A 109,431-nucleotide genomic window follows, 5' to 3' on the forward strand; every position below is an offset into this window, starting at 1 on the left:
GCTGCAGGACTGGGAAACCCCGCCGGCACCTTGTCGGCGAAAAGCGGGATTTTGAGCTTGGTTGGGTTTGGTGTTGGATAAAAGAAAGTCATAATGTTGCCTTGTTACTGTGTTTTTATGGGTCTTCCCCGGTTATGGTGGGTGTGCTATGGTTTTGTACATTTAATTTCAGTGAATCATGCACAAGGATCCGCAGTTATGCGCCTGACTACTCAAATGTTATCAATCTGCACTGTTGTAGCTTTTCTCATCGCTTCACCTTATACAGCGGCACACAATGACGGAACTCCCGGTATTAACGTTGAAAAACTTCTTGAGACAGAAAAATCCTGGGATGGCGTGCTTTACAAGGAATATCCTAAAGGAACTCCCCAGCTATCAGTTCTTAAGATAACTGTTGCACCAAATACTAGTCTTGCCTGGCATGAACACCCGATACCTAATGCTGCTTATGTACTGAATGGGGTATTAACTGTGGAAAAGAAAGCCACTGGCGAAAAACGACTTTTAAAAGCCGGGGAGGTATTACCAGAGATGGTTGACAGCGCTCATCGCGGGTACACAGGTGAAGAAGGTGTTACCCTTGTGGTCTTCTACGCAGGGCAAAAAGGGCTCCCTCTTTCTAAACCCGCTGGATAAACACGGTCTAAGGGAGAGTATTTCTTTGTTGCGGTGGCTGAGGCATGATGATGTTTATTTAATCGCCAGAGGTCACCTCCATGGACGAAAAGTCCCTCTACGCTCATATTCTCAACCTGTCAGCCCCGTGGCAGGTAAAGACCCTTTCACTCGATGAAAATGCCTGTTCAGTTACTGTCACTGTCGAAATCGCTGTAAACACCCGGTTAACCTGCCCGACCTGCGGTAAAACTTGTTCTGTTCACGATCACCGTCATCGTAAATGGCGCCATCTTGATACCTGCCAGTTCATGACAGTTGTTGAGGCGAATGTTCCCCGGGTCATGTGCCCAAACCATGGATGTCAGACGTTACCCGTTCCGTGGGCCGGACCCGGCAGCCGGTACACGTTGTTGTTCGAGTCATTCGTTCTTTCCTGGCTGAAAATCAGCACTGTTGATGCGGTAAGAAAGCAGCTGAAACTTAGCTGGAATGCGGTTGACGGCATTATGACCCGGGCGGTTAAACGTGGTCTTGCTCGAATAAAAAGACCGCTATCAGCCCGGCATATGAATGTGGACGAAGTTGCCTTCAAAAAAGGACACCGGTACATCACCGTGATATCCGACCGTGATGGGCGCGCACTGGCGTTAACAGATGATCGGGGAACAGAAAGCCTTGCCAGCTATCTTCGCACTCTCACCAACAGCCAGCTGGAGGCCGTCAAAACGTTCTCAATGGATATGAATGCCGGGTATATCAGAGCTGCGCGCATCCATCTTCCGGGAGCAGTCGGAAAAATCGCCTTTGACCGCTTCCATGTGGCAAAGCAACTGGGTGAAATCGTTGATAAGACTCGGCAAAACGAGCATCCCCGGCTTCCGGTGGACAGCCGCCGCCAGGCAAAAGGAACCCGCTTCCTGTGGCAATACAGCGAAAAATGGATGACAGAGCCCCGGCAGGAAAAACTGGCATGGCTGAGAGAACAAATGCAACTGACCAGCCAGTGCTGGGTACTGAAAGAGCTGGCGAAAGATATCTGGAACCGCCCCTGGAGTGACAAGCGCCGCGCAGACTGGCAGCAATGGATAGCGCTGGCGAGAAGTTGCGATGTGCCGGTAATGAGGAACATGGCAGGAACCATCACAAAAAGGTTATACGGAATACTTAACGCAATGCGGTACAGCGTCTCAAATGGTAATGCCGAAGCGCTGAACAGCAAAATAAGGCTGCTGAGGATCAAGGCCAGAGGCTATCGAAACCGGGAGCGATTTAAACTGGGGGTGATGTTCCATTACGGGAAGCTGGATATGACGTTCTGAGCTTCCCACCATGATCGGGGAAGACCCGTTTTTATACAGTATATGCGCAAGATTTTGACGGGGGAAAGTTCGGATTTTTGTTAGAAAGGTAGGATATTGATCGGTAAAGAAAGATAGTTTATGTGAATGATACCCATCCCGTAAGTGGGACAGGATCAGGCTTGATATGTGGCACAGAGGGAGATGGCCGCTGGTCTCAGAAACGCCATTCGAAACAGAGGACAAAGCCGTAGATGCCGCGATCACCTTCGATTTTGCCACGCTGTACAAATAGCCGGGATCCATCCCTGCCAGGTGTTATTGCTGAGTCACTTTCCCTAAATCATCAGCACTCAGCGCCACCTGATAAAGCAACAACCCCGTGACAACACCATCAAAATATTCAGCATCTGGCCTAGAGCTGCCCACCTGTATGCTATTCGATGATGATTGAACGAAACCAGGATCAGCTGACACAACATCGCCATTGGACGATAGGATCCCCGCAGTGCTGTATGCAATGAGCATCCTCTCTAATTGCCATTTTTTCTTTCCTAGCAAGCTGATATTGCTTGTTTGTGTGCGTGCAAAAGCTTGTGGCAGCAATGAGGACATTTGCCGCCCTATCAGGGCTCTTACTGATGCTGAGCCAGTTAGGTTTGAATCTCGCAATGCAAGCACCCCCGACGTGACCTCGCCAGCAGCATAAGCGGCGAGTGGTAATGATGTCGGTATCACCTCAGCACAAATAGACATATCCGTCGAATCGAACCCTGCAGGAATCATAAAATAATAATTATCGGCATCACGCGTACCAGGGCCGTTTGCAGTAATGATCGTGGATGTAGAGCGTGGAGTTAGCTCCAGTTGTGGGTATTGTATATATACGCCATTTCCCGGCGTTCCCGCGTATATTTGGCTAACTCCGTTGTGATTGAGAATGCTCAACCTAACAGTTTGAGATGCAACAGATGCCGCTTGTGCAGAAAGCTCTATGAGGTAAATCCCGTTTTTGCAACTGGTCGTCTTCGCTACACCATTCGCAGTCCCTCCTGTTGTGAATGTCCCATCATTTAAATTCACTGTTACATTGAAAGTGATACCGCCGCCGGGAAATCCGATCTCCACAAATATGTGGCTGTTCTCAGCCGCTTTCGCATAGACTTTTCCGGAAGCCCATCCGGTCGCCTGTATTGATGTCGTCGGCGATGGTAAGCCATGGTATGTATTTACCGCATCGTCTGCCAGTTTGAACATCGGAATACCATCAAGCCCTGACACTGTCGATTGCGTAATGGTGCAATTGTGCGGAGTCCAATAACTATTCGTTAGTTGTCCGTTATAACTCAATACGTTTGTCGATGATGGCTCTGCAAGGAGACCGATAATTTTCCCTGTTAACGGATTTCGCTTGAACCTGACAACGCCAGGGCTAACCGTCTCAACATCCCCATTTTCATTAAACTGCCTTGCTGTGGTTGTCCTGCCACACATCAGCGAAATGCTACCATCAATACTTTTAATACTTCCTGATGTAAAATCAAATTCCTTGGTTGGAATTACATAGAGGTAATTAGTATAGTCCTGATCATCAAAAGAAATTATGTTAGCACTCATGTGCATTCACCTTATAAAAGATTGGTTGAAAACCATGCGCCTGAAATATAAACCCACAGTTTTTTATTAGCGGCGTCAACGCAAATCGGATTTTTACCATTTTTTGAAGATGGTGTACCTGTAGGCACTCCATTTATTGAAGGTATATATAGAAAACCATCAACAGCAGTTGTCGGTAGCTGGCTATCATCGCCAATCTCTATGTTTCGGCCATCGAACCTGATACCGTTGCTTTTTGAAAACCCATTTTTTTCCGGCCTATAAATCTGCCATGAACCATCACTACGTTGACCAGCCCTTATTACAGGAAGATTGCTTACCTCAGGAGAATATTCGTCAACAGCTTCTCCACCGGCCCCTGTCGGTGTAATTACGTTTCTTACGACTCCATCTGTTCTTGGGGCAAAGCGGTCATCAACCCCAGCTCCTGATACATATAGAGTGATAACACGATCGGCCCCTTCCCCGGTTGTGAAGTGGTAGACTTTACCGCCAACAACAGTGATCCACGGCTTATGTACGTACTTAGATTCATTTATTGCAAATGGTATTGGTGACAGTGTTGGCTTTCCAAGTTCAACCCAACCCAGCGGGAACTTATCATCGGTAGTTACAGCTATAGAATCATAGGCCTTGCTACCATCAAAGCCGAAATAACTCATATACCAGAACTTGCCATCACGCCTAACGCTCGGATCTCCAACTTTGGCTGACTTCCACGTCCCATTCTTTGTATTTATGATGGGCGCATTTGCATCATCAACTATCCAGGGGCCAGTTAACGAATTCGCGTATGCATAGCCGATTCGTTCATTGCCTTGAGAATCATCGCCACCTGTCGCGCTCGTTCCCTTTGAGTTAAAGAACATGTAGAACACGTTATTACGCTTTACAATGCTGACATGATAAACATCCGAGGAGCGCCACGGCTTACTTGAGTCCGGGCCGATCAACACCCCCATACGGGTAAAGTTACCGGCGACAACATCAGCCAACGAATCTGCAACTGCAAGGCAAATACGTTTTATGCCCCCCTCATAGCCAGGGTTTGGGAGTCCAATATAAAACAGATAGTATTTACCATCATCGCCACGAAGCATATAAGGGCCAGTACAGCCGTATCTGTCCGCAGAATTAACAACACCACTGCCGACTAAAATAGGAGTATCACCTACATTCCAATTTACCAGGTCTATACTGGTTGCGTGGCCTATAGAGCCGTTTTCTGGACGCGTGAATGTCCCTGAATAGGCAGTAAAAACCATATGATACTGAAGGTCAGAATCATCCCACCAAATAGCGGGTGACTCCACCATTGAACTCATCCAAGATTTGCTAACGTCTTTTTTTAGTACCGTGCCAATTCGACGCATCGCAACACCTGGCGATGCCGTTTGTTGGTTTCCATACGAGCTAGGCATTCCGTTGAGCGCTACATATTCTGTAAGCTCACCGGCGCTATTACCCTGGAAGGCACCAACTGATGGCAGTTCAGCTTTTGAGATATCTTTACCAGCGAAATCAATGGATAAATTTTTGGCATCCATTTCTAGTGCTGTAAGCTTAGCTATTCTTACCTGACCATTTCGCTTGATTTCCATTGCAACTTTTCCGTTTTTAGAGAATGTTACCTTCCCTCTCTGCGGAACAATTTGCATTGATATTTCATCGTTATTATCCGTGATGTTGAAAGCTTTGCTTTGCAATGCCAATGCACACCACGCCATAGATTTATTTAGCCCTGCCCCCACTTTTCCCTTTGAGTCAATAAAGGCATTCCTAAACTTGTCACGAACTGTCTTGAGACGAGATCTGACCTCATTAACTGACTTCATACCAGGAACAACAGAAACAGGCTCAGCAATACCATTATTATTAATGTAATAAATGAAAGCGTAATCGCTCATTACCCCCTGAGCAACGCGAAATGATTTCCCTGATGGCGTCCCAGCAATACCAGCAATCGTGCCGTCAGGGTCTTCTGGTGTGATGTAGTATGTATTGGCGTCTGCGATGTTCTGGGCGTTGTCTGCTGCCTGCTTAGCCTCATCCGTATACTGCTCAATGCTCTTTTGCGCACCAGTTATCTCATCAATGCGATCAGCAACCTGCCGACGCACCGTAGGGAATGGTTTTTGAAACCGATCGTAAGCCTCATCTTGTTCGCCATTAAGGAAGTCATCATATGCGAGAGCATTATCATTTAAATCCTTCATGCTGTTAGAAGGACGTGGGTTTCCGGTGTTGTATCTATTAGCCATAGTTATTTCCATAAAAAAACCCGCACAAGGCGGGTTTTCTTAAACTGGTTAAAATATAGATTAGGTTGTCACTTGCTTCGATTTTACGCTGAAAAAATATTTTCTGAATCTTTCAGATGGATTTTCAACAATAAAATACATCGCTATACCAAATACTATCACAAAACAAAATGATAGCATTGAAATCAACATTGATGAACTCTCTCTTGGTATAACCCAAAATACATAATTATATAGATAAATTGAAAAAGAACACTTACCAACAAATGAAAGCAATCTCACCACTATCGTAGGGTTAACATTACCCTTGCCTCCAACAACAAACGACCACATAGAAATTGCCGCAAAAGTAGAAGCAACTATTTCATAAAGTTTAACATTGTTATTAAATCCATCACCCTTATAGAAAAGCATAACAACTAAAGCGACAATGGAAGATATCCTTATTGCTTTTAATTTACGAAAGCTTAAGCCACAGTCGGATGAGACAAACAAAACCCAACCCAAAACAAAAAGATAAAGGTAGGATATTATTGACCACGTCAACACCCTATCCACGGTTATAAGATTAATAACGATGGAAGATACAGCGCAAATTGCAAGCAATATAATTCTATTGCGATCTGTTTTGCAAATTAAAACAAAAATTGGCAACAACAAATAAAACTGCATTTCTACAGCTAACGACCAATAAACACCGCTAATGCTAAACATTGTACTTTCATTTAAGTTATGTATGAATGTCATGTGAGTTAAAATGTCATATATTCCAGTTGGCTTTTCTGCCACTCCATAACATCTTATCAATACTATCCAAAACAAAATAGAAATGTAGTACGGAATCGCAATCCGTAAAAAACGCTTTGAGAAATAAAGAAAATAACTTGACTGTGAAACACCATTTGAAAACATGTTTCTTGTTGACATTCCCATGCAGTGCCCGGAAATAACGAAGAAAATCCCAACCCCTATCCATCCATTCCCAAATGGGCCATAAAGGTCAAAATAGTTACCCAATGGCAGCCCACTAGAAGAAGACCAGAGGAAAATGTGGAACGATGTCACCAATAGAACAGCGACTCCTCTGAATGCATCTATGATGTAGTTTCTTGTTTTCATATGGCATTACCCAATTTTAGATCATTGGATTATACCACATAGGTAGAATTTATCACCACCCAACAGCTACATAACTAAAATTGTCCACGTTGCCTGATGATCCTGAGATCCATCCAAAAACATCAAACCCATTCAGGGTATGATTAGCTGACGACACATATCTATTTGTATCGGTAATTTTTGACGGTATTACTGCAAGTACATTACTGGTAAAAGGTTTAGGGAAACTAACAGTACCAGACGATGCATTTATTACTGACTTTCCTGCTTGAATGGTAATCACCACATCGTTAAAAATATCTTTTACTGTAAAGCAAATCCCCAATGGGTTACTTTCCACCGTCACGTTATTTCCAAGGAATCTTTTAATCGCTTTAAAAACTTGATTGTCATCCTCCGGGTTAAGTTCCATCCCTGAACCTTCCACCACGCCAATTAACTCGCGCTGGAAAGTGTTCAACATCTCGGCATTGATAATAGTCGGCGGGATGCCCTGCGCCACATTGCCATTCGTATATTCACCATTTGCATCTGCTGTATCCGTTGTGCTTCCTACTTTTCTCATGATAACTCCTGAAATTTAATATAGATTTGATTAGAGATAGCCCGATGCAGTGTCGAACATATCGGCAAACTCTGGAGTAACGTCGTAAACGCCCTCGTCGTTGAATCCAAAATTGATATAGCCAAATTTAACGATCGTATGTGAAGGCGAGAGCGCATTCATTCGGCACTCAAGCTGCCGGTTTCCCCATGAGCGCAACGGATCGCCGCAGTAACTCATTCCGGCACGGGCATAGGAGATGGTTGTTTCCTCTGCCTCCACCAGCCACACAAATGGCCAGTCGTCGCCATTTAACCCGTCGCCACAGACAGACAGCCCTGCGCGCGCCTGGCGGTATTCTTTGATGGTGATGTTGTAACCGAGCGCTCTGGCGATACCGATAAAATAAGTGCGTGACTGGCCGCCGGTACTGATAAATTTTGATACCACGGCCGCCTGCCGTTTCGCTATCGTGTCAACCTCACCGATCGAACAGTCATCTGGCAAACCCAGCGTTTTTTCCCATTCAGTCAGCATGATGGTTGCGGTTTCAGGGAAAGCGCCGACAAGCAACGCTATCGCATCGTTATCGCTACGCTGAAACCCTGTAGCCAAAGCCCGGATAACTGCCCCCTGAACCCCACCGGGGTCGCGCGGCCACGCTATTCCGGTCGGGATTAACGCCTGCAGCGCGCGAGAATACTCCTTTACGGTAAACTGGCTCATGTGTAGTTCACCTCGCCACGCACCGGCAGTTCCCCTATCCCCAGATCGATATTCGTTGTTGGGGAAACAAGGATAAAGCCTGCTGTGCCATCAATGTCTCCGATTGCCCTGTTCAGGTCAGAGAGGAAGATCTTGCCATTGCCGACCGGCGTTCCGCCTTCGAAGAAGACATTGTCGATAGCCGCCGCAATGGCCGTTGTAATGTCGCTGCCAACATGTGAAATGCCGCTGATCTCAAAATCCACCGTCTTGGCCGATGGCGAACAAACGTAAACCAGCGCAGTGACTGGCGCGCGTGGGTAGATGTAATCAGCCACACGCCCCTGATCTCCGGTAGCCTTCTGTGCGCCCCAGTCATCCAGCTGAGAAATACCGTCAGTCCCTACCGGGAAACCGTGATTGGTTTCGTCGTTGCCGTCGCACATGATGTACACCCCAACCGTACCGGCCCCCATCAGGCGCCGTTTGGGCCAGCAGCGTGTAACACCAGGTACCGCCAGCGCCCACTGCTCATAATCTGTGTCGCTGCCACCCTGGGGCGGATGTTGATAGGCAAGCAGCATACGGGCGCGGAAACTTTCCTGTGTCTCAATGTCTGCTCCGCCGGTGGCGGGCTCGAGCATTACGCCGCTGGCATCAATGCCGGGTAGAGAAACATCCAGTGTCAGGGTCGTGCCGGCATCCGCATTGCCGTCAATACCGCCCCCTGTCGGGTCGTCGATAATGTCGGGCAGGATTGCAGTAAGCTTGCCGACACCTTTCCCATTTGCCCCGATCGTTACGCTCTCCTCAAGCCGGTAGAGATAACCATCACCACGGCGCAACACGGCACCTTTGTTGACAGGCGCGCCCGCAGTTCCGCTAAATTCATAAGACGGTGTGGATGCCGGATTGGCCGGGTTTTGGTAGACACTTTTAAGACCAGCCCATCCAGATAGCCATTCATCAGTGGCATTAAAAGGGGTGGACTGCAGCGCGATATAATCCAGGTACCCGTAATGTAAATGGGCGAGGCCGGCGTCAGCATCCGCCAAAACACGCATGTTAGAATAGCGCAACAGCGCACCGGTCTTTCTCAGTTCAGCCTGAAGCTGTGTGCGACTTTTCTCACGCAATTCGGTGAGTGTCGGCCGATTGAAAGGCATAATTTATTGCTCCCAAACCCAAAAAAATCGCATGTCCGTGCGGTCACCGTTACCCGGACGCTGATAGCGAATGACCATATTTAGCCGGCGGGGATAAACGATCTGGGTTGCTATTGTGAACGACGACACCACACCATCAGAGATCAGCCACTGCAATGCCTCGCGGGCGTAGTCTTCCGCTTTTTGAGCAACTGCCTGGGTCAATTTCTGACGACGCAACAACCACAGCCGGGAGCCGATGTTATGCTCCTCCCCCATATCCCCCCACCAGCCGCGGCGGTCTTCTCCGTCTATATCATCGTCATCACGGGCAACGCGATCGGTGAACAGACTGATAATCATCGCTGTCTGCAGGTCATCACCATTGTTCAAATCGCCGCGTCCCTCACGCCACTCAGCCACCAGCCGTTCAATGTCCCAAAAGGAGCTGATATCACTCATTCGACGATCTCCCCCGGTTTCTCGCTGGTTTTCTCATCGTTGCCGCCCTGGACATTTTTCACGGCATGGCTGTGCTCGTTATAGGTGTCGCGTAAGGCTTTCAATGTGGCGCCATTGCTGTCGCAGTTGTCTATCACGTCCCCGGTCACTTCCAAACGCGGTGTTTCAAGTCTGATTTTTTCAGTGGCTGTGACGGTAACCGTGGTCGCATTGGTCACTGTTACCGGCTTCCCTTTCGCTTCTATCTCAATGCCATTTTCCGTGAGTTTTACGAACATCCCCCACTGGTTATAAATCAGCGTCTCACCGCTTTTTAAACCCGATTGCCGGTATTGCTGATTGTTACTGGCCACGATCACGGCGCTGGAACGATCCCCCCCCAGATACGCCAGCACCACATCCGTCCCTATCGGGAGACCGGAAGAAAATCCAAACTCCGCCATACGCGGGGTTTCGCCTCTCACTTCCATCTGGGTCTGGTATTGAAGTTTTTGTATGCCGCCGGCATCGCCGTATCCGGTGATCTTGCCCAGACCTATCATCATGGCTACCCTGCGCCCAAGCTGCCTCAACATACCGTCATTCATCGATTAAGCTCCTGCACCTGGCTATAGAATTGGTAGGGTTGAACGGCAAATGCCTCTTTCGGCATCATGATGAGATTGGCCCGCGTGCCCCGCTCGTCACGAGTAAAAGTGACCTCCGCCAGAAGCCACTGCACGTTATTGAGCCCAAAGACAGGAATATTGATGGGGATCAGCGTATTCGGCTCCCACAGTTTTCCGGCCTTGTCTCGCCAGCTGTCGATCTCCACCTGCAGACGTCGTGAACGGCCATAACGCCGGTTCATCTCCCAGTCGATGCAGTTTTGCGCCTGACCGTGAGAGTTCATGGTGCTCTCAACGATGACAATCCGATTGCGGTAGCGCATTTTGGCGACTTCCGGATCCTGAGCGCGCGCCAGGGTAACGGCGGAATAGCCCCCATCCGGCGACAACTCCATCGCCGGCGTCATCGACATTGATACCCCGACATAATCGGAAAACCGTTCGTCCATCGATGACATGAAAGATGCCGTCTCGATATTTTCCCCTTGCGCCACGCCGCTGGCCGCCTTGGCGGTTCCGACGCGGGTAAGGAAAAGACAGCCATCGGGCTTGTCGTAATACAGCAGCGCAGCCCAACGGGTGATCCGGTCGATCACTTCTTGCGAAGACTCCCCCCAGTTAAGGGTAAATTGGGGAACCGTCGTCATATCATTCACGTCGCTGCTGACATTGATGCCGTATGGCGCCGCCAGCTTTTGGGCTATCTGTAGGGCATTAGCCTGGCTGATCACGTTGTTAGGCCATTCAGCTGAACAATCCACCAGGTCCTGGCATTTACTCCGGCCCGTAGCGCGAACTTCATGACGCTCTTTGCCAATCACCGGATTCCAGCGATCGACATAGCCGGTCATAACCAGATCATCCCCCAGATGCACCGTGCAACTGTCTCCGGGCAGTACCAGCTGCTTTTCTTCGTTACCGGGGTAGTAGTCCATCAACGACAGGTCGAAATCCGATGGCAAGCGCTCAATGCCTCGCGTAACGCGAACAGAATCCCAGCCGGAAATTCGCTTACCGCCGGCCGTCAAAATCAGTTCATCTTTCATTTTCTCAGCGCTTTAAATTTGGTGGGCATGAATGCCGGATGGCGCGGCCCGACAGACTGAACCAGTTCATCACCCCGAGCACCGTCCTGATACATGCGGTTGGCCAGCACCAACGCCGGTAACGATGTGGGCATAACAACCTGGGTCAGTGAACTAAGAACGGCGCCTTTCTGGCTGTAGGCGTTGACCAGCGCATCGCGGGTTTGCAACAGGTTCATATAATCGTCGTCGTCTCCGGCATCCGCCGCCATCAACAGCACCTCATCCAGCGTGTCGCAGACGCGATTAAGCATCAAAATGGCATCGTCATAGCTTGATGGCTCATAATTGGCGGCGGTCGCTGCCAGTGCGCCGGCGGACAATACGCAGAGCAGGATAGTGGCGCCATTGGCTACCGAATTTTCACCAGAGGTTGCGTAAAACGTGGTGTTTCGATACGAAGCCAACGTTTCCAGCATGCGGATTTTTTCTTCTACACTGCCGCTGAACGAAATGACCGCATCAATGATGGCCCTGGCATCAACGGGGAAGGCATTCACGGAGGCTACGCCCTCAAATGTGGCCGTGAGCGCTAATAATTCAGCGCGTCCTGTTACCGCTTGCGCCATTTTTTGGTTAACCAATCCGGCGTAATTGTCGGTATCTGCCGTTCTATTTACTGCACCGGTTGATCCCGAAACGCCTCCCCCTACGGAGCCTTTGTTGTATCGCCCATACCGGGCGCTACCGAAGGTCGATTTCAGGACATTACTGAGATTAGTGACTTCATTGGCGGTGCTTTTCACCATGTTTCCCCAAAACGCAGCGGTATTGCGCAACGTCTTGATAGTCTGGGTTACACTGCGGATCTCACCTTTAACCGTGGCAATAAATTTTGTGGCCGCCATCAGGCCGGTTCGTAACCAGTTTGCCTGAACCAGTGATGCCGCCTGAGTGCTGCCGGTGATCGCAAACACCTTTAAACCGGACTCAATGACCGTCAGGGTAAACTCGAAGGAACGGCCGTTATCCACGCTCTCAAGTACCCGCAAACCGCCATCCGGCACACTTACGGTAAGCTCCCCAAGCGTCGGATGTATCAACGTACCCGGCCCTTCCTTCTCGCACGCAGCCACCAGCGAATCACGCTGCGTTATCACGTCAGGTGCGTCATACGCCAGGCTGTTATGGACGATGAAACCCCTGATCGTTAATTTGCGCGTACCACGCCCCAGGTCTTCCACCCAGGCGGTGTTGCGATAAGGGTATTCATGCACGGCCTGGCGCCGGCCAAATACGCCTTCGGCACTGACTACTGCAAAAGGAACGCCGCGAAATGATGCCGGGTGAATATGCTCAAACCAATCCCAGCTGTCGCCGCCACCAAGCAGCGATGAGATCGCATCAGTGATCAGAGCCATAAATTCTCCAGAAACAAAAAAACCGCCGAAGCGGTTTAACTCAGTGATTGCATTGACAAGGCCACGCGGCCACCGCCTTCAGTCTGGACCTTGCGGCGCTCGCCGGTCTGGGGATTGACCAGTGTAATTTCCAGTTGGAATTTGTTCTCGTCGATCGCCTTAGACATGGCATCAGAGATCTGGCCGATGGTTTCCTCTCGCTGATTATTCGGTGCAAACAGCGAGGCTTGCGTTGACGAATCCTTTGGCGTTGGCGGCGGTAATGACTGCCCCTGCTCAGAGAGTTCGAACAAACCAGATGCTCGCTGCCCGTAAAGATTGTTCTGGTCACGCAAGCCAGACCAGCGAGGATCAAAGACCGAATCGCTGATCCCCCTGAAAATTTGATCGCGGCTGTATGGCTGGGCGCCGTTTTCATGCTTGATGATGGCCGGGATAAGCTTTTCAAGCACCGCCGGTGAATGCAGGTCTAGCGGTTCCGCGGGGTTAAAGCCTGTTTGTTTTGCCACACCATCAATATAGGCCTGGGTGATATTTTCGTTAGGTGGCGCATAAGTCCTAATCATTCGGTTTAACGTGTTATTCCCTCGATCGCCGAACAGCATCAGCTGTCGAGAAAGCGCCGCCAGCCCATCATTGGGATTTTCGAACGTGACAAAGCCGCCGTTACGTCCAGTCGTATTCGGTGCTGAACGCAAATTGCCTGGATTATTGTTGCGCAGCCCGAGTGCATTATTCCCCGGCTGGCCATACGGCAACATCGCCCCATTGTCAGCCGGCGCCGGGTAACCTGAAATTTTCTCGGTATCGGCTCTCAGCTGGTCGGCGCGCCATACGGGCTTATAATAGCCGTTCAGTTTCTTGATCAGATCTTCCGACGCATAGCCCAGTTTTAAATCCAGCTTCTCTTTCCATGACAGCGTGTCTTTAAATTTCTCATCGCCTTGAGCCTGCCGCAAAACATCGGCCTGTTTCCCGCCGCTGTTAAACGTCAGGATCGAACCGATAGCCGTACTGTCCAGACCATTGGTGACGACCTGCTTGATCTGGTCTACCGAAGCCGCCAAGGTTTCCGACTGGCCCAGCCAGGCCTGCCCTTTCATCAGTATGCCGTCATAGGCAGCACCTATCTGGTTCAGCTGCTGCTTGAACGCCAGGGCATTCTGCAGATCCTTCTCGGTAAATATCAGGCCATCCCGGCGGGCCTGATCCTTGAGCCGTTGAACTTCACTGGTCGTGTTGCGCAGATAGCTGAGAAGATCGGGCGAAATACCCAATTTGTTGGCAAACAGCGCCTGCTGCCCAGCAGGGAGTGATTGCATGGCGCGGTTGAGGTCGTTAATCAGCTTGCCTACATCGGCCAGGCCATCCTTGGTTTCGCTGATCCCTATCCCTCGCTGTTTCAGCAAGGCGAGAAAGCCATCATTACGGCCGTGTACAGCATCATTCGCCTTTTCAAACAACTCACTGACCGAACCTTCCGCAGCCTCACGCGCGCTGCCGTTTTCAATCATGGCGCCAGTCAGTTCCTGAAACGCGTCCGCCGTCATGCTGACGTTTTTTGCAACGGTATCGATCCGGTAGCCGGCGTCGGCAAAATTGGTCAGGTTGTTTTTAACAACATTGACGACCGCTGCAGCGCCACCCAATCCGAGGGTTAATCCACCGACCATTTTAAGCGGCGGGACCAAATCGCCGATGAACTGGACGCCGCTTCTGGCATTTTTAGCCAACACATCAAAACGGCTGCCCAAATCGTCAAGGTTATCTCTGGATTCCTGACCGCCCAACGCCAACGCATCGCGCGTTCTGTCCAACAGCGGATTGAGGTGCTTTACAATTTCCTCAATCCGCAGAATTGCGGCTGACGCCTCATCATTAGCCGTCAGCTCAAAGTCAAATGACTTGGCCATTACTTGCCCGCCTTAAGCTTTTCTATCCGACGGGCCTGATCGGCCCAAAAATCCAACCGGGTACGGGTCAGGGACCACGCATCCTGCGGCCCCCACCCGTAATACTTCGTCACCTCAGCAGCTAGTTGCTGCCATCCGCCGAGGGATCGAAGGTCAAAAAAGACATCAAGTAGTCCTCACACTTCCTGTAGTCGGTGTAAGCCATGCCACTCAACACTTTTTCAGTTATGCCGGAATTTAACGCCAGCAGCAGCTTCATGGCCGCCATGCCATTCTTGCTGCGCTGCGTTTCATAGAACTGCTCAACCTCAGCCAGTGCGGGCTCTTTCAGTTCGAGGCTCTCGTAGCGGATGTTGGCCATCTCCAGCGCTTTGCTGAGTACGATCGTTTTGGTTTTATCAAGCACTGCCATATCAATACTCCGTTACCGATCCGCCTTCCCAGCGAACATCAAACACCGCTTCTTCGCTATCAACATCCTGCGTATTAACGGACCACATGTTTTCGCCGATCACTGTTTTGCCGTTGGCCAGCTCAACGACCACCGTGACGTTGGTGGAATCATTGATTTTAGCGATCGATGTTCCGCCGCTGTCACGCGCCTGGTAGGAAATAAACGGCGCCCGCGGTTTTTCTTTGTAACCGTGCACCGTATCCATCCCGGTCAACGTGGAGCGCTCCACTTTACCGGGGCTGTATTTGAACTGGCCGGCAACCATGACCGTTACACCATCGATGGTAACGTACGCGGTCCCGGCCAGGCGGTTAGTTGTATCTCCCATGAATCCCCCTTAGGCCGCGGTCTGCGCGCGTCGCCATTGATTGAGTAGTGCAAAAATTTCCAGTTGGTCGATCAGCGTGCCCGTCCAAAGCACATCGATCCGCTTGGTATTGCTGCTGTTACGCTCCACCAGCAACGTCTCAGCAAATGCCGCGGCATCCTGCACATAGCCGTTATATTCCAGCGTGCGATACTGCGCGATCAGCTCCGCGCGGATCACATTGGGCGTCACAATCGCGGAGCCTGGTGCAAAACGGGTGCCGTCGTTTGCCAGCTTCATGCGGCCGAACTTTGAAGTGATTTGCGTGCGCAGGAAGCGGGTCACGAACATCAGCAGATAGAGCGTTTCAATGTTCAGGTAGCTGTCATCTGCATCGCCGAACTTGTTCTTCTGGTAGGTGGTGATGGTCTTTTCAACCTGCACAGAACCATCATCAGCGACCGTAAACGTTGAGATACCGCTGTATAGCAGATTATTGCGCTCGGTCAGCATGAAGCGGGATTCCAGCGGCGGAGCCAGTACGCCACTGATCGTCAACGTCTGCGTTGGACGGCCCGGATCGTTCCGCAGACTCGGCGCAATCGCCCCGGTCAACGCTGCCGCCCAAAGATAAGCGGGCGTCGGTGAGCCGTTGATCCCCAGCAGCGTCTCATGCTGGTTATTGCGTGCTTCGCCGGCGGCGGACAAGGAACCATACGTGCCCGCCAGCGCGCCGAATGAATGACCATAGAGCTGCTGTGCGTAAGACCAACGGCCGGTAGCGTCTGACAGGAACTCTTTCACGGCATCCAGCGACGTGGTATCCGTGTAGGGATTGACGATGAAGTCAAACGCACGATCTTGCAGATTACCCAACGGATCAGTCAGAGATGGCGCACCGGAACCGCCGGCCATTGGCGTTACCTTCAACTCCATGCCCTGCGGGGTTTCCTCACCGCCGGCGGCACCCTGATAGTTGAGACGAATATCGATGCTGTTACCGTGCGCACCTTTATTTTTCGCCGTCAGGTTCACCGTATCAGTGGCTGTTGTATCCACGACAGCAGTAACCGGCAGCTTGCTTTGACCGTTGATCGCCGCTGAAATCGCCGCGGCCACGGCAACCTTATCATCGGTACTGACGACCGTGAGCTGAACGCGCATACCGGCAATGTAGAGCGACAAAACGCCGGTCGCGGCCGCCGCTGTCAGTACCTGTAATTTACCGGCTGCCGCTGCTGTTCCAGTGGTGCCATCCGATAACGGCAGTATCCAGATTTCCGCAGAAATGTCGTTGGCCAGATACGCCGCCATCATGTTGTGCAACATGGAACCGTTGCCGCAGATGCCTGCTACCGCCGATTCAGAAGAAACTTTCTGCGGAATGCCTGGCGTTGCCGTCGCCGTTGACAGCATCTGCCCGATCAGCAGTGTGCGCTGTACCGCGGTCGCAGTATTCGCCATCGAGTTATCAAACTCGGCGTAGAAAAACGGCGCGCGCTGGTTTGAAGGGATGCGAGTAAATGGAACGGTCATTGATCACTCTCCTGGCTTTTCTTCCCCGCCACCGGCTTAGCTGATGCGTTAGGGTCGAATTTTTGTACATCGCCATCCTTCAGGCGGCGCCCCCAAAAAATATTATCGGGAACCTGTTCACCGGATTCCGGCAAAAAGGTGCCCTTGACCGGATCGCGCACAATGCGCCCCGGTACGGGTTTCACAAACATAGGGTTACTCCAGATCTATTTTTACGAGTGGTTCAGGGGTGCCATCAGGCATGGAGATCGTGACGTCAATTCCCTCAAGCGGAGACGCGTCAATTTCATAAAACTCTTCGGGGCCCTGATAGTATTCGATATCCAGTTCCATCAGTAACTGGGCGGTATGCCCTTCGCCGCCGGCGTCCACATCAATGGTCGAACGCACCTGCAGAAACTGCTGAATTTTTCGCGTCAGTTCATAGCTATTGATGACCGCGCGCTCTACCTGCTCGCGTAGCTGCTCCAACGCTTCTTCAGCTTTTTCTGCCCCGTTATCCTCCGCCTCATCGTCCAGTTCCTGCAGACGACCAGTGATACGGACCGTGGTCACCGTGTTGAACTGGGGCACATTCCGCCCCAGCGAATTCTTCACGTCGATCGGTGTCTGCACCAGGAGAACAGGATACATATCCGCAGTGGTGGGCCAGTCCCGAGGTGAATAAACCCGATCGGCGGCATCGGTCTTATTCTTCAACGCCTCAATGACCAGCAACCGGACTCCTCTCGGGTTCATGATTTCACCTTGTTGAGAATAAGCTTCGTCCCCCCGTGGCTATCAGGTTGAACATCCGCAACGGCAAAGAGCGTATTGACCGGCACCCCACCAACGATGCCGACCAATACCCGGTCCCCATGTTTAGGCGGCGCCCGGAATTGACTATCACGCACACCCAACACAGGCTTGGTGGTGTTAATAGTGCTGCCATCGTCCAGCGGCTCAACCTCTTGCGTATAGGCCCGATCGAATATGCCGCTAATGGTGTAAGGCTCCGCGCCGCCGCCAGGGCGATACTCAACCGGGTCACCAAAAACGCCGTGCAATGGCGCAAGCAAATGCTGATCCCAGTTGATTCCCATTACTCCCCCGATTGCACAGATACGGCCGGCGCGCTGCGAAGCAACGCTAACTTGCGGAGCTGCTCAACATCAGCAACCACGCCCAGACCAATCAGGCGATGCGCATCCGCTACCGGCAACATGAACGCCCGGTTTTCTGGATAGTCACAGCCATCGTGCCGCACCGTATTACCTTTGGTGACAACCACTGAAACCATGCCGGCCGGCAACTGTTCACCGTCCTGATCGTCATCTGAATCGCCATCAGTGTCGGTGTCGGTGTCGGTGTCGGTGTCGGTGTCGGTGTCGGTGTCGGTGTCGGTGTCGGTGTCGGTGTCGGTGTCGGTGTCGGTGTCGGTGTCGGTGTCGGTGTCGGTGTCGGTGTCGGCAGAATTGTCGGGGGCCTGACCGTCAACTTTCAACTCTTCGCCGTTTTCCTGTTCACCAACCATTAACTCGGGCGGCAAGCCGCCCAGTTCGTTACCTTGCTGTTTTTTCGATGCCATATCACACCACCGTCGCGCAGAGTGCAGCATTTACCCGGCTTGGGATAACCAACGGAGCTGACTGCATCATCAGCAGGCGTTGCGCCGGATCTTCTTTCACCCAGGTCTTAGGGGCATAGGCCAGAGGGCCATAGTTGAAAGCAGGATCGAGGATCACGCCAAACGCACGAGTCCCCATCAGATCAGCGCCAGACATAATGACGGCACCATCAGGGATCATCGGTTTTTCGACATTGTCCAGCGGGTCAATGAACCAGTCGTTATACAGCCACAGGTCGAAGTTGCCCCAGCGGCCTTTATAAACGGCCCCTTTCTGCACCTGCGCACCGGCATTAATCTGGTTGCCGAACGGGCTCAAAGCAGGGAAGGTGATGGCGTTGTCCTTGATCGTGGTATCCAGTCGGAATGCTTTCCACGCCTTGTTGGTGAAAATGATGTCCGTCGGTACCGCGCCGGAATTTTTGAGGATCAGCGTCTGCCACTCTTCAATGTCATCCGACGGCTGCGTGTTGGTAGCGCCAGCCGCCACCGTCAGCGGCCATTTATCGCTGCCACTGAGGGTGATGGTCAGATCCGGCGAACGGCCAAAATCCACTACCTTGGTTTCATAACCTTCACCGTTCACGGTGACTTTCCCTGACACCATGGCGCTACTGGCCATCCATTCAAGACGGCGATTAATCATGTCAATCTGATCTGCCATCTCGAACTGCAGGTTCAGCATTTCGCGCTCTGCCGCGGTAAATTCGCCGCCGATGCGTTCGCCGATCTGTCGGCGGATCGGTTTGCGCAGATCCGGCGCGCGCTTGTCTTTGATATATGCCGGTTTGAAAGTATTGGTCTGGTATTTGCGACTCTCGACCAGTTTACCTTCCACCAGCGGCGATACGAATGGCGCCATACGACGCAGCCCCACGTCCACATCGATGGCAACCTCTTCCGTCTCGTAAGTCACTACGTTCGGGAAGAAGCGATCCAGAAGCCAGTTTTGGCTGGTTTTCAGGTTAGGGACGACCTGGACCAGCACGCTGGTATCAAAAATGTTTTCCATATTCAGTCTCTTTATGATGCCGGCACCGTAGCCGGCCAGAATTCAGGACGAGTGCAACCCTGCCAAAGAACTGGCATCAGTTACGTTTCAAAAGGGTTAAATCAGGATACCGGCGACTGGATGCTATCGCGCAGGAAGATGGCCAGCGGGCGGAATTGCGCTTTCAGTTCAGCAACGGTCCAGCTTGCATCGAAAATTAGACGGTTCTGGTTAAACTCGCCCATCAGATACACACCGCCAGTTTGTACTGTGGTTGTGGTGTCTACGTTATCGACCAAAATGGCGGACGGCTTTTCACTGCCGTCGGTAGCGTCTTTTTTACTCGGGATATACGCGCCGGTCGCGGTGACCATGCCGAGTACCGTCCCACGTTTAAGCGCCCCTGAAACACCGATCGTGACAGAGTCAGTGACCAGTTGTAACGGGCCGGAAACCAGCTGATCAGGTACGAACAGCGAACTTTTCATGCCCGGCGCGAATTGATTTTGTCCAAACTGGTCCATTACTTGTTACCTCGTGCAGTGTCATAGAGGCTGGTCATTTTGCTTACCAGCGCATTTTTACCCGTTGCAGGCTTATCGCCGTCGGGCCCCAATCGTGCCTGCTCAGATTCACGCATCCGGGCATCCAGCGACTTTCTACCTTGTGGCTGCGGGGCTACGGCGCCCACCGTCGCCAGCGTTTCGATGGCTTCACGCGCACTCATCCGGGTATTGAAAGCCAGGTGAGCGGCCATGTCCGGGCGGCCAGCGGCATGCTTACTGCCAAAAATGGCGGCGCAACGTTTCCGCTCTGCCCGACGACCTTTTTTCACATCGCGGTTTTCATCCTCTTCCGCGTCTTCGTCGTCTTCTTCAGCACGACGGGATTTAGCCTTTTTGCCTTTTTCCTTGTCGTCATCATCGTCCTCAGCGTCAGGTTCACGATCGTCGTCGTCTTCCATGTCTTCGCGATCGTCATCGTCTTCAGCGTCCTCCTCGTCATCGCGCTCCTCTTCCGCGCGACGGGATTTCGCTTTTTTGCTTTTTTCTTTGTCGTCGTCCTCTTCCTCAGACGCTTTTTTCTTGAGGCCGAGAAGATGGGCAAACTTGAAATGAGACATACGTTAAGCTCCTGCTTCATTGATTAATTTTCGGAATGCGGCATCAGGGGTCATCACCGCATCGGCAAGCCCCAATTTGACGCCATCAGCCGCCAGGAAACAGGCAGCCTGGGTGTTACGGATAGTTTTTTCAGTGATCCCCCGGTTACGGGCTACCGTACTGACAAAAAGCCTACCCATCGCATCTACATCATCCTGAATCGCGGCTCGGGCCTGATCGCTCAATTTGACGTAGGGGTTGCTCTCGGCTTTACGGTCACCGTAGGTGATGATGGTGACCGCCAGGCCGTCTTCTTTAATTCGCTGTGACCAGTCACAATGAATGACGATCACCCCGACCGAACCGACACCGCCAGTACGCGGTACATGAATGCGATCTGCCGCGCTGGCGATGGCATACGCGGCGGAATACGCATTTTCGGTAAGGATGGCGTGGATCGGTTTTGAACCTCGGGCGTGATAAATCTCATCCACCAGATCGAAACAGCCGGCTACCTCACCGCCGGGAGAGTCGATATCGAGGCAGATGCCACTTACTTCGGGGTCACTGATCGCGGTCAGGAACGACTGCCTGATCCCGTCGTAGCCCGTCATACCGCTGTAGGGTCGCAGACTGCCCAACTTCTGAACCAATGTCCCCTGCACGGGTATCACCGCGATACCGCCGACCACGTCATAGCCGGCATCCTGTTTACGTGCCTTTCGGGTAAAACTTTCATCATCCCCCAGCCAGTCAGATGCCAGCGTGTTGATACGGGTTATCCCGAACCGGTCCATCATCGCGGCCATGACCACTTCGGCCTTTTGCGGGTGCAACGCCAGCGGTGTGTTAAACAGTCGCTGCGCCAGGTGCGGTAAATTCACTCTGCCTCCGGATCTTTAATTGTTTCAGGTGCCAGGATTTCAGCCTGTGCCCAGCTCGGAACCGGGAGCCCCCGCTCTTTGAAGGCGGCAATCTCGCGCGCACGCTGATCCAGCATTTCTTCCCAGTCCTCGCCAGCGTTTTCCGCCGATTCCATTTCCAGCGTTGAAAGCCCGGCATCCATACCCAGAATGGCGCCTTTCTTCTCCGCCACCGGGTCCACCCAGCCACGACCAGGCCCCATCCAGCGAGCACGGCAATACGCCGCCCTGGCGTCCAGAAAGTGCGGCGCACCACTGGGCAGCGGCAAGTCTTCCGTATCGTGGATTTCTTCAATAAAAGCGGACAGGATCGGCTGGGCGAACCCCACAGAAAAATCATCGCGTCGGCGGGTCAGTGTCTTCCAGGCCTCAAGCATCGCAGAGCGTGCCGAACTGTAGTTAACATCAGACCAGTCCTGCGTTACTTGCTGTGTTGACAGGCCCGTTGCCGCGGCGATATTGCGCAGCGCTGCACTTTCAAACACCTCAAAATTGCTGTGAGGACGGGCAGCATTAACTGCCTTCACATCCTCACCGGGGTACAATATCGGCATTCTTGCGCCATTTTGCAGCGATATGCGGCGATCATTGTGAAAATCAACGCGCCCTTCTTGATAGGCACCGATCTGAGTATCGTCAAAGGTTTCCCCCATCGCCGCCTCAACCATCTGCGGATCATAGGGAGAGGTAATGTAGGCTCCAAATACGGCGTTCAGGATCGCTGCTTCAAGCTCCGACTGGTCATACTTGATGAGCATTTTCAGCCGCTGAACAACCGGCGTTAAAATCCCATTCCCCCGGTGTTGTGCGCCCCGCTCATGGTCATAATCATGAACCACATGCGGACGGCCCCAGCTTGTTTCCCGCGGGATGCGCCGCCACGTCATCGTCTTGGCGCCACTCCACCAATCGCCGATATGTGCTTCGCGGATGTGATACGCGATTGGCGCGCCATCACCGTCAATTTCAACACCACCGCGAACATTCGGCATATCGAAGTTTTGCTGCGGGTTACTCAACCGGTCCGGATCGACGATTTGCACCGTTGTGGCATAGCGGCCGCGCCCACGCCCCAGTCTGTCTGGCCGGTATTGCAGCACCGCCAACGCATCACCATCAAGCAGCTTGTGCCGAAAGCCCAGACGCAGCATTTGAGACACGGTTTGTTTGCGCTCAACATCACAATAACGTCCCGGATCATTAGCCCATGACCGCCAGTGAGCCTCAACCACCTTGCCATATTCATCTGCCCAGGTGGCGTCGAAGGCTGTATTGCCGGTCATCAATGCCAACATGCGATAGTCAGGCTTGAGGATGGGACGAAAGTTGGCGCCGACGGCGTTATCCAGCACGCGGGTAATGCTGCCGCTGGCCCAACCATCATTGCGTGCAAGATCTCGCACACGGGAAACAATGCGATCACGGTAGATATTGATCTCATTGTCGGGTGACCATAACGCAGGCTGCCAGTTGGCCAACTGGTCGCTAAACGAATCCGCCGCATCGTAAGGCACACGGCTGCCGCCCACCAACATGGATGCCTTTGACCGCATCGGCGGTAGCGGCTGCCCATTCGGGCCTAAAATTTTGATGTCATTCATCAGAATCTAAACCTCATTGGCCGACGTGGGCGGGGAACAATACCCAACTGCGCCTGCAGCAACTGGATCAGTGCCATCAGGTCCGCCATTGAGGCTTGTTGATAAGAAACAGAACGCGTGCCATCACCTTGCGTGTACGAGAACGACACACCGCGCGCGCCGGCTGCGAGGTCAATATAGGCCTGTTGCGCCTTTGCCAATGCGTCCTGCAATTGCGCAGGCGTCATCGCACCGGCCAGCAGGCTGGTGTTACGGTTAAACATAGGGATCCTTATGATGGCAAAAGTTGTGACAGGCGCTTGCGCTTCGGTTTTTCCGGTTCTTCAATGATGACGCCAGGCAGTCGAAGGTTTTGTTTTTCCTCCGGCTGCTGCGGCGCCGGCAACAGGCGATCGGGATTGATCGCGATGTTGTCCGCCAGCAGATTCAGCTTTAAACCGAGATAAAACAGGCCGCACAGGGCTGCATAGCTGTACACCCTGCAGTCCAGCGCTTCGTTTGCCCTGCCTGGAAGCTGTTCCCAAACTCGGTAACGCTGGCCGCCGGACACCTTCAATACCGAACGTTCAGCCAGCAACTGGCTGAAATAGTTCAGGTCACGGTCTGCCGGAAAATGCATGTAACTGGCTGCAGGCTCACCCGGTGCAGGCGGATCGATATGCAGTCGCCCGCGGATGGTATCCTTGGCCGCATTCACCCCAATGATGATTGGTTTGAAACTGGCCTTCGACTTGGACGTTGGCTTTTTCGTCGGCCAAACCGGCGAACGTTTACCACCGCGCGCCGATTCGCCCTTGATCGCCCAAATTCGGCGGCCAAGGCGCTCTTTGGCAAACTCGTAAACTTTCTGGGTGTGGTGGCCACCGGAGTCCATGCAGGCCGCCATGATCGTGAATCCACGCCCGTCAGCCCGGCGCCAGACCTGCTTGAGATACGCATCGAGGCGTTGCCACGGTTCGTTGGTTTCCAGATCGCCCTCAATCACGTCGAAGGCAATCGACCAGCTCTCCTCATTACGTCCCCAGCCCGTCACCTCAATTTCAAAGCGACCATCCTGGGTATCGATGCCGGCCGTTAATACCGCCACGCCGTCAGGCACTTCTGCTGCATAGACTTCACAGCGTTCCAGCAAGCGTTTCTCGCTCAGCGCTTTTTCTCCGCGGTCTTCATACGGCTCGCCAAGCACCAGGTTGATAAAGGTCTGACGCATGAGCGGATCGTTTTTCACCCGTAGCCACTCAGCCACCAGATATTTCCAGGCCGCGTTCGGGAACAGGCTGTAACCCGCCCAAATGTGAAAACCCGCATGCCCTTTAAATGGTTTGGTTGCGCGCCATTCGCCGCGCTTCACCATGCCCGACTTTTCGTTATGGTGGATCACGCAACCATTATGCCGGCAGACGTAATATGCCGATTCTGGGATGCCTTCTCCATTTTCATCCTTGTCCCACTTGATGCCGTATGGCGTCTCAGGGCCACCCCACTCCAGTACCTGAAATTCACCGCAGTGCGGGCACGGGACGTAATAGCGGCGCTGATCGCTTTCCTCATACGCCTTTTCAATCCGGCTGGTGCCTTTCACCGTTGGCGTCGAACCCAGGGCAATTTTGCGGTTCCAGAATGTTTCGGAACGCTTAATGCCCAGTGCAATCTGATCACCTTCCACCCCGGCGCCGCCGGACGGATAACCGTCAACTTCGTCAAACAAGATGATCCGGCATGTAATACGGCGGAAACCGCCGGGGCTATTTGCCCCCACCAGCGTCAAATTGGCGCCGTTGGCAAAGGTCTTTTTGAGGATGGTCTGATTACTGTCCTTGGCCTTTGGATCACCACAGATTTCTGCCAGCACCGGGGTATCACGCAACATCGGCGCGATCTCGCTTTTACTGTAATCTTCGGCATCTTCAACACGCGGCTGAACGATGAGGATCGGCGACGGGTCATGCGCCAGGTAATAGCCGACAACGTGGTCAAGGATCTTGGTGTAGCCAACGCGCGCCGACTTCATCACCGACACCTGCGTCACCGCCGGATCTGTAATGGCATCCATCATGCCATCCTGATAAGCGAAAGACCGGAATCGGCCGGTTTGCGCACTGGTTTCTTTCGAGAGCACCGCGTATTTATTAGCCCATTCGCTCAGTGACAGCGGTTCGGGCGGGCGAACATCGGAGCGGCGCTGGCGCAGCTCCCCGGTGAAATTCTGCCAGGCTGCAGCGTTAGTTCTCTCCTCGGTTGTTATCTGCATCAAGGCTCAATTCCTCCATCGCCTCGTAAACCACCTCCTGCAGTGCCTGGACAAACTCCGCGTCGTTGGTGGTAGAAGCCAGCACCCGTAACCGGGGGCCATGTTCAGGAGCAATCGCAATGAGACGGGTGCGCATGCGGGCGTATTCATTACCTACGGCCTCTATCATGTCTTTGTACGGCAGCACCTGCCCGGATTTAATGTCGTACTCGAGCTGGGTAAGCAACGCAAGGAAGTTTTCTTTCATCTGGCGCGCTTTATCAAGCGTCATCGTCACGCCGTGCTCGGCGATCATCCTCTCAACGGTTTTCGTCGGAGACTCGGCCAGATCCTTATCGTTTTTGTTACCTGACTTGTTACCCGAGGATCTGTTACCTGTTTTGTTACCCTGCTTGTTACCTGCCGGTTTTTTCTCTGGTCGGGTAACAGTTTTTCGGAAGCGCTCGATGTTCGCATTCGACGCTTCAACGTCAATATCGTCTCCGGCCAGAACCAGCCAGCCGCGGGCCTTCCAGGTCGTTACCGTCTTTCTGCTGACGCCGTGAAGTTTGGCAAAATCTGACTGGTTCATCTGTTACCTCAGGTGTTACCTGTTACCCAAATTTCAAAAGTTGATAGCTAGACGCAGAACGCGGCGCGCAATGCCCGTGAGATAAAAAAGTGCCAGGAAGGACCCATTTTTTTCTGGGGCCTCCCCCGAGGGTGATCGCCGATCATTTTGCTGTTCGCATCGCCTCTGCCATAGCCATGCTCAATTCTGTCGGCATCAAGGCATTGGCCATAGCCTGCGCCCGCTCGAAATATCCCAGCGTTGGTTTCACTGGTAGAGCATCACCGAACTGGATCAGCAACTTCGGCGCCGGCATCTTTATGCGCGGCTGACGTGTGCCGTTTGCAGAGCGTTTACGCCGTTTTTTTCCCTTCTTCCCTTTCTTGGCTTTACGCCGCTGCCAGACGCCATTGGTACCGTCGATATCACCAATGAACACGTCATCCTTAGCCTTCAGCTGCGCCATCTTGTTGCGCGTCAGGTTGCCGTATTTGTTCAGCTTGATGTTTTTGGGGTTCAGTAGCGCCTGGCTGTTCAGCTTATGCTGGCCGCCAAATTCGAACGGCTCCAGATAGCTCGCAGCGGTGTCCATCACGAACACCTTGGCCTTCAGGTTGCTTTTCCGGGCGCCGAACGATTTAACAGAGTTGACCGTAAACGGCGTGGGGTTCTCCAGGTGCCGTTTAAACGCGGTTTTTTCCGCTGCCTCTATCTTTCTGGCGACTTTTGTCAGTGCCTGCGCCGTAGCAAACGGGATTTGCTTTCGTACACTCTGGAGTTGAGCTGACAGCTCTTTTAAACCTGCCATCCTCACCCCCAATAAAAAACCCGCCGGAGCGGGTTCAGTCATTTCTTGCCGTTGGCGTCAGCCATCTGCTGGTATCGCGGGTCGTTTGGCCCTGGGAATTTGCGGCTCTCGCTGCGGTAGTACTGCAGGCGCTCGCGGAATAGCTCGCGTAGGTGTTCAGGCTGTTCCGCCTCCACCTGCGCCGGTACGATCGGCATGTTCATGCGCTCTTTGTACGCCACACCTGACGCCGCAAGGTCTACGTTAACCTTGTCCATTTCTTCTTTTGGCAGATTGCCGAGATTGTATGACATGGGATCCTCCTATTGGGGAGGATTATAACCTAAAAATTTTATTAGCAATCAAATCTTGCTCTATTGGTTGTTTTTTGAGTTGCTTTCCTATCTGGTTATAGGAATATGGACGTTACCCTACAAAAGGGTTTATCTCTGGAGAATAAAATGCTTCACACCATCCACTTTTTATCCCCTGTAACCACTCCCTCAGTGATTCAACTACAAAATATTTGTCTCTCCGCCATCCAGCAGGGAGCCACTGAATTGAATGTTCATATTTCTAGCCAAGGGGGTGAGACTGCCGCAGGATTCACTGCTTATAATTTTCTAAAATCACTTCCGGTTACACTGCGAACTCATAATTTAAGCAACGTCGAGTCTATCGCTAATATTATTTTTTTGGCTGGTTCTGAACGGTTTGCTAATCCCCTATCTCGCTTTCTACTCCATCCATTACTATGGGGGTTCGGCAGCCCTAGCGCAGACCATGCACGCCTGAGGGAATATGGGAAATGCCTAGATCATGACTTAGAGCGCTTTGTGGAAATTTTTAAATTAGAAACAGATTCCAATCAGGATTGGAATTTAATTATTAGCCAGTCAACTATTATAAATGCCAACGAATCTGTTGATTTGAAAATTTCGAATTCTATATCCCAAGCAACTATTATATCTGGAGCCCCTAATTGGTGGGTTGAAAAGTAAAAGCTATCAATAATGTACCCGTGCCCGCCAATGGTTCAAAGTAACCACTTGGTTGGCACAAATTTTAAATGCTGTTTGGAGCGATAGTGTGTAACTCAGCGCATCGCCCCAAGTATTGCCCTGCAGCTCTGGCTGAACGCATGGGGTGAACACTGATTCAGGGGGTAACAGGACGACTTGCTGCGGTGCCGGCGGCGTTTTGCTGCAGGAGCTCAATAACAGCGGCAGGCATAGGACTATGCCCGCATTTACTGCCTTTAAGTGCATCTCGCAATTTCCTCTGGTAGGTTTCTTCGCGCTGGCGTAGTAGCTGTTCTCTTTGTTGTTGCTCCGCTGCCAAGGCTCTGTTCTTCCGGTCTTGTGCTTGCAGGGTTGAGATCAGTCCTGACTGCTGCGCCAGCGTCTTTTCCTGCTGTTTAACCTGCTCACCGGCCTTTACTGCGCTGCTGTGGAAGTGAAACGCCAGCCATGCCAGCGTAATGACGATGATCAGCAGAGCAGCACCTAATGCCGTCGCTAATCGATTCATGATTGGCCCCAGTTGCAGATCTCGCGTTCAACCTCGCGCCGGTTAATCAGTCCCTTCCAGACCTTGCCACCAGCTTTATTCCAACGCCTCATTTCGTCACAGGCGCCACGGCCGTCGCCAGCATTAAGCTTTTTCAGCAGCGTGGATGACTCAAAAGCCTTAACGCCGACGTTGTAGCTGAAGCTGATCAGCGCCGCTTTCTGGTATTCGCTTGCTGGCACCTTCACCGAGCGCTCTACCGAACGGGCGAAAGGCTGCAGGTCTTTATCCAGCAGCGCTTTGCATTCCGCTTCCGTGTACGTCTTATCGGGAATAATGTCTGGCCCGGTGTGGCCATTACAGACCGTCAGCACGCCAACAACATCGCGGTAAGGCTTATATTCGACACCCTCAAGAGAAGGAATCAGTACGGCCGCAATTGCGATAGCACCACCAGTTGCCGCACCAAGCAGCCTCTTTTTCAATATTGGTGTGATCGCCATATTAGCCCTCTGCTCTGCGCATCGCTTCGGCTACAACCTCAACCGCCGCTGGCCGCTCGCTTTCTGGCCTGGCTGATACACCGTGCAGATAGTCCTCCATGATTTTCGTGCGCCGGCGCTCCTCTACCAGGCGTTCGCGCTCTTCCTTCCGTTTGGCGTAGTACGTCTTGATCGTAAAGAAGGCGGATATCAACGCCCCTACGATAAAGACGTAGTCCTGCAGCGACAGCAGCGAAAAAAGGCCGAGAAGGCTTGACCACCAATACGGTAGGTTTGGATTGTCTGGGTGCATCTTCATGACTCCACCTCCCGGTTATCGGGCTGTGCTGTTTGTAGGAAAGGATCAGCCACCAGCCGTAAACGCTGCCGGTAAGAGGGTGCCGTGTGTGTCGTCCGTTGGCTGGGGCTGAAATGCAAAAAAGCCCCATATTTAAGGGGCTTATGTAAATTACTATGCTTCGAAAAAGCTAGGTTAATCTTGTCCGATTAAAACCGTAATGCTTGGCAATGCATAACCGCCATTAGAACCTTCACTAACAGCCTGAATTGAGACGGACTGATTAGGTTCGATGTATGTGTTCCACGAGTTACAAGCAGTTGCTGGAATTGAGCCGCCGTCGAGGGTAATCGCACCTTCTGCTTTCGCTTCGGTTACCCAAGAGCCATTGAATACCAGCATATGCTTCGCTTTTGATTTACCACCTGGCGCAACAGCCATCAGAAGCGGCACGCAGACGCGGCGACGGTATGATGCGGCTGGAATATGGAAAGTGTAACCGTTGTCCAGATAGTGAGTTTCAGCAGCTTGCATGGGCATATCTCCTTGAAAAGTAGTTGAAATCGCCATCTATTTGGCGATATCTAGACTTTACATGGAGGCTCTAACTCTGGGTAATCATTGGAGTTGTGTCAGTTTTAGGACAACATTGCCAATTCCGCCTCTTCTCCCGAATAGCAAAAAACCCCGCCGAAGCGAGGTTTTGAAAGTTGATAAGCTACGTCACTACGTAACCACTCTTATCAGACTAAAACACAATTTGCGGACCGCGTTAGCTTTTTTTCATAAATATTTTCCCGCTCAGTTTCCAGGTCCATCTCCAGACGGATATCCAACATCGACAGGCACCCTTCTATAAAGTTTTCCCCCATCTGCAACCCTATCCTAATTAGCTTTTCGTCCTTCTTGAATGCTCTGGCTATAGCGCGCTTCTGCATGTTGCAGACATAGTGAAGCACCACGAGCTGAAACTCATCTGGGCGACGGCGCTTCAACTGAGCCATGCACCCTTCTATAATCAATCCGTCGTCATCACAGCAGGAAAGCCGCGATTTTCCGGTTTGGGGAAGCAGTCCCTTGAAGCCGGCAGCTATAGGCGAGTAATCAACACCACTGTTATCACCCGAAGCCCAACCGCCCCATCTCTCTAAAACTAGCTGGATGTCTCTCATGCTTTTTCTCCCACGGCTTCCTGAAGTTGCTGGCGAATTTTTTGTAATAGCTTGCTGGCTTGGCGATGAACTCTTTCTGAGCGCTTGTCGGCGGTAGAAAGCAGCAAAAGCTGCTCGTTCAGATTGGCTGTGTTGAGCAGCGCATCGCAGACGTTCCGGTACTGCTGGCGTGTTATGGTCACCTCTTTCATGAGATAGCTCCCATGCATACCGAGTAGTCGAAGAACTGCGCGAACAAATCTGTTTGGCTCCCATGCTCGGCTTCCCAGGCCGCTGGGTCGTCATGCAAATTGCGATGGCAGGTGCGACACAACGGGATTGTCAGGTAGTCGCTTGGCTTGGTTCCCATTCCGCCCAAACCGTGGCCGATGATGTGGTGAGGGTCATCAGCGCGGGCGCCACAGCCCAGGCACTTCTGCGATTTCACCCAGCGAGTGTATTTGCTGTCCTCTACGCGGGTAAGCTTCGGCCGCAGCATGAAAGCCTTGGGCGGCTCAGGATCCACGGTGAAGCACTTGACCGCCTGCTTGGAGATAATCGCAGTAGCCCTCGGCGTGCAGTCCATCTCGGATTCCTTGCGGGTGCCGGTGATCACCTTCGGCTCTGGTAGATCGGTTACTGTGCGTGCGACCTCATCGGGGATCAGGTCGAATATGCCGGACAGCATGGCCCACAGCATCAGCTCAGGGATTGTCAGCTGCCCTTCTGACTTCAGACGGTGTTTTGCCGTTGCCACCACCCAGCGCGCCGTGTTGCGTGCAGCGATTTTTTCAATCTTCGGTGATACGCCCAGGCTTTTTTTGTAGCACTGCGGGCAGATGCGAACAGCTGAATGCCCTACCCGTTCAGTGTCCAGAATCGTCGCCGGCCGATCATGCTTGCTGTACTGGCATTTCGTGAACTGTGTCGCCCAGGCTTCAATCGCGTTAACCCCGCCGCAGGCGTTTGTGACGCGCTCATGCTTGAAGAAATCCTGCAGGCGCGGGTCATTGGCGATCTCATGCTCCACTGCCGGCAGAATGCCTTCAGGCGAGCTCTTGAACTCTTCCGGCAACGTGGTAACCATCACGCGGCCTGTCATGTACGGAGCCAGCTTTTCGTCTACCGGGATCAGGGCAATACCCAGATCACGCTGTACCGCTGCTTTGACTATCGCTCTCATGCCTGAACTCCTGACATAGCGTAAGCTCTGGTTAAAATTGGGCGCCACTGCTGGCGCGCTTTACTTTCGTCAACGTTTCCAAATCCGTTCTTGCGTACCTGCTGCTGCGCGCGTCTCTCAGCGTCATTTTCTGGCATCGCAGCATCACGGATCAGGCGATCGAAAGCCTCATCGAAATCAATCTCCGGCGCGTCACCGGCAACCGGCTCTTGGCGCTGCTGTTCGACAGCTTCGGCCATAGCGGCTTTGTGGCTGCGCTGACGATCCCAGGCTTTGGCGGCTGCCAGATACCCACCGAACCGGACGGCATCGAAAATCATCTTGGCGCTGAGCATGTGGCCCATCTTTGGATCGCCCAGCAGCAGACTTGCACGGTGTTCAGCCACCAGCTTCAGTTCGGCGGCGTTGTTACCGTCCGCCAGGCGCTCGGTAATCTCCCGCAACGTGTCGGCGCGCTTTGGCGTCCTGCCGTTGATTTTTTCATTCAGAAAATCGAGAACTTCCCCAGCCTCAGCCGATGGGTTCTCTGCTCCCGCATCGCTCTGGGGGGCTATGGGGGGTTTTTCTTTTGGTTCAATGACTGATTCAAAAGAGTGACTGGTTCTGGTGCCATCTGACGGCACAGGGGGTGTGCTTTCTGACGGCACACCCTGTGTCACCTGCTGGCACACCCCTGTGCTTTTTGACGGCATAGGGCTATGCTTTTTGACGGCACAGGGGGCTATGCTTTCTGACGGCACAGGGTTATCCAGGGTCAGATAGTAGAGATTCGAGGTATTACCCTTGCCATTATTCACACCCAGGCGGTTCTCTTTGGTGAGTAAACCCATCTTAATCAATGCCTCAATGTGCGCCCGTACAGCGCTTTTGCTGCACTCACAGTGGTCAGCGACATGCTGATATGAAGGCCAGCACTCGCCCTTGTCGTTCGCGTTATCAGCTATCTTGATCAGCACCAACTTGCGCAGTGGATTGCCCACTTTGATGCTCATAGCCTGCGCCATCAGGTTCATGCTCATACTTCGACTCGCTTAAATTTCTCTTTGAATCTCTCAAGGGGCTGCATGCACTCATGCGGATAACCCTCTCGCGTGAAAATGACCTGGCGCTCAACACGATCCCAGCGGATGACGTGAACCTGCACGCCCCGCCAGTCCGTGTAATACCGATCGAGTTCAGTGCTTTGCGAGCCGGACATTTTTCAACCCTTGACGAGATACCGACATATCGATAACAATCAGGCTGTTCATTGCAGAACCCCCAGTTAGAAAAGTGATTGCCGACCAGCTGCAACTGCTCGGCTTTCTTCTTGCCCCAGGCCATAAAGCCCCCTATTCCGTCTTTGGTTCCCGGATGTGCTCCAGCATCGCCATTAACCCGCGCGCCAGCTCTGCGGTTTCCTCGCCCCTGAACGTCAGCATGGTTTCCGAACGCTTAAAGCCGGTAGCGGCCAGCAGCAGGCTCGCTTTCTCCACCAGCCCCCCTTTGCTCTGCCAGCGACTCACCTGCGATTTATCAACGCCGATCGCGCCGGCCAGACTTGTCACCCCGATTGCTGCAATGCGGCTCATGATGTCGCTCTGGATCGCCTGAGCTTCGTTGCGTGTTGTTGCGATTGATTCCATTTACAATTTCCATGTCTTACAGATGTTTGTTGAATTGCCCGTGAGCAATGGTGTCTCAGCTGTCTGGGTTGGCTTCGTGAAGCAACCATTCGGCGCTGAACTTGCCTTTGGACGCCGCAGCAAGTCGCTGGGCGTAATCCGTTTTTTTTGTATATTCGGTTCGCGGCAATCGGCCTTTGGCGTACCACTTGTGGACGGCAACCACCGATAAACCGCAGATTTTCGCTGCCGCCGTTTGCCCGCCAACCGCATCTACTGCAATTTGTACTGGGTTCATAGGAGTCCTTTATTAACCAAATTAACTACGGGTTAAGAATATATCTTAACTGACAGTTATGTCAATTCTTTGGATACTTAACGCATGGTTAAAAAAGATGAACTGAAAGAGAAATTCACTGAACGCTTGCGCGCTGCTTGTCTTGAAGCTGGCGTGGGTGGCCGTGGGCTTCCAAAACGAATGAAAGACGCCCTTGCTAAACAGGGAATCTCCATAACTGAACCGGGGATCTGGAAGTGGATGAACGCCGCCGCTATTCCTGACTCGGTAAACATTCTTGCATTGAGCCGCTGGCTTCATGTTCGCCCTGAGTGGCTTGAATATGGGCGCGGGGAGATGAAAGAGAATACCCAAGGCAAAGCCACCCCTGAAGCAAACATTCCACCCGAGGAAAAATGGGAAAGCGTTGACGCCTGGGATAGTAGTACCCCTCTCCCTACGGATGAGGTGGAGGTGCCGTTTTTGCGAGATATTGAACTCGCCGCTGGGGACGGAAGTTATAACGAAGAAGACTATAACGGGTTTAAATTGAGATTCTCCAAAGCCACGCTGCGCCGCATAGGCGCAAGAACAGATGGTTCCGGAGTGCTCTGCTTCCCTGCGCGCGGTAACAGCATGGAGCCAAACATTCCAGACGGTTCCACCGTCGCGGTAAACACTGACGATAAGCAAATAGTGGATGGTAAGATCTACGCAATAAACCAGGACGGCTGGAAGCGGTTGAAAATACTTTACCGTGTCGGCCCTAACCGCATTAGCATCAGAAGCTTTAACGATGTGGAGCACCCTGCCGAAGAGGTAGATCTGGACAAAATTGAAGTCATAGGCCGCCTTTTCTGGACATCAACCATCTGGTAATAGCCCGCAAATAACTATCAAACCCGGCCACGCGCCGGGTTTTTTTGTGCCTTTCACCACCAAACCTTTCAAAAACGCCCCCCTCACGAGAAATAAATCACAACTAAATTTTCTTTTAGTTCATTTGGTTATCGCTTTATCACAACTAAATTAACCATTGGTTATTGACCAAAATTAACCGATAGCTAATAATCAGCTCATCGACAGCAACAACGTCACCGGCAGGAAGCCACACAGGTAAGACGCCCAGGGGTGAGCGATGCAATCACTCCCCGGCCCCGAGAGGGATCGACCGGAGACGTTCTTTAGGGAAGAAGTGGATTTACCCTGCCGCTGCCAGTGTGGGGCGGTAGGCATAAAACCACTACAGCAGAGGGTTACATGATGGCTACGCAGATTTCTATGCAGCAACTGAAGTCGATTTATGAGCAGCACGGTGCAGACGTATCTGAACGCCAACTGCGGGACACGCTGGAACAATGCAATGAGCAGGCCGACGTAGTTTACAACGACTACAACGGCAACCCGTTGCCGCCACGGACTGCCACAGAATGGGCACATTGGTTTGCACGCGGCGCGGCGGAAGAACAACTCTGCGAAGGGTTGGCGGCTGATGATTTCCAGCGCAACGCCTACGGCTTCGATTAACAGCGGAGGGTTACACGATGCAACTCGAACAAAACGCGAATTGGCAGACCAAGGCCCGCGGCGACAACGACAGCGAATATCAGATTTACCTTGCCTGCGCTGACGACGGTAAAGGCAATGAATTCATGACCGGAAAGCCGCTGAAAACCTATGACGAGTGGCTGGCCAGCTAACACCCACCGCGTCCTACGGGGCGCACTGAGGCAATCATGACATTCAATCAAATCGTCTGGCTTGGCGTGTTTGTCTTATGCGCCGCCTGCTGGTCTGGTTTCGGTTTTTATCTCGCCGGTTAATTCCGGCGTATTAGGCTGACCACTAGCCCGATTCCTTAAATTCAGGAAGCGGTGAAGAATCCTACCTCATGAGTGGTCAGCCCAATACCTCACCTATCTGGTGGCGTATCGTTCCGGTCCATCTTTTAACCTACACAGTATAAAGCCCCGGTTCGATGCGCCACCAGGTGCGTGAGAAATCACAAGCCTGCTCAGTACCACTTCCCTTGTCACATCCTTTGCCCCGCTCGCCGGGGCTCTTTTTTTCACATCAGTAAAGGCGCTGCCCTGCTCCAGTGTGCTGGAACCGTAGGGAAACCGAGCGCGTGCATCAACTCAGGCAGCGCCTTTACCCATGTGAATTTCATTGAGAGGACATGTTATGCAAACCACTACCCAACGCTGTGAGCACTGCGGCCATACGCGCGACGTAGAGAAAAAGGCAGTTAGCATTCAGCGCTACGAAGACGGCAGATATAAGGCTATCCGAATCCTCGTCTGCGCCGATACCTGCGCGCCGGTGTACGTCGTCCGCCAGAACATCAGAACACTGCAGCGCCGCCTGCACACCCTGCAGAGGAGGCCAACATGGTAAGCCTCAACGCCCGCATACAGCACAAGTACGACCTGACCGGGAGCGATTTTGCCCCTAAGCGCCACCACGGTAAACACCTCTTCTACCTACTCATTTTTACCCTGTGCCTGCTGACAGCCGGCGCGGTCTGGAGTTAATGCATGGCGAACTCATTCAAGCAGATGAAGAACAACGGAACGCTTAAGCGGACTGACTCCGGAATGTTCATCAAGCTGGCTGATATTCACGTCCAGGAGGGCTTCAATAAGCGCATTGATGACGAGCGCACACAGGCCGCTGATGATGACCTATTCAATCACCTGTCATCAGGCAAGCCGGTTCCTCCGCTTGAGGTTCGCCCACGCAATGAAGGCGGCGTTTGGATTGTTGAGGGCCACCGTCGGCACCGCGCATATTTACGTTGCCGTGACGCGGGAAAGCCCGTTGAGTGGATAGCCATCCTACCGTTCACTGGTAGCGACGTGGAGCGCATAGCGCGCATCATGAACAGCAATAGCCAGTTGGCGCTTACCCCATACGAGCAATCACAGGTGGTAAAAGAGCTCTCCGGCTTCAACCTGTCACCAGATGAGATCGCCGCGCTAGTCGGCAAAAGCCGTGCCACGGTCGATAAGCTGCTTGCCCTCACCCAGGCAAATCACGATGTTCAGACTCTTGTCAAAGATGGCGCCGTTGCCGTCGATGCCGCTGTTGAACGCGTAAAAGAGCATGGCGAGCAAGCCGGCAAGGTACTGGCTGGCGACGTCGAAAAGGCCAAAGCCGCGGGCAAGAAAAAGGTCACAAAATCCTTTATCGCTCCAAAATTCAGCGCGCCAAAGTCCCGCAAGCTCGTCACGCTCTTAGCACAAGCCGAAGTCCGTGAAATCGACGGCCAGACCGCCTACATCCTTCCCGCCGGCACTCAGCTCGATGTGCTCGCCATTCTCGATGAGTACCGTTCCACCAGCGGCAAGGAGAATCCCGATGGTTCAGAGATATAACCCTGATTACGTCATGCACGCGGCGCGATTTGCGCCGTTTGCACGCGAAGCTGAGCACGGTGAGTTCGTTAAATTCTCCGAGTATGAAGCTTTGGTGTCAGAACTCGCCACCAGCCAGCAGATCAACACCCAAACGCTGCAGGTAAAGCTGACAATGGCTGAAACCATCAAAGAGCTGACTGATCGAGTTAATGCGCTCGCTGTGGAGAATGCCTGCCTCGTTAGAGCGATTAACGACCACAAAAACTCAACGCACTTCTGTGAAAGATGTGGTGAAGATGACCTGTGTGCCACTGACGACGTGTGCAGCGTTCTGCGAGGCATACCAGATACTGACTCCGCCATTGCAGCTTTCGAAGCGCAGGGAGTGGAGAAGTTTGCAGATGAACTGCACAAAACCGCCATGGCTATATGCTCAGTCAAGCCGGACAACACCACCCCAGGCGCTTACGCGGGACTGGCTCGAACATTCGCTAAGAAGCTTCGGGATGCCAAATGAAAGAGCGCCCAGTGATGCCAGCAAATGAACTGAATCTTCAGAGAGGTAGAACCTATCGCGGCAAGCGACCACGCAACGCTATGGGGTTGGTTAACGACAGAACGATCCTGCATATCGGCGCTACCACCGTGCAATACGACAGCCCATCAGTTTCGATCGGCAGACATTACCCGTCATTAAGCCGCGAGAAATTTCTGGCGTGGGCTGAGCGGGATGTGACTGAAGAGTTGCCGCCTGGTGAGTTCGCTACATGGCCTATTGGCAGCGCTAGGGAGGTGGAGCCATGAACGTAACCGTCAATTCATACTTCTGCGGCGCCGGCCTGATGGATATCGGTCTGATGGCGGCGGGCTTAACGGTAAATCAAGCGTTCGAGCTGGACGCCGACGCCTGCAAAACCTACCGGCACAACCTCGGAGACCATGTTAAGCAATGCGACATCAGCCAAGAACTGGTTTTCGAGCAGGATACCTGCGACGGGATGGTGTTTACGTACCCCTGCACGAAATACTCGACGATCGGTGATATCCACGGCGTGCGCACCGGTGATGATTTGTTCCTGCATGCCCTCCGCCATTTCGCACTGGCAAAGCCCGAATTTTACGTGATCGAGAACGTACCAGGGATGCGCGCGTTTCCTGTCGTGATGGAAGCGATGACGCGCATGCCGGACTACTTCATTCAGGTGTTCTGCCCGATCAAGTCGGAGACGTGGTTACCACAGAAGCGAAGCCGCCTGATCATCATCGGTACCCGTCGCACCTTCGCCGTGCGCCCGCCGGAGAATTCAGCGCGCATCCCGCTATCAGCGATTCTGGAAGATGACCCGCAAGTCACGCTGCCATCGGCTATCGCTAAACGCATGAACGGCGCCTACCGCGACCTGCCAATTATCAGTGATCCGGCGGCGGGTGATCTGGCGCCCACATGTGTCGCCCACTACGCCAAAGACAAGAGCACGCGTCTCGTAGTCGATAAGCGCTTCCCGTTTGGTGTGCGGCCATATTCGAAACGAGAGTATGCGCGCCTGCAGGGCGTTCCTGACTGGTTCAACTTTCCCGTATCCGATACTGCAGCGTACAAACAGATCGGTAACGGGGTAAGCGTTCAGGTTGGCATGTGGGTTGGTGCAGAGATGCTGCGCTATATGGGGCAAGTGAGAGGTATTCAGCATGGCTAAGCCCGATAACAACATAGCCATCACAGATCACACGTTAAGTTTAAAGTAATATTGTATAATCCCCACGGTTGTTATACTTCAAGACCTGTTATGGTTAACTGTGGTGGTGATAATATGTCAATAAATAACCTGCATGATGAACAAGAGTTATGGGCGATGGGTATCTTAATGCGAACTGGTGTTCTTACAAACTGTAGAATACATGAAGATGCAGTGTTCGAAGGTGGCCAAGATATCGATGCAGCCTATAAATATGCAAACTCAATTTTTACTAAAAGCCCAAATGATGTTCCTTTTGAAGACCGTATTGAAATGACTGATACTATTAAATCAGTTTTTGAAGAGTACTGTGGGTGTGGTATTTGTCCATCATGTGAAAGCAACTTCTAATTATTTTTATACATTTTATTTTTAACATCACCCGCTATATGCGGGTTTTTTATTGTCTGGAGAATAGGAACCATCTGTTGACAGTGCGTCGTCGGTGCTGTCTGCGTTATATGACCTGAATAAGTTTATCCGGGCCAATGTCGCCAATCCTCGTAACCTGCGCGTATGGGGAAACGGCGCAGTATTCGATAATGTTATTCTGCGTGAGTCTTTCCAGCGTGAATGCATTCCGTTGCCGTGGGAAGTGGTACAACGACAGGGACGTACGCACTATCGTTGAGCTTGGTCGCGTAGTTGGCTTTGCTCCTAAGCGTGATATGCCGATTAACGGCGAACGCCACAACGCCTTAGCCGATGCTATCCACCAGGTGAGGTATGTTTCCGCAATTTATCAGCGCTCACTGTTTCCGTAGATGTAATCATTGAAGGAGTTCATGTTTTTACTACCCACGCCCCATTTCTTTATGCAGTTAGCAACACTTTTGTTTATAAGTCTGTTATAGTTCACTTCAAACTCAACATCATCAGAACTTAATCTTTTGTAAGAAATCCCTTTTTTATCATCACATTTAGCAACTATAATTCCCTTTGGATTTTCCAAAACCAAAAAATAGTCAGTGTCTTTATAAAATGACACAGCGGAATGCAAATTAGCATACATCATTCCGCATACAAAAGGAACCGCCATCGTTGCAGGTGAGTACGCCATTATAGCAACATATTTATATATTTCAGGCATAAACCCACCTACCATTTTCACAAACAAAACCAAGATATTAATAGCAACAACAATAAATAAAAACGCCATGTAAATTATGGAAAATACAGAAAAAAAACCAACCACAGGTTCTTTTTCTTTGATTATATATTCAGCCGAAAAAACAGAGAGAACACCAATAAGAAAAAGTTCCATACCAATAACAGGAAGGAATCCTATGATTTTTTTATTACCACTAGATGCGGCTGAGGCAGTTAGCAAACAAAAAGGAATTAAGACAAAAACGAGTACAAAAGATATAATTATAATTGAAAATAGAATAGAGTTGATATCAACTGATATAAATTCAAATGGTATTCCATAGTAAGTTAGCATTCCGAATTGAAACATGTATGCTGACAAATATCCTAGAGCGGTAACAATCGCAAGAACAGGTAATTCTTTTTTTATTCCTAGTTTCATATCAAAACCAATGTCAGAGGAAAATATGGAAGATATACATTTAATCACCGAGAAAGATGTAATGAAAAACCTGGTATCTCTTCTCGGCAAACTTTGTATAACTATCAAAGTAAGCACTGTTTTCCTAAACCAATTCGTACTTATCCTAAGCATACTTAGAAAATGCAGTTAATCAATGGATATTGAATGGCGGCAACTACACTCGCGCCAACTCCGAAGACGTGTTGATCGCCGTTCGCGGCCAGGGCATCGAGCGCGCCAGCGCCTCAGTAAAACAGGTTGTGTTCAGCTGTCTCGGCGAGCACAGCGCGAAACCCTGGGAAGTCCGCCGGCGTCTTGAGTTGCTATATGGCGACGTGTCAAGAATCGAACTATTCAGCCGTGGCGATGCGCCTGGCTGGGATCATTGGGGGAATCAATGCCCAGTAAACAGCCTGCAATTGCTGCCGGCAGCGTTCAGCAAAACGCACTCAGATCAGTAGCGAAACGCTGTAACGACGAACTCCACGCCGCGATTAAGCAACACCCGAAAACCCCTTTCGACACCCTATCCCGCCCTATCATCATGAAGCATTTCGCACAGGTCGAACTGCTCGGCATTTCTTTGCCGCGATTCAACTACACGATCGGCATGCTTAATGGGCGTTTTACAGAGAGATAATCCATGACTAAAAGCAACCTGCCAATTCAGCCAGTATTGATCACCCGGGAAGGTATACAGCAGCAGTTGGGCGGTATATCACGAACCACCTTTTGGCGCAGGAAAAAGCAGTGGGAAAAGGCTGGTACACCGTTCCCGAAACCAGCGCCTGGCACCAATCCAATCCATGGCGGCGAGCAGTATAGATATTGCGACGTTATACGATTTTTCCGCGCTCAAGGCCTCATTGATGAAACGCATGACGCCACATGAGCGGCCCAAATATCCAGCGCATTTTGCTGCTCTTTGAGATATGAATGCTGGTCATATACCGCCAGAACACCACCGAGCTTATGCCCCAGCACCTTTTCGGATACGTGGGGCTCAATCCCTAGTTCGCTCATTTTAGTTTTAGCTGTACGTCGTAGGTCATGCATTGCCCAGTCATGGACTCCCATCTCATTCCTAAGCTGTTCCGCCATGTTCAATAGAACACCTGCTGACATAGGGCGATCGCCCTGCACAATCGCAGGTGGGAACAATTGCGATATGTTCGGGTATAGCGACATAGCCTCCTCAATTAGCTTTGCGGCGTCCCCTGATAGTCCTCTCACAAACGGCTGGCGCGTTTTTGAATTTTCCGCAGGAACGCGCCACGTTCTGTTTTTCACATCAAACTCGCCCTTCTTTGCCTTCCTTAGCTCAACTCCCCGACACCCTGTAAGCAGCAACAATTTAATGAAGATCTTGTTCTGGTGAACAATCCGGGAACCTTCAAGAGCCAACCAAAAAGCTCCTATTTCATCATCGCTGAAATACCGTTTAACCACGCCGACAGGTTTTCCAACGTCGCTAATTCTCAATGCGGCGATCGGATTAACACGAATCTTCTCCGTTCTCAGGCAATACGAAAACACCTGCTTTAGCTTTGAAAGCATGATCCCTGCAAAGGTTTCCGCCCCATTCATTCTCATCCTTTTGAAAACTGGCTGCCAGTGAGATATCTGCATTTCATCCACAATCATATCGCCGACATATGGGATTACATGCCGCTCAAATGCCCTCTCCCAATACTGCAATTTCACGAGGCGCTGAGCCTGAGCGCTGGCAGTCCAATGTGATAGACAGTCTTTCACAGAGGCTGCGCCGGCGATCTCCTCCAGCGTCATGGATTTCACTGTGATGGGGTCTTTCCCTTCGGCCAAGACGCGCTTGGCCTCTTGCACCATATCGCGCGCTTCTTTGAGCGAAATTTCGTCGTAACTTCCAAGCGTCATGCGGCGTGCCTTACCTGCGTACCGGTATCGGTACTGGAAGACAATCAGCCCAAGTGGGGTTATACGGATAGACAGGCCGCCGCCGTCAGGCATCTCGATCAGTTTTGGGATGGGTTTTCCATTAAGCTTGCGGAGTTTGGCATCGGTGAGCACTGTGTACATCTCCAATTATGTACACAGGTATGTACACAATTTTAGTGGCTTGGATTGAAATCACATGAAACGGATTGAATCACTAGCCAATGGCTTTTTCAAGCACCACAGTGAGTTGATGGGGGAATTTGAAACAGAATGAAATCACGTGAACTGCCGAGCATTGCTTACACGACAGATCACATGCAGTACGAAAATTGGATTTTGGGTTTGGTCAGCCAGGTTTCAGATCTCGCCCACAATTGCCAGATTGAAACCTCACTGGGTATACAGAATGGAACGCATACCTTCTCAGCCGCATTCGGCTAAGCGAATAGTATCACTAAAATTGTTCCGGATAAATAAAGCGCCGCCGCCCTCACACTTTCGCTCTATCCGGCGCAAACACGCCTTTCAGATAGCTAAGGGTGGCCAGCAGGCACAGGCCGTAGCCCAGCAGTTCGCATCCCTCTTCCACCATGTTTTTCACCACCCGGTTGTAACCGTCCAGCATCAGCGTTTGCCACAGCGCGCTCATGCCGAACAGGCGTGAAAACACCAGGATGCACAGCAGGCCGGCGCACATCATGCCGTAGCCGGGGTGCGACACGATATAGACCAGGCCGCGCGCCGTAGCCGCAATATGCCTTGCGGCATGCCACAGACAGGCCAAGGCGACCGCCAGCGCGAACCACACCCAGGCGCCGTGCCACAACGCATCGAAAGCGAAGTCCATCTCGCGGATCAGCATGCAGAGAAAGAAGCCGCCAACCAGCAGCCAGGCGGAACGACGCTCGGCCTGTCGCCGAGCCGCGGCGAAGAAACCGCCGGAGATGGCGAGCAGCAACAGCTCCTGCGCCGCTTCGGTCAACGAGGTTTCATGCACGAAGTTATGCAGCCAGTGCACATCGATAAACACCAGGCCGACCAATGCCGCCATGAAGGCGGCGGAAAGCGCGAATGCGCCGATTTTCCCCAGTAAAATATGCAGTTCTTGTTTCATAATCACACTCATTATTATTTACAGCGCATCTATGGTATCCACCTGTTCTCAGGGATCGTGGCAATTGATGCCTAATGCCCTGCGCCGCACGAAAGGTGGTCATTAATTACGCCGAAACAATAAAAAACCCCGGCACCTGGGCCGGGGTAAGGCCAGTCTTTCCTGGCAGTCACTTCATCGTCATCAGTATTCCAGGCTCTCATCCCTATATCATCGAGACGCGCAAAGGAGCCTGAAGATTACGCCTGCGCAGGTGATACCGCGATACGGCGGACATTGGTGTTAACGCCCCACAAGCCGGCCAACGCACTGACCACTGCGCCAATCAACAGCGCAAAGAACGACCACAATGCGGCCCGCGACAATTCGTCCGCAGCAGCGGCAGCCTGTTCGCGCGCCTTCTGTTTCAGCTCCACATACTCCTGTTTTGCCTGATTGATTTTTGCTTCGGCGTCATCCAAACGCTGATTAACCAGCTGCGCAGTTTTATTTTTGGCTTCGACCAAATTCTTCACCGTCTGGTCCACTTCCTGCGGCGTCATATCGGTATTTTCCGCCAAGGCCTTTTTCAGGGCGTCTTGATCCACATCTTGCGAGATGGCCTCACCCTGTTTTTTAAGCTTGGCGACCAGTTGATTAATAATGGCGTCGCTATTGTCAGGCTGAAGTGCCAGAGCTTTTACTGCGTCCGCCAAATCAGTTTTGGCCGCATTCAACTGCTGTTGCATGAATTCAGGCTGCAATGACGGGATACCGCTTTTTTTAAGCGCCGTAACCACATCGCCTTGCAGCTGTTCAGGTTCCAAGGTTGTGTCAATGCCCAACTTGTCAAACACTTTACCGCCGGCGTCCGCCAATCCGGATGCCCCTTTGCCAATCGCTGAACCGGCGCCGGAGAGCAAGCTGCCGGAGGTCGAAGCGATAGCGCCCAGCGCATTGCCGGTCGCCTTCACGGCAGACCCGACCAGCATCCCACCCAGCACCGCCGCCACAATCAGTGACGTCGCCCATACCAGGAAGCCATGAATAAGTCCGTCATTAGCAGCCAAACGCCCGGCAATAAAAGCGCCGGCGGCCAAACTAATAATGATTGAAACAGCGGACCAAATCACTACGGTGGTACCGGCGCCGTTTATCGGATCGTCTGATGTCGGATCCACGATGGAGAATCCAAGACTGGTGCCTAACGTCGACAGCAACAGTGAAACAGCCAATACGGTGATCACGCCGCCGATGACGCTGCCCCAGGAGATTTTTTTCGCCGCTACCCATTCTTTTGCCACTTCCATAGTAAAACTCCTTTTAAGTTTTCGATTATAAAGAAATGCCAGAAAGCCTTACCATTATAGACTCGCTTCATCAATCAGGCGGTTAAAGGGTGAAAACAGTTAAAAATAATTAATGATAATGACTTCAGAAGTGCGTTTACTTTCAGCGGCGCTACGCTGACAGACCGCCTTGGCGTCACTATTCTTACGCTATCCACCAATGAACAAGGTCTTAGCGCACAACATGAACCAGTTACTCGCAGCCCTCATCGTGGCGTGCGCAGCATTGGCGACGTTATATGGGCTGGTGCATTTTGGCGCACGTTCGGTGCCGCGCGCGATTGCGGTCAACGAGGCGCCGCTGGGGTGTGAGGATGAACCTGAGCTCGTCGGCGAGTGCGGCGATGACGATGAGTCTCCCGCCGACGAATTTCGCCGGCCGGCGACGCTGAACGCCCGGGCCGACGGTTAATTAACGTTACGAGCTATCCCCATTGCCGCCAGGCGTACGGCAGGCTAGGCTGTTCAGCTCATGGGCCGCCGTTTGGCGGCTTGAACGTTGCACAGGGAGTCTATTTTATGACGGGTATTTTGCAGTTATTCCAGGCCATCGGACTGGGTTTGGTGCTGCTGTTGCCGCTGGCCAACCCGCTGACCACGGTGGCGTTGCTGCTCGGGTTGTCCGGCAATATGACGCGCGAAGAGCGTAATCAGCAGTCGCTGATGGCCTCGGTTTATGTGTTCTGCATCATGACGGTGGCGTTTTACGCCGGGCAGGTGGTGATGAACACCTTCGGCATTTCGATCCCCGGCCTGCGCATCGCCGGCGGCCTGATCGTCGCCTTCATCGGTTTTCGCATGCTGTTCCCGCAGCAGAGCCCCGAAGACGCGCCGGAGGTGGAGAGCAAGTCGCACGAGCTGCGCCACAAGACGTCGGCCAACATCGCCTTCGTGCCGCTGGCCATGCCGAGCACCGCCGGGCCGGGCACCATCGCGATGATCATCAGCTCGGCATCGAGCGTCAAAGCGAACTCGCTGGGCTTTGAACCCTGGGTGTTGGCCGTGGCACCCGTCGCCATCTTCCTGACGGTCGCGGTGATCCTGTGGGCCTGCCTGCTCAGTTCCGGCGCCATCATGCGGTTGGTCGGGAAAAGCGGCATCGAAGCGATCTCGCGCCTGATGGGCTTCCTGCTGGTGTGCATGGGCGTGCAGTTCATCATCAACGGCGTGCTGGAGATCATCTCCACCTATACACCGGCCGCCGCCTGACCATGAAAAACGGGCGCGACATCGCGCCCGTTGCCGTTATTTCCCCGCCGGCGCCTGCGCGCCCAAAATGCCCTTGCCTTCCGGCACTTCGGTAAAGCGACTGAGGATCTCGCTGTAGGTCTTGGCCGGATCCAAATCCGGGAACTGCGCCGGATAGATAAACTTCGCCAGATACTCCAGCCCGACGATGTTGTACGGGTGGTTGTAGAAGTTATGGTAGATGCCGTAGAACCGCCCTTCCTTCACCGCCGACACCTGCGAGAACCCCGGGCGCTGCTTCATGCGGTTGAAGGCCTCATCCACCTGCTGCTGCGTCACGCCATAGCCGAACGGCACCGCGGCGTTGGTCTTGCTTGCCCACTGCGAGCCGGAAACGATATACGCATCCGGTTTCATGGCGATCACTTTTTCCAGCGCCACGTCGCCGGTCGCGCCCGGCAGCAGCGCAGAACCGATGTTGCGCGCGCCGACCGCTTCGACCAACGCGCCCCAGCCGACGTGCGCATGGGTGAAGCAGCAGGATTCCAGGCCATTCAGGCCGGCCTTGGCTTCGAAGAACACCAACGGTTTGGGTGCCACCGCCTGCGTTTTGGCCAGAATGGCCTGATAATGCTGCTGATAATAATCGGTATATTGCTTGGCTTCGCTTTCACGGTTGAGGGTTTCCCCCAACAGCGTCACGCTTTTCGGCGTGTTTTCCACCGGCTTGAGCATGGTATCGATAAACAGCACCGGCACGTTCAGCGCCTTCAGCTTATCCAGCACGCCGGTTTGGCTCAGCGAAGGCTTGGAGCGCAGTTGGGCGATCATCAGATCGGGGCGCTTGGCGATCACGCTCTCCAGATTCACTTCGCCTTTATCGCTGAATCCCATGTCGATGATGTTTTTCGCCGCCGGCCATTTGCTCTGCAAGATTTCCCAGGTCGCCGCGTCGCTTTTCTTCAGCAGGTTATTCCAGGCCACCAGCCGGCCGAACGGGTTGGCGCGATCGAGCAGCGCCAGCGTGAGAATGTCGCGCCCGTCCTGCACCACGATGCGTTTCGGCTCCTGCGGGAGGGTGACCGTCTGGCCGGAGGTGTCGGTCAGGGTCAACGGATAGGTAGTGGCCATCGCCGGAGAGGCGAGTAAGGCGGCGCAAACCAGCGCCGGCAAAGTGATTCGACGGTGCACGAAAGACTCCTTAGTCATGAATACATTCAGGAAATACTAATGAGAATTGCTTGCATTATCAAAGATAACGCCCGGCATGCCGGCGATTAATTGCAAAGGGATGTGTAAAGGAAGGATAAAAGGCGCGCCGGAGGCGGCGCGCCCAGGGGATCACATCAGGCCGTAGATCAGCGCCGAGAGCGCGATCAGCCCCATCACCAGCACGAAGACGTTGCTCGCCGCGCGATATTGGCGCATGGCCGGCACCGCACGCACGGCGTACATCGGCAGGATGAACAGGATCGCCGCAATCAGCGGGCCGCTGATGGTTTCGATGATATGCAGCGCGCTGGGGTTCCACACCGTAGCCGCCCAGGTGAGCAGGAACAGCGACACCGCCGAGATGCGGTGCGTCATGCGCGAGCTGAGCGGCTTGCCGACCGCGCGCGTGACGCCGTCGATCAGGCTGGTCGCCCCTTCCGTCACCCCCAGCGAGGTGCCGAGATAGGATTTGGCCATCGCCAGCATCGCCATCACCGGGCCAAGGTAGGCGATCAGCGGGTTGGAGAACTTGTTGGCCAGCGTGGTCAGCACCGTGATGTTCTGCTCTTTCGCCTGCAGCATGTCTTCATGAGACAGGCTCAGCACGCAGCTGAACACGAAGAACAGCACGGTAACGCAGATCAGCACATAGCTGTAGCGCATGATGCGCGCGCAGCGGCGTTCCGCCTTGTCGCCGTACAGGCTCTTCTGGGTCGAGGCGAAGGAAGAGATGATCGGCGCATGGCTGAAGGAAAATACCATCACCGGCACGGCCAGCCACAGCGAATGCCACAACCCCGGCGTGTCGAAGCGGGTGGCGGCCAGGCCATGCACGAAGTTGGCGGTATTCCAGCTCGGCATCAGATAGAGCGAAATGCCCATCAGGAATACCAGCAGTGGGAATACCAGCATGCCCATCGCCGCCACGATGCTGTCTTTGCCGCGCAGCAGCACCAGATTGAGCACCACCACCACGGCCAGGCTCAGCCAGAGGCGCGGCAGCGGCGCCACGTGAAACTGATGGATCAGGAAGCTGTCCAGCGCGTTGGTGATCGAAATGCTGTACACCAGCACGATCGGGAAGAACGCCATCAGATACAGCACCATGATGATTTTGCCGGCCAGCACGCCGAAGTGTTCCACCACCACATCGTGAATGTTGCCGTCGCGGCTGGAACCGGAAAGCACGAAGCGGCTGAGCGCGCGGTGCGGCAAATAGGTCAGCGGGAAAGCGAACAGCGCCATCAACAGCAGCACCAGCGGGCCGTTCAGGCCGGCGTTGATCGGCAAGAACAACGTACCTGCGCCCACCGCAGTCGCATAGAGACCGAACATCCAGACGGTGTCGGTTTTGTTCCATTTGGCAGTCTGAGCGGCCGTCAGCGTGCCTGAATCGGGAGAAATCGTACTCATGAGACAGTCTACCTTAATCTGCGGCGACAACGATTGCGCCTAACGGGATATCCTTCTCCGCGAGTTTTTTAATAATAATCAGTGAATTAAAGCGATATTTCATACTTACGCCTGATGAAAGGACGGCAAAGGATAATGAAAAATCCGCTGCGGGTCTATGTTTTATCGGCTGAACGGACGATTTGCGAACACAATCTGCTGAAAAAGCAGGCGGCGGCAGAAAAACTAAGGGCCCCTTGCGGAGCCCTTAAACGGTTTACTTCTTCGCGTCCGGATGGTCCGGCACCTCGGCGCTGCCCATCTCCTTCTCATCGCGGATCATCGAGCGGTCTTTACGCACGTCGGCCACGTCGGAGGCGCTCACCGGTTTGGCGCTGTTGCCCCAGCTGGAGCGGATGAAGTTCACCACGTCCGCCACCTGCTGATCGTTCAAACGCCAGCCAAACGGCGGCATGGTGATGTTGGACACCGCGCCCTGCACCGCCGGCGTGGTGTTGCCGGTCAGCACGATATGGATCAGCGAAGTCGCGTCCTCGGTCTGCACCACCGGATTGCCCTTCAGCGACGGGAAGGCGCGCTTGTAGCCCACGCCGTCGGTGCGGTGGCAGGCCGCGCAGTTATCGACATACAGGGCCGCACCGGGCTTGCTGTCATTCCCGCGCCACAGATCCTTGGCCACGCTGTCTTCGACCGGCGCCGCCTGCTGCTTGCCGTCTTTCGGCGGCAACGATTTCAGGTAGCGCGCAATGGCGGTCAGATCGTCGTCGCTCAGGTATTGCAGGCTGTGCTCCACGACGTCGCTCATGCCGCCGAACACGATGGCTTTGTCGTTACGGCCGGTTTTCAGGAACTCGGTCAGCTCGGCTTCGCTCCAGCTTCCCAGGCCGTCCTTGCGGTCGCCGCGCAGGCTGGAAGCCACCCACCCGTCAATCGGCGCGTTGCTCCCGGACAGGTAGTCGTCGCTTTCGCTGTTGCTCAACGCTTTCTCCTGCATGGTGATGCTGCGCGGGGTATGGCAGGCGCCGCAGTGGCCCAGGCCTTCCACCAGGTAGCGACCGCGCTCAATCACCGGATCGGCCTTGGCGTCGGCGACAAAATCCGCCGGCGACGGCGCAAACATGCCGCGCCAGATGCTCAGCGGCCAGCGCATCGACAGCGGCCACGGGATGTCGGAGTCCTTGTTGGCCTGCTCCACCGGCTGCACGCCGTGCATAAAATAGGCATACATGGCGCGGATGTCGTCCTCTTTCACCAGCGCGAACGACGGGTACGGCATCGCCGGGTACAGGGTGCTGCCGTTTTTGGCTACGCCCTTACGCACCGCGTTGTCGAAATCCTCGAAGCTGTAATCGCCGATGCCGGTTTTCTTGTCCGGCGTAATGTTGGTCGAATAGATGGTGCCGATCGGCGTCTCCATCGCCAGGCCGCCGGCGAAGGTCTTGCCGTTCTTGCCATCGGTATGGCAGGCCACGCAGTCACCGGCGCGCGCCAGGTACTCGCCGCGCTTGATCAGCTCGCTGCTGACGGTGGCGTCCTGCGCCCAAACGGAGAAACTCACTGCACTGAGAACCAGTGCCGGTACAAATGCTTTCATCGTTCGCCGTCCTTATGCCTGCACCAATGGGCCTGGGTTTTTCAGATACTGCTCGCGAATGGCGCGGGCAGACCAATAAGCCAGCGCCGCCACGGTGCCGGTCGGGTTGTAGCCCAGCCCTTGCGGGAAGGCAGATGCGCCGATCGAGAACACGTTGTGCACATCCCAGCTCTGCAGATAGCGGTTGACCGCGCTGGTCTTCGGATCTTCCCCCATCACCGCACCGCCGTTCATGTGGGTGGTCTGGTAGCTGGTGGTATCGAAGTGGCTGTTGGCGTTTTTCGGGCTGCCGGCGATCAGTTTCGGGTTCATCGCTTTGGCGATCGGCGCCATCTTGTCGTACATGAACTGCGCCATCTTGATGTCGTTTTCCTGCCAGTCGAACGTCATGCGCAGCAGCGGCTGGCCGAACACGTTCTTGTAGTTGGGATCGAGATCCAGATAGTTGTTGCGGTACGACTGGTGCGCGCCGTGGGCGTCCATCGAGACGTGGTGGGTGTAGGCATCCGCTACCGCCGCTTTCCACTTGCTGCCCCAGGCCGGGGTACCCGGTGGGGTTGGCAGGCCGGAGATCGGCTTGGTGCCCGCCTGGTTGACCCAGAACGGCGAACCGCCGACAAAGCCTTCTTTGGCGTGATCGAAGTTGTCGGCGTTGAAGTCATCCACGCCCACGCCGTTGCCGCCGGCGCCGATGAACGGGTTGGTAAAGACGTCTTTATCAAAGAACGCCTTGATGGTGGTCATGTTCTGGTAGGCGAAGTTGCGCCCGACCACGCCTTCGCCGGTTACCGGATCGTAAGGCTTGCCGATGCCGGACAGCAGCATCAGGTGCACGTTGTGGAACTGGAACGCGCCCAGGATCACCAGGTCGGCCGGCTGTTCAATCTCACGGCCCTGCGCATCGACGTAGTTCACGCCGGTGGCGCGGGACTTGTCATCGGTCAGGTTGACCTTCAGCACGTTGGCGTTAGTGCGCAGCTCGAAGCGTTTCTCCATGCGCAGCGCCGGCAAGATGTTGACGTTCGGCGAGGCTTTGGAATACATATAGCAGGCGTAGCCGCTGCAGAAACCGCAGAAGTTGCACGGGCCCATCTGCGCGCCGTACGGGTTGGTGTAAGAGTCCGAGGTGTTGGCGGACGGCAGGTTGTAAGGGTGATAACCCACCTCCAGCGCCGCTTTTTCGAACAGCTGGGCGGAGTAGGTGTTTTTCTGCGCCGGCAGCGGGAAGTCGTCGGAGCGATCCGGCGCAAAGCGGTTACCGCCCTTCTGCGCCACTTTCTGCCCTTTGATGGTCCAGGCGGTGCCGGAAGTGCCGAACACTTTCTCCGCTTTGTCGAAGAACGGTTCCAGCTCGTCGTAGGTCACGCCGAAGTCCTGGATGGTCATGTCCTTCGGAATGAAGTTTTTGCCGTAGCGTTCTTCATAATGGCTGCGCATGCGCAGTTCGATCGGATCGACGCGGAAATGTACGCCCGACCAGTGCAGACCGGCGCCGCCGACGCCGGTGCCCGGCAGGAACGCCGCCAGCTGGCGGTAAGGCACCGCGGTCTGGCTGCTGTTGTGGCGAATGGTGACGGTGCTTTTCGACAGATCCTGGAACAGCTTGCGTCGAATGTTATAGGTCAGCTCGTCGATCACCTGCGGATAAGACCCGTCCGGGTAGGTGTCGCGCATCGGGCCGCGCTCCAGCGCCACCACGTTGAGGCCGGCCTCGGTCAGCTCTTTGGCCATGATCGCGCCCACCCAGCCGAAGCCGACGATCACCGCGTCTACTTTTTTCATTACCGTTGCCATGGTTAGCCCCTCTCCCCACGAATCGAGACCGGCGGGAAGGGATAACGCTCCCCTCGCTCAACCCAGTCCATAAAATCGGCGCGCGCGCCCGGAAAATTAATCAGCTTCCAGCCAACCATGTCTTTGTTGCCGCCATGGATCGGATCGCTGAAGAAACCTTCACGGGTGTTTTGCAGCAGATAGGAGAAGAACAGTTTCGACGGCAGTTGCTGGAACTCCGCCTCGCCGGACTCGAACTTTTGCAGCAGGGCGTCTTGATGCGCGCCATCCAGTTCGGCGAAGGGTTTGCCGGCGGTTTTCTTGCTGTAGGCGTCGGCGTCATGGATGCCGAGGTTGTAGATTTGCTTGGGCACCAGCGGCAGCTGGTAGCCCATCTCCTTCGGCACATCGGGGTTGAACGGCCCCTGCATGTACCAGATGGAACCGGTGGCGTACGGCGTGTTCATCTGGCGATCGATAAACTCCGGCACGCCGGCTTCCAGCGCGCCAGGGCCGCGTTCGTCGGCCGGGATCAGGCGCGCGACGGCAGCCTTGATGAAGGCCCACTCTTCCGGGGTGAAAAAGGTCGGTTGGTAATCGTCCTGCGTTGAAGTGTTCGAGGCAGCGACCGCTGGTGCTGGGGCCGTCAGCGCGCCAACGCCGCTGCCACCAATTACCGCTGCAGGAATTAAGGTCATCGATTTCAACAAGAAATCGCGCCGCGAATTGTTGGTTTTATGATTCGACATGTCACATTCCATCCAAAGATAGTCACAACTATTTAACCGCAACCTTGCGATCGATACGGGTTTTTAAAATAATTTGTTACTTATTTGTTTATTTATTGAAGGTCAGAATGCGAGCAAAAGCAAAAATGTTACCGGTAACTTATTGAATGAACGTAAAGATTTATCTGCTAACGTAAATTTAACTTTTTGTGCGGTTTTTCTGATAAGCGATGAGGAAATAACGAAAAATGAGAGGCGGGTCGCGCTAAAAACCGACGCCGAAAACAAAATCGGCCGCGTTCAGCGGCCGATTCAAAGGATGGGATTACTGCGACATCGCCTGATAAGCGGTGGTCACTTTCCATAAATAGCGCGGCGCCTGCGGTGCCGGGTGCTTTTTCTGGATGTGCTGATAAAACTCATCCGGACTCATCTGATTGATGCGATTAACCGCCACGCGCTTGTCCGAGGAGAAAGTGCGCAACATGGCGCCCGCCCCGTTCACATACGAAACGATGGTGGCGTAACGCAAAGTCTGTGGGTTATTGATCCCGGCTAGCTGCTGGCTTTGAAGAATATTGATATAGGCCGTTCCCAGATCAATATTGACCGCCGGATCCTTCAGCTCACGCGAGCTGGGTTGCCCGCTTCGTCCTTTCATGCGATAGGCGTCGCGGCCGGCGGTAGAAGCCTTCAGCTGCATCAATCCCACTGCGTTCGAGGTGCTGACCACGTTCGGGTTAAACCCGGACTCCACCTGAATAATCGCTTTAATCAGCGTTTCGTCGACGCCGTAGTTGCTGGCGGCCTGACGAATGTAATCGTTATAAGCAACCGGGGTGCCTGTGCGGTTTACCGGTGCCTGCGGAGGGGGTTTTAACCAACCGCCGCGCGTTGTGCCACTGCCTGAAATATTGCTCGCCGTTTGCGGGTCTTTGGCGCACCCCGACAAAAGCAAAATTGCCGTAAGGCAACCTATTTTTGTTTTCACAGAATCCCTCACTCCTTTCAATGAGTTGCGTAGCATATACAACTTGTAAGGACACCTGCAGTAATTTTTTGGACTAATCTCAAGCTATCCATATACCAAGAGGTGATTTATGAGTCAATCTGCAACAAGCTGCTTTGTGGTGACTTTTCGCTATCAGGAAGCGGGACTGACTGACCTGGCCAAGCTGACCGGGCAATTGACCCGTGAAGGTTTTGTCACGTCGGTGACAGACGAAAATGGCGTTCATCATGAGCTCGGCAGCAACAGTTTTGCGTTCATAACCGTTCTGGATCAAGAGGATGTGCAGCGACTGGCGCAGGGGTTCGGGCAGTTGGCGTTGGGAAAACAGCCGGAGGTGGCGATCTGCACCTGTAAGGACTACCTTCAGCGGTTACATACTGATACATAAAATGCTATAACTCCCCGGACGGTATTATTTTTCAGTTGGAGAAATAGCCCCGCCGGCGGTGGGCAAGTGACGCTTGACTTCGCTTCAATTGATATTGATAATCATTTTCATTTGAACCAGGAGACGTCATCATGCCATTGATAACTTGCGCTTTTCGTCGCAGTCGCCCTCCCCGCGCTGCCGCACTGTTACGCCCCTTCACGCTCGTCTGTTTGCTGCTCGGCGCCGCTCTGGTCAGCCAACCCGCGCTGGCGGAAAAAAAGCTGCGCGTGGTGACCACTTTCACCATCATTCAGGATATCGCCCAGAACGTGGCGGGTGACGCCGCCGTCGTGGAATCCATCACCAAACCGGGCGCCGAGATCCACGATTACCAGCCCACCCCGCGCGATATCGTCAAAGCGCAGCACGCCGACCTGATCCTGTGGAACGGCATGAACCTGGAACGCTGGTTCCAGCGCTTCTTCGAGAACATCAAGCAGGTGCCGGCGGCGGTAGTCACCGAAGGCATCACCCCGCTGCCGATCCGTGAAGGGCCCTATAACGGCAACCCGAACCCGCATGCCTGGATGTCACCGAGCAACGCGCTGGTATATATCGAAAACATCCGCAAAGCGCTGGTGGCGCACGATCCGGCCAATGCGGAAACCTACAACCGCAACGCCAAGTCCTACGCAGAGAAAATCGGCGCGCTGGACGCTCCGCTGCGCGAACGCCTGGCGCGCATTCCGGCCGCGCAGCGTTGGCTGGTGACCAGTGAAGGCGCCTTCAGCTACCTGGCGCAGGACTATCAGCTGAAAGAAGTCTATCTGTGGCCGATCAACGCCGATGAGCAAGGCTCGCCGCAACAGGTCCGCCGGGTGATCGACGCGGTGCGCGCCCACCATATTCCGGTGGTGTTCAGCGAGAGCACCATTTCCGACAAGCCGGCCAGGCAGGTGGCGAAAGAGACCGGCGCCAAATACGGCGGCGTGTTGTACGTGGACTCGCTGTCCACCCGCGATGGCGCGGTGCCGACCTATATCGATCTGCTTAACACCACCGTGCAAACCATCGCCAAAGGATTCGATCAATGACCCATGAGCTGTTTGTCCGCCCTGAATTGAATGTGGACGACGTCACCGTGACCTACAACAACGGGCACACCGCCATTCATAACGCCAGCTTTACCCTGAGCGGCGGTTCTATCTGTGCGCTGGTGGGCGTCAACGGCAGCGGTAAATCGACGCTGTTCAAAAGCATCATGGGGCTGGTCAAGCCCACCAGCGGCCGGGTATCGCTGAGCGACAAACCGGTGGCGGACGCGCTGAAAAAGAACCTGATCGCCTACGTGCCGCAAACCGAAGACGTCGACTGGAACTTCCCGGTGCTGGTGGAAGACGTGGTGATGATGGGCCGCTACGGCAAGATGAATTTCCTGCGCATTCCGTCGCGCGAGGATCGCTTGCGGGTCGACAAGGCGCTGGAGCGCGTCGGCCTCAGCGAGCTGCGCGGCCGGCAGATCGGCGAACTCTCCGGCGGTCAGAAAAAGCGCGTGTTTCTGGCGCGCGCCCTGGCGCAGCAGGGCACGGTGCTGCTGCTGGATGAGCCTTTCACCGGCGTGGATGTGAAAACCGAGAATGCCATTATCGATCTGCTGCGCTCGCTGCGCGACGAGGGGCATCTGATCCTGGTTTCCACCCATAACCTCGGCAGCGTGCCGGAGTTCTGCGATCAGGTGATCCTCATCAACCGCACGGTGTTAGCCGCTGGCCCGACCGAAACCACCTTCACCCAGAGCAATCTGGAGCTGGCGTTCGGCGGCGTGCTGCGCCATATCAACCTCTCCGGCCCGGATCTGCACGACGACAACGATCCGCGCACCGTCACGGTGTTGACCGACGATGAACGCCCGGCGGTGTTCTATGGCCACACCAAGAGCGATCCGCCTGCCAACAGTCAGGCCAGGGAGAAACAATCCTGATGCTGGACCTTCTGCTGCAACCTTTCAGTTATAACTACATGGTGAAGGCCATCTGGGTCAGCGCCATCGTCGGCGCCGCCTGCGCGTTTCTGTCCGCCTACCTGATGCTGAAAGGGTGGTCGCTGATGGGCGATGCGCTGTCGCACTCGGTGGTGCCCGGCGTGGCCGGCGCCTATGCCCTCGGCCTGCCCTACGCCGCCGGCGCCTTCTTCACCGGCATGCTGGCGGCGCTGGCGATGACGCTGGTGCGCCACATCACCCGGCTGCGCGAAGACGCCATCATCGGCTTTATCTTCTCCACCTTCTTCGCCGTCGGCCTGCTGATCGTGTCGCTCAACCCCACCTCGGTCAACGTACAGTCGATCATCTTCGGTAATATCCTCGGCATCGCCGACGAAGACGTGCTGCAGGTGGAAATCATCATCGGCGTTTCGCTGCTGATCCTGTGCCTGGTGTGGAAAGATCTGCTGGCGGTGTTCTTTGACGAAAGCCACGCCGTGTCGATCGGCCTGTCGCCGCTGAAGCTGAAGATCCTGTTCTTCACCCTGCTCAGCGCCTGCACCGTCGCCGCACTGCAAACCGTCGGCGCCATTTTGGTGATCGCCATGGTGATCACGCCGGGCGCCACCGCCTATCTGCTGACCGACCGCTTCAGCCGGCTGGTGATCATCGCCATCATCATCGGCGCATTGACCAGCGGCATCGGTGCCTACCTGAGTTTCTTCCTCGACGGCGCCACCGGCGGGGTGATCGTCACGCTGCAAACGCTGGTGTTCCTGGCGGCGTTCTGCTTCGCGCCGAAACACGGCCTGCTGGCGGCAAAACGTCGCGTAGCACAGTCACCAACCGGAGGCCGCTGATGGACACGCTCTACCAACTGCTCAGCGAACCCTTCGCCTACCCGTTCATGCAGCGGGCGATCGTCGCCGCCATCGTCACCGGCGTGGTATGCGCCGTGCTCTCCTGCTATCTGGTGCTCAAGGGCTGGTCGCTGATGGGCGACGCCATCTCGCACGCCGTCTTGCCCGGCATCGTAGTGGCGTTCGTCATCGGCATTCCGCTGGCGATCGGCGCCTTCCTCTCCGGCATCTTCTGCGCGGTGGCCACCGGCTACCTGAAAGAGAACAGCCGGGTGAAAGAAGACACGGTGATGGGCATCGTTTTCTCCGGCATGTTCGCCTTCGGCCTGGTGCTGTTCTCGCGCATCGACACCGACCAGCACCTGAGCCACATTCTGTTCGGCAACATGCTGGGCATCACCGACGGCGAGCTGAAGCAAACCCTGCTGATCGCCGGCTTCACCCTGGCGGTGGTGTTGCTTAAACGCAAAGACTTCATGCTCTACTGTTTCGATCCGCACCATGCGCGGGTGATTGGCCTGCCGGTCAAGCTGCTGCACTACGGGCTGCTGTGTCTGCTGGCGATGACCATCGTCGCCTCGCTGCAGGCCGTGGGGGTGATCCTGGTGATCGCCATGCTGATCGCCCCCGGCATCATCGCCTTTATGCTGTGCCGCCGCTTCGATCGCATGCTGATGGTGGCGACGGTGGTGTCGGTGTTCTCTTGCGTGCTCGGCACGCTGATCAGTTTCCACATCGACGGCGCAACCGGGCCCTGCATCGTCATTGTGCAGGCCGTGCTGTTCGTTATCGCCTTACTGTACGGTAAACTGCGTCCGTTACAGCGTAACCAAACCGCCCTGAGCGACAGTTAAACGCCCTCCTCTGATGCGGCGGTGCTCTCCGCCGCATCCTGTTTCCTCCGCCCGCTTATCCGTTGTCATCAAGTTGCAACCGGTATTGCGCTTAAATTAATCAATAGGGTATATACTGTGAGCTGGCGGTATGCTGAAAAAATCGCCTATTTTGACGCCGGCTGTGCGCCGCGTCGTGTTTTCACCACGGGAAAGACGCTAACCTAATGAATTATCAGGCAGCACAGAGGGGGAAATACCATGTGGCAAGCCGTTAGCCGTCTGTTAAGTGAACATCTTGGCAGCGCAGAGATACGCGAAAGGATTGAACTGCCCGGGGGTGACATTCACCCGGCGTGGCGCGTGAGTTACGGTGACAACGAGGTGTTCGTGAAATGCGACGCCCGTGAACAACTGCCGATATTCACCGCCGAGGCCGATCAGCTGGCGCTGCTGGCGCGCAGCAAAAGCGTGCGGATGCCGGAAGTGTACGGCGTCGGCAGCGATCGCGACTACAGCTTCCTGCTGCTGGAGTATCAGCAGTTGAAACCCCTCGACGCCCATGGCGCCTACTGCCTGGGGCAACAACTGGCGCATCTGCACCAGTGGAGCGAGCAACCGCAGTTCGGTCTCGACTTCGACAGCGATCTGACCACCACCCCGCAACCCAACGCCTGGCAACGCCGCTGGTCGGAATTCTTCGCCGAGCAGCGCATCGGCTGGCAGCTGCAGCTGGCGGCGGAAAAAGGCATGACCTTCGGCGACATCGACGACATCGTCGATCGGGTGTATCTGCGCTTGCAGCACCACCAGCCGCAGCCTTCCCTGCTGCACGGCAACCTGTGGCCGGGCAACTGCGCGATGACCGCCAACGGGCCGATACTGTTCGATCCGGCCAGCTACTGGGGCGACAGAGAGTGCGATTTGGCGATGCTGCCGCTGTATCCGGAGCTGCCGCCGCAGATCTACGACGGCTATCAGAGCGTGTGGCCGCTGGGGGCCGGATTTATCGAACGCCAGCCGCTGTATCAGCTGTACTACCTGCTCAACCGTAGCAATCTGTTCGGCGGCCAGCATTTGGTGGCTGCCCAACGCGCGGTGGAGGCGCTGTTGCAGCCGGAAGCGTCATAACGTTCCGGGGCGCCGAGCGGCGCCCCGTTCATGGTTCAGGCCGCGCCGGCCAACTGCCCCAACAGGCGGATCACGAACCAGGCGATCACCGCAATCACGATCGGCAGGATGTACAGCGGGAAGTACTGCAGGAAGATGGTGTGGTGCGGCAGCGTAATGCGCTCCTCAAGCTGTTGGCGCGTGTGCCCTTCGCTGCCCTTGGCCTGCTCCAGGATCATCTGGTCTTCCAACCCTTCGCGGATGAACTTGACCTGACGCGACATGCGCGCGCCGGAAGCCTGCAGCGCCAGCCCGACGAAGATCAGAATATAGATGATGATGAACATCAGATTGGCGCCGCTGAACAGGCTTTTATCCACGTCGGGCACCGGTGAGTTATACCAGAAAAGGTTCAGGAACGGCGTGTTGAAACGCACCATGTCCACCATCACGTGGACGAAATCCAGCATCACCGCGTTGATGCCCTTGGTTTTTTCACTGTGCTGATAGATAAAACCCAGCACGGAAATCAGCGTCGACAGCAACGCCGGGATAAAAACCACCCATCCGAGAATGCGTTTCAAAATGGCGAGACGCCCGGCCTGTTGATACGTCATGTGTTCCCCTTGTTAGCGACGTAACCGAATCGGCTAAGTCTACCTGCTGTTGGCGAAACTCGCCCACCGTTTTCTTCACTCCCGCTGTGCTACAAGCTTAGCCGAATTAGTCGAAATCAAAAACTTAACCGCGCCGGCACACTATCATTGAAGAGATAACGTTATCCATTCGGGCAGAGGCCGCCATGATTCGACTGATTATCTTATTGCTGGGCGCGCAGGCGCTGCACGGTCAGCGCCGTCTGCTGGTGCTGTTCGGTTGGCTGTGGATAGCCGCAGGGGCGCTGATGCTGTTCGACATACTGCAGGATGGCCGGTCGGTGCTGGCGCTGGATGCGCTGGCGGTCATCCTGGCGCTGGAGGGGTTGGTGGCGGTATCCGCCGCGCTGGTGATCGGCTCTTCGGCCAGCAGGCCAGTGCTGCTGAAAGGATTGGGTTTTGTCTTTATGGCCTTTTTAATGCTGGACGTGCCCGCAGACGATAACATCGTCGCCACCGTGGTGTTTGGCAGCGCGCTGCTGCTTGACGGCGCCGTGCGCATCGCCTCCTCCACGGTGATTCAACACAGTCGATGGAAAGGCGTGGCGCTGGCGGGCGGCGGCGAGATCCTGCTTTCGTTGATGATTTTTGTCGGCTGGCCGGCGCCGCATCGGATGACGGTGCCCTTTTGCCTCGGCGTGATGATGGTGCTTTCCGGCTGGGCCTTATTGCGTATCGCCCGGAGACTGACAACCTTCTCTCTGAATCAGCACCCCACGCGGCAACCACCGCCCCCGGAGGATGAGACTGCGCCGCTCACGGTGTATGTCTGGACACCGATTGGTGCGGCTAAAGATCCGCGCCGGCGTTACATCGTCGACCGATACATCGCGGCGGTCGACGGCGGCGGCAATATCTCCACCGGTCACGCCGCCCTGGCGCTCGCGCCGGATGTGTATATCAGTCACTACCCGCTCAACGACATCAGCCATTCCGTTCAGGATTTCCGCCAGTTGTTGCATGCCGGCGAACAGAACAACGTCGACGGGCGTTTCCTGCCCGACCTTGCGGGCGAGATCGCCGCCTGGTGCCCACCGGACAAGAAAATTCAATTCTACCGCTATAACCCGGCGGCGCTGCGCGCATTCTGGCTACGTTATCGGCAGGATGCCACCTACAATCTGACCCGGCGCAACTGCTCCACCACGGTCATCGGCGCGCTCGACAGCGCGTTGGAAGGCGTGCTGGGCGATAAACATCTGTGGCGCCGCTTTCTGTTGCTGGTGCTCGATCCCAACCTGTGGATGCTGGCGGTACTGCGCAGCCGCGGCGAAAGCATGACCTGGACGCCGGGTTTGGTGCTGGACTACGCACGCATGTTGCAACAGGTCACCGAGCGTCAACACCAGCGCTGGTGGCTAAAATTGCGCGAGGTGTGGAATATCCTGCGTTTTGGCAAAAGCCAAACGCGCAGGCAAAGGTTTTAGTCTCGTCACCGGCGATGATAAAGTGTCGGGCACATTCACCCGCGCCGGCAGGAGTTAACCGTTAATGGCTTATTCGCAACGCATTGAAACCGCAATTTTTGATATGGACGGCTTGTTAATCGACTCGGAACCGCTGTGGCTGCAGGCCGAGTTGGATATCTTCGGCGCACTGGGTTTGGATCTGTCCGACCGTCACAAGCTGCCGGACACGCTGGGGCTGCGCATCGATCTGGTGGTGAAGATGTGGTATCAGGCGATGCCGTGGCAAGGGGTTTCGCTTGATGAGGTGTCGGCGCGGATTATCGAGCGCGCCATCGAGCTGGTGCACGAGACGCGCCCGCTGCTGCCGGGCGTTCAGCAGGCGCTGGAGTTGTGCCGCCGCCAGGGGCTGAACATCGGTCTCGCCTCCGCCTCGCCGCTGCACATGCAACGGCAGGTGCTGAAGATGTTCGAGCTTGAGGATTACTTCGATCAGTTGGTTTCCGCCGAATACCTGCCGTACAGCAAGCCGCATCCGGAGGTCTACCTGATCGCCGCCGAACGCCTGGGCAGCGATCCGCTGCGCTGCATCACGCTGGAAGACTCGTTTAACGGCATGATCGCCACCAAGGCCGCACGCATGCGTTCCATCGTGATCCCGGCAGCCGAATACCGTAACGATCCGCGCTGGGCGCTGGCGGACCACAAGCTGGACACCCTGGAACAGCTCACCGCCGCCCACGTTGCCTGACCTACGGCGCCGGCCATCGGCGCCCTGGGTTTGCCGCTCTGCGTCATAAAAGGGATCCGCACCGCAAAATAAACGAAACACCGTTTCATTTTATTGAATTAGCATGACGTTCTCATTATGCTGCATGGCAGGGAAAGCGACGGCCCGCGGCGCGTTGTCACTGCCACGCAGCGCGGTTCAAGGCCGCCGCTTCCTCCCGCCACACGCCGAGCAACCGTCTTTTTTCTCACCTCCATACGCCCCCCATCGCCCGCTTTTTGTTCTCGCCCGTCAAAATAGATGCTTTGTTACCCATTGCCGTAACAAGCCGTTGTAAAACAGGGAAAAATAAACAATTAGTTACAGGGTAACTGCTTCCACTACTGGGAATTTTCCCATATACTGGATAAATTAACAGTTTACCAGTCGGAATCGCAACAGCATGACCGCGGAAGGACACCTTATATTCTCTGTCGCTTGCGCGATCTTCGCCAAGAAGGCGGAAGTGACGCCAGAGCTGGCTACCGGCGACTGGTGGCACATCATACCCGCCGCGCTGCTGACCTCACTGCTGCCGGACATCGATCACCCCAAGTCGGTGCTGGGCCAGCGTCTGCGCTGGATCGCCATTCCCATCGCCCGCGCCTTCGGCCACCGCGGTTTCACCCACAGCCTGCTGGCGATCGCCGGCGGCATGGCGCTGTTTCAGCTTGATGTGCCGCGCAGTTGGCCGATCCCGGCCGACGCGCTGCACGCCATGATCATCGGTTACTTTAGCCATCTGCTGGCCGACATGCTCACGCCCGCCGGCGTACCGCTGCTGTGGCCGTGCCGCTGGCGTTTTCGCCTGCCGCTGCTCAACTCACAAAAAGGCAATCAGTTGGAGCGCGTGCTGTGCCTCTGCCTGGTGGCGTTTGCCATCTGCTGGCAAGGTGATTTCACCCTCCCGGTGCAATCCTACGTAGAGCAAATCAGAAATATTAGACTCTGATCACAAAAAATCGCTCAACCCATCACCAATGCGTATATAAAACAAACAAAATCACACGAAAAGCTATATTAAATTCCATTTGGATATAAGTGGGCCCCTCGGCAAACTGTTACGATATTTACATCGCGACACACCTAATGGTGCGTAGTCGTTTTTATATAAGAAAGATTATTGGAGATATTGGGGATGAATCTTCCGCTCGTGATTAACGTGCTGGTGTTTGTCGCGCTCCTTTTGCTGCTGGCGCAAACCCGCCACAAGCAATGGAGCCTGGCGAAAAAAGTGCTGGTCGGCCTGGTGGTCGGCGTGGTGTTCGGTCTGGGGCTGCAGCTGGTGTACGGCGCCGACAACCCAGTACTGAAAGAATCCATCAGTTGGTTCAACATCGTCGGCAACGGCTATGTGCAACTGCTGCAAATGATCGTCATGCCGCTGGTCTTCGCCTCTATCCTGAGCGCGGTCGCCAAATTGCATAACGCCTCTTCGCTGGGCAAAATCAGCGTTCTGACTATCGGCACATTGCTGTTCACCACGCTGATCTCGGCGCTGGTGGGCGTGCTGGTCACCAACCTGTTCGGCCTGAGCGCCGAAGGCCTGGTGCAGGGGGCGCAGGAAAGCGCGCGTCTGACGGCGATCCAGACCAACTACGTAGGCAAACTGGCCGATCTGACCGTGCCGCAGATGGTGCTGTCGTTCATCCCGAAAAACCCGTTCGCCGATCTGACCGGCGCCAGCCCGACCTCAATCATCAGCGTGGTGATTTTCGCCACCTTCCTCGGCGTGGCGGCGCTGCAGCTGCTGAAAGACGACAAGCCGAAAGGCGAGCGCGTGCTGGTGGCTATCGATACCCTGCAGGCCTGGGTGATGAAGCTGGTGCGTCTGGTCATGAAGCTGACGCCGTACGGCGTGCTGGCGCTGATGACCAAAGTGGTCGCCGGCTCCAACATTCACGACATCGTCAAGCTCGGCAGCTTCGTGGTGGCCTCCTATATCGGTCTGGCCATCATGTTCGTGGTACACGCCATCCTGCTGGCCTTCACCGGCGTAAACCCGATGAAGTTCTTCCGCAAGGTGTGGCCGGTAATCACCTTCGCCTTCACCAGTCGCTCCAGCGCCGCCAGCATTCCATTGAACGTGGAAGCGCAGACTCGCCGCCTGGGCGTGCCGGAATCCATCGCCAGCTTCTCGGCGTCGTTCGGCGCCACCATCGGCCAGAACGGCTGTGCGGGCCTCTACCCGGCGATGCTGGCGGTGATGGTTGCGCCGACCGTCGGCATCAACCCGCTGGATCCGGTGTGGATCGCCACCCTGGTCGGCATCGTCACCCTCAGCTCCGCCGGTGTGGCAGGCGTGGGCGGCGGCGCCACCTTCGCCGCGCTGATCGTGCTGCCGGCGATGGGCCTGCCGGTGACGCTGGTTGCGCTGCTGATCTCGGTTGAACCGCTGATCGACATGGGCCGTACCGCGCTGAACGTCAACGGTTCCATGGCGGCGGGCACCATCACCAGCCAACTGATGAAGCAAACCGACAAAGCCGTGATGGACAGCGAAGACGAAGTCGAATTGGCTCACCGTTAACCCCTTCCGCGAACGAAAAAACCGGGGATGATCCCCGGTTTTTTATGCCCTGCGTTCGGTCGTTACGGCCGCTCGCCGTTCGCCAGCCGCCGGTTGATATCAGCGATCACACCCGGCAATTGCGCCAGCGTATCTATCACATAGTGCGCGCCCGCCGCGTACAGCTTATCGGCGGCGGCCGTGCGGCGGCGCTCGATCTCCCCTTGCGGCATTTGGCGATACTCCTGCCAGGTCGCGCCAAACTCGTTGCCGGACAGCGCCAGCCCGACGCTCCACATCCCGGCGTTCAGCCCTTCGGCAATGCCCGGCACCGCGTCATCCACCTTCACGCAATGCGCCACCGCATCGATGCCCAGCGCAATCACGTTTTGCAACGCCATCCACGGCCCCGGTCGCCCGCCGGCCGCGAGATCGTCGGTGGCGACCCAGTAATCCGGCGCGTAGCCGCGCTGCGCTGCGGCAGGCGCCAGCACCGCCATCACCGCGCGCGGATAACCGGAGCAGGAGCCGATTTTGATGCCCTGTTCACGCAGAGCGGCAATCACCTGCGGCACGCCCTCGATGGGATCGGCGAAGTCGACCACTTTGGCGATTTGCAGCGGCATAAACGCTTGATACAGCGCGTCGATATCCTGGTGGCTCATCGAGCGGCCCAGCTTCTGCCGCCAGCGCGCGTCAACCGCCGGCAACTTGCCCAGCGCCTCAATGTGTTGCCATTTGCCGAGCCCCATCGGAATGCGCGCTTCCGCCAGGCTGATGTCGATATCGAAAGTGCGTTTGAACGCCTCGACAAAAATCTGCGTCGGCGCAAAGGAGCCGAAGTCCACCGTGGTGCCGGCCCAGTCGAGGATCACTGCGTTGATCTGTTTCATGGTCAATCCTTATTGATTCCAGTACATCGCCTGCCCGACGGCCGCCAGCAATCGTTCGATATCCTGCAGATAAATTTCGCCGATGTTGCCGATGCGGAAGCAGTCGCTCTGCGACACTTTGCCGGGATAAATCACGAAGCCCTGCTGCTTCAGGCGCTGATAAAACTCGGCGAAGCGGTAAGTGTCGGCCTTCGGCGAATAGAACGCCGTGATGATCGGCGAATGCAGCGCATCGTCCAGCAGGGTCTCAAAGCCCAGTTCACGCATGCCCGCCACCAGCCGACGCTGATTGGCGTGATAGCGGTCGTGACGCGCGGCAATGCCGCCCTCTTGTTCCAGCTCTTTCAGCGCCTGCGCGAAGGCCAGCACGGTGTGAGTGGGCGACGTAAAGCGCCATTTGCCGGCCTGGTCTTCCATACAGCGCCATTGGGCATACAAATCCAGCGACAGCGAGCGCGAACGGCCGGCGCATTTCTCCAGTTCGCTGCGGCGGGCGATGACGAAAGCAAAGCCCGGTACGCCCTGAATGCATTTGTTGGCGGAGCTGATCAGAAAATCGATGCCCAGCGCGTCCACATCCAGCGGGATGCCGCCGAAGCTGCTCATCGCATCGACGATAAAGGTCTTGCCGTTGCGCGCCGCCAGACCGGCGACCTTCTGCAGCGGGTTGAGCATGCCGGTGGTCGTTTCACAGTGCACCATGGCGATATGGCTGATGCGTGCATCGCTTTTCAGCACCGCCTCCATCGCCGCCACGTCCGGTTCGTTCACCTCGCCGCAGTCGAACGCGTGGTGGTCGATATCCATCAGCCGCGCCATTTCGATCATCCGCGCCCCGTAGGCACCGTTGTTGACGATCAGCAGCTTGTCGTGCGGGCCGATGACCGTGCCCAGCACGCCCTCTACCGCAAAGCTGCCGCTGCCCTGCAGCAGCACCGAGGTATAGCCGGCGGACGGCGTCGCCAGCGCCACCAACCGTTGGCGAATGCGCTGCACCACGCCGAGGTTGTAATCTTCATCCCAGGTGCAGCTGTCATACAGCATCGCCTCTTTCACCGTTTTCGACGTGGTCAACGGGCCGGGGGTCAACAGCAGGTAGTTACGGTCGGACATGTTATTCACCTATTGGTCTATACCAGATTGCGTTGATTGTGGCGGCAAATTCCTTCCCAGGTCAAACGGCAAAGCGCGGTGAAACAAAAAATTCATCTGGCTATGTATAATAAGCGGGCCGGAATGCCAGGCCGATGCCATAGCGAGATGAAATGAAAGAACATCCGGGCGATATGCCCCACTATCTGCAGATCAAGGATCAGCTTCAGGCGCGCATCACCCGCGGCGCGCTGCAGGCCGGCGACAAGCTGCCTTCGGAGCGCGAGCTGTGCGCCATCTTCTCTACCACCCGCGTCACCATCCGCGAGAGCCTGGCGCAGTTGGAAGCCACCGGCGCCATCTACCGCGCCGATCGTCGCGGCTGGTTCGTCACGCCGGAGCGGCTGTGGCTGGATCCGACGCAAAACACCAACTTCCACCGTCTCTGTCAGGAGCAAGGGCGCACGCCGCGCACCGCGCTGCTGTCCGGCGAAAAAACCACGGTGCCGCTCGACGTGATGCAGCCGCTGGCGCTCGAACCGTTCGATCAGGTGTATCTGCTGCGCCGGGTGCGCTATGCCGACGGCCGCGCCATCTGCTATTGCGAGAACCACTGCCTGCCGCAACGGGTGCCGGAACTGCTCAGCCACGATCTCAACGGCAGCCTGACCGAGGTTTATCAGCAGCATTACGATTTGATTTACAGCAACATGCACCTGTCGTTCTACCCGACCGCCCTGCCTTATCGCGCCGCCAACGCGCTGGGTGCCATGGTCGGCCTGCCCGCGTTGCTGCTGCGCCGCTTGAATTACGATCAGCACGGCCGCATTCTCGATTTCGATATCGAATACTGGCGCCACGACAGCCTGCGCATCGAAGTCGATACGCTTTAACCCCCTGCCCAACGGGGCCTGCGCACGCAGGCCCGCCTTTCTCTCCCGCGTCGTCCTCTCCGTTCCCGGCAATGATATTTTGCTGATTTCATTTGTTTGTCATATTCGCCGATTAGCGTGGCCGCATATCTGGTGTATACCAGTTTCGCATTAACCCGTAACAGTGAGGCTGAAGCTATGAAACTTTCTCGACTGGTCGTGATGACCGCCATCGCACTCGGCTCCGCGCCGCTCTGGGCCGCCGAGGCGGTGGTGACCGTCTACTCCGCCGATGGTCTGCACGACGGCGATCACAGCTGGTATCAAACGCAGTTCGACGCCTTCACCCAGGCGACCGGCGTCAAGGTGCAGTACGTCGAAGGCGGCTCCGGCGCCATCGTGGAACGCCTGTCGAAAGAGCGCAGCAACCCGCAGGCCGACGTGCTCGTGACGCTGCCGCCGTTCATTCAACGCGCGGCGGCGGAAAAACTGCTGCAGGACTTTACCCCGCAGGCTGCCGCGCAAATCGCCGATGCGCAGCCACAGTTCGTGCCGCTGGTGAACAACTACCTGAGCTTCATCTATAACGCTAAACTGCTGCCGCAGGCGCCCGCCAGCTACCAACAGCTGCTGGACGCGCAGTTCCGCAATAAGCTGCAGTACTCCACACCGGGCCAGGCGGGCGACGGCACTGCGGTGATGCTGCAGGCGTTCCACAGCTTCGGCGGCAAAGACGCCGGTTTCGACTACCTCGGCAAGCTGCAAAGCAACAACGTCGGCCCTTCCGCCTCCACCGGCAAGCTGACCGCGCTGGTCAATAAAGGGGAGCTGCTGGTGGCCAACGGCGATCTGCAGATGAACCTGGCGCAGATGCGCAGCAACCCGAACGTGAAGGTGTTCTGGCCGGCCGGGCCGGACGGCAAGCGCAGCACGCTGGTGCTGCCTTACTACATCGGCCTGGTGCAAGGCGCGCCGCAAAGCGCCAACGGCAAAAAGCTGATCGATTTCCTGCTGAGCAAAGAGGCGCAGAGCAGCGTCAGCGCCATTTCCTACGGCATGCCGGTGCGTAAAGACGTGACCCCGACCGACGATAACTTCAGGCAGTCGCAGGCTGCGCTGCAGGGCGTGGATATCTGGGCGCCGGACTGGAATCAGGTGGTGAGCAGCCTGTCCGCCGACATCTCCCGCTGGCACAAGGTGACAGAATGACGCTGACCATGCCTTCTCTTCTCGCTTCCCGCGCTGAGGCGCGGGATAACAGCCGGGACATCGCCGGGCCGTCGGGCATTCAGCTCGACCGCGTCAGCGTGTCGTACCGCGGCACCGAAGTGCTGAAACCCCTGACGCTCACCATCGCGCCCGGCGAAGTGCTGGCGCTGATCGGCCCCTCCGGCTCGGGCAAAACCACCGTACTGCGAGCGATTGCCGGTTTCGTGCAGCCGTCCGCCGGACGCATCGCCATCGGCGATATCGATGTCACCGACGTGCCGCCCTATGAACGCGGCCTGGGCATGGTGGTGCAGAACTATGCGCTGTTTCCGCATATGCGCGTCGAAGACAATGTGGCGTTCGGCCTGCGCGCCCAGGGCAAGCCGCGCGGCCTGACCGCCGAGCGCGTCGAAGAAGCGCTGGCCATCGTCGGCATGTCCGCCTACGCCAGGCGCTATCCCAGCCAGCTTTCCGGCGGCCAGCAACAGCGGGTGGCGATCGCCCGCGCCATTGCGGTGCGCCCCAAAGTGCTGTTGCTGGATGAACCGCTGTCGGCGCTGGACGCGCAAATCCGCCACAGCATGGTGGAAGAAATCGCCCGCCTGCACCGCGAGCTGCCGGATCTGACCATCCTGTACGTCACCCACGATCAGGGCGAAGCGCTGACGCTGGCGGACAAGATCGGCATCATGCGCGACGGCCACCTGATCGCCCACGGCGAAACCCGCGCGTTGTACCACCATCCGACGAACCGCTTCGCCGCCGAGTTTCTCGGCCGCGCCAACCTGCTGCCGGCCACGGCGCTGGAGACCACCACCGGGCAAGGCATGACCACCGTCAGCTGCGCCGGCAAAGTGATCGGCTGTTTCACCTACGGCGCACAACGCGGCTTCGACAAGCTGCTGTGCATCCGGCCGCAGCATATTGCGCTCGATGCCGACGCTCAGCGCAGCAACTGCCTTATCGGCACGCTGCGCGATATTCATTGGCAGGGTGAACTGACGCACCTGCAGTTCGACGCGCAAGGCCACCCGCTGCGCGTGGTCACCACCCATCGCAGCCGGATGCCGCAGATCGGCGAACGGGTGCCGCTCTATTTCGCCCCCGACGATGCGGTACTGATCGAGGACTGACATGACCGACTCTACGCTTACTCGCCCGGCCCAGCGGCTGCGTTTGCCGCGCCGCCTGTGGATCCTGTTGCCGCTGCTGGCGCTGGCGACGCTGTTTTTCTACCCGCTGGCGTTGATCGTCAAACAGGCGTTTACCGACGACCAAGGGCTGTTCAGCGTCACCGCGCTGCAGCAGGCGTTCGAATCACGCCGCTTTGTCGGCGCCCTTCTCAACACACTGCAGATCGCGCTGCTGGCGACGCTGGGCTGCCTGGTGCTCGGCACCCTGCTGTCGCTGTTGCTGGTGTTCACGCCGTTCCCCGGCAGCCGTCTGATCGCCCGGGTGATCGATACCTTTATCGCCATGCCGACCTTCCTCATCACGCTGGCCTTCACGTTCATCTACGGTTCCGCCGGCCTGCTGAACGGCACGCTGATGGCGACCTTTGGTTTCACCCTGCCGCCGGTGGATTTTCTTTACTCCATTTGGGGGGTGATCCTGGCGGAAATCACCGTGTTTACCCCACTGGTGATGCGCCCACTGATGGCGGCGCTGTCGCAGATCGACCGCAGCCAGCTCGAGGCCGCCAGCATCCTCGGCGCCCGGCCGGGACGGGTGGTACGCCAGGTGATTTTACCGGCCGCGCTGCCGGCCTTGCTGGCCGGCGGCAGCCTGTGTTTGTTGTTGACCACCAATGAGTTCGGCATCGTGCTGTTTATCGGCGCCAAGGGCGTCACCACGCTGCCGATGATGGTCTACGCCAAAGCGATTTTGGAATCGGACTACGCCGTCGCCTGCGCGATCGCCGTCGTGAATATCGCGCTGTCGCTCGGGCTGTTCTCCCTTTACCGCTACGCCGCGGCGCGCGCCGGGCTGAGGAGCTGACGATGTTGATTTGGTCTCGCACCGGCCGCACCCTGACCTGCACACTGGCGGTCACGCTGTTCGCCCTGTTCTTCTGCCTGCCGCTGGCGGTGATCCTGATGTCCAGCCTCAGTGAACAGTGGAGCGGCGTGCTGCCGAGCGGCTTCACCCTCAGCCACTTCCGCCAGGCGTTCAGCGGCGCCTCCTGGGACGCGCTGATCGCCAGTCTGGCTATCGGTTTCAGCGCCAGCCTGTTCGCGTTGTTGTGCGGCACCTGGGCGGCGTTGGCGCTGCGCCACGTGCCTGAACGCGGCCGACGGCTGCTGGGCACGCTGTTTTTCATTCCCAGCGCGGTGCCTTCGGTCTCTATCGGTTTGGGGATGCTGGTGGCGTTCAGCCAGGGGCCGCTGCAGATGAACGGCACCTTCCTGATCGTGCCCGCCGCCCACTTCGTGCTGATTTCCGCCTTTACCTTCGGCAACGTCATGGCCGGGCTGACCCGGCTGCCTGACGACTACGAGAACGTCGCCGCCAGCCTGGGCGCTTCGCCGCTGTTTCGCCTGCGCCACGTCACCCTGCCGATGATCGCCCCCTACATGATCTCCGCCTTCGCGCTCAGCCTGTCGCTGTCGATGGGGGAGCTGGGCGCGACCATGATGATCTACCCGCCGAGCTGGGCGACGCTGCCGGTCACGATCTTCAGCCTGACCGATCGCGGCAGCATCGCCAATGGCGCAACGCTGACCATGATCCTGGTGGCGGCCACGCTGTTGCTGATGTTGGTGCTGGAGCGGATTTCTCAGCGGCTGACGCCCGGCGCAAAATAACAGCAAGGCGCCGTCATGGCGGCGCCTTGCTCATCGAAACACAGGTCAGAACGGGTAGTCGTGATAGCCCTGCTGTTCGGAAATGCGTCGGGCGGCGACGTGCAGCAACGCCACATACTCCTCCCGCGCCGCTTCGGAAAAGCGCAGCGTCGGGAAAGAGATGCTCAGCCCGGCGATCGCCACCCCGAACCTGTCAAAGACCGGTACCGCGATGCAGCGGATCCCCGCTTCTTGCTCTTCGGCATCTTCGCCGTATCCCTGCGCACGCACCCGATCCAGCACCGGCAACAGTTCGGCGGCGCTGGTCAGGGTATGCTCGGTGCTGCGGGTAAATTCAATCTGCGACAGGATCTGCGCTACCTCATCCCGCTCGCGCCAGGCCAGCAGCACCTTGCCGATGGCGGTGCTGTGCAGCGGGTTGCGGCGGCCGATGCGCGAATACATGCGCAGGTTGTACATCGCGTCGATCTTGTGGATGTAGACGATGCCATCCTCGTCCAGGGCGCCGAGGTGGATGGTTTCACGGGTATGATTCGACAGCTCGCGCATCTGCACGTCGGCGCTACGGATCAGATCGACGTTCTGCAACGATTTGGCGCCCAGTTCGAACAGCTTGAGCGTCAGCGCATACTTTTCCGTCTCGCCCTCCTGTGAAACGTAACCCAGCGCTTTCATGGTCTGCAGAAACCGGTAGACGGTGCTTTTAGACATCATCACCCGCTGGGACAGTTCGGTAATGCCGATCTCGCGCTCATCGCCGAGCGCCTGCAAAATGCCGAACACTTTCATCACGGATGAGACGGCATCCGGTTGCTTGTCTGAATCTGCGTTAGCCATGGCGAATACCCTACTTAACGGTTTTGTTTCAGGAAATTTAAACAAGGGTTTCAGTATAATCGGAACAGATCGCGACGCGCAACGCAGCTGAAGGCTAAGCGATTGAAGCCAAATGAATAACCGCCTGCCGCTCACCGCCGTTTACAATTAAGCGGACAAGGGGCATGCAATCGCAGGCGAATATGATTAGCATGATAATACTCTCCTGAATAAATACCGCTGAGACCTGCATGCGTCCTTGTTCCGACGGCCTCCCCGTCCCGCAACGCTATGGGGCGATCCTCGCCATCGCCCTCGGCATTACCGTATCCGTGCTCGACGGCGCGATAGCCAACGTGGCGCTGCCCACCATCGCGCGCGATCTCAACGCCAGTCCGGCCAGTTCCATCTGGGTGGTTAACGCCTATCAACTGGCGATCACCGTCTCTTTGCTGTCGCTGGCGTCGCTCGGCGATCTGGTCGGCTATCGCCGCATCTATCAGGCCGGATTGCTGGTGTTCAGCATCACCTCACTGTTCTGCGCCCTGTCCGACTCGCTGCTCACCCTGACCATCGCCCGCGTGCTGCAGGGCTTTGGCGCCGCCGCCATCATGAGCGTCAACACCGCGCTGATCCGCATCATCTACCCGCAGCGTTTTCTCGGCCGCGGCATGGGCATCAACTCGCTGATCGTCGCCTGCTCCTCGGCGGCCGGGCCGACGGTGGCGGCCGCTATCCTGTCGGTCGCGTCCTGGCAATGGCTGTTCGCCATCAACCTGCCGATCGGCATCGTCGCGCTGCTGCTGGGGATGAAATTCCTGCCGGCCAACGGCCAAAAAAGCGATAACCGCCGTTTCGATCCCACCAGCGCCGTGCTGAACGCGCTGACCTTCGGCCTGCTGATCACCGCCATCAGCGGCTTCGCCCAGGGCCAGAGCCTGACGCTGATCTTCAGCGAGATCGCCGCGCTGCTGGCGATTGGCGCGCTGTTCGTGCGCCGCCAGCTGCGCCAGGAATTTCCGTTGCTGCCGGTCGATCTGCTGCGCATTCCGATCTTCGCCCTGTCGATGGGCACCTCAATCTGCTCGTTTGCCGCGCAAATGCTGGCGATGGTGTCGCTGCCGTTCTTCTTGCAAAGCGCATTGGGCCGCGACGAGGTGGCGACCGGGCTGCTGCTGACGCCGTGGCCGCTGGCGATCGTGGTGATGGCCCCGATCGCCGGCCGGTTGGTGGAACGCGTGCATGCCGGCCTGCTGGGCTGCGTCGGGCTGGCGGTGTTCGCGCTCGGGCTGTTCTCGCTGGCGCTGCTGCCCGCGGCGCCGTCGAATATGGACATCATCTGGCGCATGGTGCTGTGCGGCGCCGGTTTCGGCCTGTTCCAGTCGCCCAACAACCACACCATCATCTCCGCCGCACCGCGCAACCGCAGCGGCGGCGCCAGCGGCATGCTGGGCACTGCCCGTCTGCTGGGACAAACCTCGGGAGCCGCCCTGGTGGCGCTGATGTTCAACCTGTTCCCGGCCTCCGGCACCCACGCTTCACTGATCCTGGCTGGGGTATTCGCTATCCTGGCGGCGGCGGTCAGCGGCCTGCGCATCACCCAATCGACCGCGCAAACGGCGCAGCCCAGCCGCGAGGTGAAATAGCGCACATAAAAGAGCCGAGCCCCATCGATTGAAAAACCGACGGGGCCAGCACTGGCGGCCGGGCCGCGTCGGGTGCGGTACCGTGAGCATGGCAGGCCAGGCGTCAGTCGCCGCGCCTCAACGGGCTGCGGCCTTGTCGTAAACAGGCTAAATAGGCGTCGTCATCCGGATACCAGCCAACAAGGCGTTGGCCGTCGTTATCCATCCCCTCGAAGGCCTTCAGCAGGCCGGGGGCGAACATGCGCTTTATCAGTTCTTCGGACTGCGCGCTGTCGATGCGGCAGTCGCAGCGCGTCTCTCCGTCAACCTGAACGAAGTTCTGCAACGAAGCGAGACATCGCGCGTCGAGGTCGCCATGGACATGGATAAACTCCCCCGTTTCTACCAGGGTGAGCGCGGTCAGGTCTCCCCCCACCACGAGCGCGTCGTCGTTTCCTGAGCTGCAATAGGCATGGCGTATGCGGACATCGTCACGCACGACCAGTCCGCCCCAGCAAATCAGCGTATCCGCCTGCAGCCGCCCCAGCACGACAATGCCGCCGTCCTCTCGCTGCGGTGACACCGCCAGGCATCCCTCCACGATCACATCGCCGTCCACGATCAGGTAATCGTAATCGTGGCCGTCGTGCTCGTCGGGGAAAAACGCCGGCAGGCGCAGATCGCCTGAATGCCAGCGAATAGCCGGCGGCTCATCATCGTCATCATGCCGGTTCAACAATTCCGCAACCGCATCGGCGACACCGCCGGCCAATGCGGCCAGGCGCGCCGACACCTCATCACCGTTGAGTAAGGGAACGTGGTTGATTTTCATAGGGCCTCAGGGACAAATGTCATTGTGCCAAAGCATATAACATGCGCTTCCAAAGCCAAACAGGCGGTCGTGACCGGGCCCGATGCGGCTTGTCCTCCCACTGGGTGATCTGGCGCCGCGCCTGCCCAGGCTGAGAGGCCGAAAGACGCGGTTTGCAGGTGGGCTTCAGGGACTTCGGGCGCTGCTGCACGGCATTAACGCCCGCAAACTTCGGTGAAGCGCTCATCCCATTCATTGCCGAATTTCATTGCTGAATCCGTCGCCGCCGCTGAAATAGCGGTTCAGGCATGCCATAAAAAAACCCCGGCAAGCCGGGGTTTTTCATTTCATTCAGCCGATTACTTCAGGTACTGACCGGTGCGCAGCGCTTCGATGCGCTTGTCGAGCGGCGGGTGCGACATGAACAGCTCGCTGAACGACTTGGATTTGCCGTTGATGCAGAACGCCATCATGCTGCCCGCTTCCTGCGGTTCATAGCTGGTTTTCAGACGCTGCAAGGCGGCGATCATCTTCTCGCGGCCCACCAGTTTGGCGGAACCGGCGTCGGCATAGAACTCGCGGTGACGCGAGAACCACATGGTGATGATGCTCGCCAGGATGCCGAACACCAGTTCCAGCACCATCGACACGGCGAAGTAAATCATCGGGTTGCCGTTGCCTTCCCCTTCACCGTCGCGGTTGCCCAGGAAGCCGGCGGCAACCTGTGCGATCAGGCGCGAAATGAAGATGACGAAGGTGTTCACGATCCCCTGGATCAGGGTCATGGTCACCATATCGCCGTTGGCGACGTGGCTGATTTCGTGCGCGATAACCGCTTCCGCTTCGTCGCGGCTCATGCTCTGCAGCAGGCCGGTGCTGACGGCGACCAGCGAAGCGTCGCGGCGTGCGCCGGTGGCGAAGGCGTTGATGTCCGGCGCATGGTAGATAGCGACCTGCGGCATGGCGATGCCCGCCTGCTGCGATTGACGGCGCACCGTTTCCAGCAGCCAGTTTTCGGTTTCGTTACGCGGCTGTTCAATCACTTCCCCGCCCACGGAGCGCAGCGCCATCCATTTGGACATCAGCAACGACACGAAAGCGCCGCCGAAGCCGAACAGACCGGCCATGATCATCAGGCCCTGAACGCTACTGGATTGGATTCCTGTCAGGCTGAGCACCAGCCCGAAAACCAACATCACCGCCAGGTTGGTGAGCAGGAACAGAGCTATACGCATCATAAAATGTTTACTTCCTCATAAATGTTAACAAAACACTGTCCAGATACCCTGGATCGTATGGGCATTCGTCACAGTTTCAAGAGTTGCGCGCCATTAACCTACTAAAAATACGAAACTTTACAAAAACGACGCGCGACCGGGATTTGGCAAATTGTAAACGATTGTTGCGCAAGGCGGAGGGATTTTGCAGAAAAATTTCTTTGCCCGCACGCCATGACAACGAGAACCGTTATCCTCACGCTTTATAGGCCAATATCCGCTCAGCGCGTTTCATCATGCCCCGCCTGATTCAGCGGCGACGAAAGTTTGAATCTCGCGATTAATTGTTACATTATAACATCACAATTAATCGTAAAGGGATGTCAATCATGTTATCGCGTATCGTCTGGATGCTGGCGACGTGGCTGCTTTTATGCCACGTCACGCACGCTGAAATTCACCTCACCGACGTTGAAGGACGCCAGGTTACCCTGGCCGCCCCCGCACAGCGCGCCTATATCGGCTTTTACTACGAAGATTTTCTGGCGGTGAACGGCCCGGAGAGTTATCAACAGGTCGTCGCCTTCTCCAAGAGCGACTGGGCGTTGCGCACCAGCCAATGGGCGCGCTATCAGGCGGCGCTGCCACGGCTCGCTCAACTGGTCGATGTCGGTTCGCTCTATAACCAGAGCTTCGATTTTGAACGCCTGCTGACCACGCGGCCAGACCTGCTGATCCTGGCGAAGTGGCAGCTCGACGGCTTCGCCAACTACCTGCCGGTGCTGCAACAGCTCAACATTCCTTACATCGTCGTCGACTTCAATCAGGGCGTTGAAGTCAAGCTCGCCAGCATCCGGTTAATGGGCCAGGCGATGGGCCACGCCGAGCGAGCGGAACGGCTGGCCGACGAATATCGCCAAAGTCTCGAGGATACCCGGCGGCGCATCCGCCAGGCGCAGCTGCCGCCGCCGGTCACCTACATTGAACTGGGGGACAAGGGCCCCGGCGAGTACGGTAGCAGCTATGGCGCATCGATCTGGGGGCCGCTGCTGCAGCTGGCTGGCGCCAACAATATCGCCGCCGGCGTCGTCGGCAGCCCTTCCCCCTTGCGCGCCGACTATGTCCTGACCCAACGGCCCGAGGTGATTTTTCTCGCCGGTGGCGACTGGGAAAACATGCCGAACGCCGTGCCGATGGGCTACGGCACGCAGGCAGCCCCCCTACAGACGCGCCTGACGCAATACGCCCGGCGGGCGGGATGGCCGCAACTGCCGGCGGTAAAAAATCAGCGTCTTTATGCGCTTTACCATGGCGGCGCGCGCACGATTTACGATTTTATCTTTGTCCAGTATCTGGCGAAAGCGCTCTATCCCGCCGCGTTTGCCGATGTTGATCCCGCGCGCAATCTGGCGCAGTTCTACCATCAATATTTGCCGATAGAGGCGGACGGCGTCTTCTTGCAACGCTGGCAAGGAGAATAACCGTGGCCCACACAGGACGTGCGTTTTTGCGACGGCGCAGGCTGCGCCGCGGGCTATTGACGCTGGCGCTGCTCAGCGCGCTGCTGGCGGCGACCGCCATCGATCTCACCGTCGGCGCCGCGCAACTTGGCCTCACGGATATCGTGCGGATGCTTTGGCCCGGCTCTGCGCCTGGCAACGCACTGCATCAGGCGGTTTTCTGGTCGATTCGCTTGCCGATGACGCTCACCGCCTTGGTGGTCGGCGCCAGCCTGGCGCTGGCGGGCCTGCTGATGCAGACCGTGCTGGCCAATCCCCTCGCCAGCCCCTATACGCTGGGGATCTCTGCCGCGGCGGGGTTCGGCGCGGCGCTGGCGATCCTCACCGGCTTCAGCCTGGGCGGCGCGTTGGCGCTGGGCACGCCGCTGCTGGCTTCGCTGATGGCGCTGTTGGCTTGCGTGCCTGTCTATCTGCTGGGACAACGCCGCGGCATGACGCCGCAAATATTAGTGTTGAGCGGCATCGTGGTGCTGTTTTTCTTTCAGTCACTGCAATCGCTGCTGCTGTTTCTGGCCGCGCCGGAAGCCATGCAGCAAATCGTCTTCTGGCTGTTCGGCAGCCTGCTCAAAGCCAATATGCACGGCGTGGCGATCACCGGCGTCGTGTTGCTGTGCGCGCTGTTCATCAGTCTGCGGCTCGCCTGGCGGCTGACGGCGCTGTCCGCCGGCGAAGAGCAGGCCCAGGGGCTGGGCATCAATGTCAGCGCCTTGCGCAAGCTGGCCTTTCTCCTGGCGACCTTGCTGACGGCCGCCTCGGTCTCGTTTGTCGGCACCATCGGGTTCGTCGGGCTGATCGCCCCGCATTTCGCCCGCTTTCTGGTGGGTGAGGATCAGCGCTACCTGATCTGCATTTCCGCCCTCTGCGGCAGCCTGCTGCTGCTGTGCGCCTCGATCGTCGCCAAGCTGGTGATGCCGAACGGCGTGGTGCCCATCGGCATCGTTATCGCCCTGATCGGCGTGCCGGTGCTGTTTTACTTCGTCACTCGACAGGTTAAACGCCCATGACTCAACTGACCCTCACCCGCGTCGGCGTCTCGCTGCATCGCCGCTCGCTATTGGCAGACGTTTCTTTGAGCTGGCCGGAGGCGCAGCTCGGCGGCATCATCGGCCCCAACGGCGCTGGCAAATCGACGCTGCTCAAAGCGATCAATCGCATGGTGCCGTGCAGCGGCGAGATCGCTTACCGCGAGCGCCCTCTCGATCCGAAAACCAGCCGTATCGCCTATGTGCCGCAGCTTAATCGCTGCGATTCGGCATTGACCGCTTTTGACATGGTGCTGCTGGGCAAGGTACGCCAGTTGAGCTGGCGCATCAGCGCCGCCCAGGCCGATGCGGTCGAGCAGGCGCTTACGGAATGTGGCATTTCCGCGCTCGCCGATCGCCCCTTCAACCGTCTCAGCGGCGGCCAGCGACAGTTGGTGATGCTGGCTCAGGCCTTCGTTTCTCAGCCGCAGATCATTTTGCTCGACGAACCCACCAGCGCGCTGGATATCCACCACCAGCTGCGCGTGCTCAATCAGATCGCCGACTACGGCCGGCGTCACCGCTGCATCACGCTGCTGGTGATCCACGATCTGGGGCTGGCGCTGCGCTATTGCCACTCACTCACGCTGCTCGCGCACGGACGCGTCGTTTGCCACGGCGATACCCATCAGATGATGGGACATCCGATGGTGTCCCGCGTATTTGGCGTCGCCATCGAAAACGGCGTCAGCCCGCAGGGCTACCCCTATCTGCTGCCGACACAGCTGTTACACGCACACGGAGAATCCCCATGTACACTCTGACCAAGGCGGACATGCTGGCGCAACTCGCCGGCTTGCAACAGGAAATTCACCAGCTTCACCGTTCCGCCCGGCAAGATCGGCGCCATTTTTCCCTGCTGGAACGGCGTTTCAGCCGCCTGCAGGCCTTTAACGACGAACCGCAGCTGCAGGCCTATCGTCAAAAGCTGGAAAACGACCGTTTGATAACGGCGCAGATCACCCAACTGCGGGCGACGGCCAACGCCGCGTTGTGCGACTACGAGAAGCATCGCGTCTCGGCGCTGTGCCGGGAACCGGCGCAAATCAACGCCTACCTGAACAGTTTCGACCGCGCGCTGCAGCTGGAGATCGCGGCCGCCGACATTAAACCCGGCGAACGGGTGCTGCTGGTGGGCAGCGGCGCATTGCCCACCACGGCGCTGGCGCTGGTCGCCAGGCTCTCCGCCACCGTCATTTGCTACGATTGCGATCCGGCGGCCCAGCGTTTTGCCCGCCAGCTTACGCGCCACCTGGGGCTGGTGCAGCAGATGCCCTGCATCGACAAGCTGAACGGCCTGACGCACAACGATATCGATCACATCATCATCGCCTCTCTGGTGGCGGACAAGCAGGGTTTGCTGAAGGCGCTGCGGCCTTTGCTGCCCCAGTGCGGCAAATTGCTGGTGCGCTATGGCAACGGCCTCAAGTCGATCTTCAACTGCCCTTACCACCACCAGGCCGCCGGCTCGCCCTGGCGCGTCAGCGGTAAACCGCTCACCACCCCGCTGTACGATCTCTTGATTTTGGAGCCTCACCGCCATGAATAATGCCTTTCCCACCCTGATCCTCGGCGCCGGCCCGGCGGCGATCCAACTGGCGGCGGACATCAAGGCCGCGGGCAATGCGCGCATCGGCCTGTACAACCGCCCCAGCGAAAAAGGGCGCCGCCTGAAGCAATATCTGACGCACACGCCCAGCCTGTGGCTGACGGGCGCCGGTAAGGCGCAGCGCACCCAAGACGATGCGCAGGTGACGATTGATCGCTATTGCGATGATCTGGCGCTCGTCGGCGGCGACTGGCGCAGACTGATCCTTGCGGTCCCCACCGATCAATACCATGACGTGCTGCGACAGGTGCCATGGGCGGCGTTGCCCCAACTGCGCTCACTGATCCTGCTCTCTCCCTCCATCGGCTCCGGCTTGATGGCGCAAAGCCTGCTGCAGGAGGCCGGGCAATCCCACGTCGAGGTCATCAGCCTGTCGAGCTACTACGCCGACACCAAGTACCAGAACGCCGAACAGCCTTACCGCGCCTACACCAAGGCGTTCAAGCAGCGGATTTATCTGGCCGACGCAGGCGCAAGGTCAGACTGCGCCGAACTCGACTGGCTTTGCTCGCTGCTGGCGCGTCACGGCATTGACGCCCAACGCTGCGACAGCCTGCTCGCCGCCGAGCGCTTCAGCATCACCAATTATGTTCATCCTCCGCTGGCGCTGGCCGAAACCACGCTGCAGGCGATATTCCAGCCGCAGGCGCCGATCCAGTACCTGTATAAAACCCACCCTGAGGGCCCCATCTGTCCCGAGGCGATCGCCGACATGCTGGCGCTCTCGCAGGATTACCAGCAGTTGCTCAACCGGCTCGGCATCGAGGCCATTAACCTGCTGCGCTTTTTGAATGACGACAACTACCCGGTTCCGCCCCGTATGGTGAGCCGCCGCTGGATTGACCAATTCCCGCAGCTCGCGCCGACGGAGCAATGCTATGCGCTGTTTACGCGTTATACCGCGCTGCTGGTCGACCCCTATTCCGAGCCGGACGCGCAGGGCCGCTACTATGATTTTTCCGCCGTCAGGGTCGCCCGCGTCTTCCAGGATGCCCAGGGGCGCTGGCGCCTGCCGCGCGTGCCGCAAGAGGACGTGCGCAAACTGCGCGTCCTGGTCTTGCTGGCGCAGCGGCTTGACGTCGAGATGCCCGCCGCCCAGCGTCTGTTGGCCCGCTTTCAGCAGGCGCTGCAGCACTTCGTCACCCGGATCGGCGCCGAGCATTGCCATCGCTCGTTGCTGGACGATACCTGCGACGAGCAGGCGGACATCATTTACCGACAATGGCGGAGGCAAGCATGAATCAGGGTGCGCTACTGGCCATTTTTGCCTCGTTGATTTTCAGCGTCATGAACGCGCTGGTTAAAACTATCTCCGATGCTATTCCCACCGGTGAAATCGTGTTCTTTCGCAGCAGCATCGGCTGTGTGCTGGTTCTGCTGCTGATGTACCGCCACCGCATCGCCTTCAGCCGCGTAGACCGGCCGCTGCTGGTGTTGCGCGGCACCATGGGCGGGCTGTATCTCATTTGTTATTTTTACAGCATTGCCCATCTGACGCTGGCCGACGCCAGCATGCTGGCCTATCTGTCGCCGTTTTTCTCCATTTTGCTCTCCTTGCTGGTGCTGCGTGAACGGGTCAGCGCCTGCACCGCGTTTTGGCTGGCGATGGTCATCATCGGCGCCGTGCTGCTGGTGCGGCCGTGGCACTTCTCGGCCTATACCCTGGCGTCGCTGGTCGGCGTGATGAGCGCGGTGTTCGCCTCGATCGCCTATCTGTCGGTCAACAAACTCAGCAAGCGCCACCACAACTACGAGATCGTGTTCTACTTCCTGTTCATCGCAACGCTGATCTCGCTGCCGCTGATGTGGAACGCGTTCGTTTGGCCCAACGCCTATCAGTTCGCCATTCTGCTCGCCATCGCCCTGGTGTCGCTGTTGGGGCAGGTCGTCTTAACCCAGGCCTTCTCTTCCGATAACCTGATCGTGGTCTCGGTGGTGCGCTATATCGGCATCGTGTTCAACATCGCCTGGGGTTGGCTGTTCTGGCATGAGATCCCGCTGCTGCTGTCGCTGTTCGGCTGTCTGCTGGTGGTGGTTTCCTGCATTCAGCTCGGGCTGCGTCACCGCAAGAAACCGGCTTAAGCCGGGCTTGCCGCAACCAAAAAAAACGCACCCGAGGGTGCGTTTTTCACAGGCAAAGCCGTGGCCTTATTTGGCCGGCGTCGGCTGCTGAGCGGGCTGATCCTTTTCCAGATGAGCCAGGTCCAGCGCGATATGCACGGTTTCATCCAGGTACGGATCCGGCTCCTGGTAATCCTTCGGCAGATCGTCGAGCGATTTCAGCGGCTTCTTGCCCGCACGTTCCAGACGCTCGTTGATGCGTTTCAGACGGGTCGCGTCGTCATCGTGGTTCTCTTTCTCGCGCACCGCCAGATTGAGGGACACGATGTTGCGTTTATCCTTCAGTGCCTTGTAATGCGCGATATCCTGCGCGATGTACTGGAACTCCGGATTTTGCGCGATGCGCTGCTGGTGATCTTTCAGCAGCTCCGGCTCGAACGGCGCCATATCGCCGGTCTTGCTGTAGGTCGCCGCATTGATGCTGTCCCACGGCATGGCGTTGTCTTCAAACGCTTCGCCGGTTTCCGCCGGATCGACGCCGGTCGGCATCAGAATGTCCGGCGTCACGCCCTTGCGCTGGGTGCTGCCGCCATTGACGCGGTAGAACTTCTGAATGGTGTACTGCACGGAACCGAGCGCCGGCCACTCAGGGCGCAGCATCTGATCGTAGATACGGTTCAGCGAACGGTACTGCTGCACGGTGCCTTTACCGAAGGTCGGCTCGCCGACAATCAGCGCGCGGCCGTAATCCTGCATCGCCGCCGCGAAAATTTCGGAGGCGGAGGCGCTGAAGCGATCGACCAGCACCACCAGCGGGCCTTTATAGTAGGTCACGCCGTCGGTGTCGGCGTCTTCGCGCACTTTGCCATTGTTGTCGCGCACCTGCACCACCGGGCCGCTCGGAATGAACAGGCCGGACAGCGACACCGCTTCGGTCAGCGCGCCGCCGCCGTTGGTGCGCAGATCGATGATCACGCTCTTGACGTTCTGCTTGGCCATCTTCTGCAGCTGCACTTTCACGTCATCGGTCAGACCGACATAGAAGCCGGGGATGTCGAACACCGCCACCTTCTCTTTACCGACGGTCTTGATGGTCATTTTCACCGCGCGGTCTTCCAGACGGATGCGCTCGCGGGTCAAGGTGACCACGCGGGTTTTGGTGCCCTTGCCGGCCGGCAGGATCTCAAGACGCACCTTGCTGCCCTTCGGCCCTTTGATCAACGACACTACGTCGTCCAGGCGCCAGCCGATCACGTCCACCATCGGTTTGCCGGCCTGGCCGACGCCGACGATGCGATCGCCCACGGTGATCGCCTTGCTCTTCGCCGCCGGACCGCCCGGCACCATCGAGTTGATCAGGGTGTAGTCGTCATCCATCTGCAGCACCGCGCCGATGCCTTCCAGCGACAGGCTCATCTCGGTGTTGAACTGCTCGGTGTTGCGCGGAGACAGATAGTTGGTGTGCGGGTCGATTTCATGCGCAAAGGCATTCATCGCCAGCTGGAAGACGTCTTCGCTGTTGCTTTGCGTCAGGCGCTTGATGGCGAACTGATAGCGCTTGGTCAGCGTGTCGCGGATTTCTTTGTCGGTCTTGCCGGTCAGCTTGAGGTTCAGCTCGTCATACGTGACTTTCGCATCCCACAGGCTATCCAGTTCGGCCTTGTCTTTCGGCCACGGCGCTTTGCTGCGGTCGAGATCGATAGTGCCGTTGCCGGTGAAGTTCATCGGCTTGTCCAGCAACGACAACGCATAGGTGTAACGCTCAAAGCGGCGTTTCTGCGCCAGATTGAACAGCGCGTAGAAGGTGTCCAGCTTGCCGGTTTTCAGCTCTTCGCCAACCTGATTGCGTTTGCCGGCGAACTGCGCCACGTCGGAGGCCAGCAACACGTTATGGTTGTAGTCCAGCATGTTCAGGTAGCGATCGAAGATCTTGCCTGAAAATTCCGCATCGAGGGCGAACTGGCGGTAATGAGAGCGAGTGAAGCGCGAGGTCACGCGCTCACTCACCGTAGCGTGCTGGGGTTCCTGTTGCAGTTGGGGCAGTTGGCCGATGCGGATGTTGGCTGTTTCCGCGCCGTAACTGACACCCGCCCACAGCAGCCCTGCAATCGCTGTTAATCTGACGAATTTGTTCATGCCTGGGTTGGCCTCCGTATCAGAACTGCAAGTGTTCTGCGCGCACAATCATCGCCAGACCGGAAGAGAGCTGCACACGTACGCCATCTTTAGCGATTTCGAGTACGGTAGCATCCATCGCGCTCTTGCCTGCCCTGACTTTGATTTCCTGGCCAATTTGCAGTTTAGAGATATCCGTGACTGGCGCATAACGCGGCTGGCTTTCCTCTTTGGCTGCACGAGGTTGGCGAGCGGGCTGTGGGCGAGTTTGTGGGCGCGGCTTGCGGTTTTCCGGCGCGGCTCCGCCTTCGCGACGCGCAGCGGGCTTTTTACCAGCTGGACGCGGACGGCGCGGAGCGGCATCGGCGGATTCGCCGGCGGCTTCACGTTTTTTGGCGTTTTGTTCGGCACGCTGTGCCTGAACGCGCGCTTTGGCTTCTTCAAGCTGCTGGCGAGCATGATCGACATGCTGCTGCTCCAGTTCTCCGCACGGATTGCCGTCCAGATCGACGCGCTGCGCGCCAACCTTGACGCCGTACAGGTAACGCCAGCTTGAGGTGTATAGGCGCAGGGCAGAACGCAATTGCGTTTTGCTGAGATTCTCTTCCCCCTGCACGCGCTCTACCAAATCCTGAAAAATACCGATTTTCAGCGGACGAGCTTCGCCTTCGGCGCTAAAGCAGAGCGGAAAACGCTCGGCAAGAAAAGCAATGACTTCTTTACTAGAGTTCAACTTAGGTTGATTTTCCATGAAATTTCCTGATTACAACGGTATTGCCAACAAGCCACAGGCATGAACAGGCGTCATTATAATGACGCCATCGGTAATTGCCACGTTAACCGTCGATCAACTTGCCGCCACAGTCACATATTTCGCACTGTCACACTGTTCCAGTTGCTCACAAAGCCCCGCCACCACTGCTTTCAGGCCCACTTCGTCCTGTTCGTCGAAGCGTTGATAAACCGTGCTATCGATATCCAAAACGCCGATCGCTCGGCCGCCAACCGCCAGCGGCAGCACGATTTCCGCGTTGCTGGCCGCATCGCAGGCGATATGGCCCGGAAACGCATGCACGTCGCCGACGCGCTGCACGCGATTTTCCGCCACCGCCGTGCCGCACACGCCCTTGCCCACCGGAATGCGCACGCAGGCGATCTTGCCCTGGAACGGCCCCAGCACCAGTTGGTCGCCATCCATCAGATAGAAACCGACCCAGTTCACGTCATCCAGACGCTCGTTGAGCAACGCGCTGGCGTTGGACAGCGCCGCGATAAAGTTGGTTTCCCCGCCGAGCAACGCGCTCAGGTCACGTTTTAATTCCGCGTAGAATTGTTCTTTTGTCATGTGTTAACCATTGAAACAGTGAAGATGGCCAGAAGCCCAAAGCTTAGGCCCTATAAAATAAGCATTAAATGCGTATAGCCACAAGGTTAATCATCTGTTGCTTCACAAAACCCCGTCGCTCGGGGTATGTTTGCCGCTCAGAATCCCGGTTTACCTCGTTTTACCGTCCGGCGCCCGATCGCCGGTGACGCGGCCGGTTTATTTTTCAGCTACGCTGACAGTTCCGGCGGGCTCAAGGGCAGTTACTTGTCAAAAATGAAAATACACGCGATCACCGCCCCCCTTTCCAAAGCGCGCCACCAACGCTGCTGCGAGTGCGACCTGCTGTTCGTGCTGCCGCCGCTCAGCGGCAATCAGGCCGCCTATTGCCCGCGCTGCAACGCCAAGGTGGTGAGCGGCCGCGACTGGTCGATGACGCGCCTGACCGCCATGGCGATCGCCATGCTGCTGCTGATGCCGTTCGCCTTCACCGAGCCGCTGATCAGCATCCGCCTGCTCGGCACGCGCATCGACGCCAGTTTGCTGGAGGGCATCTGGCAGATGAGCCGCCAGGGCGATCCGCTCACCGCCAGCATGGTGGCGTTTTGCACCATCGGCGCCCCGCTGACGCTGGTGCTGTCGCTGCTGTACCTGCGCTTCGGCCATGCGCTCGGCATGAACCTGCGCCCGGTGCTGCTGATGCTGGAGCGGCTCAAAGAGTGGGTGATGCTGGACATTTATCTGATCGGCATGGCGGTGGCGGCGATCAAAGTGCAGGATTACGCCGACATCCAGCCCGGCAGCGCGCTGATCGCTTACCTGTCGCTGACGGTGCTGAGCATCCTGACGCTGATCCACGTCAACCTGGAGCAGCTGTGGGAGCGCTACTATCCGCAGGAACAGCCGGAAGGCCCGCCGACGGCGCTGCACATTTGTTTGTCCTGCCACTATACCGGCTATCCCGACGCGCGCGGCCGCTGCCCGCGTTGCCATGTGCCGATGTGCCATCGCCAGCCCTACAGCCTGCAGAAAACCTGGGCGGCGCTGATCGCGGCGATGATCCTGCTGATACCGGCCAACCTGCTGCCAATTTCCATCATTTACGCCAACGGCACGCGGCTGGAAGACACCATTTTCTCCGGCGTGGTCTCATTGGCCACCTCCGGCAACGTGCCGATCGCCGCCATCGTGTTCATCGCCAGCGTGCTGGTGCCCTTCACCAAGGTGATCGTGCTGATCGTGCTGTTGCTGAGCATCCACTTCAAAACCTCGCACAGCCTGAAGACGCGCATTCGTCTGCTGCGCCTGGTCACCTGGATCGGCCGTTGGTCGATGCTCGATCTGTTCGTTATCGCCTTGATGATGTCGCTGGTAAATCGCGATCAACTGTTATCTTTTACTATGGGACCGGCCGCGTTTTACTTTGGCTCGGCGGTCATTTTGACTATTCTTGCCGTTGAATGGCTCGATAGCCGATTGATTTGGGATGCACATGCAACAGGAAACGCCGACTACACCGACTGAAGCGCGGGTCAAGAACAAACGCCGCATTTCACCGTTCTGGTTACTGCCGTTCATCGCCCTGCTGATCGCCGGGTGGCTGGTCTATAACAATTTCCAGGAGCGCGGCACCACCGTCACCATCGATTTCCAATCGGCGGCGGGCATCGTCGCCGGCCGCACGCCGGTGCGCTACCAGGGCGTTGAGGTCGGCACGGTGCAAAAAATCAGCCTGAGCAAAGATCTGCGCAGCATCGTGGTCGAAGCCAGCATCAAAAGCGATCTGGAAGACTCGCTGCGCGAAGGCACCCAGTTCTGGCTGGTGACGCCCAAGGCCTCGCTGGCCGGGGTTTCCGGGCTCGATGCGCTGGTCGGCGGCAACTATATCGGCATGATGCCCGGCAGCGGCAAGGAGCAAACCCACTTCACCGCGCTCGATACCCAGCCCAAGTACCGCCTGAACACCGGCGAGCTGATGATTCACCTGCACGCCGACGACCTGGGTTCGCTCAACAGCGGCTCGCTGGTCTATTACCGTAAAATCCCGGTTGGCAAGGTGTATGACTACACCATCAGCGAAGGCAACAAGGGCGTAACCATCGACGTGCTGATCGACCGCCGCTTCGCCAACCTGGTGAAGAGCAACAGCCGCTTCTGGAATGTCTCCGGCTTCAAGGGCGATTTCAGCCTGTCCGGCGCCACGGTGCAGATGGAGAGCCTGGCGGCGCTGGTCAACGGCGCCATCGCCTTCGATTCGCCGGCCGATGGCCAGCAGGCCAAGGGCGATCAGAACTATACCCTTTACCCGGACCTGGCCCACAGCCAGCGCGGCGTCAATATTCTGCTGGATCTGCCGAGCGGCAACAATTTGAGTGAAAACCGCACGCCGCTGATGTACCAGGGGCTGCAGGTCGGCACCCTGACCAAGCTGACGTTGCAACAGGACAGCAAAGTCACCGGTGAACTGACCATCGATCCTTCGGTGGTCGATCTGATGCGCAGCGGCACCCGCATCGTGATGCGCAGCCCGCGCATCAGCCTCAACGACGCCAAGCTCAGCCAACTGCTGACCGGCACCACGCTGGAACTGGTGCCGGGTGAAGGCGAACCGCAGCAGCGCTTCAACGTGCTGGACAGCAGCGAAACGCTGTTGCAACAGCCGGGCGTGTTGACCGTCACGCTGAATGCGCCGCAAAGCTACGGCATCGACGTCGGGCAACCGCTGGTGGTGCACGGCGTGAAAGTCGGCCAGATCCTGAGCCGCACCCTGACCGCCGGCGGCGTGGTGTTCACCGCCGCCGTTGATGCGCAATATCGCGGCCTGCTGCACAAAGACAGCAAATTCGTGGTCAACAGCCGCCTCGACGTCAAGCTGGGAATAGACGGCATGGAAGTGCTCGGCGCCAGCGCGCAGGAGTGGGTAGACGGTGGCGTGCGCATTATCCCCGGCAGCAAAGGGGAGCCTGGCGGCCAGTACCCGCTGTACGCCAACAGCGAAAAAGCCGAGGAAGGCATCGTCGGCAACGCCCCTTCCACCACCCTGACCCTCAGCGCCACCAGCCTGCCGGACGTGCAGGCCGGCTCAGTGGTGCTGTATCGTAAATTCCAGGTGGGCGAGATCGTCAACGTGCGGCCAAAGGCCAACGAGTTTGAGGTGGACGTCTACATCAGCCCGGAATACCGTAAGTTGCTGACCCGTGAAAGCATCTTCTGGGCCGAAGGCGGCGCCAAAGTGCAGCTCAACGGCAGCGGCCTGACGGTGCAGGCTTCGCCGCTCAACCGCGCGCTGAAAGGCGCCATCAGCTTCGACAACCTGCAGGGCGTGACGCTGAACAAAGGCGCCAATCGCGTACTGTACGCCAGCGAAACCGCCGCCCGCGCGGTGGGCAGCCAAATCACGCTGAAAACCTATGACGCCAGCAAGCTGTCGGCGGGCATGCCGCTGCGTTACCTCGGCATCGACGTCGGCCAAGTGGAGTCGCTGCAGCTGGCGCCGGAGCGCAACGAAGTGTTGGCCAAAGCGGTGCTGTATCCGGAATACGTACAGACCTTCGCGCGCCTCGGCAGCCGCTTCTCGATCGTGTCGCCGGAGATCTCCGCCGCCGGCGTCAGCAACCTCGATACCCTGCTCCAGCCTTATATCAACGTGGAGCCGGGCCGCGGGCGCGAGTTGCGCACCTTCGAACTGCAGCAGGCCAGCATCACCGATTCGCGCTATCTCGATGGGCTGAGCGTCGTGCTCGACGCCGCCGAAACCGGCTCGCTGCAGATCGGCACGCCGGTGCTGTTCCGCGGCGTGGAGGTCGGCACCATCACCGGTTTCTACCTAGGCGCCATGTCCGATCGGGTGCACGTCGCGCTGCGCATCAGCAAGAAATACCAGCATCTGGTGCGCAACAACAGCGTGTTCTGGCTGGCGTCGGGTTACAACCTGCAGTTCGGCCTGACCGGCGGCGTGATCAAGAGCGGCACCTTCCAGCAGTTCATTCGCGGCGGCATCGCCTTCGCCACCCCGCCGACCATCCCGCTGGCGCCGAAAGCGACACCGAACAAGCACTTCCTGCTGAATCCGGAAGAGCCGAAGGACTGGAAAACCTGGGGCACCGCCATTCCGCGCGATTAACTTTCGCGTTTTCCTCAGGGCCCGGCAATGCCGGGCCCTGTTTTTTTCCGCTTTGTGATAAACTCTCGCCCTTGTCTTTATTGCACCCTGAGAGTTCGCCCCGTGGCCAAATCCACCGCCGTTTTTCTGCCCCCCGCTTTCCTCGACGCCACCCGCGCCATCATGCCCACCGAGCTGGCGATGGACGATTTTATCGCCGCCTGCCAGCGCCCGCTGCGCCGCAGCCTGCGCGTCAACACGCTGAAAATCAGCGTCACCGACTTCCTGGCGCTGGTGCAGGACTACGACTGGCGATTGGAACCCATTCCCTGGTGCGCGGAAGGTTTCTGGATCGAGCGCGACGATGAAGAGCTGCGATTGGGCAGCGCCGCCGAACATTTGAGCGGCCTGTTCTACATTCAGGAGGCCAGCTCGATGCTGCCGGTCAGCGCGCTGTTCGCCGGCGGTGCAGCGCCCCATCGGGTGCTGGACGTGGCGGCCGCGCCGGGCTCCAAAACCACCCAGATAGCCGCGTTGATGGATAATCAGGGCGGCATCGTCGCCAACGAATACTCCGCCAGCCGGGTGAAAGTGCTGCACGCCAATATCAGCCGCTGCGGCGTGAAGAATACGGCGCTGACCCACTTCGATGGCCGGGTGTTCGGCGCCGCGCTGCCGGAGAGTTTTGACGCCATTCTGCTCGACGCCCCCTGCTCCGGCGAAGGCGTGGTGCGCAAAGATCCGGACGCCATGAGCAACTGGTCGCCGGAAAGCGTCGCCGAGATCGCCGCCACCCAGCGCGAGCTGATCGACAGCGCGTTTCATGCGCTGGCGCCGGGCGGCGTGATGGTTTATTCCACCTGCACCCTCAATGCGCAGGAAAATCAGCAGGTGGTGCGCTGGCTGCTGGACACCTATGGCGATGCGGTCAGCATCGAGCCGCTGGGTGAGCTGTTCCCCGGCGCCGACAAGGCGTTGACCGCCGAGGGCTTCCTGCACGTCTTCCCGCAGATTTACGACAGCGAAGGGTTTTTCGTCGCCCGCCTGCGTAAAAAACACGCCGTGGGGCCGTTGGCGAAGCCGACCTATAAAGTCGGTAAATTCCCGTTCAGCCCGCTGTCCGGCAAAGAGGCGGCGCTGATCGCCCAAGCCGCCGCCGCATCCGGCTTAACCTGGGGCGATGACAGCAGGCTGTGGGAGCGCGACAAGGAAATCTGGCTCTTCCCGGCCGAGCTGGAGCCGCTGTTCGGCAAAGTGCGCTTCTCGCGTATCGGCCTCAAGCTGGCGGAGCGCTTCCCAAAAGGTTTCCGTTGGCAGCACGAAGCGGCGATCGCCCTCGCGGGCGCCGACGGCAAACAGCATTTCGAGCTGGACGCCGCGCTGGCCCAGGAGTGGTATCACGGCCGCGATCTCTACCCTGAGCAGCCGCCGGCGGGCGACGAGTGCATCGTCACCTATCAGGGGCAACCGCTGGGCATCGCCAAACGCATCGGCAGCCGCATCAAGAACAACCTGCCGCGCGAGCTGGTGCGCGACGGCGCGCTGGATTTTCACCTGTAATCGCCCTGGCGCCGGGGAGCCGCTTTCCCCGGCGATAAATAAAGATAACAATATTCCCACCGCCATTCGTTATTATTCTAATCATTTCACCATCACGTTATTTCACCCGCGCACGCTTGCCCTGTGCCAATTAAAAAGTTTTGACCTTTGATAAAGACAATTTCACGTTCTTATCCTATTAATTTAAATGTAAGTAAATAAATGCGTGCAACTCAGCTCTGGGTGGCGTTTTTGCGGACTTTCTCTGACATGGCAAGGAATCATGATGAAAAAAACTCTGCTGGTTTTGCTCTCGTTAACACCTCTGCTGTGCATCAGTGGCGCAGCCAACGCAGCGGGCACCATTCAGGGCACGCTGGGCGTGACAATGACCATCGGCGCCGGGTGCGTGGTCACCGGCGGCAACAGTTCCGGCACCACCAACGACTTTGGTTCCATCAGTTTCGGCACCTACTCGTCGCTGGCTAACGTCATCACCGCCAGCGCCACCGGCAGCGGCGGCACCGGCACCTTGGGGCTGAACTGCACCACCGGCACCAACTACACCGTGGCGCTGGACAACGGCCTCAACGCCTCCGGCAGCCAGCGGCGCATGGCCAGCGGCGTGCCCGCCTACATCAGCTATAACCTCTACCAGGACAGCGCCCACGCCGTGCCGTGGAACAGCACCACCGGTGTGCTGACCGGCACCGGCACCGGCTCGGCGGTCCCGTTGATCGTCTACGGTCTGGTGCCCGCCGCGGGCACCACCCCGGCCGCCGGCGTGTACAACGATACCGTCACCATGACCGTGACCTGGTGATGCCTGCCGACACGGGGCGCCACCATGGCGCTCCGTCATTCATTAATGTAATAATATTCCTACCCACCCTCTCGTTATCTCAAACACGATTTCCCTGATGTGTTTACGCTGCACTCAACCTGCGATCTCGCTTAAAAATAAATAAAGTTTTTAATCTTTCGGCAAGACATTCTCCCGTTCTTATTCTATTAATTAATCTGTAAATAGATTAATGCATTTGACTCATTTTTCGGGCTTTTTGGCAGGCTTCTCTACTACGGCAAGGAACCATGATGAAAAAGACTCTGGCGGCATTAACCTCGGCAGCGGCCCTGCTGTGCACCTCTGGCGCCGCCTTTGCGGCAGGCACCCTTCAGGGCACGCTGGGCGTCACTTTAACCATCGGCGCCGGCTGCGTCGTTACCGGCGGCAACAGCTCCGGCACCACCAACAACTTCGGCTCTATCAGCTTCGGCACCTACTCGTCTCTGGCTAACGTCATCACCGCCAGCGCCACCGGCAGCGGCGGCACCGGCACCTTGGGGCTGAACTGCACCACCGGCACCAACTACACCGTGGCGCTGGACAACGGCCTCAACGCCTCCGGCAGCCAGCGGCGCATGGCCAGCAGCGTGCCCGCTTACATCAGCTATAACCTCTACCAGGACAGCGCCCACGCCGTGCCGTGGAACAGCACCACCGGCGTGCTGACCGGCACCGGCACCGGCTCGGCGGTCCCGTTGATCGTCTATGGTCTGGTGCCCGCCGCGGGCACCACCCCGGCGGCAGGCGCGTACAGCGATACCGTCACCATGACCGTCACCTGGTAAGCATGACGCGCCTGGCCGTCACCTGCATGCTGCTGTCGTTGGCAGGCGCTTGCCGCGCCGACGTCAGCACTGCGACGGTCGGCGTCAGCGCCACCTTGGCCAAATCCTGTGTCGCAGGCACCACCAGCGGCGGCAACACCACGTTCGGCACCTTTAACTTCGGCACGGTTTACTTCCTCAATACGGCGATAAAAGTGACCGGCCAGGCGAACGCCGGCGCACTGCAGATCAACTGCAACAACGGCACCAGTTACACGGTGCTGCTCAGCGGCGGACAGAGCGGCAATACCGCTTCGCGCTATCTGCAAAGCGCGGCGGGCGCCCGCGTGAACTACAACCTGTATACCAGCGCCAGCTACGCCACCGTCTGGGATAACGTCACCGGCGTGACGCAGACCGCCACCGGTCAAAGCGTCTGGCTGCCGGTGTACGGCATGATCCCGGTGCAGGCGACGCCGGCGACGGGCACTTATACGGACACGGTACAGGTGACGATAAATTGGTGATTAACGGAACGCTGCGCACCCTGCTGCTGACGGCGCTGCTTGGCGCTCCGGCGGCACATGCCGATACCGTCAGCCAGGGCTTCACGGTCAATGCTTCGATCATCAAAGGCTGCGTGCTCGGCAGCGGCGTCACCAACGTTACCTCGTTCGGCAGCATGAGCTTCGGCCAGGTGGCGTCTTTAAGCAGCCCGATAAAAATTGTCTCGAGCGCCGGCGCCGGCTCGATCCTTATCCGCTGCAACCCCGGGCTCAGCGTCACCCTGGGATTGAACGTCGGCAATAACGTGACCGGCTCCATCGCCGGCGGGCGCAAGCTGTTGAACTCGGTCACCTCGGAAACGCTGATTTACCAGCTCTACCAGGATGCCAACTACGCCGTTTTGTGGGGAGACGGCGGCAACGGCGGCGCCGCCCAAACCGTCTCCTCCACCGGCAGCACGCAGGAAATAAAAATCTACGCCAGTTTAATGGCGAGCAGCACCTTGCCCACCAGCGGCACCTACAACGATACGGTCTTAGTGACGGTGAGTTATTGAGCTTTTAAAAGGATCACATTATGCGTACTACTCTGCTTCGCCTGCCTCTGCTGGCAGGATTGTTGTTAGCCGGCCAGCCGCAGGCCTTCGCCGCCGCCTCCATTCTGATTTGGCCCATCGATCCGGTTATTGAAGACAACCAGCAGGCGACGGCCCTGTGGCTGGAAAACCGCGACAGCAAGCCGGTTTACATGCAAATTCGCGTGCTGGGCTGGCAACAAACCGGCGGTAAGGACGATTACCGCAACCAGAGCGAGGTGCTCGCCAGCCCGCCGGTCGCCACCATTCTCCCCGGCAAACGCCAACTGATTCGCCTGATCAAGCAGACGCCGGCCGCCGCCGGACAAGAGCGGGCTTACCGCATCCTGGTCGATGAAGTGCCGATCAAAGATAAAGATGGCGCAGCGCCCGACAAAGGCGCGCAGATGGGGCTGAAATTCCAGATGCGTTATTCGGTGCCGCTGTTCGTCAGCGGCAAAGGCGTCTGGACCAAGCAAGACTTCGAACACCCGCGCGACTACGCCACCGCCAACCAGCCGAAGCTCAGCTACCGGCTGCTGCAACAAAACAGCCAGCGCTGGCTCGACGTGCGCAATGACGGCATCGTGCATGCTCGCCTGTCGCAGGTCAGCATTCAGGGCAAACCGCTCAACAACGGGCTGCTGGGCTATGTGCTGCCGGGTTCGCAAATGCGTTTCGCCCTGCCGCCGTCGGGCAGTTTTGCCGCCGGCAAGCTGCAGGCGATGGTCAACGACAACAAGCAGCCCGTAACCCTTCCGTCTTACTGAGCCCGAGGCGCAGGTGATGCGGATGTCGCCATCGCCCTCACGCGGCATGCAGCTCAAGCCGCTGGCCCTGGCCGTACTCTGTATGGCGGTAGAACTGTGCCCGCCGCCTGCCGCCGCCGACGATTTGCCACCGCCGCCCCGCGCCGTCAGCATGCCGGATACCACGCTGTATCTGGAGCCGGTGGTGAATGGCCGCCCGACCGGCAAAGTCGTGCCGGTCGCCTACCGCGGCGGCCATTATTATTTAACGCCTCAGCAGCTGATCGATGCCGGCCTGCCGGTGACGGACAAACAGGTGAAAGAGATCGCCGTCGATCAACTGGATAAGGTCGACGTCACCTACAGCGGCGAAACGCAGCAGTTGCTGATCTCGGTGCCCAACGATTGGCTCCCCAGGCAAACCCTCGGCGACGCCAACCCGGAGCAGCGGCTGCCGGCGCAAAGCAGCCTGGGCTTCTTGCTGAATTACGACGCCTACGTCAGCCAAAGCGGCGGGCGCGGCAATCCGGGCTATTTTTCCGCCTGGAGCGAACAGCGGCTGTTCGACGGCTTCGGCGTTATCGCCAACACCGGCATTTTCCGCAGCAGCTTCAACGGCGAGACCGCCGCGCAGCAGAACAATCGCTATATCCGCTACGACAGCAGTTGGCGCTACAGCGACGACGACGCCATGCTCAGCTATACCGCCGGCGATCTCACGACCGGCTCGCTGCCCTGGACCAGTTCGGTGCGCGTCGGCGGTCTGCAGGTAGCGCGTAATTTCGCCACGCGGCCGGATCTCATTACCTATCCGCTGCCGCAGTTCTCCGGCCAGGCCGCCGTGCCGAGCAGCGTCGATCTGTACATCAACAGCTATAAAAACACCTCCGCCAACGTGAATCCCGGCCCGTTCACCCTGAATACCGTGCCCTACATCAACGGCGCCGGTCAGGCGACGGTGGTGACGACCGATGCGCTCGGCCGCCAGATCAGCACGACGGTGCCGTTCTATGTCGCCAGTTCGCTGCTGCAGGCCGGGTTGAGCGATTTCAGCCTGTCGGCAGGCGCGCTGCGCCAAAACTACGGTTACCGATCCGCGGACTACGGCCAGTGGGTGGCCAGCGGCAGCGGACGTTACGGCGTCACCGACTGGCTCACGCTCGAAGGGCGGGCGGAAGGTGCGGCGGAGTTGGCGGTCACCGGCGCCGGCGCCGGCGTGCGCATCGGGCAGCTAGGGGTGCTCAACGCCTCCTACAGTTACAGCCAGGCGGGCCGCGACGCTTTCAACGCCCCTCCGGTCACGCCGCGGTATTACGATCCGGTCACCGGCCAACCGGTGCAGCAACCGGATGCCGAGCCGGTCTATCAGTACGCCGGCCGACACGGCGATCAAACCAGCCTGAGCTACACCTACAGCAATCAGTATTTCAGCCTCAACGCTCAACGGGTGCTGCGCAGCGCGGACTTTGGCGATCTATCCACCTACAAGAGCAGCTATCGGCTGAGCCGCCGCACCGATCAGCTGACCGGCAGCATCGGCCTGAGCCGCTTCGGCAGCCTGGGCGCCGGTTATTTCGACGTGCGCGACGCCATCGGCCAGCGCACTCGCCTGGTCAACCTGTCGTACAGCCTGACGCTGTGGCGCAACATCAGCCTGTATGCCTCGGCGAACCGCGAGATTGGCGGTGACGGTTACAGCTCTCAGCTGCAGATCAGCATTCCGTTCGATACCTGGGGCACCGCCAACGTCAGCACCGCCCGCGACGCCGGCAACCGCTGGAGCGAACGCGTGGCTTACAGCCGCGCCGCGCCGACCGACGGCGGTTTCGGTTGGAATCTGGCCTATGCCGGCGGCCAGGGCAGCAACAGCGATTATCGTCAGGCGGATGTGACCTGGCGCACCTCGCTGTTGGAAACCCGCGCCGGGCTGTATGGCAACCGTAACGACTACACCCGCTGGGGCGAAGTCAGCGGTTCTCTGGTGGCGATGAACGGCGGCGTTTATGCCACCAACACCATCAACGATGCCTTCGCGCTGGTATCGACCGACGGCTACGCCGGCATACCGGTCAGCTACGAGAACCAGCGCATCGGCGTCACCAACGACAAAGGTTATCTGCTGGTGCCCACCGTCACCTCGTATTACCACGCCAAGTTCCAAATCGACCCGCTCAATTTACCGGCGGACGTTAACCTGCCGGCGGTCGAAAAAACCGTCGCCATCCGCGATCACAGCGGCTACCTGGTCGAATTCCCCGTCCAGCGCATGTCCGCCGCCGACGTGGAGCTGGTCGATGCGCAAGGCAAACCGCTGGCCAACGGCAGCCAGGTGGCGGTGCTCGGCGGCAATCAACAAAGCTACGTCGGATGGGATGGCATGACCTATATCGATCCGGTGCAGCAACACAACCGGTTAAGCGTAATCCCAGCCGACGGCGGCCCGCCGTGCCAGGTCAGTTTCAGCCTGGCCAACCCGCAGGGGCTGCAACGCGTCGGCCCTCTCGTCTGCCAGTAACACACGGAGAAGAAGAATGATGTCTCGGCAAGTGAAAATCTTTTTGGCGGCGCTGCTGTTGATGTGCGGACAACGCGCGCTGGCGGACTGCGCCACCACCAACGGCACGGTTACCCTGCCCAGCAGCAACTCCTTCGCCGTCTACAACGGCCAGATAAGCGCCCAAGGCACCGCGGGGCTGAACTGCACCGGGCTCGGGCTCAATTTGCTGACGCAAAACACCGTCACGGTCAAGATCGCTTCCACCACTAACAACATGGCCCTGCTGAACGGCAACGGCTCAGGCGATAAAATTTCTTATTTGATCTACCCGGATTCGAACTACCAGTATCCGTATAGCGTCGGCCAGACCATCGATTACAGCTCGCTGAATCTGCTGTCGCTGATCCTGATCTCTTCCAACGTCAACTTTCCGGTGTATATCAAAACCGTCGTCGGCGCGAACGTCAGCGCCGGCACCTATACCGATACCATCAACCTGGTGTGGAACTACCATATCTGCGGCCTGGGCCTGATAGGGCTTTGCATCTGGTGGGACGGCACCAATCAACCCAGCACCGTGACCGTCACCGCGGTCATCACCAAGAGTTGCCTGATCAACACCGCCAACAACGTCAACTTCGGCAGCATGGCCTTAGTGGGGCAATTCAATCCGATCAACCAAAGCATCACGCTGACCTGCACCAAATCCCAGTCTTACAGCTCCTACTTCACCAACGGCAACAATCCGATCACCGGCTGGCGGCAAATGCTCAGCGGCACCAGCAACTTCCTGCAGTATCAGATCTATTTGCCCAATACCAGCACCGTGTGGAGCAGCACCAACGCGCAAAGCGGCACCGGCACTGGCCTGGCGCAAAGCATCCCCTTTACCGCCGCCGTCAATCCGGCGCAGACCGAAGTGCCGGTCGGCACCTATCAGGATAACGTCAGCTATGTCGTGACTTACTAGCGCAGCCGCTAGCCGCCCGGCCGAATGTTGCCAGAGTGTATTTTTTATGTGGCATTTTTTGCTCATTTGGCTATGCTCATACCGATGACCTGACTGGTCTAACCTCCTACCACATCATTGAGCAAGGAGTTCCCATGAGCAAAACCGTCGTAAAAATTGGCAGCTTCGAGGTCGATGACGCGCATCTTCACGCCACCGCCGACCGTGCAGGCACCCTGAGCATCCCCTGCAAGTCCGATCCGGATCTGTGCATGCAGCTCGACGGCTGGGATGAACACACCAGCATTCCGGCCATCCTCAACGGCAAGCAGTCGCTGCTGTACAAGCAACACTACGATCGACACACGGACGCCTGGGTGATGCGGGTGGCATGAAAATGCATCCAGTCGGCTGACGACGCGCTGCTTTCATCAGAAACAGCGCGTTTTTTTATGCGATGGCGATGCCGCGGCCGGCAAAGAAGTGGGCGAAGCGGTTGAGTGACAGCTGTACTCGCTCGCGCGTCGCCGGGCTGTCGCCCGAAGGATTATGGAAGGTCACGCTTTGCGCATCGGCGGCGGTGATCAACACCAGATGCCCGCCCCGCTGCGGCGGTATGCTCTCGGGCCGGCGAATGGCGGGATGCACCGAGGCGATAAAGTAGCGGCATTCATGAAGCAGCGCCGGCACATCGGCGGCCGCCAGCCCCACCTTCACCTCCGCCTGCAGCGCGAACTGCTCGCGCACGTACTCGACGAACGGCGCGTAAATCAGCCCTTTTATCCGCTCGTTCTCACGCACATAGGCGCCATAAGGCAGGCTGCGGCGCGCCAGTTCCAACAGCGGCGGCGCTTCGCCATCGCGGTGGCCCAGCACCATTTTCAGGCAGGCCATGCCGCACACGTGGTTGGCCCACTCGACGTACTCCGCCCGATCGCGGGCGCCGCTGCGCGCCCAATTCTCGTCTTGCGCCAGCGTCGCGCGGCCGGCGATCAGATCGGCGGCCATCTCCGGGCTCGCCCACTGGCACTCGTAGGGAACGGCGCGCATCAGTTTAGAACTTGTCGACGACTTTGAAATTCATCAGCACCAGCGTCATGTCCGGCGAGAACAGATCGTACTCTTCGAAGAAGCGTTGCAGCTCTTTGCGCCAATGCGCCAGCGAACGATCGCCCTCGCCTTCGGCAAAGGCGTGCGCTTCATCGACCTGATCGTACGTTTTCATTTCCACCGCGGTCAGCTCAACCGCGCAGACCGGCTCTCCCTTGCCGTCCACCACCAGGAACCGATCGCCGGCCTGTGGGATGCCCTCGCCGTCCAGGTTGGAGCAGGTCGCCGTTTTGGTGCCGTTCAAAATCAATTGCACCACTTCATCGGCCTGCTGTTCGGTATCGCCGAACGCCCAGCGCTCAAGGTGCTCGTATTTCTGTGGAATTGCCGTCGCCATGATTATACCTTTTGGAAAAATGCCTCAATGCAGACAGGATAGTACAACGTATTGGCGGCCGTCTGCATCCGTCACAAGCGCGACTGCGCGTTATGCCAGCGCCGTCTTTACGCGTTTTTACCGTTCTTCGCTGTGCCTTCAGCGCTACGGGGCGCATACTGTGAACATTATTCACTCAATGGCAACGCCAGGCGGCAACATGCGGCAAGACGATTTCGATGCTGACGATACCTTCAGCGATTTACTCAACAGCGTCGCGTTGGCGACGCTGTTGCTCATCGCCATCGCCGGCGGATGGTATTTCAGTTAAGAGAGGGCGACGTGGCGACAAAACGCATGGGCAACAAGCTCAGTAAAATGGTGGTGGTGCTGCTGCTGATCTGCCTGGCGTTGTTGCTGTTGCGTTGGGCAGCGATAGCGTTCGGTTAATCCCATAAAACGACGCCGGCCAACCGCCGGCGCCCTGCTCACCGCCGCGGCGCCGCGGTCGGCTCCAGTAACTCGCGCAAATAGGCCAGACGCGCTTCCCCCTGTGGCAACCAGCGACGGCACAGCCAATGTTGCGTTTCACCCGTGCGGCTGAGGCGGTAGTACTCCGCCAAGGTTTCGACCCAGTTCATGTTGTGATCTCCTGCTTTTCGACACCGCAAGTATTGAGCGCAAAAACCAGAAGAAATACTGATGGCTTGTTTTTTATGCTTCCTGTTTTTGGCCGTCGGTAGCGAAGCCGCAGTTCAACTGCTACATTGGGCGAAAATCAACCCACCGAGGTGTAGGCCATGACGTTCTCGGAACAGGAGATTAAACCCGTATGGGATGAAGTCGCGCGCCTGATCGGCGACAGCGTGATGCAGCTGCGCCATCGCGGCGAGGCGCTGTCGGTGGAAACGCTGGAGAAACATCTGGCGCGGCAGCTGGCCGAGAGCAACGACATCGAACGGCGTATCCTGCTCGGCGCCGCCATCAACATGCTGAAAGGCGGAAAATGAATCGCCAACCGAAAAGGTTGGCGATCCGACAGAAGCCCGAGGTATGCAAGCCCGGCCTTCTGCGCGCTACTATGTCACGCTAATATGACGTAATTAATAGGAATTGTCGGGTTTTTGCCCAAAACGCCCTATTTTTGTTGCCTGCATTACGCCAACACGAAATCGCCGGCATCCAGCGGCTGCCCCACCACTTTCACCAGGAAATCGTTGCCGTCAAAGGCGCCGCCCAGGTTGATCGCCACATCGCTGACGTGATTTTGCGCATCGTAGCTCAGCTTCGCCTCGCCCGCCTTGCCGCTGAACTGATCGACGAAGCGGATGCCGTCGGCGCTGCCGGTGTTGAACAGCGTCAGATCGATCTTGTCCTCGCCGCGCACGAAGTCGCGGATCCAATCCGGCGCCGCCGCCGTCGACTCATCCGCCGCGAAGTAGACGAAGGTGTCCTTGCCGGCGCCGCCCCACAGCTGATCCGCCCCTTTACCGCCGTACAACACATCATCGCCCGCGCCGCCCTTGAGCACGTTATCGGCGGCGTTCCCGACCAGCACATCGTTACCCGACCCGCCGATGGCGTTTTCAATCGTTACGCCCGCCGCGATCGACACGTTGCCTTTCAGGCCGCCGACGTCCGAGAACGCCTTTTCATTCAGGTTGATGCGCTGATTTTGGCCGAAGCCGGAGAAGTCGAAGGTGTCGTTGCCGCCGGCATCCCAGGCGGTGAAGATTATCTTGTCCTGCGCACCGGTGGCGGTGAGGAAGTCGCGATCGGTGTTGGAATTGAAACCGTAAACCGTGTCGCCGGTGCGGGTGTTCATGTTGGCGCCGTAGAAATGCTGGATCGCCGTGATGTCATTGAGCAACGGCCCGGAAGAGTACGCGCCTTTAAAGTCCTGCCCGGTGTTGCTTTCGCTGAAATAGCTCATCAGGCTGTGGGCGCGGCTGTCTTCGAAGTAGGTCGCGTCTTTAGCGTAGGTGATGCTGACGCCCGGCGCGGCGTTATAGTCGCCCGGGTGCTGCAACCCCAGCGCATGACCGATCTCATGGGTGAAGGTCTGGCGGCCGTACTCGTTTTCATGGATCTGGTTGTTGACGAAGGTGTGGTTCTTGGCGTTATACCAGGTTTGACCGGCGACCGAAGGCGATGAATCCGGGTTATACGCAAAGGCATAGGAGCCGCGCGAGCTGTAATCGAACAGACCGAATTTGATGTTGGCGGCGGCGGTGTTGCTGGTCTCGGTGAAGGTGATGTTGGCCACGTCGGACCATGACTGCAGCGACAGTTTGGCCTGCTCGCGCTGTTCCGCGTTAAAGCTGCTGAAGCCGCTGATGCTCATGCTCGACATATTGCCCGGCGCCTTTTCCCAGAAGCTGTAGGTCAGGGAGACCGGCTTTTCGGTCACGCCCTTGTCGTGCCAACTGCGATCGCCGCGCACCAGTTCCAGGCCGGCATTCTCGAACGTTTTCGACGGATGAAGCACGGTAATGGTGTCGTCTTCATCGGGTTTATAAGCGCCCAGCAGGGCTAATACGCCTTCGGCCTTAACGGAAGCATTGCTTGATGACATAACCTTATCTCCATATTCGTCAATTCAATCGGGGGGATGCCCCAACTGGCGGATTGCCTGAACGGCAGCGGCCCGGTGTTGAATCAATACGGGGATATCGGTAATGCGCTGGCGCCTTCCATCGGCACTCTGAATGAGAACGATAATCCCTTAAGAGAAGAGAATAGACACATTTTACCGAGAACAGATTTTTCTTATCAAAAGTGTGACAGGGATTTTCCGTCATATGAATGATTTTCAAGGTAATAATCAGCATTATTACGATGTCGAAAAAAGTATAAAAAAACCGGGGCAATCCAACCCCGGCTATCCATAACACACTCTGGACTCAGACTAACCAACCGAGCAACAGCGTCGCGCCAATGACCGTGGAAGCACCGCCGATGCGCGTAGCGATTTGGGCGAACGGCATCAGCCCCATGCGGTTGGACGCCGACAGGATCGCCACGTCGCCGGTGCCGCCCAGGCCGCTGTGACAGCAGGTGACGATCGCCGCTTCCACCGGGAACATCTTCAGGTAAGGCGCAATCAGGAAACTGACCAACCCCATCGACAGCACCACCGAGCCGCAGACCACCACATAGCCGACCGAGAACACCGCAACCACGCTTTCCAGCGGCACGTACAGCATGCCCAGACCGATCATCAGCGGCCACACCAACGCGGTGGAGACGAACTTATAGAAACTGTGCGCGCCGGTCTCCATCGAAGCCGGGATCACCCGGCAGTATTTGCACAGCACCGCGAACAGGATCATCAACACCGGGCCAGGGATATGCACGATATGCTCGAACAGGCCGCCGACGATAAAGAAGGCGCAGATCACCAGCAGCCCGCCGCCCATCAGTTGGAAATCGACGTTGCCGCTTTGTTCCTTGATGGCGAACATCGCGTTCTCCTGCGCCGAACGGATCAGCATGCCGTCGCCGCTCAGCGCCTTGCGCTGCATACCGATGCGCGCCAGCACCCCGGCGGTCACGATGGCGAAGATATTACCCAGCACCGCCGCCGGCGCCAGCTGCGCGACATAGACGTCCGGTGTCGATCCCAGGATCGCCGAATAGGCCAGCGACAGCGGTAAAATGCCCTCGCCGATGCCGCCGCCGATGATCGGCACGATGATAAAGAAGAAGGTGTGATAGAAGGTGAAGCCGAACAGTTTCCCCACCAGCAGCCCAGTGATCACCGCCGTGACCGTGCCCACCACCAGCGGCACGAACATGCGAATCATCCCCTGGATCAGGATCACCCGGTTCATGCCGAGAATGCTGCCGACCACCAGACTGGCGATGACGAAATAAAGCAGGTTGGCGTCTTTCATCAGCAGATGGACGGTGCCCATGACGTTGGGCTGGAACACGTTGAAGTAGACCAGCACCGATGGCACCATCAAACACAGAATGGCCGGCCCGCCGATATCGCGCAGCACCGGAATGCTTTTACCCAACTGCGCCAGCGCAAAGCCCAGCGTCATTATCACCGCCAGGCCGCCGATCATATTCTTCGGCAGGAAGTTGGCGTAGGCGGAAATCGCCACGATGGCGCAAATCGTGATAAACAACGCGATCGGCACCGCACCGATATCTATTTGACGAAGTTGATTAATTAATCCTGATGATTCGGACGATGCCGTATTTTTATCACAGGCTATTCCTGCATTTATCTGTTTCATTATTCACCCTGCTGACAAGCGTACAGTACGGTTAGATTCACCTGGCGCAACAATCCCGCTATAGCCAAGTGAAAACAACTAATTACAAAAATCCTATTGCGGATTTCGCTTTTTCTAATAAGAAATAAAACAGTAGACAGCACTGACAATATGATAAAAAATAAAAATGCAAAACTAAATTACGCTGAGGGAATTCAATATTGTGACCCTCCGCCAAGGTTGGTTTTAATTAATTATCGTCAGCATTTTGTAATTAAAGTAATCAGGCTTAAATTCGCTGCTATGCTATAGGAGGGCGAAAAAGCCCCCTGCTTTATTAATAAAGAACCGGAAACGCCATTAGCTGAATCCGGTCAGCTTGATCCGAACCTTAATCCTGCGCGCGGCACCGCACGGGAAAAAGGCATAATATGACTCATAAGGAAGTAGAATATGTCTTCACGCGCTGTTACCCCACAAACCCTCGCTCGCTACGGCATCCATCAGGCCGCCGACATCGTCTATAACCCCAGCTATGAATTGCTGTTCGCCGAAGAGACCCGCGCCGACCTGCCGCCGCTGGAACGCGGCACCCTCACCCAACTGGGTGCGGTCAACGTCGCGACCGGCGAATTTACCGGCCGTTCGCCGAAAGACAAATACATCGTGCGCGACGACACCACGCGCGACACCGTCTGGTGGTCCGACAACGGTACCGGCAAGAATGACAACCAGCCGCTGTTGCCGGAAGTCTGGCAGCATCTGAAGACGCTGGTGGGCAACCAGCTCTCCGGCAAGCGTCTGTTCGTGGTGGATGCCTTCTGCGGCGCCAACGCCGATACGCGCCTGAAGGTGCGCTTCATCACCGAGGTGGCCTGGCAGGCGCACTTCGTGAAAAACATGTTTATCCGCCCAAGCGACGCCGAGCTGGCGGACTTTGAGCCGGACTTCGTGGTGTTGAACGGCGCCAAATGCACCAACCCGGACTGGCAGCAGCAAGGGCTGCACTCGGAAAACTTCGTCGCTTTCAACCTGACCGAGCGCATGCAGCTGATCGGCGGCACCTGGTACGGCGGCGAGATGAAGAAAGGCCTGTTCTCGATCATGAACTATCTGCTGCCGCTGAAGGGCATCGCCTCGATGCACTGCTCGGCCAACGTCGGCGAGCAAGGCGACGTCGCGGTGTTCTTTGGCCTGTCCGGCACCGGCAAAACCACCCTCTCCACCGATCCGAAACGCCAGCTGATCGGCGATGACGAGCACGGCTGGGACGACGACGGCGTGTTCAACTTCGAAGGCGGCTGCTACGCCAAAACCATCAAGCTGTCGCCGCAGGCGGAGCCGGAAATCTATCAGGCGATCCGCCGCGATGCGCTGCTCGAAAACGTCACCGTGCGGGCCGACGGCAGCATCGACTTCGACGACGCCAGCAAAACCGAGAACACCCGCGTCTCTTACCCGATTTATCACATCGAGAACATCGTCAAACCGGTGTCCAAAGCCGGCCACGCGCGCAAGATCATCTTCCTGACCGCCGACGCCTTCGGCGTGCTGCCGCCGGTGTCGCGCCTGACGCCGGAGCAGACCCAATACCACTTCCTGTCCGGCTTCACCGCCAAGCTGGCCGGCACCGAGCGCGGCATCACCGCGCCGACGCCGACCTTCTCCGCCTGCTTCGGCGCCGCGTTCCTGACGCTGCACCCGACGCAATACGCTGAAGTGCTGGTGAAACGCATGGAGGCCGCCGGCGCCCAGGCTTACCTGGTCAACACCGGCTGGAACGGCAGCGGCAAGCGTATCTCGATCAAAGATACGCGCGGTATCATCGACGCCATCTTGAATGGCGACATTGAGCAGGCCGACACCTTCACGCTGCCGATCTTCGGGCTGGCAGTGCCGACCGCGCTGCCGGGCGTCGATCCGTCGATCCTCGATCCGCGCAAAACCTACGCCGACGAATCGCTGTGGCAGGAGAAAGCGCAGGATCTGGCGCAGCGCTTTATCGATAACTTCGCCAAATATACCGTCACCCAGGCGGGCGAAAAGCTGGTGAACGCCGGGCCGAAGCTGTAACGCAGACGTTTTGCATCCTGCTGTTTAAGGGCCGAACTTTCGGCCCTTTCTTGTTTTCATCCTTCCGCCAGCAAACCCGGCATCACCAGCGCCACCGCCGCCGCGATGCGCTCGTCGATCGCGCTGCCGGGCGGCAACAGCCCCAGCGTCATCTGCCGCAGCGGTTCGGCGATGGCCATCGCCAACAGCAGATCGCTGGTTTGTGCCCAGTCGCGCTCACGCAGCCACCCGCACTGCTGCTGGCGCCGCAGCCAGTTCGCCACCGTCGCCCGTCCGCGCTGAATGCCGTTGCGCTGATAGCTGTCCAGCAGCGCCTCGCGCCCCGGAAACTCGCTTTGCAGCAACCGAAACATCCCCACCGCTTCGGCGCTCAATACCTGCAGCGCCACCGCCTTCAGCCCTTTTTCCAACAGCGGCGCCACCGCCTCCCACCGCCCGGCATCCTGGGCGAAGGCCGGCTGAAACGCCTCGGTCCAGCCGCTCACCGCCTGCGCCACCAGTTCGTCGCGATTGGCCGCAAAGCGATACAGGGTTTTTTTAGCCACCCCGGCGCGTTTCGCCACCGCATCCACCGTTGCCGCGGCATAGCCGCCGTCGAGCAACAGCGCCAGCGTCGCCTGCGCCAGCGCGGCGCGCAGCGCCGTTTCCGGCGTGGCCGGCCGGCCGCGAGCACGCAGCGGTTCTTCATTCGGGTTCGCCATATTTATTCCTCACAAGCATTGACAGACTCAGCATAGCGGCATAGCTTTATTTTGGAAACACAATTCGTTTCCAAAATAAAACAGGAACCCATTATGACACATCCTTCCCTGCTGGCGCCGTGGGGCGTTAACGATATCAACGAGTTGCTCAAACCTGAACCGCTGCGGCTGGAGATGGGGCTGAGTCGCAGCGCCGACGGTTTGCTGACCGTCGCGGTCCGTACCGATCTGCACGGCTGCAAGGGGCGCATGCTGGACTGGTGGTTCACCTTCTTTGAGAACACGCAGCACATCAACTGGTGGCACCCGCACGATCACGTCGAACATCGCGGCTGGGACCGCCATTGGAAAAAAGGGGAAAGCTACGTCGGCGCCAGCATCGAAGCGGTCGAATGGCTGGCGGAGCTGCCGCCGGTCGCGGCGCGCCTCAAATTCCACGCCGCCGAGGACTTCTTCGCGCCGCAACCGCTGCGCCAGGCGCGTGACGCGCAGGCGCTCTCCGCCGCCGTGTGCGCGCGCATCGGCTTCGGCGACCAGGTGGCGTTGGATGACAACGGCGATCCCTGCGACGGCGAAATGCTGCATCTGGCGCGCGATACGCCCTACGGGTGCGTGCTGCGCAGCCGTTTCCTGCTGGGTAAAGCCTGCGCCAACGCCCACGACGAACTGTCGGACGACATCGGGTTTAACCTGATGCGCCACTGCTACAACGAGTTCAGCTATCTGGCGCAGTTCCTGCCGTCGCTGTACTACGCCGAAAACGGCCGCGAGCCGGCGCCGTTGCTCTGGTGAATCGCGCCTCACAGTTCCCGCTGAAATCAATTGATTGTTTTGTCGTATAAATTTAGAACTGACGAACAATAATTCAAATGTATGGGAACGGGGATGAATCAACAGACTCTCGACGCGCGCCGGTCGCGTCAGGCGTTGCTGGCCGGCTCGGTCGGCAACTTTATCGAATGGTACGAGTTCGGGGTGTACGGGTTCCTGGCCACCGTTATCGCCGCCAATTTTTTCACGCTGCAGGGTGAAAATGAAATCACCAGCCTGATCCTCACCTACGCCGCCTTCGCGCTGGCGTTTTTCTGCCGGCCGATCGGCGCGGTGATCTTCGGCCGCATCGGCGATCGCATCGGCCGTCGTCCGACGCTGATTGCGGTCCTGCTGCTGATGACGCTGGCGACGGCGTTGATCGGCGTCATGCCGACCTATGCCTCGATCGGCGTCGCCGCCCCGCTGCTGCTGACGCTGCTGCGTATGTTCCAGGGGCTGTTCGCCGGCGGCGAATTCGGCGGCGCCGTGTCGCTGATGACCGAGTTCGCCCCAAAGGGCAAGCGCGGGCTGTTCGGCGCCTGGCAATCGCTGACCGTCGCGCTCGGCCTGTTGGCCGGCGCCGGGCTGGTGGCGCTGCTGGCCGCGCTGCTGAGCGTGCAGCAGTTGCATGACTGGGGCTGGCGCATTCCCTTCCTGCTGGCGCTGCCGATGGGCGCCGTGGCGCTGTGGCTGCGGCTCAAGCTTGAGGAAACGCCGACGTTTACCCAGGCGCAGCAACATGCGGAACACGCTATCACCCCACCGGAAGCGAAGCTGGGCGGCGTGGTGAAAACCATTCTGATCGGCATCGGCCGCATGATGGGCTGGTCGGCCGCCGGCTATACCTTCCTGGTGGTGATGCCTTCCTATTTGCAAACCTCGCTGCACGCCACCTTCCAGCAAGCGCTGGTGGCGACGGTGCTGGCCAACGTCGGTTTCGCCCTGACCATCCTGCCGGCGGGCATCATCAGCGACAGGCTGGGACGAAAAACGGTGATGCTGACGGCGGTGGCGGCGGTGATCCTGTTCACCTTCCCGCTGCTGCACCTGTTGCAGGATGCGCAGAGCTCACTGTGGATCAAAGGGCTGGCAGTCATGATCGCCGGCGCCGTGGTCGGCCTGCTGGCTGGTCCCGGCCCGGCGATGCTGGCGGAGATGTTCCCGACCCGAGTGCGCTATACCGGCCTGGGGCTGGCTTACTCACTTTCCAATGCGGTGTTTTCCGGCTCGGCCGGATTGATTATCACCGGCCTCATCAAACAGACCGGCAATATCGACATTCCCGCCTACTATGTGGTCGCCACGTCGGTGGTCAGCCTGTTTGCGCTGATGACGCTGCGCCGCGACGATCATCTGCGCTCGCTGAACGAACGTTAATCCTCCGGGGGCGCATCGCCCCCATTCCAACTCGTGATAATGATCACAACGCAACAATGTTAACGTTAACTTTTGTGATTAACATCGCATGAGTGATAACTGACAGCTTCATCCATCCGCGAGTTAACGTTAACAATAGAGCTAACTTCACTCACCGGGGCCCTACCCATGAACCGCGAAACTAAAAAATATTACGTGCTGCTCAGCGGCCTGCTGTTCTTCTTTTTCTTCACCTGGTCTTCCAGCTTTTCGCTGATCTCGCTGTGGCTGAATCAAAAGATCGGGCTGAAAGGCGCCGAGACCGGCCTGATCTTCTCCGCCATCTCGCTGGTAGCGCTGTGCGCACAGCCGTTGTACGGCTTTATTCAGGACAAACTTGGGCTGCGCAAACACCTGCTGCAGTTTCTCGGCGTGATGCTGCTGCTGACCGGCCCGTTCTTTATCTACGTTTATGCCCCGCTGCTGGCGAGCAGCCTGCCGCTCGGCGCTTTGGTCGGCGGGGTGTTCATCGGCGCGACCTTCTTCGCCGGCATCGGCGCGCTGGAATCTTATACCGAGCGCGTCAGCCGCATCAGCGGTTTCGAGTTCGGCCGCGCCCGCATGTGGGGCTCGCTCGGCTGGGCCAGCGCCACCTTTGTGGCCGGTTTTATCTTCAATATCAACCCGAACATCAATTTCTGGCTGGCCTCCGCCGCCGCCGTGGTGTTCCTGTTGCTGCTCAGTCAGGTACGCGAGCTGAAGCCGAACGCCATGGCCGGCCTGGCGTTCGGCAAACCGGAGAACCTGCGGCTGCAGGACGCGCTGGCACTGCTGCGCATGCCGGGCTTCTGGGCGCTGGTGGTGTTTGTGCTGGGGATCAGCGTATACAACGTTTTCGATCAGCAATTTTCTGTCTACTTCGCTTCACAGTTCGCTTCTCGCGCACAGGGCAACGAGATGTACGGTTTTCTCAACTCGCTGCAGGTCTTCCTCGAAGCCGGCGGTATGTTTCTGGCTCCGCTGCTGGTGAACCGTATCGGCGCCAAGCAGGGGCTGTTGCTGGCGGGCAGCGTGATGGCGCTGCGCATGTTCGGTTCCGGGTTGGTCACCGGCGCCCTGATGATCTCCGCCATGAAACTGCTGCACGCCGTAGAGTTGCCAATCCTGCTGATCGCTATCTTCAAATACATCGCCAGCCGCTTCGACAGCCGACTCTCCTCCACGCTGTACCTGGTAGGCTTCCAGTTCATCACCCAGGTGATGGCCAGCTTCCTGTCGCCGCTGGCGGGCTACGGTTATGACCGCATCGGCTTTGCCGACACCTATCTGCTGATGGGCTGCGCGGTCGCCGCCACCACGCTTGTCTCCTGTTTCTTGCTGCGCGGCGAACGCTCCGCCACGGCAACGCCCTTTCCATCCGCCATTAAATCAAGTGAGTCTGTCCAATGAACACTGCTTTAGCTCAAGCCGACCATGCGGTCGAAGCCCTGCGCGCAGAGCGCCGAGACGATTATTATCCGCAGTTCCATCTCGCACCGGCCGCCGG

General features: G+C 57.1%; 122 protein-coding genes and 1 pseudogene (1 of these 123 only partly in view). 58 read left to right on the forward strand and 65 right to left on the reverse strand.

The window, feature by feature from the left end; genetic code table 11:
* Window positions 1–198: 198 nt before the first annotated feature.
* Both ACJ8PE_RS14150 and ACJ8PE_RS14155 read left to right on the forward strand, forming a co-directional pair.
* Complete coding sequence (locus ACJ8PE_RS14150; RefSeq protein WP_180336643.1) at window positions 199–639, forward strand: cupin domain-containing protein; 441 nt, start codon at window positions 199–201, stop codon at window positions 637–639.
* Window positions 640–719: 80 nt separating this feature from the next.
* The gene (locus tag ACJ8PE_RS14155) at window positions 720–1,940 is read left to right on the forward strand and encodes an ISL3 family transposase (RefSeq protein WP_128868570.1); all 1,221 of its coding nucleotides are present in this window, start codon (window positions 720–722) and stop codon (window positions 1,938–1,940) included.
* A 297-nt stretch (window positions 1,941–2,237) separates the two neighbouring features.
* Here ACJ8PE_RS14155 and ACJ8PE_RS14160 read toward each other — a convergent pair whose 3' ends face one another.
* From ACJ8PE_RS14160 to ACJ8PE_RS14295, 28 genes are all read right to left on the reverse strand, one after another.
* Complete coding sequence (locus tag ACJ8PE_RS14160; RefSeq protein WP_442536768.1) at window positions 2,238–3,536, reverse strand: phage head spike fiber domain-containing protein; 1,299 nt, start codon at window positions 3,534–3,536, stop codon at window positions 2,238–2,240.
* 11 nt (window positions 3,537–3,547) lie between these two features.
* Window positions 3,548–5,797, reverse strand: coding sequence for a hypothetical protein (locus ACJ8PE_RS14165; RefSeq protein WP_442536769.1), 2,250 nt, complete (start codon window positions 5,795–5,797; stop codon window positions 3,548–3,550).
* 60 nt (window positions 5,798–5,857) lie between these two features.
* Window positions 5,858–6,916, reverse strand: coding sequence for an acyltransferase family protein (locus tag ACJ8PE_RS14170; protein ID WP_442536770.1), 1,059 nt, complete (start codon window positions 6,914–6,916; stop codon window positions 5,858–5,860).
* 52 nt (window positions 6,917–6,968) lie between these two features.
* On the reverse strand, window positions 6,969–7,481 hold the full coding sequence (locus tag ACJ8PE_RS14175; RefSeq protein WP_442536771.1) for a gp53-like domain-containing protein: 513 nt from the start codon (window positions 7,479–7,481) through the stop codon (window positions 6,969–6,971).
* A 30-nt stretch (window positions 7,482–7,511) separates the two neighbouring features.
* On the reverse strand, window positions 7,512–8,186 hold the full coding sequence (locus tag ACJ8PE_RS14180; RefSeq protein WP_442536772.1) for a YmfQ family protein: 675 nt from the start codon (window positions 8,184–8,186) through the stop codon (window positions 7,512–7,514).
* Entirely contained in the window at window positions 8,183–9,331 is a 1,149-nt protein-coding gene (locus ACJ8PE_RS14185; protein WP_442536773.1) for a baseplate J/gp47 family protein, read from the reverse strand. The genes ACJ8PE_RS14180 and ACJ8PE_RS14185 overlap by 4 nt, the downstream gene beginning before the upstream one ends.
* Before the next feature lie 3 nt (window positions 9,332–9,334).
* The gene (locus ACJ8PE_RS14190) at window positions 9,335–9,772 is read right to left on the reverse strand and encodes a phage GP46 family protein (RefSeq protein ID WP_442536774.1); all 438 of its coding nucleotides are present in this window, start codon (window positions 9,770–9,772) and stop codon (window positions 9,335–9,337) included.
* Window positions 9,769–10,359: a phage baseplate assembly protein V gene (locus ACJ8PE_RS14195; protein ID WP_442536775.1), complete on the reverse strand. Its 591-nt coding sequence runs from the start codon at window positions 10,357–10,359 to the stop codon at window positions 9,769–9,771. Before ACJ8PE_RS14195 ends, ACJ8PE_RS14190 begins: the two co-directional genes overlap by 4 nt.
* Window positions 10,356–11,426, reverse strand: coding sequence for a phage baseplate assembly protein (locus tag ACJ8PE_RS14200; RefSeq protein WP_442536776.1), 1,071 nt, complete (start codon window positions 11,424–11,426; stop codon window positions 10,356–10,358). The genes ACJ8PE_RS14195 and ACJ8PE_RS14200 overlap by 4 nt, the downstream gene beginning before the upstream one ends.
* Window positions 11,423–12,826 carry a DNA circularization protein gene (locus tag ACJ8PE_RS14205; RefSeq protein ID WP_442536777.1) on the reverse strand — a complete coding sequence of 468 codons (1,404 nt, stop codon included), beginning with the start codon at window positions 12,824–12,826 and terminating at the stop codon, window positions 11,423–11,425. Before ACJ8PE_RS14205 ends, ACJ8PE_RS14200 begins: the two co-directional genes overlap by 4 nt.
* Window positions 12,827–12,861: 35 nt before the next feature.
* A complete protein-coding gene (locus ACJ8PE_RS14210; protein WP_442536778.1) occupies window positions 12,862–14,739 on the reverse strand; it encodes a hypothetical protein in 1,878 nt (625 codons plus the stop codon).
* Between the two features lie 121 nt (window positions 14,740–14,860).
* The gene (locus tag ACJ8PE_RS14215; protein WP_060441820.1) at window positions 14,861–15,151 is read right to left on the reverse strand and encodes a phage tail assembly protein; all 291 of its coding nucleotides are present in this window, start codon (window positions 15,149–15,151) and stop codon (window positions 14,861–14,863) included.
* A 1-nt stretch (window position 15,152) separates the two neighbouring features.
* Window positions 15,153–15,521 (reverse strand): phage tail tube protein, encoded by a 369-nt coding sequence (locus ACJ8PE_RS14220; protein ID WP_060432162.1) that lies wholly within the window; start codon window positions 15,519–15,521, stop codon window positions 15,153–15,155.
* A 9-nt stretch (window positions 15,522–15,530) separates the two neighbouring features.
* Window positions 15,531–17,036 (reverse strand): phage tail sheath subtilisin-like domain-containing protein, encoded by a 1,506-nt coding sequence (locus ACJ8PE_RS14225; protein WP_442536779.1) that lies wholly within the window; start codon window positions 17,034–17,036, stop codon window positions 15,531–15,533.
* The gene (locus tag ACJ8PE_RS14230) at window positions 17,033–17,227 is read right to left on the reverse strand and encodes a DUF2635 domain-containing protein (RefSeq protein ID WP_060420161.1); all 195 of its coding nucleotides are present in this window, start codon (window positions 17,225–17,227) and stop codon (window positions 17,033–17,035) included. Before ACJ8PE_RS14230 ends, ACJ8PE_RS14225 begins: the two co-directional genes overlap by 4 nt.
* A 4-nt stretch (window positions 17,228–17,231) precedes the next feature.
* A complete protein-coding gene (locus ACJ8PE_RS14235; protein ID WP_060441818.1) occupies window positions 17,232–17,774 on the reverse strand; it encodes a hypothetical protein in 543 nt (180 codons plus the stop codon).
* A complete protein-coding gene (locus ACJ8PE_RS14240; protein ID WP_442536780.1) occupies window positions 17,771–18,118 on the reverse strand; it encodes a head-tail joining protein in 348 nt (115 codons plus the stop codon). Before ACJ8PE_RS14240 ends, ACJ8PE_RS14235 begins: the two co-directional genes overlap by 4 nt.
* Window positions 18,118–18,603, reverse strand: coding sequence for a hypothetical protein (locus ACJ8PE_RS14245; RefSeq protein WP_442536781.1), 486 nt, complete (start codon window positions 18,601–18,603; stop codon window positions 18,118–18,120). Before ACJ8PE_RS14245 ends, ACJ8PE_RS14240 begins: the two co-directional genes overlap by 1 nt.
* 1 nt (window position 18,604) lies before the next feature.
* The gene (locus ACJ8PE_RS14250) at window positions 18,605–19,654 is read right to left on the reverse strand and encodes a major capsid protein (RefSeq protein ID WP_141970469.1); all 1,050 of its coding nucleotides are present in this window, start codon (window positions 19,652–19,654) and stop codon (window positions 18,605–18,607) included.
* A gap of 101 nt (window positions 19,655–19,755) precedes the next feature.
* Window positions 19,756–20,157 (reverse strand): head decoration protein, encoded by a 402-nt coding sequence (locus ACJ8PE_RS14255; protein ID WP_060441815.1) that lies wholly within the window; start codon window positions 20,155–20,157, stop codon window positions 19,756–19,758.
* Window positions 20,157–20,756 carry a hypothetical protein gene (locus tag ACJ8PE_RS14260; RefSeq protein ID WP_442536782.1) on the reverse strand — a complete coding sequence of 200 codons (600 nt, stop codon included), beginning with the start codon at window positions 20,754–20,756 and terminating at the stop codon, window positions 20,157–20,159. The genes ACJ8PE_RS14255 and ACJ8PE_RS14260 overlap by 1 nt, the downstream gene beginning before the upstream one ends.
* A gap of 3 nt (window positions 20,757–20,759) precedes the next feature.
* Window positions 20,760–21,620: a S49 family peptidase gene (locus ACJ8PE_RS14265; protein WP_118892204.1), complete on the reverse strand. Its 861-nt coding sequence runs from the start codon at window positions 21,618–21,620 to the stop codon at window positions 20,760–20,762.
* A complete protein-coding gene (locus ACJ8PE_RS14270; protein ID WP_080431123.1) occupies window positions 21,617–23,260 on the reverse strand; it encodes a phage portal protein in 1,644 nt (547 codons plus the stop codon). Before ACJ8PE_RS14270 ends, ACJ8PE_RS14265 begins: the two co-directional genes overlap by 4 nt.
* Window positions 23,260–23,523, reverse strand: a complete 264-nt coding sequence (gene gpW, locus ACJ8PE_RS14275; protein ID WP_060420187.1) for a gpW family head-tail joining protein — start codon at window positions 23,521–23,523, stop codon at window positions 23,260–23,262. The genes ACJ8PE_RS14270 and gpW overlap by 1 nt, the downstream gene beginning before the upstream one ends.
* Before the next feature lie 8 nt (window positions 23,524–23,531).
* Entirely contained in the window at window positions 23,532–25,511 is a 1,980-nt protein-coding gene (locus ACJ8PE_RS14280; RefSeq protein ID WP_141997377.1) for a phage terminase large subunit family protein, read from the reverse strand.
* Window positions 25,483–26,082, reverse strand: a complete 600-nt coding sequence (locus ACJ8PE_RS14285; RefSeq protein WP_442536783.1) for an RNA polymerase subunit sigma-70 — start codon at window positions 26,080–26,082, stop codon at window positions 25,483–25,485. The genes ACJ8PE_RS14280 and ACJ8PE_RS14285 overlap by 29 nt, the downstream gene beginning before the upstream one ends.
* 142 nt (window positions 26,083–26,224) lie before the next feature.
* Window positions 26,225–26,869 (reverse strand): hypothetical protein, encoded by a 645-nt coding sequence (locus ACJ8PE_RS14290; RefSeq protein WP_442536802.1) that lies wholly within the window; start codon window positions 26,867–26,869, stop codon window positions 26,225–26,227.
* A gap of 38 nt (window positions 26,870–26,907) precedes the next feature.
* On the reverse strand, window positions 26,908–27,162 hold the full coding sequence (locus ACJ8PE_RS14295; protein ID WP_442536784.1) for a DNA polymerase III subunit theta: 255 nt from the start codon (window positions 27,160–27,162) through the stop codon (window positions 26,908–26,910).
* Window positions 27,163–27,309: 147 nt separating this feature from the next.
* Between ACJ8PE_RS14295 and ACJ8PE_RS14300 the strand changes: the two genes are divergently transcribed.
* Window positions 27,310–27,849, forward strand: a complete 540-nt coding sequence (locus ACJ8PE_RS14300; protein WP_442536785.1) for an ATP-dependent Clp protease proteolytic subunit — start codon at window positions 27,310–27,312, stop codon at window positions 27,847–27,849.
* Window positions 27,850–27,855: 6 nt separating this feature from the next.
* On the opposite strand, the gene lysC is transcribed toward ACJ8PE_RS14300, so the two are convergent.
* The 12 genes from lysC to ACJ8PE_RS14360 form a co-directional block, all read right to left on the reverse strand.
* Window positions 27,856–28,116 (reverse strand): Rz1-like lysis system protein LysC, encoded by a 261-nt coding sequence (lysC, locus tag ACJ8PE_RS14305; protein ID WP_442536786.1) that lies wholly within the window; start codon window positions 28,114–28,116, stop codon window positions 27,856–27,858.
* The gene (locus ACJ8PE_RS14310) at window positions 28,007–28,378 is read right to left on the reverse strand and encodes a hypothetical protein (RefSeq protein WP_442536787.1); all 372 of its coding nucleotides are present in this window, start codon (window positions 28,376–28,378) and stop codon (window positions 28,007–28,009) included. The genes lysC and ACJ8PE_RS14310 overlap by 110 nt, the downstream gene beginning before the upstream one ends.
* Window positions 28,375–28,854, reverse strand: a complete 480-nt coding sequence (locus tag ACJ8PE_RS14315) for a lysozyme (RefSeq protein WP_442536803.1) — start codon at window positions 28,852–28,854, stop codon at window positions 28,375–28,377. Before ACJ8PE_RS14315 ends, ACJ8PE_RS14310 begins: the two co-directional genes overlap by 4 nt.
* Window positions 28,855–28,861: 7 nt before the next feature.
* Complete coding sequence (locus tag ACJ8PE_RS14320) at window positions 28,862–29,158, reverse strand: hypothetical protein (protein ID WP_043147346.1); 297 nt, start codon at window positions 29,156–29,158, stop codon at window positions 28,862–28,864.
* A 174-nt stretch (window positions 29,159–29,332) separates the two neighbouring features.
* A complete protein-coding gene (locus ACJ8PE_RS14325; RefSeq protein ID WP_442536788.1) occupies window positions 29,333–29,671 on the reverse strand; it encodes a hypothetical protein in 339 nt (112 codons plus the stop codon).
* Window positions 29,672–29,880: 209 nt separating this feature from the next.
* Complete coding sequence (locus ACJ8PE_RS14330; RefSeq protein WP_197830729.1) at window positions 29,881–30,309, reverse strand: antiterminator Q family protein; 429 nt, start codon at window positions 30,307–30,309, stop codon at window positions 29,881–29,883.
* The gene (locus tag ACJ8PE_RS14335; protein ID WP_060429441.1) at window positions 30,306–30,500 is read right to left on the reverse strand and encodes a hypothetical protein; all 195 of its coding nucleotides are present in this window, start codon (window positions 30,498–30,500) and stop codon (window positions 30,306–30,308) included. Before ACJ8PE_RS14335 ends, ACJ8PE_RS14330 begins: the two co-directional genes overlap by 4 nt.
* The gene (locus ACJ8PE_RS14340) at window positions 30,497–31,471 is read right to left on the reverse strand and encodes a DUF968 domain-containing protein (protein ID WP_442536789.1); all 975 of its coding nucleotides are present in this window, start codon (window positions 31,469–31,471) and stop codon (window positions 30,497–30,499) included. The genes ACJ8PE_RS14335 and ACJ8PE_RS14340 overlap by 4 nt, the downstream gene beginning before the upstream one ends.
* Window positions 31,468–32,490 carry a helix-turn-helix domain-containing protein gene (locus tag ACJ8PE_RS14345; protein ID WP_442536790.1) on the reverse strand — a complete coding sequence of 341 codons (1,023 nt, stop codon included), beginning with the start codon at window positions 32,488–32,490 and terminating at the stop codon, window positions 31,468–31,470. Before ACJ8PE_RS14345 ends, ACJ8PE_RS14340 begins: the two co-directional genes overlap by 4 nt.
* Window positions 32,487–32,669 carry a DUF4222 domain-containing protein gene (locus tag ACJ8PE_RS14350; RefSeq protein WP_075686568.1) on the reverse strand — a complete coding sequence of 61 codons (183 nt, stop codon included), beginning with the start codon at window positions 32,667–32,669 and terminating at the stop codon, window positions 32,487–32,489. Before ACJ8PE_RS14350 ends, ACJ8PE_RS14345 begins: the two co-directional genes overlap by 4 nt.
* A gap of 133 nt (window positions 32,670–32,802) precedes the next feature.
* Window positions 32,803–33,096, reverse strand: a complete 294-nt coding sequence (locus tag ACJ8PE_RS14355; RefSeq protein WP_060659620.1) for a CII family transcriptional regulator — start codon at window positions 33,094–33,096, stop codon at window positions 32,803–32,805.
* Between the two features lie 55 nt (window positions 33,097–33,151).
* Window positions 33,152–33,373, reverse strand: coding sequence for a hypothetical protein (locus tag ACJ8PE_RS14360; RefSeq protein ID WP_071845069.1), 222 nt, complete (start codon window positions 33,371–33,373; stop codon window positions 33,152–33,154).
* Between the two features lie 84 nt (window positions 33,374–33,457).
* On the opposite strand from ACJ8PE_RS14360, the gene ACJ8PE_RS14365 reads away from it, so the two are divergent.
* The 11 genes from ACJ8PE_RS14365 to ACJ8PE_RS14415 all read left to right on the forward strand — a co-directional run bounded on the left by ACJ8PE_RS14365 (window position 33,458) and on the right by ACJ8PE_RS14415 (window position 39,211).
* Complete coding sequence (locus tag ACJ8PE_RS14365) at window positions 33,458–34,231, forward strand: S24 family peptidase (protein WP_442536791.1); 774 nt, start codon at window positions 33,458–33,460, stop codon at window positions 34,229–34,231.
* Window positions 34,232–34,633: 402 nt separating this feature from the next.
* Complete coding sequence (locus ACJ8PE_RS14370) at window positions 34,634–34,879, forward strand: hypothetical protein (RefSeq protein ID WP_139375488.1); 246 nt, start codon at window positions 34,634–34,636, stop codon at window positions 34,877–34,879.
* A gap of 17 nt (window positions 34,880–34,896) precedes the next feature.
* Entirely contained in the window at window positions 34,897–35,052 is a 156-nt protein-coding gene (locus tag ACJ8PE_RS14375) for a hypothetical protein (protein WP_166729840.1), read from the forward strand.
* Window positions 35,053–35,536: 484 nt separating this feature from the next.
* Window positions 35,537–35,749 carry a hypothetical protein gene (locus tag ACJ8PE_RS14380; protein ID WP_442536792.1) on the forward strand — a complete coding sequence of 71 codons (213 nt, stop codon included), beginning with the start codon at window positions 35,537–35,539 and terminating at the stop codon, window positions 35,747–35,749.
* On the forward strand, window positions 35,743–35,886 hold the full coding sequence (locus ACJ8PE_RS14385; protein ID WP_216701416.1) for a hypothetical protein: 144 nt from the start codon (window positions 35,743–35,745) through the stop codon (window positions 35,884–35,886). The genes ACJ8PE_RS14380 and ACJ8PE_RS14385 overlap by 7 nt, the downstream gene beginning before the upstream one ends.
* 3 nt (window positions 35,887–35,889) lie before the next feature.
* Complete coding sequence (locus ACJ8PE_RS14390) at window positions 35,890–36,729, forward strand: ParB/RepB/Spo0J family partition protein (RefSeq protein WP_216701415.1); 840 nt, start codon at window positions 35,890–35,892, stop codon at window positions 36,727–36,729.
* Window positions 36,713–37,228, forward strand: coding sequence for a hypothetical protein (locus ACJ8PE_RS14395; RefSeq protein ID WP_216701414.1), 516 nt, complete (start codon window positions 36,713–36,715; stop codon window positions 37,226–37,228). Before ACJ8PE_RS14390 ends, ACJ8PE_RS14395 begins: the two co-directional genes overlap by 17 nt.
* 283 nt (window positions 37,229–37,511) lie before the next feature.
* Window positions 37,512–38,408, forward strand: coding sequence for a DNA cytosine methyltransferase (locus tag ACJ8PE_RS14400; RefSeq protein ID WP_216701413.1), 897 nt, complete (start codon window positions 37,512–37,514; stop codon window positions 38,406–38,408).
* A 114-nt stretch (window positions 38,409–38,522) separates the two neighbouring features.
* Window positions 38,523–38,798, forward strand: coding sequence for a hypothetical protein (locus ACJ8PE_RS14405; protein WP_442536793.1), 276 nt, complete (start codon window positions 38,523–38,525; stop codon window positions 38,796–38,798).
* A gap of 94 nt (window positions 38,799–38,892) precedes the next feature.
* Window positions 38,893–39,078 carry a 3'-5' exoribonuclease domain-containing protein gene (locus tag ACJ8PE_RS14410; protein WP_442536794.1) on the forward strand — a complete coding sequence of 62 codons (186 nt, stop codon included), beginning with the start codon at window positions 38,893–38,895 and terminating at the stop codon, window positions 39,076–39,078.
* A complete protein-coding gene (locus tag ACJ8PE_RS14415; RefSeq protein ID WP_442536795.1) occupies window positions 38,990–39,211 on the forward strand; it encodes a 3'-5' exonuclease in 222 nt (73 codons plus the stop codon). The genes ACJ8PE_RS14410 and ACJ8PE_RS14415 overlap by 89 nt, the downstream gene beginning before the upstream one ends.
* Here the strand turns inward: ACJ8PE_RS14415 and ACJ8PE_RS14420 are convergent.
* A complete protein-coding gene (locus ACJ8PE_RS14420; RefSeq protein WP_442536796.1) occupies window positions 39,190–39,978 on the reverse strand; it encodes a hypothetical protein in 789 nt (262 codons plus the stop codon). The two genes, ACJ8PE_RS14415 and ACJ8PE_RS14420, sit on opposite strands and share 22 nt — an antisense overlap.
* A 182-nt stretch (window positions 39,979–40,160) precedes the next feature.
* Between ACJ8PE_RS14420 and ACJ8PE_RS14425 the strand changes: the two are divergent.
* Both ACJ8PE_RS14425 and ACJ8PE_RS14430 read left to right on the forward strand, forming a co-directional pair.
* Window positions 40,161–40,460: pseudogene (locus ACJ8PE_RS14425) on the forward strand (MT-A70 family methyltransferase); the annotation flags it as partial.
* Window positions 40,397–40,639 (forward strand): hypothetical protein, encoded by a 243-nt coding sequence (locus ACJ8PE_RS14430; RefSeq protein ID WP_072010254.1) that lies wholly within the window; start codon window positions 40,397–40,399, stop codon window positions 40,637–40,639. The pseudogene ACJ8PE_RS14425 and the gene ACJ8PE_RS14430, both read left to right, overlap by 64 nt.
* Before the next feature lie 215 nt (window positions 40,640–40,854).
* Here ACJ8PE_RS14430 and ACJ8PE_RS14435 read toward each other — a convergent pair whose 3' ends face one another.
* The 3 genes from ACJ8PE_RS14435 to ACJ8PE_RS14445 form a co-directional block, all read right to left on the reverse strand.
* Complete coding sequence (locus tag ACJ8PE_RS14435; protein WP_216701410.1) at window positions 40,855–42,057, reverse strand: tyrosine-type recombinase/integrase; 1,203 nt, start codon at window positions 42,055–42,057, stop codon at window positions 40,855–40,857.
* Between the two features lie 349 nt (window positions 42,058–42,406).
* Window positions 42,407–43,030, reverse strand: a complete 624-nt coding sequence (locus ACJ8PE_RS14440) for a hypothetical protein (protein WP_047026212.1) — start codon at window positions 43,028–43,030, stop codon at window positions 42,407–42,409.
* Window positions 43,031–43,269: 239 nt separating this feature from the next.
* Window positions 43,270–44,319, reverse strand: a complete 1,050-nt coding sequence (locus ACJ8PE_RS14445; RefSeq protein WP_033642876.1) for a YrzE family protein — start codon at window positions 44,317–44,319, stop codon at window positions 43,270–43,272.
* A 223-nt stretch (window positions 44,320–44,542) separates the two neighbouring features.
* On the opposite strand from ACJ8PE_RS14445, the gene ACJ8PE_RS14450 reads away from it, so the two are divergent.
* Together ACJ8PE_RS14450 and ACJ8PE_RS14455 are read left to right on the forward strand one after the other, a co-directional pair.
* Window positions 44,543–44,770, forward strand: a complete 228-nt coding sequence (locus tag ACJ8PE_RS14450) for a hypothetical protein (protein WP_197760065.1) — start codon at window positions 44,543–44,545, stop codon at window positions 44,768–44,770.
* Window positions 44,771–44,877: 107 nt separating this feature from the next.
* Window positions 44,878–45,567, forward strand: coding sequence for a MarC family NAAT transporter (locus ACJ8PE_RS14455; protein ID WP_033652461.1), 690 nt, complete (start codon window positions 44,878–44,880; stop codon window positions 45,565–45,567).
* 36 nt (window positions 45,568–45,603) lie between these two features.
* Here ACJ8PE_RS14455 and ACJ8PE_RS14460 read toward each other — a convergent pair whose 3' ends face one another.
* The 6 genes from ACJ8PE_RS14460 to ACJ8PE_RS14485 form a co-directional block, all read right to left on the reverse strand.
* Window positions 45,604–46,737, reverse strand: coding sequence for an ABC transporter substrate-binding protein (locus ACJ8PE_RS14460; protein ID WP_072627712.1), 1,134 nt, complete (start codon window positions 46,735–46,737; stop codon window positions 45,604–45,606).
* A gap of 150 nt (window positions 46,738–46,887) precedes the next feature.
* A complete protein-coding gene (locus tag ACJ8PE_RS14465; protein WP_089191618.1) occupies window positions 46,888–48,171 on the reverse strand; it encodes an HAAAP family serine/threonine permease in 1,284 nt (427 codons plus the stop codon).
* 256 nt (window positions 48,172–48,427) lie between these two features.
* Window positions 48,428–49,765: a c-type cytochrome gene (locus ACJ8PE_RS14470; protein WP_197760028.1), complete on the reverse strand. Its 1,338-nt coding sequence runs from the start codon at window positions 49,763–49,765 to the stop codon at window positions 48,428–48,430.
* Between the two features lie 12 nt (window positions 49,766–49,777).
* Entirely contained in the window at window positions 49,778–51,559 is a 1,782-nt protein-coding gene (locus ACJ8PE_RS14475) for a GMC family oxidoreductase (RefSeq protein WP_004931432.1), read from the reverse strand.
* Between the two features lie 2 nt (window positions 51,560–51,561).
* Window positions 51,562–52,287: a gluconate 2-dehydrogenase subunit 3 family protein gene (locus tag ACJ8PE_RS14480; RefSeq protein WP_197792922.1), complete on the reverse strand. Its 726-nt coding sequence runs from the start codon at window positions 52,285–52,287 to the stop codon at window positions 51,562–51,564.
* A 304-nt stretch (window positions 52,288–52,591) separates the two neighbouring features.
* Window positions 52,592–53,257: a transglycosylase SLT domain-containing protein gene (locus ACJ8PE_RS14485; RefSeq protein WP_004931439.1), complete on the reverse strand. Its 666-nt coding sequence runs from the start codon at window positions 53,255–53,257 to the stop codon at window positions 52,592–52,594.
* A gap of 109 nt (window positions 53,258–53,366) precedes the next feature.
* On the opposite strand from ACJ8PE_RS14485, the gene ghoS reads away from it, so the two are divergent.
* From ghoS to ACJ8PE_RS14515, 6 genes are all read left to right on the forward strand, one after another.
* Window positions 53,367–53,666, forward strand: coding sequence for a type V toxin-antitoxin system endoribonuclease antitoxin GhoS (ghoS, locus tag ACJ8PE_RS14490; RefSeq protein ID WP_033642868.1), 300 nt, complete (start codon window positions 53,367–53,369; stop codon window positions 53,664–53,666).
* Between the two features lie 131 nt (window positions 53,667–53,797).
* Complete coding sequence (locus ACJ8PE_RS14495; protein ID WP_232098550.1) at window positions 53,798–54,742, forward strand: metal ABC transporter substrate-binding protein; 945 nt, start codon at window positions 53,798–53,800, stop codon at window positions 54,740–54,742.
* Window positions 54,739–55,629, forward strand: a complete 891-nt coding sequence (locus ACJ8PE_RS14500; RefSeq protein WP_442536797.1) for a manganese/iron ABC transporter ATP-binding protein — start codon at window positions 54,739–54,741, stop codon at window positions 55,627–55,629. Before ACJ8PE_RS14495 ends, ACJ8PE_RS14500 begins: the two co-directional genes overlap by 4 nt.
* Entirely contained in the window at window positions 55,629–56,489 is an 861-nt protein-coding gene (gene yfeC / locus ACJ8PE_RS14505) for an iron/manganese ABC transporter permease subunit YfeC (RefSeq protein ID WP_016927980.1), read from the forward strand. The genes ACJ8PE_RS14500 and yfeC overlap by 1 nt, the downstream gene beginning before the upstream one ends.
* Entirely contained in the window at window positions 56,489–57,343 is an 855-nt protein-coding gene (locus tag ACJ8PE_RS14510) for a metal ABC transporter permease (protein ID WP_147838880.1), read from the forward strand. The genes yfeC and ACJ8PE_RS14510 overlap by 1 nt, the downstream gene beginning before the upstream one ends.
* Before the next feature lie 240 nt (window positions 57,344–57,583).
* Window positions 57,584–58,453 carry a fructosamine kinase family protein gene (locus ACJ8PE_RS14515; protein WP_197792923.1) on the forward strand — a complete coding sequence of 290 codons (870 nt, stop codon included), beginning with the start codon at window positions 57,584–57,586 and terminating at the stop codon, window positions 58,451–58,453.
* A 35-nt stretch (window positions 58,454–58,488) separates the two neighbouring features.
* Here the strand turns inward: ACJ8PE_RS14515 and ACJ8PE_RS14520 are convergent, their stop codons facing one another.
* Window positions 58,489–59,049 (reverse strand): YniB family protein, encoded by a 561-nt coding sequence (locus ACJ8PE_RS14520; RefSeq protein WP_025302601.1) that lies wholly within the window; start codon window positions 59,047–59,049, stop codon window positions 58,489–58,491.
* 185 nt (window positions 59,050–59,234) lie between these two features.
* On the opposite strand from ACJ8PE_RS14520, the gene ACJ8PE_RS14525 reads away from it, so the two are divergent.
* The 4 genes from ACJ8PE_RS14525 to ACJ8PE_RS14540 all read left to right on the forward strand — a co-directional run bounded on the left by ACJ8PE_RS14525 (window position 59,235) and on the right by ACJ8PE_RS14540 (window position 63,793).
* A complete protein-coding gene (locus ACJ8PE_RS14525; RefSeq protein ID WP_197760024.1) occupies window positions 59,235–60,515 on the forward strand; it encodes an HdeD family acid-resistance protein in 1,281 nt (426 codons plus the stop codon).
* A 64-nt stretch (window positions 60,516–60,579) separates the two neighbouring features.
* Window positions 60,580–61,245: a hexitol phosphatase HxpB gene (gene hxpB / locus ACJ8PE_RS14530; protein WP_197792924.1), complete on the forward strand. Its 666-nt coding sequence runs from the start codon at window positions 60,580–60,582 to the stop codon at window positions 61,243–61,245.
* 421 nt (window positions 61,246–61,666) lie between these two features.
* A complete protein-coding gene (locus ACJ8PE_RS14535; RefSeq protein ID WP_033642861.1) occupies window positions 61,667–62,215 on the forward strand; it encodes a metal-dependent hydrolase in 549 nt (182 codons plus the stop codon).
* Between the two features lie 186 nt (window positions 62,216–62,401).
* Window positions 62,402–63,793 carry an L-cystine transporter gene (locus ACJ8PE_RS14540; RefSeq protein ID WP_197794533.1) on the forward strand — a complete coding sequence of 464 codons (1,392 nt, stop codon included), beginning with the start codon at window positions 62,402–62,404 and terminating at the stop codon, window positions 63,791–63,793.
* 62 nt (window positions 63,794–63,855) lie between these two features.
* Here the strand turns inward: ACJ8PE_RS14540 and phnX are convergent, their stop codons facing one another.
* Together phnX and phnW are read right to left on the reverse strand one after the other, a co-directional pair.
* Window positions 63,856–64,665, reverse strand: coding sequence for a phosphonoacetaldehyde hydrolase (phnX, locus tag ACJ8PE_RS14545; RefSeq protein ID WP_047576043.1), 810 nt, complete (start codon window positions 64,663–64,665; stop codon window positions 63,856–63,858).
* A gap of 9 nt (window positions 64,666–64,674) precedes the next feature.
* Window positions 64,675–65,778, reverse strand: a complete 1,104-nt coding sequence (gene phnW / locus ACJ8PE_RS14550) for a 2-aminoethylphosphonate--pyruvate transaminase (RefSeq protein WP_197792926.1) — start codon at window positions 65,776–65,778, stop codon at window positions 64,675–64,677.
* Window positions 65,779–65,930: 152 nt separating this feature from the next.
* On the opposite strand from phnW, the gene phnR reads away from it, so the two are divergent.
* From phnR to ACJ8PE_RS14575, 5 genes are all read left to right on the forward strand, one after another.
* A complete protein-coding gene (gene phnR / locus ACJ8PE_RS14555) occupies window positions 65,931–66,650 on the forward strand; it encodes a phosphonate utilization transcriptional regulator PhnR (protein ID WP_069100110.1) in 720 nt (239 codons plus the stop codon).
* Window positions 66,651–66,827: 177 nt separating this feature from the next.
* Window positions 66,828–67,838 (forward strand): 2-aminoethylphosphonate ABC transporter substrate-binding protein, encoded by a 1,011-nt coding sequence (locus ACJ8PE_RS14560; RefSeq protein ID WP_033652475.1) that lies wholly within the window; start codon window positions 66,828–66,830, stop codon window positions 67,836–67,838.
* Window positions 67,839–67,846: 8 nt separating this feature from the next.
* Window positions 67,847–68,971, forward strand: a complete 1,125-nt coding sequence (gene phnT / locus ACJ8PE_RS14565) for a 2-aminoethylphosphonate ABC transport system ATP-binding subunit PhnT (RefSeq protein WP_046898635.1) — start codon at window positions 67,847–67,849, stop codon at window positions 68,969–68,971.
* 1 nt (window position 68,972) lies between these two features.
* Window positions 68,973–69,836, forward strand: coding sequence for a 2-aminoethylphosphonate ABC transporter permease subunit (phnU, locus tag ACJ8PE_RS14570; protein ID WP_404768943.1), 864 nt, complete (start codon window positions 68,973–68,975; stop codon window positions 69,834–69,836).
* 2 nt (window positions 69,837–69,838) lie between these two features.
* On the forward strand, window positions 69,839–70,642 hold the full coding sequence (locus ACJ8PE_RS14575; protein ID WP_042784335.1) for an ABC transporter permease: 804 nt from the start codon (window positions 69,839–69,841) through the stop codon (window positions 70,640–70,642).
* A 45-nt stretch (window positions 70,643–70,687) separates the two neighbouring features.
* Here ACJ8PE_RS14575 and kdgR read toward each other — a convergent pair whose 3' ends face one another.
* Window positions 70,688–71,479, reverse strand: coding sequence for a DNA-binding transcriptional regulator KdgR (kdgR, locus tag ACJ8PE_RS14580; RefSeq protein WP_033642855.1), 792 nt, complete (start codon window positions 71,477–71,479; stop codon window positions 70,688–70,690).
* A 230-nt stretch (window positions 71,480–71,709) separates the two neighbouring features.
* On the opposite strand from kdgR, the gene ACJ8PE_RS14585 reads away from it, so the two are divergent.
* Entirely contained in the window at window positions 71,710–73,104 is a 1,395-nt protein-coding gene (locus ACJ8PE_RS14585) for an MFS transporter (RefSeq protein ID WP_404768944.1), read from the forward strand.
* A gap of 103 nt (window positions 73,105–73,207) precedes the next feature.
* Here the strand turns inward: ACJ8PE_RS14585 and ACJ8PE_RS14590 are convergent, their stop codons facing one another.
* Together ACJ8PE_RS14590 and htpX are read right to left on the reverse strand one after the other, a co-directional pair.
* Complete coding sequence (locus tag ACJ8PE_RS14590) at window positions 73,208–73,915, reverse strand: hypothetical protein (protein ID WP_197792931.1); 708 nt, start codon at window positions 73,913–73,915, stop codon at window positions 73,208–73,210.
* 338 nt (window positions 73,916–74,253) lie between these two features.
* Window positions 74,254–75,132 carry a protease HtpX gene (gene htpX / locus ACJ8PE_RS14595; RefSeq protein WP_033652481.1) on the reverse strand — a complete coding sequence of 293 codons (879 nt, stop codon included), beginning with the start codon at window positions 75,130–75,132 and terminating at the stop codon, window positions 74,254–74,256.
* 368 nt (window positions 75,133–75,500) lie between these two features.
* Here htpX and ACJ8PE_RS14600 point away from each other — a divergent pair, with 368 nt between their 5' ends.
* From ACJ8PE_RS14600 to ACJ8PE_RS14625, 6 genes are read left to right on the forward strand one after another with little or no spacing between them, the layout of a single operon-like run.
* A complete protein-coding gene (locus ACJ8PE_RS14600; RefSeq protein ID WP_197760014.1) occupies window positions 75,501–76,592 on the forward strand; it encodes an ABC transporter substrate-binding protein in 1,092 nt (363 codons plus the stop codon).
* Window positions 76,593–76,594: 2 nt separating this feature from the next.
* Window positions 76,595–77,635 carry a FecCD family ABC transporter permease gene (locus ACJ8PE_RS14605; protein ID WP_273873880.1) on the forward strand — a complete coding sequence of 347 codons (1,041 nt, stop codon included), beginning with the start codon at window positions 76,595–76,597 and terminating at the stop codon, window positions 77,633–77,635.
* Window positions 77,632–78,417, forward strand: coding sequence for an ABC transporter ATP-binding protein (locus tag ACJ8PE_RS14610; protein ID WP_197792932.1), 786 nt, complete (start codon window positions 77,632–77,634; stop codon window positions 78,415–78,417). The genes ACJ8PE_RS14605 and ACJ8PE_RS14610 overlap by 4 nt, the downstream gene beginning before the upstream one ends.
* Window positions 78,405–79,202, forward strand: coding sequence for a nicotianamine synthase family protein (locus ACJ8PE_RS14615; protein WP_197792933.1), 798 nt, complete (start codon window positions 78,405–78,407; stop codon window positions 79,200–79,202). The genes ACJ8PE_RS14610 and ACJ8PE_RS14615 overlap by 13 nt, the downstream gene beginning before the upstream one ends.
* Window positions 79,195–80,502 (forward strand): opine metallophore biosynthesis dehydrogenase, encoded by a 1,308-nt coding sequence (locus tag ACJ8PE_RS14620; RefSeq protein WP_197792934.1) that lies wholly within the window; start codon window positions 79,195–79,197, stop codon window positions 80,500–80,502. The genes ACJ8PE_RS14615 and ACJ8PE_RS14620 overlap by 8 nt, the downstream gene beginning before the upstream one ends.
* Window positions 80,499–81,344 carry a DMT family transporter gene (locus tag ACJ8PE_RS14625; protein WP_033642846.1) on the forward strand — a complete coding sequence of 282 codons (846 nt, stop codon included), beginning with the start codon at window positions 80,499–80,501 and terminating at the stop codon, window positions 81,342–81,344. The genes ACJ8PE_RS14620 and ACJ8PE_RS14625 overlap by 4 nt, the downstream gene beginning before the upstream one ends.
* A gap of 66 nt (window positions 81,345–81,410) precedes the next feature.
* Here ACJ8PE_RS14625 and prc read toward each other — a convergent pair whose 3' ends face one another.
* From prc to ACJ8PE_RS14640, 3 genes are all read right to left on the reverse strand, one after another.
* The gene (gene prc / locus ACJ8PE_RS14630; protein ID WP_033642845.1) at window positions 81,411–83,459 is read right to left on the reverse strand and encodes a carboxy terminal-processing peptidase; all 2,049 of its coding nucleotides are present in this window, start codon (window positions 83,457–83,459) and stop codon (window positions 81,411–81,413) included.
* Window positions 83,460–83,478: 19 nt separating this feature from the next.
* On the reverse strand, window positions 83,479–84,189 hold the full coding sequence (gene proQ, locus ACJ8PE_RS14635; protein ID WP_004931497.1) for an RNA chaperone ProQ: 711 nt from the start codon (window positions 84,187–84,189) through the stop codon (window positions 83,479–83,481).
* 96 nt (window positions 84,190–84,285) lie between these two features.
* Complete coding sequence (locus ACJ8PE_RS14640; protein ID WP_033642843.1) at window positions 84,286–84,783, reverse strand: GAF domain-containing protein; 498 nt, start codon at window positions 84,781–84,783, stop codon at window positions 84,286–84,288.
* 255 nt (window positions 84,784–85,038) lie between these two features.
* Between ACJ8PE_RS14640 and yebS the strand changes: the two genes are divergently transcribed.
* The 11 genes from yebS (at window position 85,039) to ACJ8PE_RS14695 (ending at window position 97,685) form a co-directional block, all read left to right on the forward strand.
* A complete protein-coding gene (gene yebS, locus ACJ8PE_RS14645) occupies window positions 85,039–86,286 on the forward strand; it encodes a membrane integrity lipid transport subunit YebS (RefSeq protein ID WP_033644263.1) in 1,248 nt (415 codons plus the stop codon).
* A complete protein-coding gene (locus ACJ8PE_RS14650) occupies window positions 86,255–88,885 on the forward strand; it encodes a PqiB family protein (RefSeq protein ID WP_197792935.1) in 2,631 nt (876 codons plus the stop codon). Before yebS ends, ACJ8PE_RS14650 begins: the two co-directional genes overlap by 32 nt.
* 102 nt (window positions 88,886–88,987) lie before the next feature.
* Window positions 88,988–90,424, forward strand: coding sequence for a 16S rRNA (cytosine(1407)-C(5))-methyltransferase RsmF (rsmF, locus tag ACJ8PE_RS14655; protein ID WP_197760008.1), 1,437 nt, complete (start codon window positions 88,988–88,990; stop codon window positions 90,422–90,424).
* 265 nt (window positions 90,425–90,689) lie between these two features.
* Complete coding sequence (locus ACJ8PE_RS14660; RefSeq protein ID WP_033642841.1) at window positions 90,690–91,226, forward strand: Csu type fimbrial protein; 537 nt, start codon at window positions 90,690–90,692, stop codon at window positions 91,224–91,226.
* Window positions 91,227–91,498: 272 nt separating this feature from the next.
* The gene (locus tag ACJ8PE_RS14665; protein WP_197760061.1) at window positions 91,499–92,035 is read left to right on the forward strand and encodes a Csu type fimbrial protein; all 537 of its coding nucleotides are present in this window, start codon (window positions 91,499–91,501) and stop codon (window positions 92,033–92,035) included.
* A 2-nt stretch (window positions 92,036–92,037) separates the two neighbouring features.
* A complete protein-coding gene (locus ACJ8PE_RS14670) occupies window positions 92,038–92,541 on the forward strand; it encodes a Csu type fimbrial protein (protein WP_197760007.1) in 504 nt (167 codons plus the stop codon).
* On the forward strand, window positions 92,535–93,077 hold the full coding sequence (locus tag ACJ8PE_RS14675) for a Csu type fimbrial protein (RefSeq protein WP_042784322.1): 543 nt from the start codon (window positions 92,535–92,537) through the stop codon (window positions 93,075–93,077). Before ACJ8PE_RS14670 ends, ACJ8PE_RS14675 begins: the two co-directional genes overlap by 7 nt.
* A 20-nt stretch (window positions 93,078–93,097) precedes the next feature.
* Window positions 93,098–93,865, forward strand: coding sequence for a fimbrial biogenesis chaperone (locus ACJ8PE_RS14680; protein ID WP_046686936.1), 768 nt, complete (start codon window positions 93,098–93,100; stop codon window positions 93,863–93,865).
* A gap of 22 nt (window positions 93,866–93,887) precedes the next feature.
* Window positions 93,888–96,359, forward strand: coding sequence for a fimbria/pilus outer membrane usher protein (locus ACJ8PE_RS14685; protein WP_373275647.1), 2,472 nt, complete (start codon window positions 93,888–93,890; stop codon window positions 96,357–96,359).
* A gap of 16 nt (window positions 96,360–96,375) precedes the next feature.
* Entirely contained in the window at window positions 96,376–97,311 is a 936-nt protein-coding gene (locus tag ACJ8PE_RS14690) for a Csu type fimbrial protein (protein WP_197666332.1), read from the forward strand.
* Window positions 97,312–97,445: 134 nt separating this feature from the next.
* On the forward strand, window positions 97,446–97,685 hold the full coding sequence (locus ACJ8PE_RS14695; protein ID WP_033642836.1) for a YebV family protein: 240 nt from the start codon (window positions 97,446–97,448) through the stop codon (window positions 97,683–97,685).
* A gap of 55 nt (window positions 97,686–97,740) precedes the next feature.
* Here ACJ8PE_RS14695 and ACJ8PE_RS14700 read toward each other — a convergent pair whose 3' ends face one another.
* Both ACJ8PE_RS14700 and ACJ8PE_RS14705 read right to left on the reverse strand, forming a co-directional pair.
* A complete protein-coding gene (locus ACJ8PE_RS14700) occupies window positions 97,741–98,340 on the reverse strand; it encodes a C39 family peptidase (RefSeq protein WP_046686935.1) in 600 nt (199 codons plus the stop codon).
* A gap of 4 nt (window positions 98,341–98,344) precedes the next feature.
* Window positions 98,345–98,737 (reverse strand): ASCH domain-containing protein, encoded by a 393-nt coding sequence (locus ACJ8PE_RS14705; RefSeq protein WP_033638276.1) that lies wholly within the window; start codon window positions 98,735–98,737, stop codon window positions 98,345–98,347.
* A 336-nt stretch (window positions 98,738–99,073) separates the two neighbouring features.
* On the opposite strand from ACJ8PE_RS14705, the gene yniD reads away from it, so the two are divergent.
* The gene (yniD, locus tag ACJ8PE_RS14710; RefSeq protein WP_016928013.1) at window positions 99,074–99,166 is read left to right on the forward strand and encodes a small membrane protein YniD; all 93 of its coding nucleotides are present in this window, start codon (window positions 99,074–99,076) and stop codon (window positions 99,164–99,166) included.
* Between the two features lie 38 nt (window positions 99,167–99,204).
* Here yniD and ACJ8PE_RS14715 read toward each other — a convergent pair whose 3' ends face one another.
* Entirely contained in the window at window positions 99,205–99,357 is a 153-nt protein-coding gene (locus ACJ8PE_RS14715; protein WP_162837208.1) for a hypothetical protein, read from the reverse strand.
* 159 nt (window positions 99,358–99,516) lie between these two features.
* Between ACJ8PE_RS14715 and ACJ8PE_RS14720 the strand changes: the two genes are divergently transcribed.
* Window positions 99,517–99,726 (forward strand): hypothetical protein, encoded by a 210-nt coding sequence (locus tag ACJ8PE_RS14720; protein WP_033642834.1) that lies wholly within the window; start codon window positions 99,517–99,519, stop codon window positions 99,724–99,726.
* A gap of 146 nt (window positions 99,727–99,872) precedes the next feature.
* Here the strand turns inward: ACJ8PE_RS14720 and ACJ8PE_RS14725 are convergent, their stop codons facing one another.
* On the reverse strand, window positions 99,873–101,291 hold the full coding sequence (locus tag ACJ8PE_RS14725) for a serralysin family metalloprotease (protein WP_033652108.1): 1,419 nt from the start codon (window positions 101,289–101,291) through the stop codon (window positions 99,873–99,875).
* Between the two features lie 328 nt (window positions 101,292–101,619).
* Window positions 101,620–102,963 (reverse strand): 2-hydroxycarboxylate transporter family protein, encoded by a 1,344-nt coding sequence (locus tag ACJ8PE_RS14730; RefSeq protein WP_442536798.1) that lies wholly within the window; start codon window positions 102,961–102,963, stop codon window positions 101,620–101,622.
* Between the two features lie 432 nt (window positions 102,964–103,395).
* Between ACJ8PE_RS14730 and pckA the strand changes: the two genes are divergently transcribed.
* The gene (gene pckA, locus ACJ8PE_RS14735; RefSeq protein ID WP_442536799.1) at window positions 103,396–105,015 is read left to right on the forward strand and encodes a phosphoenolpyruvate carboxykinase (ATP); all 1,620 of its coding nucleotides are present in this window, start codon (window positions 103,396–103,398) and stop codon (window positions 105,013–105,015) included.
* Between the two features lie 56 nt (window positions 105,016–105,071).
* On the opposite strand, the gene ACJ8PE_RS14740 is transcribed toward pckA, so the two are convergent.
* A complete protein-coding gene (locus ACJ8PE_RS14740; RefSeq protein WP_197760006.1) occupies window positions 105,072–105,716 on the reverse strand; it encodes a TetR/AcrR family transcriptional regulator in 645 nt (214 codons plus the stop codon).
* Window positions 105,717–105,809: 93 nt separating this feature from the next.
* Between ACJ8PE_RS14740 and ACJ8PE_RS14745 the strand changes: the two genes are divergently transcribed.
* The 4 genes from ACJ8PE_RS14745 to ACJ8PE_RS14760 all read left to right on the forward strand — a co-directional run.
* Window positions 105,810–106,508: a DAPG hydrolase family protein gene (locus ACJ8PE_RS14745; RefSeq protein WP_025302572.1), complete on the forward strand. Its 699-nt coding sequence runs from the start codon at window positions 105,810–105,812 to the stop codon at window positions 106,506–106,508.
* 93 nt (window positions 106,509–106,601) lie between these two features.
* Window positions 106,602–107,906 (forward strand): MFS transporter, encoded by a 1,305-nt coding sequence (locus ACJ8PE_RS14750; protein WP_197760005.1) that lies wholly within the window; start codon window positions 106,602–106,604, stop codon window positions 107,904–107,906.
* Window positions 107,907–108,074: 168 nt separating this feature from the next.
* Window positions 108,075–109,334 carry an MFS transporter gene (locus tag ACJ8PE_RS14755; protein WP_047576088.1) on the forward strand — a complete coding sequence of 420 codons (1,260 nt, stop codon included), beginning with the start codon at window positions 108,075–108,077 and terminating at the stop codon, window positions 109,332–109,334.
* A protein-coding gene (locus ACJ8PE_RS14760; protein WP_404768945.1) for a glycoside hydrolase family 32 protein crosses the window boundary here: on the forward strand, window positions 109,331–109,431 show its 5' end (the start). Its footprint extends 1,342 nt past the window's final position; only the first 101 of its 1,443 coding nucleotides appear in the window; its start codon is at window positions 109,331–109,333; the stop codon falls past the right edge of the window. The genes ACJ8PE_RS14755 and ACJ8PE_RS14760 overlap by 4 nt, the downstream gene beginning before the upstream one ends.

This window comes from Serratia sp. CY74737 (assembly GCF_052166775.1).
GTDB classification, from domain to species: Bacteria; Pseudomonadota; Gammaproteobacteria; order Enterobacterales; family Enterobacteriaceae; genus Serratia; species Serratia ureilytica.

Excerpts from the sequence above, each read along its gene's own strand:
- ACJ8PE_RS14150 (WP_180336643.1), top strand. The coding sequence starts at position 199 with ATGCGCCTGACTACTCAAATGTTATCAATCTGCACTGTTGTAGCTTTT.
- ACJ8PE_RS14155 (WP_128868570.1), top strand. The coding sequence starts at position 720 with ATGGACGAAAAGTCCCTCTACGCTCATATTCTCAACCTGTCAGCCCCG.
- ACJ8PE_RS14160 (WP_442536768.1), bottom strand. The coding sequence starts at position 3,536 with ATGAGTGCTAACATAATTTCTTTTGATGATCAGGACTATACTAATTAC.
- ACJ8PE_RS14165 (WP_442536769.1), bottom strand. The coding sequence starts at position 5,797 with ATGGCTAATAGATACAACACCGGAAACCCACGTCCTTCTAACAGCATG.
- ACJ8PE_RS14170 (WP_442536770.1), bottom strand. The coding sequence starts at position 6,916 with ATGAAAACAAGAAACTACATCATAGATGCATTCAGAGGAGTCGCTGTT.
- ACJ8PE_RS14175 (WP_442536771.1), bottom strand. The coding sequence starts at position 7,481 with ATGAGAAAAGTAGGAAGCACAACGGATACAGCAGATGCAAATGGTGAA.
- ACJ8PE_RS14180 (WP_442536772.1), bottom strand. The coding sequence starts at position 8,186 with ATGAGCCAGTTTACCGTAAAGGAGTATTCTCGCGCGCTGCAGGCGTTA.
- ACJ8PE_RS14185 (WP_442536773.1), bottom strand. The coding sequence starts at position 9,331 with ATGCCTTTCAATCGGCCGACACTCACCGAATTGCGTGAGAAAAGTCGC.
- ACJ8PE_RS14190 (WP_442536774.1), bottom strand. The coding sequence starts at position 9,772 with ATGAGTGATATCAGCTCCTTTTGGGACATTGAACGGCTGGTGGCTGAG.
- ACJ8PE_RS14195 (WP_442536775.1), bottom strand. The coding sequence starts at position 10,359 with ATGAATGACGGTATGTTGAGGCAGCTTGGGCGCAGGGTAGCCATGATG.
- ACJ8PE_RS14200 (WP_442536776.1), bottom strand. The coding sequence starts at position 11,426 with ATGAAAGATGAACTGATTTTGACGGCCGGCGGTAAGCGAATTTCCGGC.
- ACJ8PE_RS14205 (WP_442536777.1), bottom strand. The coding sequence starts at position 12,826 with ATGGCTCTGATCACTGATGCGATCTCATCGCTGCTTGGTGGCGGCGAC.
- ACJ8PE_RS14210 (WP_442536778.1), bottom strand. The coding sequence starts at position 14,739 with ATGGCCAAGTCATTTGACTTTGAGCTGACGGCTAATGATGAGGCGTCA.
- ACJ8PE_RS14215 (WP_060441820.1), bottom strand. The coding sequence starts at position 15,151 with ATGGCAGTGCTTGATAAAACCAAAACGATCGTACTCAGCAAAGCGCTG.
- ACJ8PE_RS14220 (WP_060432162.1), bottom strand. The coding sequence starts at position 15,521 with ATGGGAGATACAACTAACCGCCTGGCCGGGACCGCGTACGTTACCATC.
- ACJ8PE_RS14225 (WP_442536779.1), bottom strand. The coding sequence starts at position 17,036 with ATGACCGTTCCATTTACTCGCATCCCTTCAAACCAGCGCGCGCCGTTT.
- ACJ8PE_RS14230 (WP_060420161.1), bottom strand. The coding sequence starts at position 17,227 with ATGTTTGTGAAACCCGTACCGGGGCGCATTGTGCGCGATCCGGTCAAG.
- ACJ8PE_RS14235 (WP_060441818.1), bottom strand. The coding sequence starts at position 17,774 with ATGAACCCGAGAGGAGTCCGGTTGCTGGTCATTGAGGCGTTGAAGAAT.
- ACJ8PE_RS14240 (WP_442536780.1), bottom strand. The coding sequence starts at position 18,118 with ATGGGAATCAACTGGGATCAGCATTTGCTTGCGCCATTGCACGGCGTT.
- ACJ8PE_RS14245 (WP_442536781.1), bottom strand. The coding sequence starts at position 18,603 with ATGGCATCGAAAAAACAGCAAGGTAACGAACTGGGCGGCTTGCCGCCC.
- ACJ8PE_RS14250 (WP_141970469.1), bottom strand. The coding sequence starts at position 19,654 with ATGGAAAACATTTTTGATACCAGCGTGCTGGTCCAGGTCGTCCCTAAC.
- ACJ8PE_RS14255 (WP_060441815.1), bottom strand. The coding sequence starts at position 20,157 with ATGGACCAGTTTGGACAAAATCAATTCGCGCCGGGCATGAAAAGTTCG.
- ACJ8PE_RS14260 (WP_442536782.1), bottom strand. The coding sequence starts at position 20,756 with ATGTCTCATTTCAAGTTTGCCCATCTTCTCGGCCTCAAGAAAAAAGCG.
- ACJ8PE_RS14270 (WP_080431123.1), bottom strand. The coding sequence starts at position 23,260 with ATGAATGACATCAAAATTTTAGGCCCGAATGGGCAGCCGCTACCGCCG.
- gpW (WP_060420187.1), bottom strand. The coding sequence starts at position 23,523 with ATGTTTAACCGTAACACCAGCCTGCTGGCCGGTGCGATGACGCCTGCG.
- ACJ8PE_RS14280 (WP_141997377.1), bottom strand. The coding sequence starts at position 25,511 with ATGCAGATAACAACCGAGGAGAGAACTAACGCTGCAGCCTGGCAGAAT.
- ACJ8PE_RS14285 (WP_442536783.1), bottom strand. The coding sequence starts at position 26,082 with ATGAACCAGTCAGATTTTGCCAAACTTCACGGCGTCAGCAGAAAGACG.
- ACJ8PE_RS14290 (WP_442536802.1), bottom strand. The coding sequence starts at position 26,869 with ATGGCAGGTTTAAAAGAGCTGTCAGCTCAACTCCAGAGTGTACGAAAG.
- ACJ8PE_RS14295 (WP_442536784.1), bottom strand. The coding sequence starts at position 27,162 with ATGTCATACAATCTCGGCAATCTGCCAAAAGAAGAAATGGACAAGGTT.
- ACJ8PE_RS14300 (WP_442536785.1), top strand. The coding sequence starts at position 27,310 with ATGCTTCACACCATCCACTTTTTATCCCCTGTAACCACTCCCTCAGTG.
- lysC (WP_442536786.1), bottom strand. The coding sequence starts at position 28,116 with ATGCACTTAAAGGCAGTAAATGCGGGCATAGTCCTATGCCTGCCGCTG.
- ACJ8PE_RS14310 (WP_442536787.1), bottom strand. The coding sequence starts at position 28,378 with ATGAATCGATTAGCGACGGCATTAGGTGCTGCTCTGCTGATCATCGTC.
- ACJ8PE_RS14320 (WP_043147346.1), bottom strand. The coding sequence starts at position 29,158 with ATGAAGATGCACCCAGACAATCCAAACCTACCGTATTGGTGGTCAAGC.
- ACJ8PE_RS14325 (WP_442536788.1), bottom strand. The coding sequence starts at position 29,671 with ATGCAAGCTGCTGAAACTCACTATCTGGACAACGGTTACACTTTCCAT.
- ACJ8PE_RS14330 (WP_197830729.1), bottom strand. The coding sequence starts at position 30,309 with ATGAGAGACATCCAGCTAGTTTTAGAGAGATGGGGCGGTTGGGCTTCG.
- ACJ8PE_RS14335 (WP_060429441.1), bottom strand. The coding sequence starts at position 30,500 with ATGAAAGAGGTGACCATAACACGCCAGCAGTACCGGAACGTCTGCGAT.
- ACJ8PE_RS14340 (WP_442536789.1), bottom strand. The coding sequence starts at position 31,471 with ATGAGAGCGATAGTCAAAGCAGCGGTACAGCGTGATCTGGGTATTGCC.
- ACJ8PE_RS14345 (WP_442536790.1), bottom strand. The coding sequence starts at position 32,490 with ATGAGCATGAACCTGATGGCGCAGGCTATGAGCATCAAAGTGGGCAAT.
- ACJ8PE_RS14350 (WP_075686568.1), bottom strand. The coding sequence starts at position 32,669 with ATGTCCGGCTCGCAAAGCACTGAACTCGATCGGTATTACACGGACTGG.
- ACJ8PE_RS14355 (WP_060659620.1), bottom strand. The coding sequence starts at position 33,096 with ATGGAATCAATCGCAACAACACGCAACGAAGCTCAGGCGATCCAGAGC.
- ACJ8PE_RS14360 (WP_071845069.1), bottom strand. The coding sequence starts at position 33,373 with ATGAACCCAGTACAAATTGCAGTAGATGCGGTTGGCGGGCAAACGGCG.
- ACJ8PE_RS14365 (WP_442536791.1), top strand. The coding sequence starts at position 33,458 with ATGGTTAAAAAAGATGAACTGAAAGAGAAATTCACTGAACGCTTGCGC.
- ACJ8PE_RS14370 (WP_139375488.1), top strand. The coding sequence starts at position 34,634 with ATGCAGCAACTGAAGTCGATTTATGAGCAGCACGGTGCAGACGTATCT.
- ACJ8PE_RS14375 (WP_166729840.1), top strand. The coding sequence starts at position 34,897 with ATGCAACTCGAACAAAACGCGAATTGGCAGACCAAGGCCCGCGGCGAC.
- ACJ8PE_RS14380 (WP_442536792.1), top strand. The coding sequence starts at position 35,537 with ATGCAAACCACTACCCAACGCTGTGAGCACTGCGGCCATACGCGCGAC.
- ACJ8PE_RS14385 (WP_216701416.1), top strand. The coding sequence starts at position 35,743 with ATGGTAAGCCTCAACGCCCGCATACAGCACAAGTACGACCTGACCGGG.
- ACJ8PE_RS14390 (WP_216701415.1), top strand. The coding sequence starts at position 35,890 with ATGGCGAACTCATTCAAGCAGATGAAGAACAACGGAACGCTTAAGCGG.
- ACJ8PE_RS14395 (WP_216701414.1), top strand. The coding sequence starts at position 36,713 with ATGGTTCAGAGATATAACCCTGATTACGTCATGCACGCGGCGCGATTT.
- ACJ8PE_RS14400 (WP_216701413.1), top strand. The coding sequence starts at position 37,512 with ATGAACGTAACCGTCAATTCATACTTCTGCGGCGCCGGCCTGATGGAT.
- ACJ8PE_RS14405 (WP_442536793.1), top strand. The coding sequence starts at position 38,523 with ATGTCAATAAATAACCTGCATGATGAACAAGAGTTATGGGCGATGGGT.
- ACJ8PE_RS14415 (WP_442536795.1), top strand. The coding sequence starts at position 38,990 with ATGTTATTCTGCGTGAGTCTTTCCAGCGTGAATGCATTCCGTTGCCGT.
- ACJ8PE_RS14420 (WP_442536796.1), bottom strand. The coding sequence starts at position 39,978 with ATGAAACTAGGAATAAAAAAAGAATTACCTGTTCTTGCGATTGTTACC.
- ACJ8PE_RS14430 (WP_072010254.1), top strand. The coding sequence starts at position 40,397 with ATGCCCAGTAAACAGCCTGCAATTGCTGCCGGCAGCGTTCAGCAAAAC.
- ACJ8PE_RS14435 (WP_216701410.1), bottom strand. The coding sequence starts at position 42,057 with ATGTACACAGTGCTCACCGATGCCAAACTCCGCAAGCTTAATGGAAAA.
- ACJ8PE_RS14440 (WP_047026212.1), bottom strand. The coding sequence starts at position 43,030 with ATGAAACAAGAACTGCATATTTTACTGGGGAAAATCGGCGCATTCGCG.
- ACJ8PE_RS14445 (WP_033642876.1), bottom strand. The coding sequence starts at position 44,319 with ATGGAAGTGGCAAAAGAATGGGTAGCGGCGAAAAAAATCTCCTGGGGC.
- ACJ8PE_RS14450 (WP_197760065.1), top strand. The coding sequence starts at position 44,543 with ATGAACCAGTTACTCGCAGCCCTCATCGTGGCGTGCGCAGCATTGGCG.
- ACJ8PE_RS14455 (WP_033652461.1), top strand. The coding sequence starts at position 44,878 with ATGACGGGTATTTTGCAGTTATTCCAGGCCATCGGACTGGGTTTGGTG.
- ACJ8PE_RS14465 (WP_089191618.1), bottom strand. The coding sequence starts at position 48,171 with ATGAGTACGATTTCTCCCGATTCAGGCACGCTGACGGCCGCTCAGACT.
- ACJ8PE_RS14470 (WP_197760028.1), bottom strand. The coding sequence starts at position 49,765 with ATGAAAGCATTTGTACCGGCACTGGTTCTCAGTGCAGTGAGTTTCTCC.
- ACJ8PE_RS14475 (WP_004931432.1), bottom strand. The coding sequence starts at position 51,559 with ATGGCAACGGTAATGAAAAAAGTAGACGCGGTGATCGTCGGCTTCGGC.
- ACJ8PE_RS14480 (WP_197792922.1), bottom strand. The coding sequence starts at position 52,287 with ATGTCGAATCATAAAACCAACAATTCGCGGCGCGATTTCTTGTTGAAA.
- ghoS (WP_033642868.1), top strand. The coding sequence starts at position 53,367 with ATGAGTCAATCTGCAACAAGCTGCTTTGTGGTGACTTTTCGCTATCAG.
- ACJ8PE_RS14495 (WP_232098550.1), top strand. The coding sequence starts at position 53,798 with ATGCCATTGATAACTTGCGCTTTTCGTCGCAGTCGCCCTCCCCGCGCT.
- ACJ8PE_RS14500 (WP_442536797.1), top strand. The coding sequence starts at position 54,739 with ATGACCCATGAGCTGTTTGTCCGCCCTGAATTGAATGTGGACGACGTC.
- yfeC (WP_016927980.1), top strand. The coding sequence starts at position 55,629 with ATGCTGGACCTTCTGCTGCAACCTTTCAGTTATAACTACATGGTGAAG.
- ACJ8PE_RS14510 (WP_147838880.1), top strand. The coding sequence starts at position 56,489 with ATGGACACGCTCTACCAACTGCTCAGCGAACCCTTCGCCTACCCGTTC.
- ACJ8PE_RS14515 (WP_197792923.1), top strand. The coding sequence starts at position 57,584 with ATGTGGCAAGCCGTTAGCCGTCTGTTAAGTGAACATCTTGGCAGCGCA.
- ACJ8PE_RS14520 (WP_025302601.1), bottom strand. The coding sequence starts at position 59,049 with ATGACGTATCAACAGGCCGGGCGTCTCGCCATTTTGAAACGCATTCTC.
- ACJ8PE_RS14525 (WP_197760024.1), top strand. The coding sequence starts at position 59,235 with ATGATTCGACTGATTATCTTATTGCTGGGCGCGCAGGCGCTGCACGGT.
- hxpB (WP_197792924.1), top strand. The coding sequence starts at position 60,580 with ATGGCTTATTCGCAACGCATTGAAACCGCAATTTTTGATATGGACGGC.
- ACJ8PE_RS14535 (WP_033642861.1), top strand. The coding sequence starts at position 61,667 with ATGACCGCGGAAGGACACCTTATATTCTCTGTCGCTTGCGCGATCTTC.
- ACJ8PE_RS14540 (WP_197794533.1), top strand. The coding sequence starts at position 62,402 with ATGAATCTTCCGCTCGTGATTAACGTGCTGGTGTTTGTCGCGCTCCTT.
- phnX (WP_047576043.1), bottom strand. The coding sequence starts at position 64,665 with ATGAAACAGATCAACGCAGTGATCCTCGACTGGGCCGGCACCACGGTG.
- phnW (WP_197792926.1), bottom strand. The coding sequence starts at position 65,778 with ATGTCCGACCGTAACTACCTGCTGTTGACCCCCGGCCCGTTGACCACG.
- phnR (WP_069100110.1), top strand. The coding sequence starts at position 65,931 with ATGAAAGAACATCCGGGCGATATGCCCCACTATCTGCAGATCAAGGAT.
- ACJ8PE_RS14560 (WP_033652475.1), top strand. The coding sequence starts at position 66,828 with ATGAAACTTTCTCGACTGGTCGTGATGACCGCCATCGCACTCGGCTCC.
- phnT (WP_046898635.1), top strand. The coding sequence starts at position 67,847 with ATGCCTTCTCTTCTCGCTTCCCGCGCTGAGGCGCGGGATAACAGCCGG.
- phnU (WP_404768943.1), top strand. The coding sequence starts at position 68,973 with ATGACCGACTCTACGCTTACTCGCCCGGCCCAGCGGCTGCGTTTGCCG.
- ACJ8PE_RS14575 (WP_042784335.1), top strand. The coding sequence starts at position 69,839 with ATGTTGATTTGGTCTCGCACCGGCCGCACCCTGACCTGCACACTGGCG.
- kdgR (WP_033642855.1), bottom strand. The coding sequence starts at position 71,479 with ATGGCTAACGCAGATTCAGACAAGCAACCGGATGCCGTCTCATCCGTG.
- ACJ8PE_RS14585 (WP_404768944.1), top strand. The coding sequence starts at position 71,710 with ATGCGTCCTTGTTCCGACGGCCTCCCCGTCCCGCAACGCTATGGGGCG.
- ACJ8PE_RS14590 (WP_197792931.1), bottom strand. The coding sequence starts at position 73,915 with ATGAAAATCAACCACGTTCCCTTACTCAACGGTGATGAGGTGTCGGCG.
- htpX (WP_033652481.1), bottom strand. The coding sequence starts at position 75,132 with ATGATGCGTATAGCTCTGTTCCTGCTCACCAACCTGGCGGTGATGTTG.
- ACJ8PE_RS14600 (WP_197760014.1), top strand. The coding sequence starts at position 75,501 with ATGTTATCGCGTATCGTCTGGATGCTGGCGACGTGGCTGCTTTTATGC.
- ACJ8PE_RS14610 (WP_197792932.1), top strand. The coding sequence starts at position 77,632 with ATGACTCAACTGACCCTCACCCGCGTCGGCGTCTCGCTGCATCGCCGC.
- ACJ8PE_RS14615 (WP_197792933.1), top strand. The coding sequence starts at position 78,405 with ATGTACACTCTGACCAAGGCGGACATGCTGGCGCAACTCGCCGGCTTG.
- ACJ8PE_RS14620 (WP_197792934.1), top strand. The coding sequence starts at position 79,195 with ATGAATAATGCCTTTCCCACCCTGATCCTCGGCGCCGGCCCGGCGGCG.
- ACJ8PE_RS14625 (WP_033642846.1), top strand. The coding sequence starts at position 80,499 with ATGAATCAGGGTGCGCTACTGGCCATTTTTGCCTCGTTGATTTTCAGC.
- prc (WP_033642845.1), bottom strand. The coding sequence starts at position 83,459 with ATGAACAAATTCGTCAGATTAACAGCGATTGCAGGGCTGCTGTGGGCG.
- proQ (WP_004931497.1), bottom strand. The coding sequence starts at position 84,189 with ATGGAAAATCAACCTAAGTTGAACTCTAGTAAAGAAGTCATTGCTTTT.
- ACJ8PE_RS14640 (WP_033642843.1), bottom strand. The coding sequence starts at position 84,783 with ATGACAAAAGAACAATTCTACGCGGAATTAAAACGTGACCTGAGCGCG.
- yebS (WP_033644263.1), top strand. The coding sequence starts at position 85,039 with ATGAAAATACACGCGATCACCGCCCCCCTTTCCAAAGCGCGCCACCAA.
- ACJ8PE_RS14650 (WP_197792935.1), top strand. The coding sequence starts at position 86,255 with ATGCAACAGGAAACGCCGACTACACCGACTGAAGCGCGGGTCAAGAAC.
- ACJ8PE_RS14660 (WP_033642841.1), top strand. The coding sequence starts at position 90,690 with ATGAAAAAAACTCTGCTGGTTTTGCTCTCGTTAACACCTCTGCTGTGC.
- ACJ8PE_RS14665 (WP_197760061.1), top strand. The coding sequence starts at position 91,499 with ATGAAAAAGACTCTGGCGGCATTAACCTCGGCAGCGGCCCTGCTGTGC.
- ACJ8PE_RS14670 (WP_197760007.1), top strand. The coding sequence starts at position 92,038 with ATGACGCGCCTGGCCGTCACCTGCATGCTGCTGTCGTTGGCAGGCGCT.
- ACJ8PE_RS14680 (WP_046686936.1), top strand. The coding sequence starts at position 93,098 with ATGCGTACTACTCTGCTTCGCCTGCCTCTGCTGGCAGGATTGTTGTTA.
- ACJ8PE_RS14685 (WP_373275647.1), top strand. The coding sequence starts at position 93,888 with ATGTCGCCATCGCCCTCACGCGGCATGCAGCTCAAGCCGCTGGCCCTG.
- ACJ8PE_RS14690 (WP_197666332.1), top strand. The coding sequence starts at position 96,376 with ATGATGTCTCGGCAAGTGAAAATCTTTTTGGCGGCGCTGCTGTTGATG.
- ACJ8PE_RS14695 (WP_033642836.1), top strand. The coding sequence starts at position 97,446 with ATGAGCAAAACCGTCGTAAAAATTGGCAGCTTCGAGGTCGATGACGCG.
- ACJ8PE_RS14700 (WP_046686935.1), bottom strand. The coding sequence starts at position 98,340 with ATGCGCGCCGTTCCCTACGAGTGCCAGTGGGCGAGCCCGGAGATGGCC.
- ACJ8PE_RS14705 (WP_033638276.1), bottom strand. The coding sequence starts at position 98,737 with ATGGCGACGGCAATTCCACAGAAATACGAGCACCTTGAGCGCTGGGCG.
- yniD (WP_016928013.1), top strand. The coding sequence starts at position 99,074 with ATGGGCAACAAGCTCAGTAAAATGGTGGTGGTGCTGCTGCTGATCTGC.
- ACJ8PE_RS14715 (WP_162837208.1), bottom strand. The coding sequence starts at position 99,357 with ATGAACTGGGTCGAAACCTTGGCGGAGTACTACCGCCTCAGCCGCACG.
- ACJ8PE_RS14720 (WP_033642834.1), top strand. The coding sequence starts at position 99,517 with ATGACGTTCTCGGAACAGGAGATTAAACCCGTATGGGATGAAGTCGCG.
- ACJ8PE_RS14725 (WP_033652108.1), bottom strand. The coding sequence starts at position 101,291 with ATGTCATCAAGCAATGCTTCCGTTAAGGCCGAAGGCGTATTAGCCCTG.
- ACJ8PE_RS14730 (WP_442536798.1), bottom strand. The coding sequence starts at position 102,963 with ATGAAACAGATAAATGCAGGAATAGCCTGTGATAAAAATACGGCATCG.
- pckA (WP_442536799.1), top strand. The coding sequence starts at position 103,396 with ATGTCTTCACGCGCTGTTACCCCACAAACCCTCGCTCGCTACGGCATC.
- ACJ8PE_RS14740 (WP_197760006.1), bottom strand. The coding sequence starts at position 105,716 with ATGGCGAACCCGAATGAAGAACCGCTGCGTGCTCGCGGCCGGCCGGCC.
- ACJ8PE_RS14745 (WP_025302572.1), top strand. The coding sequence starts at position 105,810 with ATGACACATCCTTCCCTGCTGGCGCCGTGGGGCGTTAACGATATCAAC.
- ACJ8PE_RS14750 (WP_197760005.1), top strand. The coding sequence starts at position 106,602 with ATGAATCAACAGACTCTCGACGCGCGCCGGTCGCGTCAGGCGTTGCTG.
- ACJ8PE_RS14755 (WP_047576088.1), top strand. The coding sequence starts at position 108,075 with ATGAACCGCGAAACTAAAAAATATTACGTGCTGCTCAGCGGCCTGCTG.